The organism is Saccharothrix xinjiangensis, from assembly GCF_039527585.1.
In the GTDB taxonomy this organism is placed as follows: domain Bacteria; phylum Actinomycetota; class Actinomycetes; order Mycobacteriales; family Pseudonocardiaceae; genus Actinosynnema; species Actinosynnema xinjiangensis.
In genome coordinates this window covers 57,672-173,014 of sequence record NZ_BAAAKE010000018.1, presented here as the reverse complement: position 1 = coordinate 173,014, position 115,343 = coordinate 57,672, and the positions used below count along the sequence as shown (strand labels likewise).

At 74.4% G+C, this 115,343-nt stretch carries 81 protein-coding genes and 3 pseudogenes (2 of these 84 cut by a window edge); 43 read left to right on the top strand and 41 right to left on the bottom strand.

What is annotated here, in order from left to right; all coding sequences use genetic code 11:
• The 4 genes from ABD223_RS29135 to ABD223_RS29120 all read right to left on the bottom strand — a co-directional run.
• Nucleotides 1-1,252, bottom strand: partial view of a beta-ketoacyl synthase N-terminal-like domain-containing protein gene (locus tag ABD223_RS29135; RefSeq protein WP_344039785.1) — the beginning only. The gene continues 4,667 nt to the left of window position 1, outside the view; 1,252 of the gene's 5,919 nt are visible here — the first part of the coding sequence; its start codon is at nt 1,250-1,252; its stop codon lies beyond the left edge, outside the window.
• The gene (locus ABD223_RS29130; RefSeq protein ID WP_344039784.1) at nt 1,249-6,957 is read right to left on the bottom strand and encodes an SDR family NAD(P)-dependent oxidoreductase; all 5,709 of its coding nucleotides are present in this window, start codon (nt 6,955-6,957) and stop codon (nt 1,249-1,251) included. The genes ABD223_RS29135 and ABD223_RS29130 overlap by 4 nt, the downstream gene beginning before the upstream one ends.
• A 16-nt stretch (nt 6,958-6,973) precedes the next feature.
• Entirely contained in the window at nt 6,974-8,533 is a 1,560-nt protein-coding gene (locus ABD223_RS29125) for a PfaD family polyunsaturated fatty acid/polyketide biosynthesis protein (RefSeq protein WP_380646948.1), read from the bottom strand.
• A 202-nt stretch (nt 8,534-8,735) separates the two neighbouring features.
• Nucleotides 8,736-8,900 (bottom strand): hypothetical protein, encoded by a 165-nt coding sequence (locus tag ABD223_RS29120; protein ID WP_344039782.1) that lies wholly within the window; start codon nt 8,898-8,900, stop codon nt 8,736-8,738.
• 73 nt (nt 8,901-8,973) lie between these two features.
• On the opposite strand from ABD223_RS29120, the gene ABD223_RS29115 reads away from it, so the two are divergent.
• On the top strand, nt 8,974-9,522 hold the full coding sequence (locus ABD223_RS29115; RefSeq protein WP_344039781.1) for an EF-hand domain-containing protein: 549 nt from the start codon (nt 8,974-8,976) through the stop codon (nt 9,520-9,522).
• Between the two features lie 307 nt (nt 9,523-9,829).
• Here ABD223_RS29115 and ABD223_RS29110 read toward each other — a convergent pair.
• The 3 genes and pseudogenes from ABD223_RS29110 to ABD223_RS29100 all read right to left on the bottom strand — a co-directional run.
• Nucleotides 9,830-10,565, bottom strand: a pseudogene (locus ABD223_RS29110) (IS30 family transposase).
• Nucleotides 10,566-10,613: 48 nt separating this feature from the next.
• Entirely contained in the window at nt 10,614-11,318 is a 705-nt protein-coding gene (locus ABD223_RS29105; protein WP_344039779.1) for a reverse transcriptase domain-containing protein, read from the bottom strand.
• Between the two features lie 882 nt (nt 11,319-12,200).
• Nucleotides 12,201-12,964 (bottom strand): annotated as a pseudogene (locus ABD223_RS29100) (transposase); the annotation flags it as partial.
• 1,715 nt (nt 12,965-14,679) lie between these two features.
• Here ABD223_RS29100 and ABD223_RS29095 point away from each other — a divergent pair.
• Genes ABD223_RS29095 through ABD223_RS29075 form a run of 5 tightly spaced genes read left to right on the top strand, consistent with a single transcriptional unit; the run spans nt 14,680 to nt 24,991 of the window.
• Nucleotides 14,680-18,477 (top strand): beta-ketoacyl synthase N-terminal-like domain-containing protein, encoded by a 3,798-nt coding sequence (locus tag ABD223_RS29095; RefSeq protein WP_344039778.1) that lies wholly within the window; start codon nt 14,680-14,682, stop codon nt 18,475-18,477.
• A gap of 17 nt (nt 18,478-18,494) precedes the next feature.
• A complete protein-coding gene (locus ABD223_RS29090) occupies nt 18,495-22,235 on the top strand; it encodes a hypothetical protein (RefSeq protein ID WP_344039777.1) in 3,741 nt (1,246 codons plus the stop codon).
• Between the two features lie 13 nt (nt 22,236-22,248).
• The gene (locus ABD223_RS29085) at nt 22,249-22,857 is read left to right on the top strand and encodes a DUF6230 family protein (protein ID WP_344039776.1); all 609 of its coding nucleotides are present in this window, start codon (nt 22,249-22,251) and stop codon (nt 22,855-22,857) included.
• A 5-nt stretch (nt 22,858-22,862) separates the two neighbouring features.
• Entirely contained in the window at nt 22,863-23,732 is an 870-nt protein-coding gene (locus ABD223_RS29080; protein ID WP_344039775.1) for a DUF6114 domain-containing protein, read from the top strand.
• Nucleotides 23,729-24,991: a helix-turn-helix domain-containing protein gene (locus ABD223_RS29075; protein ID WP_344039774.1), complete on the top strand. Its 1,263-nt coding sequence runs from the start codon at nt 23,729-23,731 to the stop codon at nt 24,989-24,991. The genes ABD223_RS29080 and ABD223_RS29075 overlap by 4 nt, the downstream gene beginning before the upstream one ends.
• 15 nt (nt 24,992-25,006) lie before the next feature.
• On the opposite strand, the gene ABD223_RS29070 is transcribed toward ABD223_RS29075, so the two are convergent.
• A complete protein-coding gene (locus ABD223_RS29070) occupies nt 25,007-25,750 on the bottom strand; it encodes an AfsR/SARP family transcriptional regulator (RefSeq protein ID WP_344039773.1) in 744 nt (247 codons plus the stop codon).
• A gap of 320 nt (nt 25,751-26,070) precedes the next feature.
• On the opposite strand from ABD223_RS29070, the gene ABD223_RS29065 reads away from it, so the two are divergent.
• Together ABD223_RS29065 and ABD223_RS29060 are read left to right on the top strand one after the other, a co-directional pair.
• The gene (locus tag ABD223_RS29065) at nt 26,071-27,711 is read left to right on the top strand and encodes a PfaD family polyunsaturated fatty acid/polyketide biosynthesis protein (RefSeq protein ID WP_344039772.1); all 1,641 of its coding nucleotides are present in this window, start codon (nt 26,071-26,073) and stop codon (nt 27,709-27,711) included.
• A 23-nt stretch (nt 27,712-27,734) separates the two neighbouring features.
• On the top strand, nt 27,735-32,795 hold the full coding sequence (locus tag ABD223_RS29060; RefSeq protein ID WP_344039771.1) for an SDR family oxidoreductase: 5,061 nt from the start codon (nt 27,735-27,737) through the stop codon (nt 32,793-32,795).
• Nucleotides 32,796-32,910: 115 nt separating this feature from the next.
• On the opposite strand, the gene ABD223_RS29055 is transcribed toward ABD223_RS29060, so the two are convergent.
• Genes ABD223_RS29055 through ABD223_RS29045 form a run of 3 tightly spaced genes read right to left on the bottom strand, consistent with a single transcriptional unit; the run spans nt 32,911 to nt 35,659 of the window.
• Nucleotides 32,911-33,990 carry an SDR family oxidoreductase gene (locus ABD223_RS29055; protein ID WP_344039770.1) on the bottom strand — a complete coding sequence of 360 codons (1,080 nt, stop codon included), beginning with the start codon at nt 33,988-33,990 and terminating at the stop codon, nt 32,911-32,913.
• Nucleotides 33,981-34,154, bottom strand: coding sequence for a hypothetical protein (locus ABD223_RS29050; protein ID WP_344039769.1), 174 nt, complete (start codon nt 34,152-34,154; stop codon nt 33,981-33,983). The genes ABD223_RS29055 and ABD223_RS29050 overlap by 10 nt, the downstream gene beginning before the upstream one ends.
• A complete protein-coding gene (locus ABD223_RS29045) occupies nt 34,151-35,659 on the bottom strand; it encodes an ABC1 kinase family protein (protein WP_344039768.1) in 1,509 nt (502 codons plus the stop codon). Before ABD223_RS29045 ends, ABD223_RS29050 begins: the two co-directional genes overlap by 4 nt.
• A 307-nt stretch (nt 35,660-35,966) precedes the next feature.
• Here ABD223_RS29045 and ABD223_RS29040 point away from each other — a divergent pair, with 307 nt between their 5' ends.
• Nucleotides 35,967-37,340 (top strand): wax ester/triacylglycerol synthase domain-containing protein, encoded by a 1,374-nt coding sequence (locus ABD223_RS29040; protein ID WP_344039767.1) that lies wholly within the window; start codon nt 35,967-35,969, stop codon nt 37,338-37,340.
• Between the two features lie 12 nt (nt 37,341-37,352).
• On the opposite strand, the gene ABD223_RS29035 is transcribed toward ABD223_RS29040, so the two are convergent.
• Nucleotides 37,353-38,933, bottom strand: a complete 1,581-nt coding sequence (locus tag ABD223_RS29035) for a GMC oxidoreductase (protein WP_344039766.1) — start codon at nt 38,931-38,933, stop codon at nt 37,353-37,355.
• A 248-nt stretch (nt 38,934-39,181) separates the two neighbouring features.
• On the opposite strand from ABD223_RS29035, the gene ABD223_RS29030 reads away from it, so the two are divergent.
• The 4 genes from ABD223_RS29030 (at nt 39,182) to ABD223_RS29015 (ending at nt 50,149) form a co-directional block, all read left to right on the top strand.
• Nucleotides 39,182-46,711 carry an SDR family NAD(P)-dependent oxidoreductase gene (locus ABD223_RS29030; RefSeq protein WP_344039765.1) on the top strand — a complete coding sequence of 2,510 codons (7,530 nt, stop codon included), beginning with the start codon at nt 39,182-39,184 and terminating at the stop codon, nt 46,709-46,711.
• On the top strand, nt 46,708-47,460 hold the full coding sequence (locus tag ABD223_RS29025; protein WP_344039764.1) for a thioesterase II family protein: 753 nt from the start codon (nt 46,708-46,710) through the stop codon (nt 47,458-47,460). The genes ABD223_RS29030 and ABD223_RS29025 overlap by 4 nt, the downstream gene beginning before the upstream one ends.
• A 118-nt stretch (nt 47,461-47,578) precedes the next feature.
• On the top strand, nt 47,579-48,493 hold the full coding sequence (locus ABD223_RS29020) for an esterase/lipase family protein (RefSeq protein WP_344039763.1): 915 nt from the start codon (nt 47,579-47,581) through the stop codon (nt 48,491-48,493).
• A gap of 321 nt (nt 48,494-48,814) precedes the next feature.
• Nucleotides 48,815-50,149, top strand: a complete 1,335-nt coding sequence (locus ABD223_RS29015; RefSeq protein ID WP_344039762.1) for an oxygenase MpaB family protein — start codon at nt 48,815-48,817, stop codon at nt 50,147-50,149.
• A gap of 95 nt (nt 50,150-50,244) precedes the next feature.
• Here the strand turns inward: ABD223_RS29015 and ABD223_RS29010 are convergent, their stop codons facing one another.
• From ABD223_RS29010 to ABD223_RS29000, 3 genes are all read right to left on the bottom strand, one after another.
• Entirely contained in the window at nt 50,245-50,601 is a 357-nt protein-coding gene (locus ABD223_RS29010) for a hypothetical protein (protein ID WP_344039761.1), read from the bottom strand.
• A 111-nt stretch (nt 50,602-50,712) separates the two neighbouring features.
• The gene (locus ABD223_RS29005; protein WP_344039760.1) at nt 50,713-50,850 is read right to left on the bottom strand and encodes a hypothetical protein; all 138 of its coding nucleotides are present in this window, start codon (nt 50,848-50,850) and stop codon (nt 50,713-50,715) included.
• Nucleotides 50,851-50,914: 64 nt separating this feature from the next.
• Nucleotides 50,915-51,148, bottom strand: coding sequence for a hypothetical protein (locus tag ABD223_RS29000; RefSeq protein ID WP_344039759.1), 234 nt, complete (start codon nt 51,146-51,148; stop codon nt 50,915-50,917).
• Between the two features lie 112 nt (nt 51,149-51,260).
• Here ABD223_RS29000 and ABD223_RS28995 point away from each other — a divergent pair.
• The 9 genes and pseudogenes from ABD223_RS28995 to ABD223_RS28955 form a co-directional block, all read left to right on the top strand.
• Nucleotides 51,261-52,001, top strand: a pseudogene (locus ABD223_RS28995) (squalene/phytoene synthase family protein); the annotation flags it as partial.
• A gap of 534 nt (nt 52,002-52,535) precedes the next feature.
• Complete coding sequence (locus tag ABD223_RS28990; protein ID WP_344039794.1) at nt 52,536-52,934, top strand: TOBE domain-containing protein; 399 nt, start codon at nt 52,536-52,538, stop codon at nt 52,932-52,934.
• Entirely contained in the window at nt 52,931-53,704 is a 774-nt protein-coding gene (gene modA / locus ABD223_RS28985; protein ID WP_344039758.1) for a molybdate ABC transporter substrate-binding protein, read from the top strand. Before ABD223_RS28990 ends, modA begins: the two co-directional genes overlap by 4 nt.
• Complete coding sequence (modB, locus tag ABD223_RS28980; protein WP_344039757.1) at nt 53,701-54,510, top strand: molybdate ABC transporter permease subunit; 810 nt, start codon at nt 53,701-53,703, stop codon at nt 54,508-54,510. Before modA ends, modB begins: the two co-directional genes overlap by 4 nt.
• Nucleotides 54,507-55,556 carry an ABC transporter ATP-binding protein gene (locus tag ABD223_RS28975; protein WP_344039756.1) on the top strand — a complete coding sequence of 350 codons (1,050 nt, stop codon included), beginning with the start codon at nt 54,507-54,509 and terminating at the stop codon, nt 55,554-55,556. Before modB ends, ABD223_RS28975 begins: the two co-directional genes overlap by 4 nt.
• Before the next feature lie 101 nt (nt 55,557-55,657).
• On the top strand, nt 55,658-56,218 hold the full coding sequence (locus ABD223_RS28970) for an EF-hand domain-containing protein (protein WP_344039755.1): 561 nt from the start codon (nt 55,658-55,660) through the stop codon (nt 56,216-56,218).
• A 213-nt stretch (nt 56,219-56,431) separates the two neighbouring features.
• Entirely contained in the window at nt 56,432-57,025 is a 594-nt protein-coding gene (locus ABD223_RS28965) for a GNAT family N-acetyltransferase (RefSeq protein WP_344039754.1), read from the top strand.
• Between the two features lie 103 nt (nt 57,026-57,128).
• On the top strand, nt 57,129-59,690 hold the full coding sequence (locus ABD223_RS28960; protein ID WP_344039753.1) for a DUF4118 domain-containing protein: 2,562 nt from the start codon (nt 57,129-57,131) through the stop codon (nt 59,688-59,690).
• A complete protein-coding gene (locus ABD223_RS28955) occupies nt 59,687-60,358 on the top strand; it encodes a response regulator (RefSeq protein ID WP_344039752.1) in 672 nt (223 codons plus the stop codon). Before ABD223_RS28960 ends, ABD223_RS28955 begins: the two co-directional genes overlap by 4 nt.
• Before the next feature lie 44 nt (nt 60,359-60,402).
• Here the strand turns inward: ABD223_RS28955 and ABD223_RS28950 are convergent, their stop codons facing one another.
• Both ABD223_RS28950 and ABD223_RS28945 read right to left on the bottom strand, forming a co-directional pair.
• Nucleotides 60,403-61,149, bottom strand: coding sequence for a zf-HC2 domain-containing protein (locus ABD223_RS28950; protein WP_380646974.1), 747 nt, complete (start codon nt 61,147-61,149; stop codon nt 60,403-60,405).
• Nucleotides 61,150-61,242: 93 nt separating this feature from the next.
• Nucleotides 61,243-62,376 (bottom strand): hypothetical protein, encoded by a 1,134-nt coding sequence (locus ABD223_RS28945; protein ID WP_344039750.1) that lies wholly within the window; start codon nt 62,374-62,376, stop codon nt 61,243-61,245.
• A gap of 271 nt (nt 62,377-62,647) precedes the next feature.
• On the opposite strand from ABD223_RS28945, the gene ABD223_RS28940 reads away from it, so the two are divergent.
• The gene (locus tag ABD223_RS28940) at nt 62,648-65,848 is read left to right on the top strand and encodes a S8 family serine peptidase (RefSeq protein ID WP_344039749.1); all 3,201 of its coding nucleotides are present in this window, start codon (nt 62,648-62,650) and stop codon (nt 65,846-65,848) included.
• Between the two features lie 24 nt (nt 65,849-65,872).
• Here the strand turns inward: ABD223_RS28940 and ABD223_RS28935 are convergent, their stop codons facing one another.
• Together ABD223_RS28935 and ABD223_RS28930 are read right to left on the bottom strand one after the other, a co-directional pair.
• Nucleotides 65,873-66,469: an HD domain-containing protein gene (locus tag ABD223_RS28935; RefSeq protein ID WP_344039748.1), complete on the bottom strand. Its 597-nt coding sequence runs from the start codon at nt 66,467-66,469 to the stop codon at nt 65,873-65,875.
• Nucleotides 66,470-66,534: 65 nt separating this feature from the next.
• Nucleotides 66,535-66,801 (bottom strand): (2Fe-2S) ferredoxin domain-containing protein, encoded by a 267-nt coding sequence (locus tag ABD223_RS28930; RefSeq protein ID WP_344039747.1) that lies wholly within the window; start codon nt 66,799-66,801, stop codon nt 66,535-66,537.
• A gap of 443 nt (nt 66,802-67,244) precedes the next feature.
• Between ABD223_RS28930 and ABD223_RS28925 the strand changes: the two genes are divergently transcribed.
• Nucleotides 67,245-68,288 (top strand): magnesium and cobalt transport protein CorA, encoded by a 1,044-nt coding sequence (locus ABD223_RS28925; RefSeq protein WP_344039746.1) that lies wholly within the window; start codon nt 67,245-67,247, stop codon nt 68,286-68,288.
• 242 nt (nt 68,289-68,530) lie between these two features.
• Here ABD223_RS28925 and ABD223_RS28920 read toward each other — a convergent pair whose 3' ends face one another.
• The 3 genes from ABD223_RS28920 to ABD223_RS28910 form a co-directional block, all read right to left on the bottom strand.
• Complete coding sequence (locus ABD223_RS28920) at nt 68,531-68,659, bottom strand: hypothetical protein (RefSeq protein WP_344039745.1); 129 nt, start codon at nt 68,657-68,659, stop codon at nt 68,531-68,533.
• Nucleotides 68,660-68,721: 62 nt separating this feature from the next.
• Nucleotides 68,722-69,318, bottom strand: a complete 597-nt coding sequence (locus ABD223_RS28915; protein WP_344039744.1) for an ABC transporter permease — start codon at nt 69,316-69,318, stop codon at nt 68,722-68,724.
• A 56-nt stretch (nt 69,319-69,374) separates the two neighbouring features.
• The gene (locus ABD223_RS28910; RefSeq protein WP_344039743.1) at nt 69,375-70,424 is read right to left on the bottom strand and encodes a medium chain dehydrogenase/reductase family protein; all 1,050 of its coding nucleotides are present in this window, start codon (nt 70,422-70,424) and stop codon (nt 69,375-69,377) included.
• Between the two features lie 106 nt (nt 70,425-70,530).
• Here ABD223_RS28910 and ABD223_RS28905 point away from each other — a divergent pair, with 106 nt between their 5' ends.
• Nucleotides 70,531-71,169: a TetR/AcrR family transcriptional regulator gene (locus ABD223_RS28905; RefSeq protein ID WP_344039742.1), complete on the top strand. Its 639-nt coding sequence runs from the start codon at nt 70,531-70,533 to the stop codon at nt 71,167-71,169.
• Nucleotides 71,170-71,191: 22 nt separating this feature from the next.
• Here the strand turns inward: ABD223_RS28905 and ABD223_RS28900 are convergent, their stop codons facing one another.
• The 3 genes from ABD223_RS28900 to ABD223_RS28890 form a co-directional block, all read right to left on the bottom strand.
• Complete coding sequence (locus ABD223_RS28900; protein ID WP_344039741.1) at nt 71,192-71,620, bottom strand: hypothetical protein; 429 nt, start codon at nt 71,618-71,620, stop codon at nt 71,192-71,194.
• Nucleotides 71,621-71,732: 112 nt separating this feature from the next.
• Complete coding sequence (locus tag ABD223_RS28895; protein ID WP_344039740.1) at nt 71,733-72,668, bottom strand: SDR family NAD(P)-dependent oxidoreductase; 936 nt, start codon at nt 72,666-72,668, stop codon at nt 71,733-71,735.
• The gene (locus ABD223_RS28890) at nt 72,665-73,306 is read right to left on the bottom strand and encodes an NAD(P)-dependent oxidoreductase (RefSeq protein WP_344039739.1); all 642 of its coding nucleotides are present in this window, start codon (nt 73,304-73,306) and stop codon (nt 72,665-72,667) included. The genes ABD223_RS28895 and ABD223_RS28890 overlap by 4 nt, the downstream gene beginning before the upstream one ends.
• A gap of 57 nt (nt 73,307-73,363) precedes the next feature.
• On the opposite strand from ABD223_RS28890, the gene ABD223_RS28885 reads away from it, so the two are divergent.
• Nucleotides 73,364-73,933, top strand: a complete 570-nt coding sequence (locus tag ABD223_RS28885; RefSeq protein ID WP_344039738.1) for a TetR/AcrR family transcriptional regulator — start codon at nt 73,364-73,366, stop codon at nt 73,931-73,933.
• Here the strand turns inward: ABD223_RS28885 and ABD223_RS28880 are convergent.
• Nucleotides 73,846-74,259 carry a tetratricopeptide repeat protein gene (locus ABD223_RS28880; protein ID WP_344039737.1) on the bottom strand — a complete coding sequence of 138 codons (414 nt, stop codon included), beginning with the start codon at nt 74,257-74,259 and terminating at the stop codon, nt 73,846-73,848. The two genes, ABD223_RS28885 and ABD223_RS28880, sit on opposite strands and share 88 nt — an antisense overlap.
• A gap of 217 nt (nt 74,260-74,476) precedes the next feature.
• Between ABD223_RS28880 and ABD223_RS43860 the strand changes: the two genes are divergently transcribed.
• A complete protein-coding gene (locus ABD223_RS43860) occupies nt 74,477-75,775 on the top strand; it encodes a hypothetical protein (RefSeq protein WP_465269838.1) in 1,299 nt (432 codons plus the stop codon).
• 124 nt (nt 75,776-75,899) lie between these two features.
• Here the strand turns inward: ABD223_RS43860 and ABD223_RS28870 are convergent, their stop codons facing one another.
• From ABD223_RS28870 to ABD223_RS28855, 4 genes are all read right to left on the bottom strand, one after another.
• Nucleotides 75,900-76,919, bottom strand: a complete 1,020-nt coding sequence (locus ABD223_RS28870; protein ID WP_344039736.1) for an NAD(P)/FAD-dependent oxidoreductase — start codon at nt 76,917-76,919, stop codon at nt 75,900-75,902.
• A gap of 234 nt (nt 76,920-77,153) precedes the next feature.
• Nucleotides 77,154-77,501: a GNAT family N-acetyltransferase gene (locus ABD223_RS28865; protein ID WP_344039735.1), complete on the bottom strand. Its 348-nt coding sequence runs from the start codon at nt 77,499-77,501 to the stop codon at nt 77,154-77,156.
• 41 nt (nt 77,502-77,542) lie between these two features.
• A complete protein-coding gene (locus ABD223_RS28860; RefSeq protein WP_344039734.1) occupies nt 77,543-79,549 on the bottom strand; it encodes an oxidoreductase in 2,007 nt (668 codons plus the stop codon).
• Complete coding sequence (locus ABD223_RS28855) at nt 79,546-80,091, bottom strand: PadR family transcriptional regulator (RefSeq protein ID WP_344039733.1); 546 nt, start codon at nt 80,089-80,091, stop codon at nt 79,546-79,548. Before ABD223_RS28855 ends, ABD223_RS28860 begins: the two co-directional genes overlap by 4 nt.
• Nucleotides 80,092-80,151: 60 nt before the next feature.
• Here ABD223_RS28855 and ABD223_RS28850 point away from each other — a divergent pair, with 60 nt between their 5' ends.
• Nucleotides 80,152-80,991, top strand: a complete 840-nt coding sequence (locus ABD223_RS28850; RefSeq protein WP_344039732.1) for a PhzF family phenazine biosynthesis protein — start codon at nt 80,152-80,154, stop codon at nt 80,989-80,991.
• Between the two features lie 76 nt (nt 80,992-81,067).
• Here the strand turns inward: ABD223_RS28850 and ABD223_RS28845 are convergent, their stop codons facing one another.
• Nucleotides 81,068-81,763, bottom strand: a complete 696-nt coding sequence (locus tag ABD223_RS28845) for a TetR/AcrR family transcriptional regulator (protein ID WP_344039731.1) — start codon at nt 81,761-81,763, stop codon at nt 81,068-81,070.
• Nucleotides 81,764-81,903: 140 nt separating this feature from the next.
• Between ABD223_RS28845 and ABD223_RS28840 the strand changes: the two genes are divergently transcribed.
• From ABD223_RS28840 to ABD223_RS28815, 6 genes are all read left to right on the top strand, one after another.
• Nucleotides 81,904-82,308 (top strand): VOC family protein, encoded by a 405-nt coding sequence (locus ABD223_RS28840; RefSeq protein WP_344039730.1) that lies wholly within the window; start codon nt 81,904-81,906, stop codon nt 82,306-82,308.
• 74 nt (nt 82,309-82,382) lie between these two features.
• On the top strand, nt 82,383-83,183 hold the full coding sequence (locus ABD223_RS28835; RefSeq protein WP_344039729.1) for a type 2 periplasmic-binding domain-containing protein: 801 nt from the start codon (nt 82,383-82,385) through the stop codon (nt 83,181-83,183).
• 110 nt (nt 83,184-83,293) lie between these two features.
• Nucleotides 83,294-84,688, top strand: a complete 1,395-nt coding sequence (locus tag ABD223_RS28830; protein ID WP_344039728.1) for an extracellular solute-binding protein — start codon at nt 83,294-83,296, stop codon at nt 84,686-84,688.
• A complete protein-coding gene (locus ABD223_RS28825; protein ID WP_344039727.1) occupies nt 84,675-85,556 on the top strand; it encodes a carbohydrate ABC transporter permease in 882 nt (293 codons plus the stop codon). The genes ABD223_RS28830 and ABD223_RS28825 overlap by 14 nt, the downstream gene beginning before the upstream one ends.
• Entirely contained in the window at nt 85,553-86,374 is an 822-nt protein-coding gene (locus ABD223_RS28820; RefSeq protein ID WP_344039725.1) for a carbohydrate ABC transporter permease, read from the top strand. The genes ABD223_RS28825 and ABD223_RS28820 overlap by 4 nt, the downstream gene beginning before the upstream one ends.
• On the top strand, nt 86,374-87,432 hold the full coding sequence (locus tag ABD223_RS28815; protein ID WP_344039724.1) for an ABC transporter ATP-binding protein: 1,059 nt from the start codon (nt 86,374-86,376) through the stop codon (nt 87,430-87,432). Before ABD223_RS28820 ends, ABD223_RS28815 begins: the two co-directional genes overlap by 1 nt.
• 36 nt (nt 87,433-87,468) lie before the next feature.
• Here ABD223_RS28815 and ABD223_RS28810 read toward each other — a convergent pair whose 3' ends face one another.
• On the bottom strand, nt 87,469-88,443 hold the full coding sequence (locus ABD223_RS28810) for a carbohydrate-binding protein (RefSeq protein ID WP_344039723.1): 975 nt from the start codon (nt 88,441-88,443) through the stop codon (nt 87,469-87,471).
• 573 nt (nt 88,444-89,016) lie between these two features.
• On the opposite strand from ABD223_RS28810, the gene ABD223_RS28805 reads away from it, so the two are divergent.
• Entirely contained in the window at nt 89,017-89,421 is a 405-nt protein-coding gene (locus tag ABD223_RS28805) for an SdpI family protein (protein ID WP_344039722.1), read from the top strand.
• On the opposite strand, the gene ABD223_RS28800 is transcribed toward ABD223_RS28805, so the two are convergent.
• Genes ABD223_RS28800 through ABD223_RS28760 form a run of 9 tightly spaced genes read right to left on the bottom strand, consistent with a single transcriptional unit; the run spans nt 89,372 to nt 98,654 of the window.
• Complete coding sequence (locus ABD223_RS28800) at nt 89,372-91,039, bottom strand: Vgb family protein (RefSeq protein WP_344039721.1); 1,668 nt, start codon at nt 91,037-91,039, stop codon at nt 89,372-89,374. The genes ABD223_RS28805 and ABD223_RS28800 overlap by 50 nt on opposite strands.
• Complete coding sequence (locus ABD223_RS28795) at nt 91,036-92,724, bottom strand: GMC family oxidoreductase (protein WP_344039720.1); 1,689 nt, start codon at nt 92,722-92,724, stop codon at nt 91,036-91,038. The genes ABD223_RS28800 and ABD223_RS28795 overlap by 4 nt, the downstream gene beginning before the upstream one ends.
• Nucleotides 92,697-93,428, bottom strand: a complete 732-nt coding sequence (locus ABD223_RS28790) for a 4'-phosphopantetheinyl transferase family protein (RefSeq protein ID WP_344039719.1) — start codon at nt 93,426-93,428, stop codon at nt 92,697-92,699. Before ABD223_RS28790 ends, ABD223_RS28795 begins: the two co-directional genes overlap by 28 nt.
• A 32-nt stretch (nt 93,429-93,460) precedes the next feature.
• Nucleotides 93,461-94,216 (bottom strand): thioesterase II family protein, encoded by a 756-nt coding sequence (locus ABD223_RS28785; RefSeq protein ID WP_344039718.1) that lies wholly within the window; start codon nt 94,214-94,216, stop codon nt 93,461-93,463.
• Nucleotides 94,204-95,220 (bottom strand): R2-like ligand-binding oxidase, encoded by a 1,017-nt coding sequence (locus ABD223_RS28780; protein ID WP_344039717.1) that lies wholly within the window; start codon nt 95,218-95,220, stop codon nt 94,204-94,206. The genes ABD223_RS28785 and ABD223_RS28780 overlap by 13 nt, the downstream gene beginning before the upstream one ends.
• On the bottom strand, nt 95,217-96,302 hold the full coding sequence (locus tag ABD223_RS28775; protein ID WP_344039716.1) for an HAD-IIIC family phosphatase: 1,086 nt from the start codon (nt 96,300-96,302) through the stop codon (nt 95,217-95,219). The genes ABD223_RS28780 and ABD223_RS28775 overlap by 4 nt, the downstream gene beginning before the upstream one ends.
• Nucleotides 96,299-97,504, bottom strand: coding sequence for an acyl-CoA dehydrogenase family protein (locus tag ABD223_RS28770; protein ID WP_344039715.1), 1,206 nt, complete (start codon nt 97,502-97,504; stop codon nt 96,299-96,301). The genes ABD223_RS28775 and ABD223_RS28770 overlap by 4 nt, the downstream gene beginning before the upstream one ends.
• Entirely contained in the window at nt 97,501-97,773 is a 273-nt protein-coding gene (locus ABD223_RS28765; RefSeq protein ID WP_344039714.1) for a phosphopantetheine-binding protein, read from the bottom strand. The genes ABD223_RS28770 and ABD223_RS28765 overlap by 4 nt, the downstream gene beginning before the upstream one ends.
• A gap of 35 nt (nt 97,774-97,808) precedes the next feature.
• Nucleotides 97,809-98,654, bottom strand: a complete 846-nt coding sequence (locus tag ABD223_RS28760; protein ID WP_344039713.1) for a 3-hydroxyacyl-CoA dehydrogenase family protein — start codon at nt 98,652-98,654, stop codon at nt 97,809-97,811.
• Nucleotides 98,655-99,011: 357 nt separating this feature from the next.
• Between ABD223_RS28760 and ABD223_RS28755 the strand changes: the two genes are divergently transcribed.
• The 8 genes from ABD223_RS28755 to ABD223_RS28720 all read left to right on the top strand — a co-directional run.
• Complete coding sequence (locus ABD223_RS28755; RefSeq protein ID WP_344039712.1) at nt 99,012-100,226, top strand: beta-ketoacyl-[acyl-carrier-protein] synthase family protein; 1,215 nt, start codon at nt 99,012-99,014, stop codon at nt 100,224-100,226.
• A gap of 44 nt (nt 100,227-100,270) precedes the next feature.
• Entirely contained in the window at nt 100,271-101,182 is a 912-nt protein-coding gene (locus ABD223_RS28750; RefSeq protein WP_344039711.1) for an acyl-ACP desaturase, read from the top strand.
• 59 nt (nt 101,183-101,241) lie between these two features.
• The gene (locus ABD223_RS28745) at nt 101,242-101,529 is read left to right on the top strand and encodes an acyl carrier protein (protein ID WP_344039710.1); all 288 of its coding nucleotides are present in this window, start codon (nt 101,242-101,244) and stop codon (nt 101,527-101,529) included.
• A gap of 161 nt (nt 101,530-101,690) precedes the next feature.
• Entirely contained in the window at nt 101,691-103,205 is a 1,515-nt protein-coding gene (locus ABD223_RS28740) for a glycosyltransferase family 39 protein (RefSeq protein ID WP_344039709.1), read from the top strand.
• Nucleotides 103,206-103,561: 356 nt separating this feature from the next.
• The gene (locus ABD223_RS28735; RefSeq protein ID WP_344039708.1) at nt 103,562-104,218 is read left to right on the top strand and encodes a LuxR C-terminal-related transcriptional regulator; all 657 of its coding nucleotides are present in this window, start codon (nt 103,562-103,564) and stop codon (nt 104,216-104,218) included.
• Between the two features lie 198 nt (nt 104,219-104,416).
• Complete coding sequence (locus tag ABD223_RS28730; RefSeq protein ID WP_344039707.1) at nt 104,417-106,201, top strand: fatty acyl-AMP ligase; 1,785 nt, start codon at nt 104,417-104,419, stop codon at nt 106,199-106,201.
• 6 nt (nt 106,202-106,207) lie between these two features.
• Entirely contained in the window at nt 106,208-111,271 is a 5,064-nt protein-coding gene (locus ABD223_RS28725; RefSeq protein ID WP_344039706.1) for an SDR family NAD(P)-dependent oxidoreductase, read from the top strand.
• Nucleotides 111,268-115,343: the 5' portion of a type I polyketide synthase gene (locus ABD223_RS28720; protein WP_344039705.1), read on the top strand. Its footprint extends 4,840 nt past the window's final position; 4,076 of the gene's 8,916 nt are visible here — the first part of the coding sequence; its start codon is at nt 111,268-111,270; its stop codon lies off the right edge, out of view. The genes ABD223_RS28725 and ABD223_RS28720 overlap by 4 nt, the downstream gene beginning before the upstream one ends.

Below are 115,343 nucleotides of genomic sequence, written 5' to 3'. Positions count from 1 at the left end.
GCTCTTGACCTGTCACCGGCTCGGCTGTCGGTCCGACGTCACCGGGGTCGAGCACGACGTGGGCGTTGTTGCCTCCGAAACCGAACGCGCTGATCGCCGCACGCCGCATCCCGGGCCACTCCTCGGCGGCGGACAGCACCCGCAGCGGGGTCCCCGCGAGGACAGGCGACGGCTCATCCGCCCCCGGTGACGGTGGTCGGACACCGGCCCGCATCGCGGCCATCACCTTGATCAACCCGGCCGCGCCCGCCGCCGTGACGAGGTGGCCGAGGTTGGCCTTCAGCGAGCCGATCGGCACGTCCGCGCAGCCGCTGAAGACCTCCGCGACGCCGTGGAGTTCGACCGCGTCACCGATGGCGGTGCCGGTCGCGTGGCACTCCACCAGCGACACCGACTCCGGGCCCAGGCCGGCCGCAGCGTAGGCGGCGCGCATCGCACGCACCTGGCCTGTCCGGTCCGGCGCGAGCAGCCCCCGGCCGCGCCCGTCGTTGCCCAGCCCGATGCCCCGCACCACGCCGTGCACGGCCAGACCACGTGCGACCGCGTCGTCCAGCCGCATCAACGCCACCAGCGCCGCGCCCTGCGCCGGGAGCAAACCGTCAGCGTCCCGGTGGAACGGGCGCGACCGGCCCGTCGGGCTGAGCGCACCCAACGCGCCGAACCCCTTGTGCACCAACAAGCTGTCCGCGCCGTTGACCCCGCCTGCCAAGACCAGGTCCGCTTCGCCCGCGTGCAGCCGGTCGCAGCCGATCTTGAGCGCGTACAGCGAGGAGGCGCACGCCGCGTCCAGCGTCAGCGTGCCGCCGCCGAGCCCGAGCACCCGCGCGGTGAGCCGGGCCGGTGCGGTGGAGTGGAACCGGGAGCCGGCGGCCCCGCGTGCTCCCGCCGCGCCTTCGCGCCAGAAGCTCTCCGCATACGCGGCGAAGGACGGGGTGGGGAACGCGAGGTTGCCCAGCACGACGCCGGTGCGTGCGGCGAGGCCGTGCTGGGCAACCTCGGCGAAGGCCTGCCGGGCGGCGTGCAAGGTCCAGCAGGTTGTCGGGTCGGCTTCGTCGGGTGTGAGGCCGGTCGGGTCGAACACGTCCTCGAACCCGGTGACGAACCCGCCGACCGCGCCGACCGGCTCCACCCCCGGTGGCGCCGGGGCGAGGGCGGTGCGTCCGCTGCGGACCAGGTCCCACAGCGCGTCCGGGGTGAGGGCGCCGGGCAGGACGCAGCCACGGCCGACGACGGCCACCGGCGCGGAGGTCATCGGCGCTCCCCAGGGCCGGCGTCCGGCCGGGCGACGAGTTCGACGCCGAGCAGGTCGGCGTGAGGGCTGCCGTCGGTGTCGGTGAGCAGCACGTCGCACACCACGTGGTGATCGTGCACCGCCACCGGCCGCACCAGGCACCGCACGGGCCCCTCGGCCGGACCGGAACGGTGCACGTGCACGGCATCGATACCCATCGGCAGGGTCGACAGCCCTGCCTCGTGCCACGCCCACAGCACCGCCGTCTGGATGCCGCCGTCGACCAGCGCGGGATCGGTGTGCCACGGCTGATCGGGCCAGCCGAGTGAACCCAGCCCGTCGATGCTGGAGACAGCGCCCTCGGCGCCGATCGCGTGCACCTGCCGCAGCGCCCGGAACAACGGGCCGTGGAACAGCACCGGCTCGGTGTATGGGGTGTCGGCGCAGGGCGGCCGACCACCTCCGGGTCGACTCTCACGGTCTTGCGCCGGGGCGAGGTCGTCGGTGATCCGTGCGGTGGCCACGGCCGTGCCGTCCGCCGTGCTCAAGCGCACGGTCCCGTGCTCGGCGGTGATGACGATCCGGTGCGGGCTGTCCGGGAAACCGGCCGCCCGCAACGGCCGCAGCACCCGCACCTTCCTCAGGTCGCGGCCCTGCGCGGCGCGGACGAACCACTCGGTGATCATTGCGATCGGTACCACCGGCGCACCCGCGATCACGTGGTCGGCGAGCTGCGGGTCGGAACGGCCGGTGACCACGACCTCCGACGTACGCGGCGAGCGCGTGAGGCTGGTGGTCCGCGCGTCGGGCAGCAGCAGCACGGCGGGATCGCCGGCCGTGCCCAACTCCCGCAGGAATGCCCTCGCTCCGGCTCGGGCGCTGATCAGCGGGACGTCGTCGGCGCGGAAGACCTCCGCCAGCTCGGGGGTCACCATGCCGTGGTCCCACGGACCCCAGGCCAGGGCGCGGACCGTGCGACCGGGGTGGGCGGCGTGGTGGACGGCGAGCAGGTGCTCCACCGCGTGGTTGGCCATCGCGTAGTCGGCCTGGCCGCGGTTGCCCGACCAGGCGGCGACGGAGGAGAACGCGCACACCAGCTCCAGCGGGTCGGTCGCGGTGAGGTCCAGCAGCGCGCGCAGACCGTCGACCTTGGCGGCGAACACGGTGGCGAACTGCTCGTCGGTCTTGTCCGCCACCAGCTTGTCGTGCACCACGCCCGCACCGTGCACCAGGCCGGTGATCGGCCCCCACGTCCTTCGGACCTCATCGAGCGCGTCACCCAAGGCGGCCCGGTCGGTGACGTCGACTGCGACGTACCGGTGCTCCACGCCGAGGGCGTCCAGCTCGGCCAGGGTGGCCCGGACCTGCCGGGAGGCCGTCACCGTCGCGGCGTTCCGGCCGACCTCGGCGAGATCGCGACCGTTCGCGCGCCGGGCGAGCGCGGCCCGCACAGCCATGTCCGGTGTGGCGGCCAGTTCGTCGTCCTCGACGACGAGCGGTGAACGACCGAACAGCGCCAGCCGCGGCCGGCATGTTCGCGCCAGTTCCAGCCCCACCGTCGCGGTGACTCCGCGCGCCCCACCGGTGATCACGACGACGGATCGTTCGTCGACAACGGGCGTGCCGGTGGTGGCGGTGGCGACGACCAGTTCGCGTCGTAGTCGGGTGCCGTCGGCGCGCAGCGTGACGTCGCGGTCCGCACCGCCCAGGCACAGTTCGTCGGCGAGCGCGGCCGGGTCGCGATGGCCGCAGTCGACGGCCTTCGCCGACACCTCCGGCCACTCCAGGTCCAGCGTCCGTGCCAGCGCGGCCAACCCGCCCAGCAGCGCCCGAGGTGCGGTGGGGTCGTCGCCGGAGTCCAGGACCACCACGAACACGCCGTCGCCCGGTGCGCGCGCGAACCGGCGTGCCGCCTCGAACACCGTGCGCTGCACGGCCAGCACCTCGTCCACCGAAGCGGGATCGGCCAGGCCGGCCAGGTGGATCACGGATCGGGCGTCGTGCGGCTGGGTGGCGGATGCCGTCGCACCGATGCCCCGCTGCCTCAACGCCTCGGCCAGTTCACCTCCCCAGCCGCCGGGACCTCCGACGATCGTGACGGGGTGCCGGTGCAGCCCGCCGAGTGCCGATCCCGGGGGGCGAGCAGGCGCCTGCCGGGAGGTGAGCCGTGCCAGTGGCCGGGCTGGGTCGCCCTCCTCTGCGGTGTCACCGGTCGCGGCGCTCGTCCGCGTGGCGGCGGGGGTGCGGCCGGCCCGTCGCGGTGCGGCGGTGCTGAACCGCTCGGCGACCTGCCGCACGGTCCGCAGCGACCCGATGTCACCGGTGCCCAGCGGGGGCAGGTCCGGCATGCGTTCCCGCAGGGTGCTCATGATCTGCACGCGTTTGATGGAGTCGACGCCGAGTTCGCCGTCGAGCCGCATGTCGGCGTCGAGCATGTCGACCGGGTAGCCGGTCAGCTCGGCGACGATCTTGAGCATGACCTCGGCGACGTCCTGGTCGGTGGTGACCGCCGGAGCGGCCTCTGCCGGCACCGGGGCAGGGGCAGGGGCGGAGACCGTGGACGGAACCTCAGCGGGCGCCGGCAGCGGCTCCACGGGCAGCGGCTCGACGGATGTCGGCGCGGGCGTCCAGACGGGCTCGCGTGCGGGCGGCGGCGCAGCGAGCGCGGGCCATGGTCGGGGTGCCGCGGCCGGTGGAGGTGAGGAGGGCGTCGCCGTGCCGGTGACCGCCGACACCAGTCCGCGCAGGGCCTCCTCGGCGGTGCGCAGGTAGGCGAGGTGGGTGCCCGCGATCGTCTGCTGGACGGTGGCGTGTGCCTCGCTGGTGGCGCGCTGCATTTCCTGCAGGGTGCGCAGCCACTCGGCGGAGGGCTGGTGGGGCGCGGTCACGGGTTTCCTCTGGTCGGCTGGTTCGGACGTGGTCGGCGAGGTTTCGGACGTTCGGACCCGAGCCGTGGGAGTCGGTGCGGGTCGTTCGGGTCGGTGGCCGTTCGCGCCGGTGATGGGGACGGTCATCGCGGCCGGGGCGGCGGGACGTGGTGCCCGGACGTCGCGCCACAGCGCGGCGAAGTCGAGTTCGACGCCGCGCACAGCGAGCCTGCCCATAGCGGTCTGCAACGCCGTCTCGCTGTCCTGGTCGCGGTGGTCCAGGCTCACCGCCAGGTGCTCACGGGCCCCGAGCACCCCGTCCACCAGCCCTGTCAGTGCGCTACCCGGTCCCACTTCGACGAAGGTGCGCACGCCCTCGCCGTACATCGCTTCGATGGTGTCGGCGAACAGCACCGGTCCGCACAGGTGCGCGGCCAGCCGTTCGGGCACGCTCCCCGGATCAGCCGGGTAGGGGAGCCCATTGGCGTTGGCGTGCACCGGGACGCGCAGCACCGACATCGGGATCGCCTCGGCCGCGGCGCGCAACCGCTCCGCGGCGGGAGCCATGAGCGGGGTGTGCGCCGCGACGGAGACCGGGAGCCTCTTGACCCGCACACCGCGGTCACGGGCCAACGCCTCCAGCGCGTCGATGTCGCGGACCGCGCCGGAGGCCACGATCTGCTCGGGACCGTTGCGGTTGGCGGGCCACAGCCGTGAGCCGCCGGTGTCGGTGATCAGTTTCTCCGCGGCCTCGATCGGGCAGTTGAGCGCCAGCATCGCCCCCGGTTCGCCCGCTTGGCTCATCAGTTCACCGCGCACGCGGGCGAGCCGCAGCAGGCTTTCCGCGTCGAACGCCCCGGCGTGGTGCAGGGCGACCAGTTCACCGGAGCTGTGTCCGGCGGCGCGGTCGGCCGTCAAGCCGAGGTCGTGCAGGAGGTTGAGCAGAGCCAGGCTGTGCGCCGCGAGGGACGGCTGGGTCCACTCGGTGTGGTCGAGCAGGCCGGCGTCGTGATCCTCGGCGTGTGGACGGGGGAAGACCACGTCGTGCAGCGGCCGGTCGCCCAGGGGGACGTCGGCGGCGGCGTCCCACGCCTGGAGCGCCCGTTCGTGGTGCAGCAGCAGTCCGGCGCCCATGTTCGGGTACTGGCTGCCCTGGCCGGGGAACAGGAACGCCACCGGGCCGCGGCGTCCCGGTCGTCCGCTGTAGGCACCGGCGGGGAAGGTGATCTCGCCGTCCTCGTCGCCGCGGACCGCGCGCAGCACCGAGGCGAGCGTCGACCTGGCGGTCTCCAGGTCGGGTGCCACCAGTGCCAACCGCCTCGGTGCGCCGGGGTCGAAGGTCTCCTGGCTGCGGCGGGCGATCTCGGAGAAGTCCGTACCGTGCGCGAGCGCGTCACCCAGTTCCTCTACCGAACCACCGCAGAGCAGCACCAACTCGGTCGCGGCGACACGCCACCGCCGGGGCCGGTTGGCGCCCGTGTACTCCTCGACGGTGACGTGGTAGTCGCTGCCGCCGAAACCGAAGCTCGACACCGCGCTGCGGCGGGGGTGACGCGAGTCGCGCACCCACGGGCGCGCGGTCGTGTTGACGTAGAAGGGGCCGGATGCGGGCCTCGGCGCGCGGACCTTGATCGTCGGCGGCAGCACCCGCTGGTGCAGCGCGAGCACGGTTTTGATCAGACCGGCCGCGCCTGCGGCGGCCTTGGCGTGCCCGATCTGCGACTTCACCGACCCCAGCGCGCACCACGACCCGTCGCGGCCGGACCCGCCGAACACCTCCAGCAACGCGGCGACCTCGGTCGCGTCGCCCGCGACGGTGCCCGTGCCGTGCGCCTCCACCAGCTCGACGGTCTCCGGCCCGTACCCGGCCGCGTCGTAGGCCCGTCGCAACGCCCGGACCTGACCCGCGGCGACCGGGGCGTGCACGGCGTCGCCCTTGCCGTCCGAGGCCGTGCCCACACCGCGCAGCACCGCGTAGACCGCGTCGCCGTCGCGTTCGGCGTCGGAGAGCCGCTTGAGCGCGAACATCGCCAGGCCCTCGCCGAGGATCGTGCCGTCGGCGTCGTCGGAGAAGGGACGGCACTCACCGGTGGGCGAGAGCACCTGGGACTTGCCGAAGCACATGTAGGTCGTGATGTCGTTGAGGGTGTCGACGCCGCCGGTGATCATCAGGTCGGCGCGGCCCAGCGCCAGCTCCCCGATCGCGACCGACAGCGCCGAGAGCGAACTCGCGCACGCCGCGTCCACGGTGTGGTTGAGGCCGTGCAGGTCGAACCGGTTGGCGATGCGCCCGGCGACCACGTTGCTCAGCAGACCGGGGAACGATTCCGGTCGCCACGGCACGTACTGCTCGGCGATCCGGTCGCACACCTCCCGCACGACGTATTCGTCCAGGCCCTGTGCCCGCAGCCCGGCCTCCCACACCGGCCGCTGCATCCGCGAGGACATGTGGTGCAGCATCTCCAGCGCGATCGCGCCCAGCACCACCCCCGTGCGGTCGCGCACGTGCTCGGGCAACGGCCCGTCGTGCACCTCGCGCAGCACCGCGTCCGCGGCGTGCAGGGCCAGCAGCTGCGCCGTGTCGGTGGTGGCCAGCGACGACGGTGGCGTGCCGAACGCGAGGGGTGCGAAGTCCACCGGAGCCAGGAAACCACCGCGCTTGGCGTGCACCTTGTCGGCCGCGCTGGGGTCGGGATCGAAGTAGTCACCTGCGGACCAGTGCGTGTCTGGTAGTTCGGTGATCAGGTCGCGTCCGGTGACGACGGTTCGCCAGAACGCGCCGACGTCCTCGCCGCCGGGCAGCAGGCAGCTCATCCCGATCACGGCGATCGGGACGGGCGCGGTCACGTCGTGTGCCAAGGCAGGACTCCGGTGATCAGGCCAGTGGGCGGGGGACGAACCGGACGGGCGCGACGCGGCGGCCGGTGACCCGCAGCTGGTGCGCGCGGGTCGTCACGGTTGCGCCCTCCATGAGGTTGCAGCCGATCTGGGTGACCGTGCAGGACCCGGGTTCCGCCAGGAACGAGCCCTTCACCCACCGGTTGAACGCGCCCAGTGCCGGGCCGCACCAGATCTGGTAGTCCGCCACGCGGTCCGGGTCACCGATGACCGCCCACCCGCTGGACCGCCCGAGGTACCAGCGGAACACCAGCGCCATCCGGTGCCGGGGATCGGCCACGGCGCGGTCGAGCTGGTCGGGATCGCGTTGCGCCCAGAACGCCCGTGTCTGCCTCCACACCTCGTCGACCGGCAGCCGGAACACGTCGCGCTCCAAACGCGCCAGCACGTCGGTGGGGATCGACTCCAGCGAGTCGTGGTCGCAGTAGAGGTCGTACAACCGCTGCGCGCGGGAGGCGAACATCGTGCCGGTGCGCAACACCTGCAACCGCACGCCCATCTCGAACATGTCCGCGGCAGGCGTCATCACCGTGTCGGCGACGTCGGCGCGGAACAGCAGCGCCTTGGCCGCTTCCGACAAGCCCGACTCGACCGTGAGCTGGTTGACCGACCCGGTCACCACGTAGGCGGCGCCCATCGCGAAGGCCGCCGCGACCGCCGTCGGCGTCCCCAGGCCGCCCGCCGCGCCGACGTGCACCGACGGCGCCAGCTCGTCGCGCAGCTCCAGCACCGCGGGCAGGATCGCGGTCAGCGGCCGGTTGTCGGTGTGCCCGCCGCTGTCCGCCTCGACCGTGACCGCGTCAGCCAACGGCACCCGTGCCGCCAGGTCGGCCTCCGCCCGCGACAACGCGCCCTCCTCGACCAGACCGCGCAGGATCGCCGCGGGCGCGGGCCGCAGGAACAGCCGCGCCACCTCCGGCCGGGACACCTTGGCGATCAACCTGCGGGGCCGCGCGACGACGCCGGTCGCGTCGGTGGTGGTCCCCGCCGCCGCACACAGCACGACCGCCGGGGTGAGGTCGAGGTAGGCCGACGCCGACACGACCGGCACGTCCGTTCGGACCAGCAGCTCGGCCGCCGCGCGTTCGACGGCCGGCTCGCCGGGGGAGTGGATCAGGTTCACACCCCAGTTGCGCCGACCCGGCAACGCCGCGGAGATGTCCGCGACCGCGCGGACCACCCGGTCCGGCGACACGCCCCCGGCGCCGTAGCAGCACAACATGCCCGCCCGCGCCATCGCCACGACCATGCGCGACGACGAAATCCCGTTCGCCATCTCACCCGCCAGATAGGCGTGGTCGAGACCGAAATCGACGCGGAACGACGGATCGCCCAACTGTTGGGGAAAGAGCGCGGGAAGCGCCCCGGTCACCTGCCAACCATGCCGGGCCAGGAAGTCGACATCGATTCGTCCCGTCCCGATCGCGCCCAATCGGCCCTCGTTCTCCAGCAGCAGCAACCCATTTCGTGGGGAGTGGGAGAGCCTGGCTAAGTCATCGGGATCGGTGGCCGGCAGCGGCGCGGTGACGGCAGACAACAGAAGATCTCACCTCGACCAACGTGGGTGACGCATCCGGTGGGCGCGGCAACCTTATCGGTTTACCGGCATGGTGCCAGCAGGATCACCCGATCGGGTCTTCGGTGGCTGACCTGCCTCTTCTGGGCGACCCGTACCCAACGAACAGCTCTGATGGATCGCATGTCGCATAGTGATGATCACTCCATCGGGGTATCAAGGTTCACAAGCGGCCCGTCGATGTGATCGAATCGGCGGCGTTCCTGTTATCGCACTGTGCGAGTCCTCGCATTCCACCGGTGATGCTCCAACGGTGTCGGCTCGCCGTGTTTTCACTGCTGTAGGCGTTACCGATCGCGCGATGGGTGGTCATTCTGATGATGATCACCGGTGAAGCGTGGTCGGCGGACTGTCACGGCTTTGTCGCACCATTCGAACTTCCTCTCTCCAGGAGGCTTCTCTTGTCCAATGAGCTGCTCGACCGCAAGCTGACCGTCGCGTTCGGCCAGATGGACCTGGACCGCGACGGCTACATCGAGAAGGAGGACGTCATCGCCCTCGGGATGAACACGGTGGCGCATTTCGGCATCGACCCGACGTCCGCACAGGGGCAGGCGGTCAACCGCGCCTTCGAGGGCATCTGGACGGCACTGGCGGAGCACTTCGACACCGACGGCGACGGGCGCATCTCGCCCGAGGAGTACCGCGCCGGTTTCGTCGCCGGCTTCGGCGACCAGGCCAGGTACGACTCGTTCTTCCAGCCCGCGGTCGACGCGATCATCAGCCTGGGCGGCTCCGAGCAGCCCGACACGCTCAACCTCGCCGAGTGGCGCACGATCCAGGCCGCCTACGGCACCTCGCGGCAGGAGGCCGACGAGGTCTTCCACCTCCTGGACACCGATGACAGCGGTGTGCTCACCCGCGCCGAACTCGGCGTCGCCGCGAAGCAGTTCTACACCGGCACCGACCCCGACGCGCCCGGTAACCACCTGTTCGGCCGACTGGCCTGACCTGCTCTGGTCTCGTCCGGGGTGCCGCCGAATCCCGTCTATGAGGCGGTACCCCGGTTCCGTGGGCCACGCAGTCGAAGTACATCGCCGCCGATCTCATCCTGCCGTCGACTGCGGCACTTCGGTCCGCCTGGATCAGTGCGGCAGGGGAGAACACATTTGGCATCGAGGGAACTCAGCCGTCGTCGACGTCACCGTCGTCGGGTGCGCGGACCCGACGACGGAGGCGTCTTCGCTGGTGTCTTCGGTCCTGCCTCGTGCGCGGCTGAAGCGGCTGTGGACACTTCGCCCGTCACGCTCGGCAGGTTCAGGCGGTGGAAGCATCCGCTTCGAGGAGTTCGGTGAATACCTCGCCGGGTTTCTTCCAGTTGTGGATCTTACGGGGTCGGTCGTTGATCTCGGCGGCGATGATCGCGTCGGTGACGGTCAGGGAGTCGCGTCCGCGCAGCGGGACCAGGACCAGGAAGCGACTGGTGCGCTCGACCAGCGTGGCCACCGCACTCCTGCCGCCCTTGCCGATCACCGAATCCCCCTCCCAGTGGCCGGGCACGGCCCGGTCGTCGGCCTCGGCGGGACGTTCGTCGAGGTGGCGGGGCTCGCGGATACGCGGCGCCGGACGTGGGCCGCGCCTGCCCGTGCGGCCGGTGCGCAGCGAGATCAACTCCTGCCGCAGTGTTGCGACCGGTTGGGCGTAGACCCACTGGCAGACGGCCTCGTGACTCACCTTCCCAGCGTCCCGGACCGGCTCGTCGCGTGCCAACCGGCCGGCGATCGACGCCGGTGACCAGCCCGCCCGCAACAGCCCGACCACCCGTGAGCGCAGAACCGGGTTCCGGTCCACCGCCAGTGGCTTCGGCCTCGCCCGGGCCGTCCCCGCGGCCCCGTCGGCGGCCACCGCCCGGTATCCGTCCCTGTCACCGTGACGGTTCACCTCACGGGACACGATCGAGGCATCACGCCCGATCCGGACAGCGATTTCCTTGTACCGCAACGACTCGACCAACCCCACGGGAGATCTCCTCCCGATCGGCCAAGGTCAACATCCGACGCACGGCGGGCAATCCTTCCCCACCGAACACCACGATCGGATGCTACGACCGCCTGAACCTGCCCCTCTCGAACCGCACCACGGGAAAATTCCTGGCAAGCCAGGAGTCCAGCGCGTAGTGCAGGAAGAGATTCGACAACAGTGGTGAGATCGCCGATCCCTGCGGAGTCCCCTTGACAGGGACGACACGGCTGCCGTCCGGATGCCGGACCGGTGCGACCAGCCACCGTTTCACGTACAGCACCACCCATGGCAGGTCCGTGTGTTTCTCCACCGCGGCGACGATCTGGGCGTGCGGAACGTTGTCGAAGAAGCCCTGGATGTCCAGATCGACCACCCACGGACGTCTCCAGCACCGCTGCTTGCACACCTCCACCGCGTCCAGCGCAGACTTTCCCGGCCGGTAACCGTAGGAATCGGCGTGGAACACGGGGTCCACGTCCGGTTCCAGGATCATGGCCACGGCGGTCTGCGCTATGCGGTCGGCGACGGTGGGCACTCCCGGAACCCTTGTGCCACCACCGGGTTTCGGGATCGGGACCGCCTTCACCGGCCCCGATAAGTAACTTCCCGACGACATCCTGTTCCAGAGTTTGAACAAGTTGTTCCGAAGATCCCGCTCGAACTCTGTCAGTGACTGTCCGTCGACCCCGGCCACACCCTTGTTGCCGCTGACTTTCAGATAGGCATTCCATATCAGCGACTTCGGAATATAATACGACTTGCCCGCCGATCCTGTCTCGCCCATGCGATTCCTCCCGTTTGGTTGATCGCCGGACGGCACTCGACGGCACGCCCCCTTCGCTCCGCGCCCATTGCAGGCGTTTCATCGCTACTACGGGACGTTCCGCCCTCCTGGCCCGCGCCCGGTATTCCGCGGCTCGCGGATTGGCCGCTTGCCGGTCTCCCAGTGGGTTCCGCCTCAATCCACTGGAACCCGTGTCGCGCCGAGGAGTTCTCCTGGTCCGTTGCGGAGCCCAAGCCAAGCTCGCGCCATCTTCATGCCGGGCACCGCCAGAGCGGTAGGCAGGTTTCCCTCTGGCTCATCCCGGGACAGCATTAAGGCCCCGGGTTTGATGCCGCCTGGCTTAACGACACGTCGTCGATGGTTCACTCTCGTTCGCCTTCTTGGCTCATACCTGCCGCCTCTCGCGACGGCTTTTCCACGGACGTTCACCGCCATGGCTCATTCACCACAGCAGCTCGTGGCGGTTTGACGCCGGCACCTGCATGCCGATGCCGAAGGGCCTGCCTCAATCTCTGCAACAGCACGGTTGCTGCTGATTGTTCCGTCTTCTACATCAGAGCAACCCAGCTCCCTTCAGGACACGCCAACGCGATGGCCGAGTCGTTCTTCGCCACCCTCAAGACCGAGATCGGCATCACCCGCCTGGGACACCCGCGACGACGCCCGACGCGACGTCTTCTCCTACCTCGGCTACTACAACCACGACCGTCTACATTCGACACTCGACTACCACGCCCCGCACGAGGTCCGCGTCGGCTATCGTCAAGGTCTCACCCTCGTGGCATGAAATCCGGTGTCCGGTCCTCGGAGACAACCTCATAGTGATGCGTCTCGCTATCTCACGATGCCTGTCAGCCGATCGGGGGTGTCCCTATGTGGTTGTCAAGCCGAAGCCGGGGCCGGGGTGGGTTCGGGGTGGCGGTAGTGGGTGTTGGTGCGGAGCATGGCGAACAGGACGTCGCAGCGTCGTCGGGCCAGGCAGATCAGGGCGGCGTTGTGTTTCTTGCCCTGGTCGCGTTTGCGCTGGTAGTAGGCGCGGCTGGTCGGGTCGGAGAGGGCGGCGAACGCGGCGAGGAAGAACGCGCGTGTGAGTTTGCGGTTGCCGGTGCGGGCCGGGTGTTCGCCTTTGATGCTGCTGCCGGAGCTGCGGGTGACGGGGCGATGCCGGCGTAGGCGGCCAGGTGGCCGGAGGTCTTGAACCCGGTGGCGTCGCCGATTTCGAGCAGGATGCGGGCGGCGGTCCTGACGCCGATGCCGGGCATGGAGGTCAGGACCTCGGCGAGAGGGTGGGCATCGAGTATCACCTCGACCTCGGTGGCGACCTGTTTGCGTTGCAGGAGAACGGTTTTCAGGCTGTCGGCCAGGCGGGGCAGCACCGTGTCGGCGGCGGTGGTGCCGGGGACGACGACGGTCTGCTCCTCCAGCGCGGCCAGGATCGCGGTGACGAGCTTGTCGCCCAGGCGGGGTGCGTGGGCGGTGGCGATCGCGGTGAGCTTGCGCCGGCCGGCCTTGGCGATGCCGGTGGGCCCGCCGCAGCGGGACAGGATCTCCAGCTCCGCCGGGTGGCTGATGCGGGAGCCGATGGCGCGTTCGAGGGCGGGGTGCAGGCCGGTGAGCAGGCCGCGGATGCGGTTGGCGAGGCGGGTACGGCGTGGTGTTCGCCCTTGCCCACGTCCAGGCCGAGGAACACCCCGAAAGTGCTGGTCATTCATCGTGCCGTTCGTTCGTCGCGGGTGGTCGCGGGTGGGCATCGTCGGCCGGCACCCACGTTAAGACGAGACCTGCCCGGCGGGCGGCCGTGTCCCTATCAGCGGTCCGGCGATGCCACCGGGTCCGGTGACACCACCCCCCCGGATCATGCCTTCGACCGGGGGCGTCGGTCATGCCGGACTCGGCGACCACAACTCCCTGACCAGGAGCTACGAAAAAGGTAATGGGGACAGAGCCCGACCGAGCCCACCGCGCTCGGCCTCGGCGCGCGCTCGCTCGACGTCACCGACTCTCGTCACGCCGGGCGCCGGTCATCGGCGACCAGGTGGGGTGGCGCCTGTCCGCTCGTGCTGAGCAGCCGTTTCCGGGCTTGGTCGGGTGAAGGTCCTTTGGCGCGCAGACGGGGAACTCCTGGTAGATCGGGCGTTCGGACACGCTGGACGCCGCCTCGCCCTGAACGGGGTGGGGCGGCGCGGTGAACGGTGGATGCCCGGTTACCCGGTGCAGTTGGGAACAGCGGGGGTGCTGCCGACGCAGTTGTTCACGAGGTTGGCGCTGATCGACGAGTCGGTGGTGATCCCGCCGCCGTTCACCACAGCGGTGCCGAGGAGAGTTGCGACGGTCGTGCGAGTGCCTCTCCTGACCCCTTCTTCCGTTTCGCGGGCTCCCCTGGGCCGTGGTCGCACCGACCACGGGGAGGCACAGATAGGAGAAAGCTCCGGCTCGGTCACGTCCGGCTTCCGAAGGGGGCCGGTCCGTCACCGAGGTTCGGGATTGCAGGATCAGCGTAGCTCCGACAGGAAAACGGTCTATAGGTCATTGCGGTGAACGGCTGCACCCGTCCTGTCCGCGGCTATTCGATTCACCGGTACGGGTGATGCGGCCTTCCGGAGCTACCCTTAGTGCTCGTTTTGAGCTTGAGTTGGTGAAGGGCTTTGGTGCGCAGGCGGGGGACTCCTGTTGGATCGGACGTTGTCGAAGCACCGCTCTGCCGGGAGTTCCGTTGTCATCGTGCCCGATCCCCGCGGGCGTGTCACCGCGGGTGCCCCCTGCTGCCGCCTGACGACGTCCCGCCGGCCCAGTCGACGAACGAGCCGCCAACGCGGTCGATGATGGCATCACGTGGCGCGCCCTGCCCGCGGACTTCCCGTCCCGGCCCGGGGTCTGCAGGCGCTTCGCCGCCTGGGAGAAGGCCAGTGCCACGCAGCGGTCGCCCGACGGGCCGCGGGTGCGCCCACGACCGCGAACACCTGCCCCACCACCACGAAGTCGTGGTCCGCTGGGCCATGATCCGCATCACCACCCGCCGGTCCGCCCAACGCGAACAGCTCGGGAACAGCTGCCGGGACCGGCGGTCGTCATGCCTTTCAACGGGCATTCCCGATGTGTGGGAATGTTGCTGAATAGGGATCGCGGATAACCGCCTGCTGTGCGATCGACTCGATGGGAAAAACCGGTGGAGGGTCAGTGTCATGCCATTTACGTCGATCGCAGTGGTCCTCATTGCACTCTGCGGAGCGCTGTCACTCGTTCGAGGTTCCCGGACTACACCAACGGCCCACAGCCCTGGCTTGGTCGTTGCGGTAACCTGCGATCCGTCGACACGGAAAGCAGTTGCCCGCCTCTGGCGCGACGGATCTCCGACCTGGGAATGTGGCACGTGTCCGCACGCCCTCAGGAGAACTCACGCGTTCGTTCGCGGGCGTCCGCCGCAGTGATTCCCCCGACCTCCGAGCAGACAACGGGACGGCATGTCAGCTCAGGTGTCAGCCCGACGTGCCACGGTCTATCGGAACAGCTTCCACCACTACCGATGGGAATGGTCGTGGCCGTTGAACCCGTTGCCGTTGTCGGGCGTGGTTGTGTGCTCCCCGGCGCGCTCACGCCGGAAGTCCTGTGGCGCAACATCCGCGATGGGGTGTCGAGCCTGTCCCCGGCGACGCCCGAGGACTGGGTCGTCCCGCCGAGGCGACCACCGCTCGGGGCGGTGGGTGGCTTCGTCCGCGGCTTCGACGCCGTGTTCGACCCCGCCGGCTTCCGGGTGGACCCCGGATCCCTCGACGGGCTGGACCCGCTGTTCCGGTGGGTGCTGCACGCGGGCCGCGAGGCGTTGCGGGAGTGCGGCGGGGCGGAGCGCTTCCTCCCCAGGGCCGGGCTGGTGCTGGGCAACCTCTCCCTGCCGCCACCGGAGGCGGTGCGGTGGGTGATGCGGGTGTGGTCGGGGAAGGGGGTCGGCGGGCGGGCGGTCGATCCGCGCAACCGGTTCTTCTCCGGGCTGCCCGCGCACGTCGCGGCCGAGGCGCTCGGGCTGGGCCTGGGCGGCTTCGCGCTGGACGCGGCCTGCGCGTCGTCGCTGTACGCGGTCAAGCTGGCGTGCGACCGGCTGGCGGACCGCTCGGCCGACCTGGTGCTGGCCGGTGGGGCCAACCACGCCGACCCGCTGTTCCTGCACCGCGGTTTCGGCGAGTTGTCGGCGTTGAGCCCCACCGGGCGCAGCAGGCCCTTCCAGCGCGGCGCGGACGGCCTGGTGCCCGCCGGGGGCGCCGGGGTGGTGGCGCTGATGCGGCTGGCCGACGCCCGGTCGGCCGGGATCGCCGTCCTCGCCGTCATCCGGGGCGTGGGTCTGGCCAACGACGGCGCCGCGGGCGGTCTGCTGGGGCCCTCCGCCCTCGGGCAGGAGCGGGCGGTGCGGCGTGCGTACGAAGCGGCGGGCGTGGACCCGGCGACGGTGTCGCTGCTGGAGTGCCACGCGACCGGCACACCCGTGGGCGACGTCGTCGAGGTGCGCTGGGCGGCACGGGTGTTCGCCGGGTGCGCGGACCTGCCGATCGGCTCGGTCAAGTCCAACCTCGGGCACGGCCTGGCCGCCGCGGGGATGGCGGGCCTGCTGAAGGTGATCGGCGCGCAGCGCGCGGGCGTCCGGCCGGCCACCCTGCACGTGGAAGAGCCCGTGGCGGAGTTGCGGGGCACCGTCCTGCGCCCGGTGCGGGAAGCCGAGGAGTGGCCGGGGTCGCGGCGTGCCGCGGTCAGCGGCTTCGGTTTCGGCGGCGCCAACGCCCACCTGGTCGTCGACCCGGGTGACGACGTGGTGGGCCACCTCGTGGTCGCACCGCCGCCCGTGCGGGACCCCGGCGACTCCCCTGAGGTGGCGGTCGTCTCGTTGGCGGTGCGGATCGGCGCCGACGGCGATACCGAGGCGTTCCGCAGGCTGCTGGTGGAGGGCGCCGGTGCGCGGTCGGGCGAGCCCCGGGAACGGGTCGACCTCGACCCGCGCGGACTGCGGTTCCCACCCGTGGACCTGAGGGCGGCCCTCGGCCAGCACGTGCTGCTGCTCGACGCGGCGGTGGAGGCCGCGGGGGGATGTGAACTCCCGCGCGAGCGGACCGCCGTGGTCGTGGGCATGGGCGGTGACGCGGAAGTGGCCCGCCACTCGGTGGCCTGGCGCCTCGCCGACGACCGGGAGGAGGTCGAGGTCTCGGGCCCCCTGACCGCGGCCAGGGTGACGGGCACCATGCCGAACCTGGTCGCCAACCGCGTCAACGTGCAACTCGACCTGGGCGGACCCGGTCTGACGGTCTCGGCCGAGGAGGGCTCGGGGCTGGTTGCCCTGGAGGTCGCGGCACGAGCCCTGCGCGCGGGGGAGTGCGATGCCGCGCTCGTCGGCGCGGTCGACCTGTCCCACGAGACGGCGCACCTGACCGCGGTGGCCGCGCTCGGCGACCCCGGACCGCCCGCCGACGCGGCGGTGGCGCTGGTGCTCAAGCGAGTGGCGGATGCCCGTCGGGACAGGGACGAGGTCCTGGCCGTGCTCGGCGGCGACGCCCCGGACCTGACCGTGGGCGACTTGGTGCGGCCGGGCACACCGCACGCGGACCCGGCCGCCCTGATCGGCAGACCCCACGCGGCGGTGGGGCTGCTGGCGGTGGCGACCGCGGTGACGGCGCTGCGGCACCGGGTGCTGCCCGGCGGCGGAGGTCCGGCGGCCCTGTGCCCGCGGCTGCGCGTCGCCGAGATCGGTGTGCGGGTGCTCGGCGCGCCGCCGCTGCGGGTCCGGTTGACGGCCGGCCCGGTCGGCCGGTGGTCGGCGGCGGGGGCGCCGCGCCTGCTGGTGTTCTCCGGACGCGACCGCGGCGAGGTCCTGGCCGCCGCCCGCGGTGGCGCCCGTTCGGCGGCCGGCCCGGCCCGGCTCGCCGTGGTGGTGCGCGGCGACGACCGGGAGGCCGTCCTGCGCCGCGCGTGCGACTGGCTCGACGGACGGGGGGTGCGGCCGGCGGGAGCGGCTTACCGGGACCGGCCGGTGGGCGGCGGGACCGCCTTCGTCTACACCAACGGCGCCGCCGCGTACCCCGGCATGGGGCGTGAACTGGTGTTGGCCCTGCCGGAGCTCGTGGAGGGCGTTGGGCAGCGGTGCGGCACGGGCCTCACGCCGCTGGTCCGCGGCGGGCGGGCGAGCGCCGTGGACCGGCTCGTGGCGGCGTCCTGGCTGGCGCTGCTGCACACCGAGCTGAGCACCCGCCTGCTGGGGCTGCGCCCCGCCGCGGCCCTGGGCTACTCCTCCGGTGAGAGCACGGCCCTGATGGCGTTGCGGGCGTGGCCCGACGTCGAAGGGCTGCTCCGCGAGTTGCGGACCGATCCGCTGTTCGCCGAGGACGTGGCGGGCGAGCACCGGGCGGTGCGCGCGCACTGGGCCCGGCACGGGCACGCGGGCGGGCGGTGGACCAGCCACCTGGTCCACGCGCCGGTCGACCTGGTCCGCGCGGCGGTGGCAGAGGAGCCGTGGGTGCACCTGATGACGGTGAACGCGCCCGACGTGTGCGTGGTGGGCGGTGAGGAGCAGGCGTGCCGGGCCTGGCTGGCGGGGTTCGGCGCGGCCTCGGTCATCCCGGTCGACTACGACGTGGCCGCGCACGCCCCCGAGTTGGCCGAGGTCCGGCGGCGGTGGTGGGCGTTCCACCACCGCCGCACCGACCCGGTCGACGGGGTGCGGTTCTACAGCTGTGCCACGGGGGAGGAGTACGTGCCGACCGCGGAAGGGATCGCCGAGGTGCTCACGTGGTCGGCGACGAGCACGGTGGACTTCGCCGCGACGGTGGAACGCGCCTACGCCGACGGGGTCCGCGTGTTCGTCGAACACGGTCCGCGCGGGTGGTGCACCGGGTGGATCGGGCGGACCCTGGGCGAACGCGACCACGTGGCGGTCTGCCTCGACGCCGCGGAGGGCTCCGGCCTGGACCGGCTGTGCTCCTCGGTGGCCGACCTCGTCGCGGCGGGTGTCGCGGTGGACGCCGAGGCGTTGTTCGCCGCGCTGGGCCGCGCCGCACCCGCGCCCCGGCGGTCGACCGCGGTGGTCTCGCTGCCCGCGCACCCGCACCGGGTCGGCGCAGGGTCGACGCGCGGGCGCCCGGCGCGACCACCGCTCGCCGCCCCGAGCCGGACGGCACAGCGGTGAACGGGGAGGTGGACGGCGTGGTGAACGGCGTTCCGGCGACGCCGGAGCCGCACCGCGGAACCGTGGTCGCCGCGCATCGGCTGCTGGTCGACCGGGCGAGCGAGGCGCACCGGGCGTTCCTGCGCGGCCGGGAGCAGGCGCACCGGCTGCTGCGCGCGGCAGCGCTCGGCACGTCGTGCGGACCCGCCCCCGCACCGCGGCCGGGGGCCGTGTTCGTCCGCGGCCAACTGGAACACCTGGCCACGGGCCGGCTCTCCGAGGTCCTCGGACCGGAGTTCGCCGCCTGCGACGGGATGCTGCGGCCGACCAGGCTGCCCGCGCCGCCCCTGCTGCTGGTCGACCGGGTCACCGCCCTCGACGCGCCGCGGGCGGAGCTGGGCACGGGCTCGATCCGCACCGAGACCGACGTGCGGGTCGACAGCGACTACCTGGACCCGGCAGGCCGGGTCCAGGCCGGTTCCCTGACCGAAGCGGCCCAGGCCGACCTGCTGCTGTTCAGCTGGATGGGCATCGACCTCCTCGTGGGCGACGGGCGGGTCTACCGGCTGCTCGGCTGCGAGCTGACCTTCCACGGCGAGCTGCCCGTCCCCGGCGACACCCTCCGTTACGACATCCACGTCGACGGGCACGCCGAGCACCGGGGTGTGCGGCTGGCCTCCTTCCACTACGACTGCCACGTCGGGCCGGAACTGCGGCTGTCCATGCGCGACGGGCGGGCCGGGTTCTTCACCGACGCCGAGCTCGCGACGGCCGGGGGCATCCGGTGGGACCCCGCCGCCGACCAGCCCGAGCAGGCCCCGGTCGATCCCGCCGCGATCTCGGGTGCGCCGCGGTCCTACGACCGGGCCGCGGTGCGCGCGTTCGCCGCCGGGGACCCCGCCGCCTGCTTCGGCCCCGCGTGGCGCGCCTGCCGCAGCCACGTGCGCACGCCCCGCCTGCCCGCCGGGCGGATGCTGCTGCTGCACGAGGTGGAGGAGTTCGCCCCCGCCGGGGGCCCGTGGGGCCGGGGCTACCTGCGCGCCCGCACCGCGATCGGCGAGGACGACTGGTACTTCGCCGCGCACTTCCTCAACGACCCCTGCATGCCCGGCACCATGATGCTGGAGGGCGGCCTCCAGGCCATGGCCTTCCACCTGGCCGCGCTCGGGCACACCGCGGACCGGGACGGCTGGCGGTTCGCACCCGAACCCGGCAGGCCGGTGACCATGCGGTGCCGCGGCCAGGTGACCCCCCGATCGCGTGAGCTGGTGCACGAGGTGTTCGTCGTGTCGGTGGTGGCGGGACCGCTGCCGACGCTGGTGGCCGACGTGCTGTGCTCGGTGGACGGCGTCCCGGCCTTCCACCTGAGCCGGGTGGCGCTGCGGCTGGTCCCGGACTGGCCCCTGGAGCACTGGAGTTCGCTGGGACCGGTCCGGGAGCAGGCCACCGGCGAGCCCGTGCCGCACGCCGAGCTCGGTGGTCTGCTCGGACACCCCGAGGACCCCCGGGCGGTCGTGCTCGACGGCGTCGCGATGGACCGCCGGGCGCTGCTGGCGTCGGCGTGGGGGCGCCCCTCGACGGCGTTCGGGCCGCGCTTCGCGGAGTTCGACGGCGCCCGTCGCTGCCCCCGGCTGCCCGGCCCGCCCTACCTGTTCCTGAGCCGGGTGGTCGAGGTGGACGGCCCCTTCCCCGGCACCCGCGTGGGCAGCCGGGCGACCGTGGAGTACGACGTGCCGGACCGCGCGTGGTACTTCGAGCAGAACACGGGGCCGGTCATGCCGTTCGCCGTGCTGGCCGAGGTGGCGCTGCAACCGTGCGGTTGGCTGGGCAACCACGTCGGCAGCGCCCTGGGGCGGGGCGGCGAACTGCTGTTCCGCAACCTCGACGGCGACGGCGTGGTGCTCGGCCGGGTCGGGCCGCGGGTCCGGGTGCTGCGAACCGAGGTGGAGCTGCTCAGCGACAGCGAGCACGAGGGCATGGTCATCCAGTCCTTCGCCGTGCGGTGCTCCGCCGACGGGGTTCCGGTGTTCGTCCTGCGCACCACCTGCGGGTTCTTCCCGCCCTCGGCGTTCGCCGACCAGGCGGGCCTGCCCGCCTCCGACGCCGACCGCGAGCGGCTGGCCGAGCCCGGTGGTCCCGCCGCGGCGGCGGACGCTCCGCGCCCGGCGGGCTGCCCCCCGCCTCCCGGCCCGATGCTGCGGGCGCTGGACCGGGTCACCGGGTACTGGCCCCGAGGCGGACCGGCCGGGCTGGGCAGGCTGCGGGCGGAGAGCGACGTCGACCCCGACCACTGGGTCTTCAAGTCCCACTTCTTCCAGGACCCGGTGCAGCCGGGCTCGCTGGGCATGGAGGCGGTGTGCCAACTGCTCCAGCACTACCTGGTGGCGTCCGGCCGCCTGGCGGGGCTGCCCGGGGCCCGGTTCGAGCCGATCCTCACCGGCCGGCCCGTCACCTGGAAGTACCGGGGCCAGGTGGCGCCGGGAAATCGCCTGGTCACCGTGGAACTGGACATCACCGAGGCGGGCGAGGACGACTTCGGCGCCTACGCCGTCGGCGAGGCGTGGCTGTGGGTGGACGGCAAACGGGTCTACCACCTGCCGCGGATCGGGACGCGCGCGCTGCCCGGACCGGTGGCCGAGGAGGTGTTCGACCCCGGTGTCGAGCGCTGGACCGCCGACCACCGCCCGACGTGGACCGCGCCGGTGCTGCCGTTCATGTCGGTGGTGGACCTGCTCGCCCGCGCCGCCGCGCGCCACACCGGCGCGCCGGTGCGACGCGTGCGCGACGTGCACCTGCGCCGCTGGCTGGTCGTCGACGAGCCGTTGCGGGTGCGGACCGAGGTGACCTCCCTGGAGGGAGGGTGCGCGGTCGCCCTCTCCGCGGGCCCCGCCGGCGGTTCCCCGCCACCGGGTCCGGCGGCCACGGGCCTGGTCGAGGTCGGCGGCGCGGTCGGGGAACGGCCGCCGCCGTTCCCACCGCTGCCCGACGCCCACCCCGAACCCGACCTCTACGAGTCGGGGGACCTGTTCCACGGCCCGGCGTTCCACTACCTGGTCGAGTCCCGCGCCGGCGCCGCGGGCGCGTCGGGCACGCTGGACGCCGGCGCGGGCGGGGTGCCGCGCGGCTCGCTGCACCAAGGGCTGCTCGACGGTGCGCTGCACGTCGTGCCGCACCAGTCGCTGTGGCGGTGGTCGCCGCTGATCGGCCGCGACCGGATCTCCGTGCCGCACCGCCTGGTGGAGCTGCGGGTGTTCGAACCGCTGCCGGACACGGGAGCGGTCGGGGTGGAGGCGCGCTTCGCCGGGTTCCACGACGACAACCACCTGCTGCCGGTGGTGGACGTCCAGCTGGTCGTGGAGGACCGGGTGGCGCTGGACCTGCGGATGGTCCTGGTGCTGCTCCCCCTGGGACGGTTGGGCGCGCTGACCCCCGCCGAGCGCCGCGCTTTCGTCGGGTACCGGAGCCTGGTGGGGGCGGGCCTGTCCGCCACCGCGGACGGGTGCACGACGCTGCGCGCGGCAGAGGTCGCCGCCGTGGACTGGCTGCCCGGCACGGTGGCCGCGATGTACGGCCTGCCGGAGTCGGCGGACCTCGCCGACCGGCCGGCCGAGATCGCGGTCAAGGAGCACGTCGGGCGGCTGGCGGGCGTGCACCCGGCCGATGTGGTCGTCGACGCCGACCTGCGCGCCGCACACCCGCTGGACCGAACCCGGCAGCGCTACGAGGTCCAGGTCGAACGGCACGCCGGGACCGTCTCGGTGCGCACGGTGAACCAGTGAGAGGAGCGGTGCCATGTCGAGGGGCCGAGGAGGAGGGCGGACCAGCTGGGTCCGGTTCGCCGCGGTGTTCGTGGCGGGATCCCTGGCCGCCGCCGCGGTGTTGACCGGCGTGGCCCGGGGAGCGTTGGCGGCGTCGTTCACGGTGGCGGGGACCAGCTTCAAGACCACCGCGGACAAGTTGGAGGGGGAGGGGTTCGTCCAGTTCGGCGGGGTGGTCCAGGGCTCGGGCGACGCGCACCCGGTGGCGGTGAGCGGTTTCCGCAGCGCGGTGCTGGACAACTTCTGCCAATCGGTGCTGCTGCGCTCGATGCCCGTGGTCGGCGACATCACCCTGCGCCTGACCTCCCCGGGGCCCGGTGGGATGGCCGCCACGAACATGATCATCGACGTGGCCGAGCTGAGCGGGGACCTGACCCTGGTCAACGCCGAGATCGGCATCGACGCGGCCGCGGCGGGCAAGGGACCGGACGAGCTCCGGGGCCCGCCCGGCGCGTACGCCCAGCAGGCCGACCGGGCCACCGCCGTGGGCCTGCGCCAGACCGCCTGGAGCACCACCGCGCACACGCTGCGGTTGAAGAACCTCCACCTGGCACTGCGTTCGGGCGCGGCCGAATGCTACTGAGCCGCGTGGTGGTCCCGATCCGTCGCGGCCGGGTGCGGCTGCGGCGCTGGCGTCGCGGCCGGCCGTTCGGCGCGGGGTTGTTCCTGCTGGCGGGCGCGGTGCCGGTCATGGCGCCCCCGTACGCGACCTTCCGGCTGGGTGACGCCCTGATCTCGGTGCAGACCGTCGGCGGGGTCTCGGCGTTGCTGGTGGGGGCGCTGCTGCTGGTGTGCGGGCTCTCGCTGTGGGTGCGGCCCGGGTACCGGGTCGCCGCGGGCGTCACCGCGGTCCTGCTGTCGTTGGTGGCGCTGGTGACTAGCAACCTCGGCGGCTTCCTCGTGGGCTCGCTGTGCGGGCTGGTCGGCGGGGCGCTGGCGGTGTCCTGGACCGACCGCCCCCACGAGCGCCGGCACTGGTGGTCGTGGGCGCTGGTCCTGGTGGCCGTGCTGGTGGTGCACCCCGCCGAGGCGGCACCGCGGGTGCCCCCGTCGGGTGAGCCGTGGACGCTCACGGCCGAGGAGGTCGGCTTGGACGGGCTGGCCTACGCCGGGGTCGTCGAGACCTCCGTGGCGGGCCGGGTGACCAGGGCGCTCCGGTTCACCGCGCACTCGGCGCGGGTCACCGGCATGGTGCAGGTCGTCCCGACCACCGGCGGTCGGTCGGTGGTGCTGCGGGCCACGGCGGCGCGGTTCGGTGGCGGAGTCGAACTGCTGGTCCTGCGGGTGACCGCGACGGTGAGCCTGCTCGGGCTGGTCGGCCTGCCCGTGGACTTCACGCCGGAGCGCCCTCCGCCGCTGGTCCTGCCGTCGATCGTCCTCACCGACGTGCGCACGGTCAACGCGCCGGCCCGCGGTGCGGCGCTGACCGTGGCGGGGGCCGTACTGGAGGTCCGTTGACCCGTGAAGTCCGCCTCACGCACGGCGCCACCGCTCCGATCGGGCACCCCGAGGCGTCCGTGACCGGGATCGACCCGTCCATCGGCAGACGGCTCGAAGCCCACCGCAAGCGGCGGGGGTTGTCCCGGCGGACGCTGGCCGAGCTCGTCGGCCGGAGCCAGGAGTGGTTGCGGCAGGTGGAGAAGGGGTTGCGCCCCCTGGACAGCATCGAGGTCCTGACCCGGATCGCGGAAGTGCTGCGCATCGGCGACTGGTCGGAGCTGCTGACCGCCCGCGCCACGCCGGCGCGCAGGCACGACGCCTCGGCGCAGCCGCTGGTGGAGCGACTGCGCCGGGCGTTGTGCGGTCAGCCGCCGTTGGCCCCGCCGGAGGGCTGCGCGGAACCGGCCCGCGGGATCGGCGAGTTGTGGTCGTGCTGGCGCGCGCCGGGGCGCCGCTTCGAGGTGGTGGCCCACCACGCCGCCGTCGCCCTGTGGCGGACGGGCCGAGGCGGGCCGGCGACGGACGCGGACCGCCACGACCGCGTGCGGGCCCTGCTGCTGTTGCACCTGGTGCTGTCCCGCCTGGGCGAGCGCGACCTGGCTTACCTGGCGGTGCACCAGGCGGAACAGCACTGCGACGCGGGTGCGGCTCCGGTGCTGCACGCCTGCTGCCAGCAGGCCCGAGCCCGCGAGCTGCACCGGGCCGGTTACCCGGGCGGAGCCCGCGATGTCGTGGAAGCGGCACTGGACCGGCTCACCGGGCACGCCACCGCGGGTCCGGAGCGGACCGGCGCGACGATCGGGTTGTGCCTGTGCGCCGCCGAGGTCGAAGCGGACCTGGGCAACGAGCGCGCGGCCGAGGAACTGCTGGTCAGGGCGGAGGCACTGCTGGTCAGGATGGGCGGATCGCACCCGTTCGGGACCGACCTGGACCTGTTGTCACCCGGACCGGGCGCGGTCGGTGTGGTGCGCGTGCGCAGCGCGCTCGCCCTGGGCAAGATCGAGCTGGCACTGCACCTGGCCCAGGAGCACAAGCCGGGGAACAACCACCCGGTGGACGAGCGCGTCAACCACGACATCGCCATGGCCCGCGTCCACGCGGGCCGGTACGACGACGTGACGGCCCTGCTGACGCTCCTGCGGGTGGAACGGGTGAGCCCGGACGACCTGCGCTACGACGTGACGGCCCGCGACGTGGTCGAAACCCTGTGGCACACGACCGTTCCCCCGGTGCGCGCCGAACTGGCCCACCTCGTGGAACGGTTGCACGGGACCTGAGACCGGACGCGGCCGTCAGGCCGGGTCGCGTCGGGCGACCAGCCTGTTCAGCGGTCGGTCCTGCCACAACCTGGGGTCGTGGCGCAGGATCGCGGCCACGCAGTCGTCGAGCACGCGGGAGGGTTCCACGCCCAGTTCGCCGATGACCAGCGCCCGCGCCAACCGGTGGGCCTCCAACGCCTCGGCCAGCCGACCGGCGCGGTACAGGGCGACCATGAGCTGCGCGTGGAAGCGCTCGCGGAACGGCGAGGCCAGCAGCAGGCGCCGGATGTCGGCGACGACCCCGTCCGCCGCGCCGGTGGCCAGCGCCGCGTCGAACGCGGTTTCCCACAGCTCCCACCGGGTCTCCTGGAGCCCGATGCGGGCGGCCTGGCCCTCCAAGCCGACGTCCAGCCCGGTGAACGGCTCGTCGCGCCACAGCGCGAGCGCCCGGTGCGCCAGCCCCAGCGCCCGCGCCGGATCGGCGGCGACCGCCCTCCCCGCCCGCACGGCCAGGTCCTCGAACTCGCCGATGTCCACCTCGGCACCGCCGTCGGCCACGACGCGGTAGCCCAGGTGCAGGGGCTCGACCCGCAACCGCGAGCCGCACCACCGCCTCAGGTCGCGCCGCAACCTGCTCACGTGGGCCTGCAACGCGCCGACCGTGTTGTCGGGGCGCTCCCGCGGCCACAGCTCCTGGGCCAGCCGGTCCTTGGACACCACCGATCCCAGGTTCACCACCAGCGCGACCAGGAGCCGGGTTCGGATGGACGAGTGCACCGCGACTTCACGCTCTCCGCTCCGGATCAACACCGGTCCCAGGCACAACACCCGCATCCGATCGTCCTCTCTGTCGTGGGATGCCCCCATCGTGGCCCCGCGGCGCGGAAATGACACCAACCACGTTGGTGTGACGACGTCCGCCGGAGTTGCGGCGCCCGTGCCACCGCGGTTGCACCCCGGGGCCCGACGTGACCCTGTCAGCACAGGTGTCAGGTCGCTTTCCTAGCGTTCGGAGCAGGCACAGCGCCCATCGGCGGTCCGGCCGTCGCGTCCGTCGTGGACGTGGCGCGTCGTGGAGCCGGGAGAGCGGGGACGAGATGGCGGTTCGACTCCCACGACCGGTGGTGCCGGGTGACGCGCCCCCGCCCACCGGGCGCGTCGTGGGCCACTGGGTCCCGACCGGCAGGCCCGCCGCTTTCGACGCCGCCGGGATCACCGAGCTGGCCCGGTGCGCGAGGGACGCGTTGTTCGTGCTCGACGGCGGCGCGGCGCGCGGTCGTGGACTGGGTGTCGACGGGCGGTGGGCGGAACCCGGCGAAGGCGGCGTCCCGGTCCTGGGCGTGCTGCCGCCGCTGGACCCGGAAGGCCTGGGCGACCGGGACTTCAACGCCGCGCACGGCACGCGGCTGGCCTACGTCGCCGGGGAGATGGCCAACGGCATCGCCACTACCGACCTGGTGGTGGCCATGGCCAGGGCGGACATGCTGGGGGTGTTCGGCGCCGCCGGGTTGCCCACGAGCGTCGTGGCCGCGGCCGTGGACGAGCTGGCCGCCCGGCTGCCGGACCGGCGCAACTGGGCGGTGAACCTCATCCACTCGCCCGCCGAGCCGCGCGCCGAGGAGGACACCGCCCGGCTCCTGGTCGAACGCGGCGTGCCCTGCGTGTCGGCCTCGGCCTACCTGTCGTTGACCCCGGCGGTGGTGCGGTGCGCGGTGGCGGGCCTGCGGCGGGACCGGACCGGACGGGTGGTCCGGGCTCGGCGGGTGGTGGTGAAGCTGTCCCGCCCCGAGGTGGCGGCCCGGTTCCTCGCCCCGGCTCCGCCCGAGGTCCTGCGCGAGCTGGTGGAGCGGGGCCAGGTGACCGCGGCGGAAGCGGAGCTGGCCGCGCGCGTGCCCCTGGTCGACGACGTCACCGCCGAGGCCGACAGCGGCGGCCACACCGACAACCGGCCGCTGGCGGTGCTGTTGCCCGCCATCGCCGCCGTGCGCGACCGGATGGCCCGCGAGCACGGCTACCCGACGGCGGTGCGGGTCGGCGCCGCGGGTGGGCTGGGCACCCCGATCGCGGTGGCCGCCGCGTTCGCCGCGGGAGCGGCGTACGTGGTGACCGGTTCGGTCAACCAGTGCGCGGTGGAGGCCGGGCTGTCCGCGGCGGCCAAGGAGATGCTGGCGCAGGCCGACATCGCCGACGTGGCGATGGCCCCGGCGGCGGACATGTTCGAACTCGGGGTGACCGTGCAGGTGCTGCGCCGCGGCACGCTGTTCGCCGCCCGCGCGACCCGGCTGCACCAGGTGTACCGGGACCACGCCTCGCTGGAGGCGCTGCCGGAGGAGGTGCGGACCAAGCTGGAGCGGGACGTCTTCCGGGCCCCGGTGGCCGAGGTGTGGGCGTCGACGCGGGAGTTCTGGCGCGACCGCGACCCGGCGGAGCTGGAGCGCGCCGACCGCGAGCCGCGGCACCGGATGGCGCTGGTGTTCCGCTGGTACCTGGGGCAGGCGAGCCGGTGGGCGATCACCGGGGACCCCCTGCGCCGGGTGGACTACCAGATCTGGTGCGGCCCGGCGATGGGCGCGTTCAACCGGTGGGTCGGGGGAAGCCGGCTCGCCGACCCCGCGCACCGCTCGGCGCCGCTGATCGCCCAGGCCCTGATGGACGGCGCGGCCGCGTGCACCCGTGCCCACCAGCTGCGCGCGCACGGCGTCCCCGTCCCGCCGGACGTGGCGGCCCCGTCCGCGTGAACCACCACCACAGGGAGGTACGCATGACCGCAGCCGAGGCAGGCGGGCAGACGCCGATCGCCGTCGTCGGGCTGGGAGCGCTGCTGCCCGGCTCCACCGGCGTGGGCCGGTTCTGGCGCTCGCTGGTCGAGGGCCGCGACCACATCACCGACATCCCGCCGCACCGGTGGCGCCCGGAGGACCACTACGACCCCGACCCCGCCGCGCCGGACAAGACCTACGCCCGGCGCGGGGCCTTCCTGTCCGGCGTCGACTTCGACCCGCTGGCCTACGGCATTCCCCCGAACCAGCTGCCCGCCACCGACAGCGCGCAGCTGCTGGCCCTGATCGGCGTCGAACAGGCCTTGGGCGACCTGGCCGGCGAGTTGTCCCCCGCGGTCCGCGAGCGGACCAGCGTCGTGCTCGGCTCCGCGGCCCTGCCGCTGCTGCCCCGGATGAGCCACCGCCTGGAGCGCCCGGTGTGGCGCAAGGCGCTGCTGGAGCACGGGGTGGCGGAGGAGCTGGCCGACCAGGTGTGCGACCGCATCGCCGAGCACTACCCGCCTTGGGTGGAGGCCACCTTCCCGGGGCTGTTGGCCAACGTGGTGGCGGGCCGCATCGCCAACCGGTTCGACCTGCACGGGACCAACCACACCACCGACGCCGCCTGCGCCAGTTCGCTGTCGGCGGTGGCGACCGGGGTGGCCGAGCTGGCCCTGGGCCGGGCCGACCTGGTGCTCGCGGGAGGGGTGGACACCCAGAACGGCATCGACATGTTCGTCTGCTTCAGCAAGACACCGGCCCTGTCGCCCTCCGGCGACTGCCGGCCGTTCTCGGCGCGGGCCGACGGCACGATGCTGGGCGAGGGCGCGGTGCTGCTCGCGCTCAAGCGACTGGCCGACGCCGAACGCGACGACGACAAGGTCTACGCGGTGATCCGCGGTGTGGGCACGTCCTCGGACGGTGGCGGCACCGCCATCTACGCACCCGTGCCGGCGGGCCAGGTCCGCTCGCTGCGCCGCGCCTACGAGCAGGCCGGGTACGCGCCCACGACGGTCGGCCTGGTGGAGGCGCACGGCACCGGCACCGCGGCGGGCGACCGCGCCGAGTTCGCCGCGCTGCGGGAGGTCTTCGACGACCCCGGGCGCACCGAGCGGCAGTGGTGCGCGCTGGGCTCGGTGAAGTCCCAGATCGGCCACACCAAGTGCGCCGCCGGGGCGGCCGGCCTGCTGAAAGCGGTGCTGGCGCTGCACAACAAGGTGCTGCCGCCCACCATCAAGGTCGACCGGCCCCACCCCGACCTCGACCTGCCCACGAGCCCGTTCCACCTGAACACCGCGGCGCGACCGTGGATCCAGGCCGACGACGAGCCGCGGCGGGCATCGGTGTCCAGCTTCGGGTTCGGCGGCTCGAACTTCCACCTGACGCTGGAGGAGCACCTGCCGACGCGGGGCGTCGTGACACCGGTGCACCGCGCCGCCCCGAGCGAGCTGCTGCTGTTCAGCGCGGGGACCCCGGCGCAGCTGGCCGCGCGGCTGCGCGCGGTGGACGCGGACGTCCCGCCTCGGCCGGGGTGGGTGCGGGACAACCTCCGGGCCTTCGACCCGACGTGCGCCACGCGGCTGGCGGTGGTGCTCGGCGAGGGCGGCACGCGTGACCTGCGGGAGCTGGCCGCCCTGGTGGACCGGGCCCCCGGGGCCGCGTTCGACCTGCCCTCCGGGGCCCACTACCGGGTCGGCGAGCCGACACCGGGTCGGGTGGCGTTCCTGTTCCCCGGGCAGGGCTCGCAGTACGTGGGCATGGGCGCGGACCTGGCGGTGCACGACCCCGGCGCGCGGCGCGCGTGGGACCGGGCGGCCGGGCTGCGGTTGGCCGACCGGGCGCTGCACGGGGTGGTGTTCCCGCCACCGGCGTTCACCGACGAGGAACGGGAGCGGCAGCAGCGGCTCCTGACCGACACCGAGTGGGCGCAACCCGCGTTGGCCGTGCACAGCCTCGCGCTGCTCGACGTGCTGAGCCGGGTGGGGCCGGCCGCCGACGTCGTGGCCGGGCACAGCTTCGGCGAGTTGGTGGCCCTGCACCACGCCGGGGTGTTCGACGCCGCGGCGCTGATCCGCCTGGGTCGCCGCCGGGGCGAGCTGATGCGCGACGCGGCCGCCCGCACCGCCGGGGCGATGACCGCGGTCTCCGCCCCGGCCGAGGAGGTCGAGCGGCTGATCGCCGAGGAGGGGCTGGACGGCGGGCTGGCCGTGGCCAACCACAACGCGCCCCGGCAGGTGGCGGTCTCCGGGGATCCGGAGGCGGTCGCGCGGCTGGAGCGGCTGATGGCCGCGCGGGGCACCGCCACGCGCCGCTTGGCGGCGTCGGCGGCCTTCCACAGCCCGCTGCTCGCCGACGCCGTCGAGCCCTTGGCCGAGTTCGTCGCGGGGGTCAGGTGCGCGCCGCCGCGGCTGCCGGTCTACGGCAACGCCGACGGCCGGGCGCACCCGGCCGACCCCGACGAGATCCGCGGGCGGATCGCCGCGCACCTCACCGCCCCGGTGCGGTTCGTGGAGCAGGTCGAGTCGATGTACGCCGACGGGGTCCGCACGTTCGTGGAGGTGGGCGCCGGATCGGTGCTCACCGGGCTGGTCGGCCGGATCCTGGGCGATCGCGACCACCTCGCCGTGGCGCTCGACCAGCGCGGACGCCACGGGCTCACCGCCCTCCAGGACGGCCTGGGCAGGCTCGCCGCGCACGGCCTGCGCCTGGATCCGGCCGCGTTGTGCGAATTCCTCGCCGATCCGGTCGGCGAGCAGAAGAGGAAGTCGGTGATGACGGTGTCGATCGACGGCGGCAACCAGGGGACCCGCTACCCCGAGGCCGAGGGCAACGTGGTGCTGCCACCACCGCGGCCGCTGCCCGCGGCGAACCCGGCCCACGCGCCGGCGCCACCCACCCCGGGTGGTGATGCGTGGGTGGCCGTGGTGCGGGAAGCCCAACGGGAAACCGCGGAGGCGCACTCGCAGTACCTGCGCGCGCTGACCGACACCCACTTGGCGTTCCTGCGGGTGTCCGAGGGCTCCATGACCGCCCTGCCGGGCCCGGCGCAGCCGCCGCGGGAGTCCAACGGCCACTCGGCACGTGTGCCCTTCGCCGTTCCCGCTCCCGATCCCACCACCCCCAGGGGCGCCTTCGCACCCCCGGGGGTGGACCTGCCCGCGCCGGTCCAGGCCGCGCCGGACCTGCCCGCTCCCGTGCGGTCCGCGCCGGTCCAACCCGCTTCGCCACCGCCCACGCCGGACGCGCCGGGCGGATCGGTGGACGTGCTGCTGGCGGTGGTGGCGGAGCTGACCGGCTACCCCGTCGACGTCCTCGACCTCGACATGAACCTGGAGGGCGACCTCGGCATCGACTCCATCAAACGCGTCGAAATCCTCTCCGCGCTGCGCGAACGCCTCCCCGACCTGGTCCCCCCGGGCGCAGGCGGGCCGGCACAACCCCAGACCCTGCGCGAGATCGTGGACGCGGTCGGGAAGGACGCGCCCGACGTCACACCGGCGACCACACCGGCGGCCCTGCCCGGGCAGAGGTCGACCGGGCAGAGGTCGACCGGGCAGAGGTCGACCGGGCTGCGGGTTCGGCGGCTGGCCGTGCGCGTCCGTCCCGAACCGCGCCAGGGCGTGTCCGTGCCGGGACTGGCCGACGGGCCGATCGCGGTCACCGATGACGGCACGGGCGTCGCGGGCGAGGTGGTCGGGCTGCTGCGCGAGCACGGTATCGACGCCACCGCGGTCGACGTGGTGCCCGCGGACGCGCACGGCGTGGTGTTCCTGGGCGGGCTGCGCGCGGTCGAGGACCCGGGACAGGCCGACGCGGTGCTGTACGAGGCGTTCCGCGCGGCCCACGCCGTGGCGCGGGCGTTCTCCGATCGCGGCGGCGTGTTCGTGACCGTCCAGGACACCGGCGGCGACTTCGCCCTGTCCGGCCGGTGCGGCTCGCGCGCCTGGGTGGCGGGTGTGGCAGCGCTGGCCAGGACGGCCGCGCAGGAGTGGCCCCTGGCGCGGGTGAAGGCGGTGGACTGCGAGCGCGGCGGGCGCTCGCCGCGCCACGTGGCCGAGGCCGTCGTGGACGAGCTGCTGCACGGCGGCGCGACCGCCGAGGTGGGGCTGGCCGCCGACGGCATCCGGGTCACACCGGTCACCACGCCCACCGAGGTGCGGGCCGGGGCGCACGACGCGACGCACGGGCGGATCGGCGCGGACTCCGTCCTGCTGGTCAGCGGCGGGGCGCGGGGCATCACCGCGCGGGCGTTGCGGGCGGTGGCCGAACGCCACCGGCCGCGGCTGGTGCTGCTGGGGCGCACCGCGCTGGAGGACGAACCCGACGGCTTGGCCGAGGCGGTCGACGAGGCGGCCCTGGTCCGCGCGCTCGCCGACCGGGGCGACGCGCCCCCGGCGGAGCTGGCCGGCGCGGCCCGCCGCATCCTGGCCGTGCGGGAAATCCGCGAGACCCTGACCGCCCTGGCCGAGGCGGGCGCCCAGGCCCGCTACCTCGCCGTGGACGTGCGGCGACCGGACGACCTCGGCCCGGCCCTCGCCGAGCTGCGCGCCCAGTGGGGGCCGATCACCGGCTTGGTGCACGCCGCGGGCGCGGTCGACGACCACCTCATCGAGGACAAGTCCGAGGAGCAGTTGGACCTGGTGCTGGGGACCAAGCTGTCCGGTCTGCGCACCCTGCTCGCCGCGACGGCCGAGGACCCGTTGTCGCTGCTCGTGCTCTTCTCCTCGGTGGCCGGCGTGTTCGGCAACGTGGGCCAGGGCGACTACGCGATGGCCAACGCCGTGCTGGACGCGGTCGCCTCGGTGGAACGGACCAGGCGACCCGACTGCCTGGTCCGGGCCCTGGCGTGGGGGCCGTGGCGGGGAGGCATGGTCACGCCGGCCCTGGTCCGGCACTTCGAACGGGCGGGGGTGGACCTGATCGAGCCGGACGCCGGCGCCGAGGCGCTGCTGGCCGAGTTCGACTCCGACGCCGACGACGACACCCGTGTGGTGCTGACCGCCGCCGAGGAGGTGGAAATCGACCGGGTGGAACTCGCCGTGACCGACAGCGCCGCCCGTTAGCACGTCGTCCGGCGACAGGGAAAAACGAAAAAAGCTTGTTCCCGCCCGTGCGGACAGCGGGCGGGAACAAGCGCGTGGTGTCGTGGCGGGGAATTGTTCGCGGGCTGACCGGAATTCAGCGCAAACTGGCCATCAGGTAATCGCGGTCGATGCCGGGCCGGTCGGTGTAGGACAGCCCCAGGGCCGCCAGGCCGCTTTCCTCGTACCCCCGGCTGACCTTCAACCAGGGCAGGTACGCCCCGATGATGGCGTGCGCGGTCCGCTCGGCTTCGGAAATCGCGTCGGCGGGTGCCGCGGTGGTGCGGACGCGCACGCCGACGTGCTCGCACAGGGCGGACGCCACGTCGGTCGCGGCCACCCCCAGGGGGTGCACCACGTGGTGGATGCGCGGCGGACCGGGCGTGCCGCCGAGGTGCGCGGCGCCGACCATCGCGCGCGCCGCGTGCTCGACCGGCAGCAGGTTGCACCGGGCGTCCTCCGCCACCTCGTGCAGGGTCATGCTGCCGTCGGCGGCCATGACCTGCGGCACCTCCCGCAGCATGGTGCGCACCGCGTGGGCCGCGTACCGCAACGGGTGCTCCGGCCAGCCGGGGTACCCGGCGCGGTCGGTGACCAGCACGCTGAGCCGGAACACCGTCACCGGGTGCCCGTGCCGCTCGGCCCAGTCGAGCACCAGCCCCTCGGCCTCGAACTTCGAGCGCTCGTAGGGGGTGTGGAACCCGTGGGAGCCGTCCAACCTGCGCGCGGGGACGATCCCGTCGCGCTGCGCCCCGGCCACCCCGATGCTGCTGGCGTAGCACAGCGCGGGCCGGCGCCCGCCCGCCGACAGCAGGTCCAGCACCCGTCGCGTCCCGCCGACGTTGGTGGCGTCGACCTCGCCGCGGCCGGGGGCGTAGGTGATGTCGGCGGCGCAGTGCCACAGCACGTCCACCCGGTCGGCCAGGCGGTCGAACGCCGACCGGGACAGCCCCAGCAACGGCAGGCGCAGGTCGGCGTCGATCACCTCCAGCCGCTGCGGCACCCGCCGCAGTTCCTCCTCGGGCAGCCCCGACCAGCGCAGGAACGTGGTGATCCTCTCCACGGCCGACCGAGGTCCCGGTCGGGCCAGCACGGTCAGCGACGGGGTGTGCTCCAACAGTTCCCGCACCAGCCGCAACCCCAGGAAGCCGGTGGCGCCGGTGACCACTACCGACACGTGGCTCTCCTCTTCCTCCGCTTCTCGCGGACGCGCAGGCGCCACGTGGTGAGCGCCGCCACCAGGAACGCCAGGGGCAGCACCGACCCGACGCGGGACCACAGGGCCACGAGGACCGCCAGCACCCTGAGGGCGGGCGGGACGTGCGCCGGGGGACGGGTCACCTCGAACTCCTCTCGGCGGTCGGCCGTGGCCGACCGCGCCTCGTGCGCCACAGGTAGCCCGCCGCCGCGGCGGCCAGCAGCACCTTGCCCCCGCGCCCTCGCGCACCGCCGCGGCCCGTCTGGGCCACCCGCACGGTGACCTGGCCGTCGGCCAGGTCCCGCAGCACGGCCCGCGCCCGCAACGCGTCCTCGCCCCAGGAGGCCACGTCCAGCGCGAGCCGGGCCAACTGCGGCTCGGACGCGGCGTCGTCGAGCAGTTCGGCCATGATGTGGCGCAGTTCGTCGCGGAGGACGCCGGTCAGGCTCAACTCGGGCACGAGGTGGCGGATGGCCCCGTCGAGGTTGGCGAAGGACTTGGCCAGCACGGCGACGGAAGGACTGGTGCGGATGCCCCGCCTGGTCGCGCTGCTCAGCGCGCTGGTGAGGCTGGCCCCGAAGTTCAGGTCCGCCAGCGAGGCGTTGGCGATCGTCGGCACCAGGGCCTGCATGTCGTGCTGGAACGCCGCGACGTCGGCGCGTGCGGTGGCGCAGCCCATGTCGATCCACGCGTGCGCGGCGCCCCGGCCGTCGTTGAGCGCGATGTTGAGCAACATCAGCAGCAGGCCGCGGCTGGTGCGGCGGTCGACGCGGCCCACCATGCCCCAGTCCAGCAGCGACGCCTTCGCGCCGGGGTGCACGAAGACGTTGCCCGGGTGCGGGTCGGCGTGGAAGACACCGGTGGTGAAGTAGGCGCGGTACATGTACGCCAGCAGGTCGCGGCCGATGGCGGTGCGCTCGGCGGTGGAGAAGGCGGCGGGGTCCGCGTCGCGGATCGAGCACCCCGGTGCCCGGCTCTGCACCAGCACCCGCGGGGTGGCCAGCACGACCTCGGGCACGTCCAGGTGCTTGAAGGCGGTCACCTCGGCCCGTGCTCGGTCCATCTGACGGGCCTCGGCGGTGAAGTCCAGCTCGGCGCCCATCGCGTCGAACAGCATGCGCAGCGTCGCCCTGATGTCGACCACCTCGGCCAGGTCCGGCAGCAGCCGGGTGGCCAGGCGGGCGGCCCGGCGCAGCAGCGCCATGTCCTGGTCGACGACCGGCGCGATCCCGGGGCGCTGGACCTTGACCGCCACCAGTCTGCCGTCGGGCAGCGTCGCGGCGTAGACCTGGGCCAGCGAGGCCGCGCCCAGCGGACGTCGGGTGTCCAGGTCGCGGAACCGCGCGCGCCACCCGGCGCCCAGCTCGGCGCGCAGCACCGGCTCGAACACGGCGAACGGTTGCACCGACACGGCGTCGTGCAGCTCCCGCAACTCCCGGACCACCTCCGCGGAGACCAGGTCCGGCCTGGTGGAGAGCATCTGGCCGAGCTTGGTGTAGAGCGGTCCCAGGTCTTCGAGGGTGTGGCGCAGCTGCCTGGCGCGGCGTGCGCGGCCGGTGTCGGTGTCCCGGTGCAGGACGTGGACCAGCTCCGAGCGCAGCAGCGATCCCAGCGCCGAGGCCAGGACGCGCGTGCGGTGGTCGCCCAATCTGCACCGTCCGAATGTTGGTGGATCACCGGATGACGGGTACGAATGCGGGAATTCTCGCCTCGTCATGGTGGTGAGTTCCCCCGGGAAAAGACAGTGGATTCACTCCGTCGTGTCGGATTGCGACCTCCACAGCCGAGTCCGGTGGAGTCCGGATCACCGACGGTGGCGATTCCGCGTCCGTTCGGGCCGAAGTTCCGGAAAGGGGAGTACCTCGTCTGGCCGTTCACCCGGCCCGGTGCCGCGGAACTAATATCGTTGACGATTCAGGGCTCGATGCCGCCATCGATGGACAAAAGGTGCTGCCATGCTCGAACAAGATCAGGGCGAAGCTGTGGAGCGGCCTGCGACCGAGTGGATGAGCGGGTTGGACGCGCTGCTGTGGCGGGCCCAGCAGACCCCCGCGCTGCACGCGCCGATGACGTTCGTCTTCCTGTTGGATCGAGCGCCCGACCACGAGGAGTTCCTCGCCGAGCACGCACGGTTCCCGCAGTTGGTCCCCCGCCTCGGCCAGCACGTGCTCGACGGCCCCCTGGGACTGGGGGTGCCCCGATGGGCCCCCGACCCGCGGTTCGACCTGGCCAACCACGTGCGGCGGGTGCGGCTGCCCGACGCCGCCGGGGTGGGTGGGTTGTTGGAGCTGGCGCAGCGGTTGGCGTACAGCCCGTTCGACCGACGTCACCCGCTGTGGGAAGCGGTGCTGGTGGACCGGGTCGACGAGCGGCGCGCGGGCTACGTGATCAGGCTGCACCACAGCATCGCGGACGGCGTCAACGTGGTCCGGTTGGCCATGCTGCTGTTCGGGGCGGACCCCGGAGCGCGGCGTGCGGCAGGGGACGCGATGAGGAGTGGGCACGCCTCGTTCCTGGCCGAGGCGGGTGGCAAGCTCGCCGGCGAGGTGGCCGGCGCCGCGCGGCACCCGGTGCGCACCGCGCTGCGCGTCGGGAAGGTGACGCGGTCGCTGCTGGACCTGGGCGCCCGGTTGAACCTCCCGGGGTCACCCGCGCTGCGCCACCGCGGCGGGTCGTGGCGGTTCCTGACCTCGGAGGTGCCCCTGAGCACGCTGCGCGAGGCGTCGCGCCGGGTCGGGGCGACGGTCAACGACGCCATGGTCACCGCGGTGCTGGGCGCGGTGCGCCGGTACCACGAGCACCTGGGCGAGCGCGCGGACCGCTTGACGGTGTCGGTGCTGCTGGGCGGGCGGGGCGGGCAGTCCGCGGGCAGCGGCAACAACATGTCCCTGGCCCCGATCGACGCACCGGTGGGCGAAACCGACCCCATCCGCCGGATGCGCCTGGTCGGCGACCTCGTCAACGGTGCCCGGGGCGAACAGTCGGGGACGAGCCCCGTGGGTCTGGTGGGGTTGACGGGTTTCCTGCCGGGCGCGGTGACCGCCCCGGTCCTCAAGACGCTGAGCACCCGGGTGGACGTCCTGGTCAGCAACGTCCGGGGTCCCGCCGAACTGCGGCTGGCGGGCTGCCGAGTCGAGGGCGTCTTCCCGTTCGGGCCGACGATGGCCACGGCGGTCAACGTGTCGACGACCTCCTACCTGGGCACGTGCTACGTGGGCACCACGGTGGACACCGCGGCCGTCCGGGACCCGGACCTGTTCGCGACCTGCCTGCGCGAGGGCTTCGCCGAGGTCACTTCCGACGTGGGCGCCGCGCCCGGGGCCGGCTGAGACGCCGGGATGTCAGAACAGGGTGTCGGCGTCGTGGGCGACGATGTGCCGGAGGCAGCGCTCGGCGAGCGCGGCGATGGTCCAGGAGGGGTTGGCCGTGCCGGTCGAGCCGGGGATGAGCGCCGAGTCGGTGACGTAGAGGCCGGGGTGGTCGTGCACCCGGCCGTGCAGGTCGCACACGGCCTCGAAGACCGCGCCGCCGAGCGGGTGCGCGGTGAAGGGGACGAGTGCGTGGGAGGGGAGCGCCAGGCCACCGGCCCGCCCGACGAGTCGTGCGGCGGAAGCGTCGGTGGCGACCTGGGCGTCCAGGTCCGCGGTGGGCGGCCAGTCCAGCACCACCCGGTCGGTGGCGGGGTCGTGGCGGAAGCGGCCGTGCCCGCCGGGCAGGCCCATGCCCAGCAGGAGCGCGGAGAAGGTCTCGACCGGCAGCGGGGCCGGGATGTGGAAGAAGGTGGCCGGGCCGGTGGGCGCGCCCCGGTCGAGGTAGCCGGCGACCGACGGACCGCCCTGGTGGGGCAGGCTGGGGTCGAGCAGCTCGGTGCGCAGGTAGCCGCGGTCGCCGTTGGTGGACCAGAAGTTCCCGACGTCGGGAGGCAGGTCGGGCAGGGTTCCGGTGGCGCGGGCGCGCACCAGCAGCTTGGAGGTGTTGACCGAGCCCGCGTTGAGGAACACGGCGTCGGCGTGCACCAGCACCCGCTCGACGACCTCGCCGTCGGTGGTGATGCGGTCGCAGCGCAGCAGGTACCGCCGCGAGGTTCCGGTGGCTACCTCCCGCACCAGGTGCAGCGGCGCGATGGTGACCGACCCGGTGGCCACGGCGTCGGCGAGGTAGGTCTTGTCCAGCGAGAACCGGCCGCCGTTGTTGATGCCGTAGAGGTGGTCGCCCTCGGTGCTCCACCGGGGCAGGCCGCCGGCCAGTTCGCGGCGCAGCACGTCCCAGTCCATCGGCTGCGGCAGCCGGACCGGGGTGGTCCCGGCGCGGGCGGCGTCGGCCAGCAGGTCGCGGCTGGAGGTGTAGCGGACGTGGCCCAGGACGTCGTCGGGGATCGGGGAGAACCGCAGCATCGCGGCCACCCGCGGGTAGAAGACCCGCTCCATCTCCTCGTGGTCGATGCCCGCCGGCAGCACCCGGTGGAACAGCTCCGCCTCGGGTTTGAGCGAGATCCCCTGGTACACCAGGGAACCGCCGCCGACCCCGGCGCCGCAGTAGACGTCCAACCCGGCGGTCCTGATCCGCTCGACCAGCCCGGTGTAGGGCTGGAACAGCGCCGGAGGGGAGAACGGCAGCACGGGCGTGGGTTCCAGCCAGCTGGACCGGCGGTCGGGGGAGAAGAACCGGGGGAAGGTGTCCACCCCCGGTCCGCTCGGCCACCAGCGGCCCCGCTCCAGCACCAGGGTCCGCACCCCGGCGCGGCCCAGGCGCAGCGCCGCGACCGATCCGCCGAACCCGCTGCCCACCACCACCGCCCGGTGGTGCTCCTCGCGCACGGGGGTGACGCGCGCGGAGGCGGTGCCACCGGTCGCGGCCAGGACCGCGGCCGAGCCCGCTCCGAAGATCAGGCTGCGCCGGGACACGGTTGCGGCCAGCGCCACAGCTCCTCCTCAAGACGGTGGGGGTGGGCGCCAAGCCTGAGGCATCACCGGGGAACGGGCCATTCCTCGAAAGCGTGAACCGGGGTTGCTCAGAGTGGTCCTGGGACGTCCTGGGACGTCGCGCTGAACGACCCGCCCGGCACGGCCCCCCGTGCGACCACCAGTGCCCGTCGCGGGCTCACCCCATCACGGCTCCACCGCGCGTCCTTCGACGACCATGCCAACCCCCCGAACCATGCGAGGTAAGAATGGCGGAACGCGACGACTCCCCGGCGGCGGTGGCGATCGTCGGCCTCGGCTGCCGGTTGCCCGGCGGCATCCACTCGTTGACCGGGTTGTGGGACGCCCTGCGCGAGGAGCGGGACCTGGTGGGGACCGTTCCCGCCGACCGGTTCGACAGCGCGCGCTTCGTGGCCGGCCACCCGGCACGACCGGGCAAGTCCTACACGGCGGCGGGCGGCTTCCTGGACGACGTCGCGGAGTTCGACGCGGACTACTTCGGCATCTCACCGAAGGAGGCGGCCCACCTCGACCCGCAGCAGCGGTTGGTGCTGGAGTGCGCCGCCGAAGCCCTGGACGACGCCGGGATCGCCCCGGACGCCCTGGCGGGCGGCGACACCGCCGTGTTGATGGGCGTTTCCTCGAACGACTACTGGGAGTTGCAGTTGCGCCGACCGCGGGCGTTCAACGCCTACACCATGAGCGGTGTGGCGTCCTGCAACGTCGCGAACCGCGTCTCGTACGCGTTCGACCTGCACGGGTCGTCGACCGCCGTCGACACCGCCTGCTCCTCCGCGCTGGTGGCGGTGCACCAGGCGTGCGAGGCGCTGCGCTCCGGGCGCAGCGCCACGGCCCTGGCGGGCGGGGTGAACCTGCTGCTCGACCCGAACGGCTTCGCCGGGTTCTCGCAGGCGTCGATGTTGTCGCCGACCGGGCGGTGCCGCCCGTTCTCCTCCCACGCGGACGGTTTCACCCGCGCCGAGGCCGCCGGGGTGCTGGTGCTCAAGCCGTTGGCGGCGGCGCTGGCCGACGGCGACCGGGTGCACGCGGTGATCCTGGCCAGCGGCACCAACACCGACGGCCGCACCGCGGGACTGGCGTTGCCCGACGCGAAGTCGCAGGCCGCGCTGCTGGCGCAGGTGTACGCCGAGGCGGGCGTAGGTCCGGACGAGGTGGCCTACGTCGAGGCGCACGGGACCGGCACGCAGGCGGGTGATCCGATCGAGTGCGCGGCGCTGGGCGAGGTGCTGGGCCGGCGGGGCGCCGGCGCCGGGCGGCTGCCGATCGGGTCGGTGAAGTCGAACCTGGGCCACTCGGAGTCCGCGGCGGGCGTGGCCGGGTTGCTCAAGGCGGTGCTGGTGCTGCGGGAACGGCGGATCCCGGCGACGCTGCACCTCGACGAACTCCGCGAGGAGATCGACTTCGCCGGCCTGGGGCTGGAGCCGGTCGCCCACATCCGCCCGCTCACCGGTCCCGGCCGCGGGGTGGTGGGGGTCAGCGGCTTCGGGTTCGGCGGCGTCAACGCCCACGTGGTGCTGGCCGCGCCGCCACCGTCGCCCCGGTCGGCCGCGGGCACCGGGACGCGACTGCCGGTCGTGGTGAGCGCCCGGACGCCGCAGGCGCTGGCCGAGGCGGCCCGCAACTGGGCCGACCACCTGGAGGGCGTCGCCACGGAGGACTTCTACGACACCGCGTTCACGGCCGACCGGCGAGGCAAGCACGAGCGGCGTGCCGCGGTCGTGGCAGCCGATCCCCGCGAGGCAGCCGACGCCCTGCGAACCCTGGCCGGGGGCGAACCGGTCCGCGGCGGCGCGTCGGCCACCGCGGTCCGGCGGGGGCGGATCGGGTTCGTGTTCGACGGCAACGGCTCCCAGTGGGCCGGGATGGGCCGTGAACTGCTGTCCGCCGACCGGGCGTTCCGGGCCGAGGTCGTCGCGGTGGACGAGGTGCTGACGCCGTTGCTGGGCTGGTCGGCGCTCGACGAGCTCGCCGAGCCGGACGCACCGCGGTGGCGGCGCACCGAGATCGCCCAACCCGTGCTGTTCGCGGTGCAGGCCGGGCTGGTGGCGGCACTGGCCGCCCGCGGGATGAGGCCGGCGGCGGTGGTCGGGCACAGCGTCGGGGAAGTGGCCGCCGCCCACTGCGCCGGGGCGCTGGACCGCGTCGCGGCCTGCCGGGTGATCGCCGCCCGCAGCCGGGCCCAGGCCGCGACCGCTGGCACCGGGCGGATGGCCGCGGTCGGCCTGGGCGAGCAGGACGCCGAACGCCTGCTGGCCGACACGGGACACGCCGGGCAGCTCGCGATCGCCGCGGTCAACAGCCCCCGCGACGTCACGGTCTCCGGGCACGCGCACGCCCTGGCGGCGCTGGGGGAGGAGGCACGGGGACGAGGCGTGTTCTTCCGCGACCTGGAGCTGGACTACCCGTTCCACAGCCCGGTGATGGACTCCCTGCGCGGTGGGCTGACCGACGCCCTGACCGGCCTGCGCACCGCGGACTGCCGGATCCCGCTGGTGTCCACGGTCACCGGCGCCCCCGTCGACGGCGCGGACCTGGACGCCGGGTACTGGTGGCGCAACGTGCGCCTGCCGGTGCGGTTCGCCGACGCGGTGCGCGTCCTGGTCGGGCAGCAGGGCTGCGACGTGCTGGTGGAGGTCGGCCCCCACCCCGCGCTGGGCACCTACCTGCGCCGGGTGGCGGCCGACTCGGCCGACCCGGTCGCCCTGGTGCCGACCACGACCCGCACGATGTCCGGACCGGACGCGCTCGACCTCGCCCAGGCCCACGCGCTGGCGGCCGGCGGCGAGGTGGACCGGGACGCCTTCTTCCCCCGTCGCGGCCGGGTGGTGGACCTGCCCGCCTACCCGTGGCAGCGCGAACGGCACTGGAACGGCCATCCCGACTGGTGGCTGCCGGGCACCACCCAGGACACCGCCGCGCCGGTCCACCCCCTGCTGGGTTCCCGGCAACCGGGACCGGAGCCGGTGTGGTCGCAGGACGTCGAACCCGGCCCGCTGGGGTGGTTGGCCGACCACCGGGTCGGCCGCGCCGTGGTGCTGCCCGCCTCCGCGCACGTGGACCTGGCGCTCGCGGCGGGGCGGGAGGTGCTCGACGCGCCGGTGGAGGTCACCGGCCTGGTGATCGACCGAGCGCTGACCCTGCCGTGGGACGACCCGGACTCGACGGTGCGCCTGCACACCGCGCTGGGCCGGGACGCGCGCTTCAGCGTGGCCGCCCGGGTCGGGGAGCACGGCGACTGGGTCGAGCACGCCAGGGCACGGGTGCGGCGGCTGCTGAGCGACGCGCCCCCGCCCCTGGACGTCGCCGCCGTCACCGACCGCCTGCCCCGGACGATCACCGCCGAACAGCACTACGCCGCCTGCGCCCGAGCGGGCCTGCCCTACGGGCCCGCGTTCCGGGTCCTGACCGGGCTGCGGGTCGGGGACGGCGAGGTCCTGGCCGCGTACTCGGCCGCGGTCGAACCGGACGACCGCCACCCGGCGCACCCCACGGTGCTGGACGGCGCGTTGCAGGCCGGGCTGTCGCTCATCGCCGAACCGGTAGCGCACCTGCCCGTGGGGATCGACGCGGTGCGCTTCCGGCGCCCGATGCCCGCGGTCGGGCTGGTGCACCTGAGCACCCGCACCGCCGACGCGCGGCAGATCTCCTGGGACATGACCATCACCGACCCCGACGGCGTGGTGGCGCTGGAGGTCGTGGGCTGTCGAGCGCACCGCTTCGAGGGGGCCCGACCACCGCGCCCGGCCCGCCTGGTGGAGGTGCTGCGGGCCGCCCCGCTACCCGACACCCCCGCCGAGGCCTCCCCGCTGCCGTGCCCGCACGCCGTGCTCGCCGGCTGCGAGCCGGACCTGGCCGCCCTCGCCGACCGGTGGCGCGAACACCCCTACGGCGAGGTGCGCCGCCGCACCGCACAACTGGCCGGCCACTTCACCGCGGCGGCCCTGCGCGAGCTGTTGCCCGCGGCGGACACCGTCACCTTCCCCGCCCTAGCCGCCGCGGGCGTCCTGCCCGGGCACCGCCTGCTGCTGACCGCGCTGATCGACTCGGCGGTCGGGCACGGCCTGCTCACCGAGGCGGGCGAGGGGCGTTGGGGCTGGGGGTGCGAACCCGAACCCCACCGGCTCTTCCGGGCCGCGTTGCGCGCCCTGCCGGCCGAGAGCATCAGCTTGCAGGGGTACGGCGTGTGCGGGCTGCACCTGGCGGCGGTGCTGCGCGGTGAGCGGGACCCGCTCGACCTGCTGTTCGCCGAGCCGGACAACCTGGCCACCCGGTTCTACGACAGCGTCCCGGCGATCCACCACCACAACCGGGTGGCCGCCCGCCTGCTGCGCGCGCTGGTCGAGAACTGGCCGGCGGACCGGCCGCTGCGCGTGCTGGAGGTCGGTGCGGGCACCGGCGGCCTGACCGCGTCGCTGCTGCCGCTGCTGCCGGCCGGGCGCACCCGGTACACCTACACCGACATCTCGCCGGCGTTCTTCTCCCAGGCCGAGGAGCGCTTCGGCGGCTTCGGCTTCCTCGACCACCGGGTGCTGGACCTGAACGCCGACCCGGCCGAGCAGGGTTTCACCCCCGGCTCGTTCGACCTGGTGGTCGCCGCCAACGTCCTGCACGCCACCCGCGACCTCGCCCGCAGCCTGCACCGGGTGGCGGACCTGCTGGCCGACGGCGGGCAGCTGCTGGCCGTCGAGATCCACAACGCCTCCCTGTTCGCACCGGTGTTCGGGCTCCTCGGCTCGTTCTGGGACAACGAGGACACCGACCTGCGCCCCGACGGCCCGCTGGTGGCGCGCGAGGACTGGCCGCCGTTGCTGGCGGATCGCGGGTTCACCTCCGCCGTGCAGGCCGGGGACCTGGCGCACGGCGACTACTCGGTGATCCTCGCCGCCCGCGACAGCCGCCCGGCACCCGTCGCCGGCTCCACCGACACCCGCTCCACCGATGTCCCGCCCCCCGATGTCCCGGCCACCCGGTGGCTGGTCGGCCGGATGCCCGGCGCGGCCCCGGCTGGAGGGCTCGCACCCGAGTTGGTGGCCGCGCTGCGGGACCGGTTCGGGCACGCGGTGGTCCACCCGGTGCCGGTCGACGACGACACCGGGCGCTGGACCGCGCTGCTGTCGCGCGAACCCGGTCCCGTCGACGTCCTGCTGGTGGTCGACGCCCAGGCCACCGACGCCCCAGCCGACTCCTCGGCGGCCGACGCGACCGAGCGGGCGGTGCGGCACTGCGCCGTGCTGCGCGCGCTGGCCACCGCGTCCACCGAGGTCACCGGCCGCTCCGGGGTGACGTTGTGGCTGGTCGTCCCCGCGGCCGAGGGGGGAGGGCAGTGCGCCCCGGCGACGCCCGGCGCCGCCGCGTGGGGCGCGGCGCGCAGCCTGGCCAACGAACACCCCGGTCTCACCGTCCGCAGGATCGCCCTGGCCGGGCACGCCGCAGACGACGCGGGGAGCCTCGTCACCGGACTGGTGCGGGAAGCACTGGCCCGCCCCGAGGACGACGAGGTCCTGCTCACCCGCGCGGGCCGCTTCGTCCCCCGCCTCCGCCCGCCGATCCCGCCCACCCACCCGTCCTCCGGGCGCGGGGCGGACACCCGGTACACCCTGACCCTGTCCCAGCCGGGCTCGCGCTACCGCCTCGGCTGGCGACCGGTGGCCCCGCCCGTCGCACGACGAGGCGAGGTCGTCGTGGAGGTCGAGGCCGCCGCGCTGAACTACCGCGACGTCCTGCTGGCCACCGGCCTGGTCCCCGCGAGCAGGCGTGACGAGTGGTCGGAGGCGGTCGACATCGGTGGGGAGTGCGCCGGTGTCGTCACCGCCGTCGGACCCGACGTCGGGCAACGGGCACCGGGAGACCGGGTCGCCTGCGTCACCATGGGCAGCTTCGGCTCCCACGTCGTGGTCCGCGCCGAGCACACCCTGCCGGTGCCGGCGGGCACGACGTGCGCCGAGGCCGTGACCCTGCCGCTGGTGGCGTTGACCGTGCACCACGCCCTGCACCGCCTGGCGCGCCTGTCCGCGGGGGAGACGGTGCTGGTGCACGGCGCGGCCGGCGGCGTCGGCCTGGCCGCCCTCCAGTACGCCCGGCACGTCGGCGCCCACGTCATCGCCACCGCCGGCACCCCCGCCAAACGCGACCTGCTGCACCTGCTCGGCGTGGAACACGTCCTCGACTCCCGCAGCCTGCACTTCGCCGACCAGGTCCGCACCCTCACCCACGGCCGGGGCGTCGACGTGGTGCTCAACTCCCTCGCCGGCGAAGCCCAGATCCGCAGCCTCGGCCTGCTCGCGCCGCACGGCCGGTTCCTGGAACTGGGCAAGCGCGACTTCCTCGCGGACGCCTCGCTGCCCCAGGCGCCGTTCATCGACAACCTCGCGTTCTTCGGCGTGGACCTCACCGTCCTCTACACCCAACCGGCCCCGCTGGCCGAAGCCGTCGCGGAACTGGACGAGGCCGTGCGCGCCGGGACCTACCGACCGCTGCCGCACCGCAGCCACCCCGCCTCGCGGGTCGAGGAGGCGTTCCGCAGCCTGCAACACTCCCGGCACGTCGGCAAGGTCGTGGTCGACTTCGGCGACCCCGTCCCCGTCGACCGGCCCACCACGCCCCGCGACCTGGACGCCGACGCGGCCTACCTGGTCACCGGCGGCCTGAGCGGGTTCGGCGCCGCCACCGCCCGCCACCTGGCCACCCGCGGCGCCCGCCACCTGGTCCTGATCGGCCGGCGCGGCGCGCGCACGCCCGGGGCCGACGAACTCCTGGCCGACCTGCGGGCACTCGGCGCGCACGTCGAGGCGCACGCCGCCGACGCCGCCGACCCCGAGGCCGTGCGCCGCGTCCTGACCGACCTCGACGCCACCGGCCGCAGGCTCGCCGGCGTGGTCCACGCCGCCATGGTCCTGCACGACGCGCCGCTGACCGACCTCACCGACGACCACCTGCGCGCGGTCCTGACGCCCAAGCTGACCGCCGGGCTCCTGCTCGACCGGCTCACCCGCCACCGCGACCTCGACTTCTTCGTCGTCTACAGCTCCGCGGCCTCGTGCCTGGGCAACATCCGCCAAGCCCCCTACGCCGCGGCCAACGCCGCACTGGAAGCACTGGTCCGCGACCGCCGCCGGGCGGGGCTGCCCGGCCTGGCCGTCCAGTGGGGCGGCATCGGCGACACCGGGTACGTCCACCGCACCGGCCGCGTGGACGAGCTGGTCGCCGTGGGAATCGGGGCACTGCCCGCCGAGGACGCCCTGCACGTGCTGGACGAGCTGCTGGAACTGCCCGACGCCGTCGTCGCGGTCGGCCACTTCGACTGGGAACGGCTGTCCCGGATCCTGCCCGCCCTCGCCGCTCCCCGAACCGCCGCGCTGCTGTCCGCGCAGGACGACACGCCCTCCGCCGAACGGTTGCGCGACACCCTGGTCGCCGCGACAGACGCCGAAGCCCTGGTGCTCGTCGAGGACGCCTTGGCCGACCTGCTGGCGAAGGTGCTGCAAACCACCCCCGACCGCATCGACCGCACCCGCCACCTGAACCAGCTCGGAGTCGACTCCCTCATGGCCGCCGAACTCGCCACCCTCGTGCACCGGCGCTTCGACTGCGAGATCCCCGCCGTCGAACTCGCCGGCGCACCCGGCCTGACCGCCCTCGCCCACCGCATCCGCGCACGCCTGGGCAGCGCCACCGCGCCCACCGACATCCCCTCGCAACGCCCGACCGGGGAGGACCGGTCACCGGTGGGCGACGTCCCCCCGGCCGAAGTCCGATGAGCCCGTCCCTCACCGTGCTCACGCACCGCCCCCGGGCGCGGTGGCGCCTGTACTGCCTGCCGCCCGGCGGCCTGGGTCCGGAGTTCTACCTGCCCTGGTGCCCCTTGGTCCCGACCACCACCGAGCTGTGCGCCGTGCACCTGCCCGGTCGCGGTCTGCTGGCCGACCAACCGTGCACCACCGACCCGAAGGCCCTCACCGCCGCGCTGACCGACCTCATCGACGGCCAGGACGACCCCCGGCCCTTCGCCCTGTTCGGCCACAGCGCCGGCGCGCTGCCCGCCTTCACCACCACCCGGCGCCTGCGCCGCACCGGCGGCCGCCCACCCGCGCTGCTCGCGCTGTCCGCACTGCCCGCGCCCCACTCGGGGCCCTACACCCAGACCCTCGGCGCGTTGCTGCTCAGCGGTCACACCGCGGCCAACCAGGCCCTCGGCCTGCCCACGGGCGCCGCCACCGACCCGGCCCGGCTGGCGACCGCCTACGTCCCGCTGCTCGGCGACCTCCTGCTCCTGCTGCAACACCGGCACCAGGACGAGGCGCCGCTGGACTGCGACCTGGCCCTCTACGGAGGGCAGGACGACCCCGTCGCCGACCTCGACCAGCTCACCGCCTGGAACGACCTGACCACCACCCCGGTCACCCCGCGGCTGTTCCCCGGCGGGCACACCTACCCCGTGGACCAGGCCGAAGCGCTGGTCGCCCAACTGCACCACGACCTGCGGGCCGCCGCCGACCGCGGCGACTGACCCCCGGCCGCGTCCGCCACCGACCCGCACGACGATCACCCGGGCCCACCACCGGACCACCGCACCGAGCACCCGCCCCGACCGATGCAGAGCAGTGGAGGACACGATGGTTCGACGGGTGTTGATCCCGCTGACAGCGCTCGCCCTGATCCTCGCCCCGTCAACGGCCGCGGCCGGCGCCGCGCGCCACCCGGTGGTCCACTCGGGCGCGGCGGCGCTGGTGCACGCCGCGCTGAACCCCGACACCTCGCCCGCCGGCGCGAACGACCCGACCTGCCGCCCGACGCCCGCACACCCCCGCCCCGTTGTGCTGGTGCACGGCACCGCCGAGAACATGACCTACAACTGGTACACGCTCTCCCCGTTGCTGGCCAACCACGGCTACTGCGCCTTCGCCCTGAACTTCGGCCAACTCCCGGGACCGCACGTCGGCCTGCCGGGATCCCGCCGAGCCGGCGGCGTCGCCCCCGTCGCGAGGTCCGCCGCCGAACTCGCCGCGTTCATCGACGAGGTCCTGGCCGCCACCGGCGCGTCCCAAGTGGACGTCGTCGGCCACAGCCAGGGCGGCGTGATGCCCCGCTACTACCTCAAGTTCCTCGGCGGCGCCGACAAGGTGCACACCCTGGTCGGCCTGGCGCCGCCCAACCACGGCACCACGATCTCCGGCCTGGCCCACGTGCCCGGCGTCCCCGAGCTGCTCGCCGCCGGCGTCGGCCCGGCGGTGACCGACCAGCTCACCGGCTCCGACTTCCTGCTCAGGCTCAACGCGGGCGACGACACCGTGCCGGGCGTGCACTACACCGTGATCGTCACCCGGTACGACGAGGTCGTCACGCCGTACACGTCCGCGTTCCTCGACGGCCCGAACACCACCAACATCACCCTCCAGGACCTGTGCGGCCCGCTGCACACCTCCGAGCACCTCGCCCTGCCGTTCGACGCCGCCGCCCTGCGGCACGTGCTCAACGCCCTGGACCCCCTCCACGCCCGACCGGTGACGTGCGGCCTGACCCTGCCGATCATCGGGGGTTGACACGCCTGGATGCCCAGTTCCCCGAACCGGGGAACGCCGCGCTGCGTTCTTGGTCTCCACGCACACCGCGTTGACGGTCGAAGTGACCGGTGGAACGGGAAGTCCTGGAACCCCTGGCCGAGGTCGCGGGTCCCCACGTGCACCGCCCACGTGCTGTCCCGACTGCGCGCGGCGTTGGCGCTTCGGTATCCATCCGGCCCGATTGCGCGGGACGAAGTTGGGCCGGTGTCGGGGCGGTGTGCCGTGACGGCCACCCGGGTCACGTGCCGCGACTCGATTGAGTGAACTGTTCAGGTCGGTCGAGGTGCCGGGTGGTGGGGCGTGGGTTACTGGTTGCCGACCCTTGCCCCCGCCGTTCTCCGGGACGGCGCCTTCGTGCCCGAGGAGAACGACGTCATGGCCGGCGATGGACTTTCCGATGATCTCGGGCGGGTGGGCGATCCGGTCGCGGAACGCGTCGTGGCCGATTTGGTGGCCGAGGACCGCTTGGGTGAGGTGAACCGGCTGCTCCGGGAGTGGCGGTCCAACGACCAGCAGATCCCCGAGGGTTTGCCGGCCGGCCTGCGGGAGTTCCTGGAGCAGGCGCGCAGGGCCGTGCCGGAGTGGGCCGACCAGACCCGGTTGCGGCGGGTTCGCGAGTTCTTCGAGGATGACGGCATCCACATCGGCGCGGCTCTCGCGCTCGGGTCGATGGCCCTGGCCTACGCCGTTCCCCTGGGCGCGAAGATGATGAGCCTGACCCACCGGTTGCGGTACCCCGAGCGGCGCATGGCCAACACCGCCCAGTTCGTCTTCGACCTGATGCGCCCGGACCCGTTCGGCCCGAACAGCCAGTTCGTGGTGAGCGCGGTGAAGGTCCGCCTCATCCACGCCACCATCCGCCACCACCTGCGGGCGAGCGGCAGCTGGGACGAGGAGAACGACAAGGTCCCCGCCTCGCAGGAACACCTGCTGATCGTGTGGCTGGCGCTGTCGGTGCAGGTGATCGACTTCCTCGGTCGGCTGCGGGTCACGGTGACCGAGCAGGAGGCCGAGGACTACCTGCACACCTGGCGGGTGGCGGGCACCTACCTCGGTATCCGGGCCGAGGCCATGCCGGACACCATCGCGCAAGCCCGCCACGTGCTCGCCGACGCCCTGGCCCGGGGCGGCGGACCGTCCCCGGAAGGCGCCGAGCTGACCCGGCACCTGCTCGCCCTGTACGCCGACGCGGTGCCCGGCCGCCTGTTCGACGGGATCGTCCCGGCCTACCTGCGACACCTCATCGGCAAGGACATCGCGGAGTGGCTGGAGGTGCCGAGCTCCCGGTTCTGGCAGGTCGCCCTGGGCGGGTACCTGTTCGTCGTCGGGCTGGTGGAGAAGGTCGAGGACCGGAGCCGGATCGGTCGGTGGGTCCTGGACAAGGCGGGGCAGTTGATCTACGACCTGGAGTTCCGGATCCTGACCCAGGGCAAGAGCACACACCTCGAACTGCCCCTGGAGCTGGCCGGCTACAACCCGGCCCCCTTGCAGGCCGCCGCGATGGCACCGGTGGAGCGCGCGGGCGAAGAACCCGTGATCCCCGTGGAGGAGCTGATGGCGGAGACCGTGCCCGAACCGCGCGACTCGACGGAGCACGACCCGGCCACGGCACAAGAACCCACGACACGCTCCTGAACCGCGCCGACGCCGCTCTCCGGCGTCACGGCCGCGGTTGGCGGTGAACAGCAGGGTCTGGTCGGCGGAGAGCCGGCAGGCGCAGGCGCCGTCGATCAGGGTGCCGCGGCTGACGCGCAGGGCGGCGAGGAAGTGCTCGGTGCTCGCCAGGCGGAGCCCCGGGTGAGGGCGTCGAGCACCTGCCGGGCGGCTCGGCGCCCGGCTTCGGCCTGGTGGCGCAGGTCGGGTCGTTCGTCGATGATCCGGTAGGAGGAGAAGTCGGCCAGACCGATCACGACGACGGTGTCGCTGCCGCCCGTGCAGTAGATGAGTTCGCGGTAGAAGGTGCCGACCTCGCACGCCTCGCCGCGGCGGGGGTGGTCCATGCCGCCGTAGACGAGGTGGCGGCCTTCAAGGCTTACCCTGGTGTAGCGGCCGTCGAACTCGCCCTGCTCGGTCAGTTCGATGCCCATTCCGGTCCGGTGCGAACAGGTCCTCTCGAAGAAGACCGACGCCTCCGCATCCGCGGTGTCCGAAGGTGGTCACACCGTCCTTCGCTGGTCAGCCGATCCCGTGACCGTTGATCAGCCAGGTCGGAGGAAGGCGACGCCGACCTCGATCGGCGACGCCTCGTCCACCCGATGCGCTTCGAAGTCGCCGTCGTCGGACGCGATCACGGTCGCCGGAATGGCCACCGCTGCTGCGGCGATACCGGCCGCCATCCACGGCGGAGCTCTCCGTGCCGGGTGTCGCCGTTCCACGTCGTCCTCTCGTGCGTGTCAACGACTACGAACAACTGTCATGTTTCTCCGGCTCAGTGGTGGGACGCGGCAGAAGCTGAACGTGGCGCTGGCGCTGGCGCTGGCGCACGATCCCCGGGTGCTGTTGTTGGACGAGCCGCGGCACTGCGGCGGGGTTCTCCACCAGCCCGGTACTGGGCCACCTCGCCATCCGGCTCACCTGGTTCGCGGTGGCGGCCCTGATCGCACTGGTGAGCTTCCACCGCAGCACCCGCAGCACTCGCAGCACCCTGCCCGCTGCCCCACAGACCCCCGCGCCCCCGTTACGCCGAACCCCCGCGCCCTGGGCGTCGGCGTCCGACACGACAGCACCCTGAGGTCCCCGTCCCCGGATGCGCACACACCCACACCCCCAGCCCACCCCGGCGCCCTTCGACGACGTCACGCCCGCGTGGCGGGGCCGGACCACCGGCCGTGCACTGATGGGCGAGGACCCCCTCTTACGGGCGGCGTACCGGCTGTGCCGCCGCACCACACGAGCGCACGACCCCGCCATCCACGCCCTCGTCCAGCTCCTGCCGGCCGTGCTGCGCCCGGCGTGCTGGGCCCTGTGGGCGGCCGCCAGTGCCCTGGACGACCTGGCGGACCGTCCAGGAGCGGAACCGGCCCGGCGCGCTGCCCACGTCGAGGCGTGGGCCAAGGCCCTGGAATACGACCTGTCGGTGGGCACGAGCACCGATCCGATCCGGCACGCCCTGGTGGACACGGTGGCGCGGTGGCGTCTGGACCTGTCCGGCCTGCGGGGCGCGATGGCCACGACACGGGACGACGCCCGCGGTCGGCGCTTCACCGACTGGGGCCAGTGGCGGGCCTGGCGCAACCAGGAAGTGGCGCCCTGGGTCGACCAGGTGCGGCAGCTGCTCGACCAGGCCGGCGCGCCGATGACGCTGCGGTTGGACCGGCAGGCCGACTACCGGCCCTTCGTCGACGGTGCCCAGCTCACCGACACCCTCACCGACCTGGGCACCGACCTCGCCCAGGGCCACCTGCTCCTGCCACGGGAAGACGTGGACCCCTTCCCCGGAGCGGAGGAGGACCTGATCCGACGCCGCTGGAGTCCGGCCTCGGCGGCCCTGATCGCTGAGTCGAAGCCCTCAGGCGCGAAGAACACCGCACCCGCGACCGCACCGGACCGACCCTCACCACCTGCCTCGACTACGGCGGCCGCGACGAGATCACCCGCACCGCCGCCGCACTCGCCCAAGCAGCCCGCGACGGTGACGTCGACCGCTCACGTCACCCTGACCACCACCGGCCAAGGGCCTGGGCCGGCACGGATCCCAGGGCGTCGTCCACGGCACGGCGGGGTCGACGGTCGTGCCAGGTCCTGCGACCCGCAAGCGTCAAGCGCCGAATGTCGCGCTGATCACGCGGTGCGCACGGTGGCGCACGGTGGCGCACAGGTCGAACGTCAACTCGTCGGTGACCGCGATGTCGATCTTCCCCGACGGGCGGACCACGCACGCGTGGCCCTGCCGGTTCAACTGAGCAGGGGAGCCCGGCGGTGGCTTGCGGTCGACAGCGCGGGCGCCGGCCTGGTGGGTCCACCGCGAAATCCTCGCCAGGTCGCTCGCTCGACCGGTGGACGCGGAGCTAAACTGCCATTCGTGCCGAATCTGCGGATCAGCGAGGCCGCCGCGCTGCTGGGGGTCAGTGACGACACCGTGCGCCGGTGGATCGACCAGGGGCGCTTGGCGTCGGTCCAGCTGGACAACGGGCGCAAGGGCGTCGAGGGCGCCGAGCTGGCGGCGTTCGCCCAGCGCGCCGCCGAGGCCGCCGAACCGGGCGTCACGATCGCCGCGTCGGCGCGCAACCGGATGCGCGGCATCGTGACCAGGGTCGTCAAGGACGGCGTGATGGCGCAGGTCGACATGCAGGCCGGGCCGTTCCGGGTCGTGTCGCTGATGAGCCGAGAGTCGGCCGACGAGCTGGGCCTGGAGGTCGGCAGCGTCGCGGTCGCCTCCATCAAGTCCACCCACGTCGTCGTCGAGATCCCGGAGGCGTGACCGTGACCCGGGCCGCGCGCGCGTTCGCGGTGGTCGTCGCGTCCGCCCTGTCGCTGGCGGGTTGCGGCGGAGGCGGCGCAGCCGAACCGGGCGGGACCGGCGAGGTCGTGGTGTTCGCCGCGGCCTCCCTGACCGGGACCTTCACGCGGTTGGGCGAGGACTTCGAGGCGGCCAACCCCGGCGCCGCGGTCGAGTTCAACTTCGCGGGCAGCTCGGCCCTGGCCCGGCAGATCAACCAGGGCGCGCCGGTCGACGTGTTCGCCGCCGCCGACCCGGCCACCATGGCGCAGGTCCGGGACGCGGGCGGTGTCGTCGCCCCGCCCACCGCGTTCGCGCGCAACCGGCTCCGGATCGCCGTGCCGAGGGGCAACCCCGCCGGCATCACCGGGTTGGCCGACTTCGGCGAGGCCGAGGCCACGATCGCGTTGTGCGCGGAGCAGGTGCCGTGCGGCGCGGCGGCGAAGAGGGCGTTCGAGGCGGCCGGCGTCACCCCGCGGCCCGACACCCTGGAGCAGGACGTCAAGGCCGTGCTGACCAAGGTCCGGCTCGGCGAGGTCGACGCCGCGCTCGTCTACGCCACCGACGTCGAGGCCGCCGCCGGCGAGGTGGAGGGCATCGGGTTCCCCGAAGCCGACAAAGCCGTCAACGACTACCCGATCGCCCCGCTGGCCAAGGCCCCCAATGCCGCCGGAGCCCAGGCGTTCGTCGACTACGTCCTGTCGGACAAGGGCCGCGCGGTGCTCACCGAGGCCGGGTTCACCGCACCGTGACCCGCACCCGCAGGCGGGCGGCACGCGGTCGGGCGCCGCTGGCCCTCGTGCTGCCCGCCCTGCTGGGGCTGGCGTTCCTGCTGGTCCCGTTCGCCGGGCTGCTGCTGCGCGCGCCGTGGGGCACGCTGCCCGCCCAGCTGCTCAGCCCCGGCGTCGGGGAAGCGCTGCGGCTGTCGCTGGTGTGCGCGACGCTCGCGACCGCGGTGTGCGTGGTGCTCGGCGTGCCGCTGGCGTGGGTGCTGGCCCGCGCGGACCTGCCCGGTCGGGGGTTCCTGCGCGCCCTGGTGACCGTGCCGCTGGTGCTGCCCCCGGTGGTGGGCGGTGTGGCGCTGCTGTTCGTCCTCGGCCGCCGGGGCCTGGTCGGGCAGCACCTGGACGCCTGGTTCGGCGTGTCCCTGCCGTTCACCACCGCCGGTGTCGTGGTGGCGGAGGCGTTCGTCGCGATGCCGTTCCTGGTCATCTCGGTGGAGGGCGCGCTGCGGGCGGCCGACCCGCGTTACGAGGAGGCCGCCGCCACGCTGGGCGCGTCGCGCCGGCACGCGTTCCTCCGCGTCACCCTGCCCTCCGCCCTGCCCGGCCTGGTCGCGGGCACGGTGCTGTGCTGGGCGCGGGCGCTGGGGGAGTTCGGCGCGACCATCACCTTCGCGGGCAACTTCCCCGGCGAGACCACCACCATGCCGCTGGCCGTCTACCTGGCCCTGGAGACCGACCCGGACGCCGCGGTCGTGCTCAGCGTGGTGCTGCTGCTCGTCTCGGTCGCCGTGCTGGCCGGGCTGCGCGACCGCTGGCTCAGGGGAGTCGCGTGACCCTCGACGCCCACCTGCGCGCCACGCGCGGCGCCTTCGACCTCGACCTGGCGCTGACCGTCGAGCCCGGCGAGGTCGTCGCCCTGCTCGGCCCCAACGGCGCGGGCAAGACGACCGCGCTGCGCGCCCTGGCCGGCCTGCTCCCGCTCACCGGCGGCCACCTGCGCCTGGGCGACCGCGCCTGGGACGAGCCGCCGGGCGCGTTCGTGCCGCCGGAGCAGCGCCCGATCGGCGTGGTGTTCCAGGACTACCTGCTGTTCGGCCACCTGTCCGCCTTGGACAACGTCGCCTTCGGCCCACGCGCGCGGGGGGCCCGCAAGGCCGACGCCCGCGCCACCGCCCGCGCGTGGCTCGACCGCGTCGGCCTCGCCGAGCACGCCGGCAGCAGGCCCCGCGCCCTGTCCGGCGGCCAGGCCCAGCGCGTCGCCCTGGCCCGCGCCCTGGCCACGGAGCCCGCGCTCCTGCTGCTCGACGAACCGCTGGCCGCCCTCGACGCCGCCACCCGCCTGCTCACGCGCGCCGAGCTGGGCGACCACCTCGACCGCTTCACCGGCAGCGCGGTCCTGGTCACCCACGACCCGGTCGACGCCATGGTGCTGGCCGACCGCCTGGTCATCCTCGAACACGGCCGGGTCGTGCAGCAGGGCCCACCCGTCGACGTGGCCCGCCACCCCCGCACCCCGTACGTGGCCGACCTCGTGGGCCTCAACCTCTACCGGGGCACCGCCGACGGCGCCGGGGTCGACCTCGTCGACGGCGGCCGGTTCACCCTCGCCCGGCCCGCCCACGGCCACGTGCTGGTCACCTTCGCCCCCACCGCGGTCAGCCTCCACACCACCCGGCCCGCGCACGACGCCGTCAACACCTGGGAGGTCACCGTCACCGGCGTCGAGCAGCACGCCCACACCAGCCGCGCCCGCCTCGCCGGCGCGCCACCGACCCTCGCCGACCTCACCGCCGCGACCGTCGCCGAACTGCGCCTGCGGCCCGGCGACCGGCTCTGGGCCGCCGTCGAGACGGCCGAGACCCGCGCCTACCCCGCTTGACCGAAGTGCCGTCCCCATGACCCGAACGGACCTGTCCCGGTCGCGCCTTATGGCCCAATGCTGTGTCCTGTACGGGTACACCGCCGCGCATGGAGGATGTCGTGCCTCTGACCGACCTGCTCAAGACCAAGATCGACCGCGGTTTCGGCCACCTCGACGTCGACGGTGACGGCCTGCTCACCGAGCAGGACCACGTCCTCATGGGCCACCGCGCCGCGAGGGCGCTGGGCCACGCGCCCGGTTCGCCGCAGGAGCAGCGCATCGTGGAGGCCTACCTCCGCATCTGGCACGACCTGCACCGCCCGCACATCCCCGGCGGCGGCGAGGCCATCACCCGTGAGCAGTTCCTCGCCTCCACCGGCAGCCTCGCCGACGACCCGCGGGCCGCGCGCGCGAGCGTGGGCGCGCTCGCGGAGGCCTTCCTCGCCATCGCCGACACCGACACCGACGGGCACGTGAGCCCGGCCGAGTTCCTGGTGTTCCAGCACGGGCACTTCCCGGGCCTGACCGAGGAGGAGTCGAACGAGGCGTTCCGGCACCTCGACGTGGACGGCGACGGCCGGCTCACCGCCGAGGAGTTCGTCCAGGCGTGCGTCGACTACTGGTCGAGCACCGACCCGGACGCGCCCGGGAACTGGTGGTCCGGCAGGCCCGTGACCTGACGCCGGCCACGCCCGTGACCTGACGCCGGCCCGCACCGGGGCAGCGCTCCCACCGGGGCCGCGGTCGGCCGCGCGCCGGCTACCGTCGCCGACGGCGGACCGCGGCACCGTGATCCGATATGGTCCGGGCCGATGATTCCGCAGCCTCGCCCCTCGGACCCGTCGGCCGACACCGACTTCCCGTCGTCGGGTTCGCCCGTCTTGGGGCGGAAAGTGCGGTTACGCGCGATCGAACCCCGTGACCGGCCCACGCTGGTCGGGTTCGACCGGGATGCCGCCGACCCCGGGTCGCCGCGGGTCGGCGGCTACCGGCACTGGGCGGCGCACCGGGTCCGCACGCCCGATTCGGGCGAGGACCTCCAGTTCGCGATCGAGGCGCTGCACAGCGGGGTGCTGGTCGGGTCGGTGTCCACGGTCCAGGCCGACGCCGCGTCCGACCGGTTCAGCTACGGCATCGGGATCGGGTCCCGGCACCGGCGGCGCGGCTACGCGGCCGACGCCATCACCGCCCTGCTGGCGCTCATGTTCGGGCAACGCGGCCACCGGACGTGCGAGGTCGGCATCTACGGCGGCAACTCCGCCTCCCTGGCGCTGCACGCCGGCCTCGGCTTCCGGGAGCGCAAGCGCCTCCTCGACCCCGACCCGTCCCGGGGCGAGTTCCGGCACCTGGTGCTCATGACCATCACCGCGCGCGAGTTCGCCGCGCTCCACCCGGACCGCGCCGGGTCGCCCGACGTCGGCGGTCCTCGCCGCGGCCGGCACTGGCGCGAGCGGCGGGGCCGGCACTGGTCCGCCCAGGAGAGCTGACGCAGGAGAGTTGACGCAGGAGAGCTGACGCAGGACAGCTGACGGGACCGCGCCGCCCGGACCCTCGGCCGTGGCCCCTGCCGGGCACGCGCACACTGGAGCGGTGAACGGCAAGCGCAAGCGCGGCGAGCTGAGGATCTACCTCGGCGCGGCGCCGGGTGTCGGCAAGACCTTCGCCGTGCTCGGGGAGGCCCACCGGCGTCGTGACCGGGGCACCGACGTGGTGGTCGGCCTGGTCGAGACGCACGGGCGGGAGCGGACCGCGGCCCTGCTCGGCGGCCTGGAGCAGTTGCCGCGCAGGCAGGTCCGGCACCGCGGTGTCGAGTTGCCGGAGCTGGACGTCGACGCCCTGCTCGCCCGCGCGCCCGAGGTGGCGGTGGTGGACGAGCTGGCGCACACCAACGCGCCGGGTTCCCGCAACGCCAAGCGCTGGCAGGACGTGGAGGAGTTGCTGGAGGCGGGGATCGACGTGCTGTCGACGGTCAACGTGCAGCACCTGGAGTCGCTCAACGACGTGGTCGAGCGCATCACCGGGGTGGCGCAGCGCGAGACCGTGCCGGACGAGGTGGTGCGGCGCGCCGAGCAGGTGGAGCTGGTCGACATCACGCCGGAGGCGTTGCGCCGCCGGTTGGCGCACGGCAACGTGTACGCCGCGCACAAGATCGACGCGGCGCTGGGCAACTACTTCCGGGTCGGCAACCTCGCCGCGTTGCGCGAGCTGGCCCTGCTGTGGTTGGCCGACCAGGTGGACGTGGCGCTCCAGCGGTACCGCTCGGAGCAGCGCATCACCGACACCTGGGAGACCCGCGAGCGGGTCGTGGCGGCGATCAGCGGCGGCCCGGAGAGCGAGACGCTGATCCGGCGGGCCCGCCGCGTCGCGCTGCGCGCCGGTGCGGAGCTGATGGTCGTGCACGTCCTGCGCGGCGACGGGCTGACCGGCGCGTCGCCGCGGTCGGTCGCCGGGTTCCGGCGGGTCGCCGAGGACCTGGGCGCGACCTTCCACACCGTGGTCGGCGACGACGTGCCGACCGCCCTGCTGGAGTTCGCGCGCGGCGTCAACGCCACCCAGCTCGTCCTCGGCACGTCCCGCCGGCCCCGGTTGGCGCGGGTGTTCGAGGAGGGCATCGGTTCGGCGGTGATCCAGGCGTCCGGGCCCATCGACGTGCACATGGTCACCCACGAGGAGGCGCGCCGCGCGCCCCGGTGGCGGCCGAGCCGCAAGGCGCTGTCCCGGCGTCGCGAGCTGGCGGGGTGGCTGCTGGCCGCGGTGCTGCCGCTCGCGGTGACCGGGGTGGGCCTGCTGGGCGCGCGCGAGCTGGCCTTCGCCACCGACGTGGTCGGGTTCTTCCTGGCCACCGTGCTGGTCGCGCTGATCGGCGGTCTCGGACCCGCGGTGGTCGCGGCGCTGTTCGGCGCGGGCCTGCTCAACTTCTTCTTCACCCCGCCCTACCACAGCCTGGCCGTGGCCACGCCGGAGAACCTGGTCACGCTGGCCGCCATGCTGGTGGTCGCGGTGCTGGTCGCGCTGGTGGTGGACCGGGCCTCCCGGCTGGCCGAGCAGGGCGCGCGGGCGCGCACCGAGGCCGCCCTGCTCGCCTCCTACGCCCGCACCGTGCTGACCAGCCAGTTCCCCGTGGTGCGGCTGCTGGAGCAGGTGCGGGAGAACTTCGGGCTGGAGTCGGTGGCGCTGCTGGAGCGGCGCGGCGGGGCGTGGGAGCGCGTGGCCTGCGTCGGGCCGAAGCCCTGCGACGAGCCCGACGAGGCCGACGTGGACGTGCCGGTCACCGCGGACGTGCACCTGGCGCTGCGCGGGCGGGCGCTGCCGGCGAGCGACCAGCGGGCCCTGGAGGCCGCGGCCGGGCAGGCGGTGCTGGCCCTGCGGCAGCAGCGGCTGGCCGCGGAGACCGCGCAGGCGCAGCGGCGGGCCGAGACCACCGAGCTGCGCACCGCGCTGCTGTCGGCCGTGGGCCACGACCTGCGCACGCCGCTGACGTCCATCAAGGCCGCGATCGGCAGCCTGCGCGACCCCGAGCTGAGGCTGTCCGCCGAGGACACCGCGGAGCTGCTGGAGACCGTGGAGGTGTCGGCCGACCGGCTGACCGGGCTGATCGACAACCTGCTCGACTCGTCCCGCCTGGCCACCGGGGCGGTCGCGCCGCGGCTGAGGGCGGTCACCTACGACGAGGTGGTGGCCCTCGCGCTGGCGGGCGTCGACGAGCGCGCCACGGTGTCGGTGGACGTCGCCGAGCACCTGCCGCCCGTGCTGGCCGACCTGGGCTTGATGGAGCGCGTGGTGGCCAACGTGGTCGACAACGCCCTGCGCCACGGCAGGCTGAGACCGCGCCGCGCGGTCGACGTGGACGGCGACGGCGCCATCACCGCGGACGAGCCGGAGGTCGCGGTGCGCGCCAGCGCCTACGGCGACCGGGTGGAGCTGCGCGTGGTCGACCACGGCCAAGGCCTGCCCAAGAACACGGCCGAGGCGGTGTTCGCGCCGTTCCAGCGCCTCGGCGACCGCGACGCCACCCCCGGCGTCGGCCTCGGGCTGAGCGTGGCCAAGGGCTTCGTGGACGCCATGGGCGGCACGATCACGGCCGAGGACACCCCGGGCGGCGGCCTGACCGTCGTGATCTCCCTGCCGGTCGCCCGGGTGGCGGTGTCGTGACCACGATCCTGGTCGTGGACGACGACCCGCAGGTCCTGCGGGCGCTGCGGATCAACCTGACCGCCCGCGGCTACGAGGTGCGCACCGCCGCCGACGGCGTGTCGGCGCTGCGCGAGGCGGACGGGGTGGACCTGGTCCTGCTCGACCTCGGGCTGCCCGACCTCGACGGCGTCGAGGTGATCACCCGGCTGCGCCGGTCGAGCACCGTGCCGGTCGTAGTGCTGTCCGCGCGGCCGGGGTCGGCGGCCAAGGTGCGGGCGCTGGACGCGGGCGCGGACGACTACGTCACCAAGCCGTTCGGGATGGACGAGCTGCTGGCCAGGCTGCGGGCCGCGGTGCGCCGCTCCGGCAGGCGGCCGTCCGGCGAGCCGCCGGTGCGCACCGCGTCGTTCACCGTCGACCTGACCGCGAAGAAGATCGTCCGCGAGGGTCGCGAGGTGCGCCTGACGCCGATCGAGTGGGGGCTGCTGGAGGTCCTGGTGCGGGCGGGCGGCGAGGTGGTCGACCCGGAGAGCCTGATGGCGCGCGTCTGGGGGCCCGCCTACACCTCCGCCACCCACTACCTGCGGGTCTACCTGGCGCAGCTGCGGCGCAAGCTCGAACCCGAACCGTCCCGGCCGCGCCACCTGCTCACCGGACCCGGCCGGGGCTACCGGTTCCGGGTGTGAGCCGGGCGGGGCCGATCGGTCGGGGTGTGCGGGAGGCCCGTCCGTCAGGCCGCGCGGCCCCGGCCCACCGGCCTCAAGCGCGTTCCCCGCGCCGGCCGGGTCCCGCCCTCGCCTCCCGGTTCGGCGTCCGACCCGGGGCCGGTGCCGACCCCGGGCTCGACGTCGGCCTCCCGCTCCCCGTCGGGGTCGCGGTGACCGCGCCGGACCACCACCAGCACCACCAGGGCCAGCACCAGGATCACGTGCGACGTCACCCGGGTCACCGTCGCCTGCCCGTTCACCAGGTCCCACGCCGAGAACCCGCCGACCACCACCACGAACGCCGCCACCACGGGCAGCAGCCCCGCCGCCGCCCGCGGCTTGAGCGCCGCCCACAGCAGGCCGACCCCCAGCGCCAGGTTCCACGCCGTGCCCTCGTTGAACAGGTGGCCGGGTCCGTGGTCGCCGTGCCCCGACACGCGCGCCGCGCCCGCGCCCGCACCCAGCAGCTGGGACAGCCCCAGGGTCAGCTGCGCGACCGCCACGGCCGCCAACCCGCCGCGCGCGTACCACCCGTCGGTGCGCACGAGCGGTGGCGCGGCGTCCAGCACGGCGGTCGCCAGGTCCGGTGTCGGCGTCGCCGGGCGCAGCCGCAACGACCTGGTCAGCGCGGTCGCGCGGTCCTGCCACGCCCGGCACGACGCGCACCCGGTCAGGTGCGCGTCGGTCTCGGCGGCGGGCGCGGGTTCCTCCTCGCCGTCCACCCGGGCTGACAGGGCCTCGCGGCAGGTGTCGCAGTCCACGACGAACATTGTCGGCCACCCGGCGGCAGAAGTCGCCCGATCCCGCCCGTGCGGCTGTTCACCGGGACGTACGGTGATCAGGGCATCACCCGGCGTGCACAGTCAGCGGAGCGGCCGCTCGTCGACCACCGTCCACTTCACGGCCTTGATCGTGCCGTCCGCGGTGGTGCTCTCGCCGACCGCCGCACCCCGGTTGTTCAACGCCACCGGCAGGCTGTGCGCGCCGCCGAGCGAGCCGAGCCACACGTGCTTCCCGTCGCGCCACAGGAACGCGCGCGCCGCGTCCGGGTCGTCGGCCGACGACCAGCCGAGCACGTCGCCCCGGTCGTTGACCGCCACCGCCTCGGCGGGCCCCGGCACGCCCAGCACGACCGGCTTGCCGCCGCCCGGCCACAGCGTCGCCCGCCGCACGCCGCTCGCGTCCGTCGTCACGCCGACCACGTCGCCGCGCTCGTTGATCGCCTGCGGGCCGCGGGCCACCCGGCCGTCGGGCGACAGCACGGTCACCGAGTCGCCCTCCCAGCGCAGGGCCAGGCCGTCCTTGTTCCCGACGACCACACCGGCCTCGTTGATCGCCGACAGCTCGTACGGGCCCGTGCCGGGCGTCGTGGCCAGCCGCGTGCACGTGACGCCCTCGCAGCGGAACGCGTAGCGGTCCCCGGCGAACATCGGCAGCTTCGACCCGACCACGACACCCGCGTCGTTGATCGCGTCGATGAACAGGTGGGGCTCCGACAGCGGCAGCGCCTCGTGCTCGTCGCCGCGCCACACCGCGGCCCGCTCCTGGTGGTACCCGGAGGACGAGGTGGAGTACGTCATCGGCACCTGGCCGCTGTCGTTGATCACCTCCGCGCCCACCCACCCCGAGCCGGGCGGGGTGATGTCGACGACCTCGCCGGCCCGCCAGATCCTGGGCCGGTTGACGTAAGGCCCGACGGAGCTCTTGGCCTCCACGACGAGCACCTGCCCGCGCTGGTTGATCGCCCGGGGGTTGCCCGCGCCGAGGTCGACGGCCGCGCCGCCGGGCGTCCAGTGCACGCCGCGGACGGGACCGTTGCCGTAGGCGGCGCCGATCACCTGACCCAGGTCGTTGACGCCGACCGTGCGGTGAGTGGGGTGGTCGGGCAGGCCGGGCAGTTCGGTGATCCGCACCTCGGCCCACGCGGCCGGCGCGGTCACCAGCGGCAGGACGACGGCGAGCGCCAGGGCTGCCTGGAGAACACGTGTCTTGGGCATGGTTCGCTCCGTTGCGAGATGTCCATCTGAACCGATTCGCACGGTAGTGCCGGTCCGACCGGGACGGCGTCGTCCGGACAGCGGAATCCATTGGCGGTCAAGGAGGTCGTGGACCGGGTGGCGGCCGGCGCGGAGGTCGTCCGCGAGGCGCCGCGGCGGTTCCGCCGACCAGGTGCCGGGACGCCGTAGCGGCGCCGCTCCCCGCGGTGCCATGGTCACCGTCGGGAGTGGTGGTCGGTGAGGCGCCGCCACGGTGACAGGGGGAGGCCACATGTCCCGCAGGACGACGGCGCTGCTGGCGGCGGGGGTGGTGACGGCGGCGCTGCTGACCGCCGGCGCCGGCACCGCCGCGCCGGGCGCACCGGAGCCCGAGCCGCCGGGGGCCTTACCCGGCGGCACGGTGACGCTGCTGACCGGCGACCGGGTCACCGTGCGGGCCGGCCGCGCCGAGGTGAGGCCGGCCCGGGGGCGCGAGGGGGTGCGGTTCCTCCAGCGGCGAGACCGGGACGGCGCGCTGCACGTCGTGCCCCTCGACGCGGCGGGCGCCGTGCGGTCCGGCGTCCTGGACGAGCGGCTGTTCGACGTCGCCGGCCTGCTGCGGGCGGGTTACGACGACCGGGCCGGCGGCGGGACCCCGCTGATCGTCGTCACCGACGGCCCGGCCGTCGCGGGGGAGCCGCTGCCGAGCATCGGCGGGTACGCCGTGGAAGCGCCCGGGGACGGTTCGTTCTGGTCGGGCGCGGTGGCGGCCGGCGTGACGCGGGTGTGGTTGGACGGCCCGGTGCGGTCCTCGCTGGACCGCAGCGTGCCGCAGGTCGGCGCGCCGGAGGCGTGGCGGGCGGGGCACACCGGCCGCGGCGCGACGGTCGCGGTGCTCGACACCGGCGTCGACGCCGACCACCCCGACCTCGCCGGCGCGGTGGTCGAGGCGCGCAACTTCAGCCTCAGCGACACCACCGACGACCGCAACGGCCACGGCACTCACGTCGCGGCCACGATCACCGGCTCGGGCGCCTACCAGGGCGTCGCCCCGGACGCCCGGCTGCTGGTCGGCAAGGTGCTCGGCGACGGTGGCGGCGGGCGCGAGTCGGACGTCATCGCCGGCATGGAGTGGGCCGCGGCCGCGGGCGCCGACGTGGTGAACATGAGCCTGGGCTCCTCCCTGCCGAGCGACGGCGCGGACCCGATGTCCCTGGCCGTCGACCGGCTCACCGAGCGCAGCGGCGCGCTGTTCGTCGTGGCGGCGGGCAACACCGGCCCCTCGGCGGGCACCATCGGCAGCCCGGCCGCCGCCGACTCGGCGCTCACCGTCGGCGCGGTGGACCGCGAGGACGGCCTCGCGCGGTTCTCCTCGCGCGGACCGCGCGAGGGCGACGGCGCGATCAAACCGGACATCACCGCGCCGGGCGTGGACGTCGTGGCGGCGCGGGCCCGCAACGGGCGCATCGGCACGCCGGTCGGCGAGGCGCACGTGGCGCTGTCGGGCACCTCGATGGCCGCACCGCACGTGGCGGGCGCAGCGGCGATCCTCGCCGCGCGGCACCCCGACTGGACGGCCGACCAGCTCAAGGGCACGCTCATGGGCAGCGCGCGGCCCGACGACGCCCTGTCGGTCCACGAGCAGGGCGCCGGACGCCTGGACGTGGCCCGCGCCGTCGCCCAGTCGCTGTCGGTCTCGCCCGCGTCGCTGAGCCTGGGCACCGCGTCGTGGCCGCACCACGACGACGCGCCGATCGAGCGGCGGCTGACCTACCGCAACGGCGGCACGACCCCGGTCACCCTGGACCTGTCCGCCGACCTGCGCGACCCGGCCGGCAACCCGGCCCCGGCGGGCCTGGTCACCGCCACGCCCGCCACGGTCACCGTGCCGGCGGGCGGCTCCGCGTCGGTCACCGTCACCACGACCACCTCGCTGGACTCGCCGGACGGCCGGTACGCGGGAGCGGTGGTCGCCACCGGCGGCGGCGCGTCCGCGCGCACCCCGATCGGCTTCACCAAGGAGGTCGAGAGCTACGACGTGCGGGTGACCTTCCTCGGCCACGACGGCGCGCCCACCGCGGACCACACCTTCCGCTTCGCCGACGTGGTGCGGCCCGAGTCCTACTCCGGCCACGACCGGTCCGGCGCGGTCGACCTCCGGCTGCCCCGCGGCGCGTACCACTTCGACGCGTACGTCTCGGGTTACCCGGACCACCCGCTGACCCAGTTCCTGGAACCGAACGTCCTGGTCGACGGGCCCGCCGACCTGGTGTTCGACGCGCGCGACGGCCGGGAGGTCACCATGCGGGTGCCGCCACCGCGCGCGGAGGTCGGCTTCGCCGAGACGTACTTCCACCGCGACACCGCGGCCGGGCGGATCGCGTTCGGCGTGGTGTCGAGGGACCTCAAGGGGATCCGGCACGTCCCGTCGAGGACGTCCGCGCCCGGCGAGGCCGGTTTCTCGGTGCGGGCCAGGCTGGCCGAACCGGACGGCGCCGGCCACTTCGCCGGCAGCCCGTACCAGTACAACGTGGGCTGGGAGCACGACGGCGGCGTGCCCGCGCGGTTGGAGCGCACCTTCGCCGACCGCGACCTCGTGGAGGTCACCTCGAAGGCCTCGGCGGCGACCGCGGGCGGGTCCGGGTTCGTCCACCAGGTGGCGGGCGGACCGCTCCCGCTGCGCGTCACCGAGCGCTACTCGCCCGGCATCGACTGGTCGGGGAACTTCATCCAGGGCGAGAACCCCGACGCCTACCCGTACGAGGGCTACCAGCTGACCGCCGCGCCCCGCCGGTTCGAGCGGGGGCGGCCGGTCACCGAGGAGTGGAACGCCGCCGTGTTCGGTCCCGCGTTCCCGAGGACGGCGGACCCCGGTCAGTGGGGCCGCCGGTTCGGCGACGTGATCGCGGTCGACGTGCCGCTGTTCACCGACCGGGACCCGCGCCACTTCGGCTACGCCCCGGTCGAGCGGGGGTGGACCGGGCTGCACCGCGACGGGGAGCTGATCGCCGAGCAGGCCGTCGAGGGCAACCTCAGGGCGGAAGTGGCCGCCACGAGCGGGACCTACCGGCTGAGCACCTCGGCCGACCGGGCGGGCCCGGCCGAGCTGTCCACGCGGGTCACGGCCGACTGGACGTTCACGTCGGAGCACGTCGAGGGCCGGGAACCGCGGGCCCTGCCGCTGCTGGCGGTGCGGTTCGCGCCGTCGCTGGACGACCGGAACCGCGCGCGGGCCGGGCGGCCGTTCGCGTTCCCGGTGTACGTGCAGCGCAACGACACGACCCGCACGTCCGGCGTGCGCACCGCGGTGCAGGTGTCCTACGACGACGGGAAGACCTGGAAGCCCGTGCCGCTGGTCGAGGTGGGCGAGCGCTGGGTCGCGGCGGTCGTGCACCCGGCCGGCGCGCGGTACGCGTCGCTCAAGGCCCAGGCCCGTGACGGCGCGGGCAACTCGGTCGACCAGACGATCATCCGCGCCTACGCGCTGAAGTGAGGTCCGTTTGGACCTGCTTGGCGCTCAGCCGAGCAGGTCCAACGGGTTCTTCCGCACGCGCTCCGGCCAATCCGACCCCACCAGCCCGGCCGCCGCGCAGCCGGGCTTGCGCCGGGCCTGGTCGGCGAACCGCTCCAAGAACGCCTCGGCGAACCCCAGCCGCGGGTAGCGCTCGACCACCTCGGCCCGGAAGTCCGGCGAGAACTCCGACAACCGGCTCCCGGACACGTCCGCGCTCACCGCGACCTGCAACAGGTGGCTCTCCGGGTCGTCGTCGGCGGGCACGTCGTCGCGCATGTGCAGCACGATGACCTCGCTCAACCGGTTGCGCCGAGCCCGCCCCCACCCCGCCCCCGCGGCGAACACCCGCGCCAGGTGCCCGCCCGCCTCCTCGAACGGCAGCTCGTGGCTGTCGAACGGCGAGGTCAGCGCCAGGTCGTGCAGCAGGGCCGCGACGTAGAGCAGCTCGCCGTCGTGCGCGATGTCCACCTTCGCGGCATACGCCTTGGCCCACACGTGAGCGCGCAGCGAGTGGTGCAGCAACCACGGCTCGGCGTACTCCTGGCACACCTCCAACGCCGTCGCGGCCGCCCTGGAATCGGGTGCGGTGAAGAAGTCCACGCCCGCAGCGTAGATCAGGTCCGACCGACCTCACCGGCAGTGTCGACGGCGTGCCACGTGACCGCTCACTTGCAGCGCGGGTGCGGCGGCGGGATCGTCCTGTCCCGGAGCGACGGCGGTGGCGTGGTGAGGCCGGGATCGTCGCTGCTCATCCAGCCGACCAACTCGCTCAGCGCCTGATCGTCGAGGATCCGGCCCAGCCAGAGGGGTTTCGCCCCGGCGGCGCGCGCGGCGGGGGAGGGGTGGACGACGAGCACGTGGGTGTCGGGGCAGGAGTGCAGGCACTTGGACCGGCGGACCTCCGCGACGCCGTCGAGCGCTTCACGCAGCATGCCCAACCGCCGTTCGTGGTCGTACACGGGGTGGTCGCGGGTAACGCCGCTACAGCACTCCCCGCAGACGGTGATGCGCGCGTGTCCGTCAGGCATGAGCGGCCTTCGACGCGACGATGACGACGTGAACATCGTGACCCACGGTCGACGAACCTTTCGGCCAGGGGTCCTTCGGGACCGGAGTGCGGGCTCGTACCAGTGGTCGCACCGGTGCCCGCCCCGGTTCCCGACCGGCCCTGATGAGACGGCGATGTCACCGGGTCGGTGTTGTGCCCGCACCCTGCTGTTGGTCGTCAAAGCGGTCGTGGGAGACGATCGCCGTGGCGCTGGTGCTCGACTGCCGCACCACAAGATGGCGTCCCGGCACCACAGCGCGAGGATCCCGTGAGGCTTCCTCCGGTCAGGTGACATCCGGTCACGTGTCCAGGGCATGATCTGCCCTCATGGTGCTTCCCGCAGCCGACGGCCCCGGTGCGTCCACGACCACCCGCGACAGCGTCGTGGCCTGCGGCGTCTACGTCGACGGCCTCCGCCGGCCGGGGCGCCGGTCTCCGGTCGAGGCCATCGCCGAGGTCCGCGCCCTGGGCCGGGGGTTCGCCTGGATCGGGCTGGTCGCCCCCGACCGGCGCCGGACCAGCGACATCGCGGACGCCCTGGCGTTGCCCGAGTCGGCCGTCGAGGACGCCGTGCACGCCGTGCACGCCCACCGGCGCCCGAAGCTGGAGCGCCACGAGGGCAGCCTGCTCATGGTGCTCAAGACGGTCGGCTACGTCGAGCACGAGTCGCCCACCACCGCCAACGAGATCGTCGAGTCCGGTGAGGTCGTGGTCTTCCTCGGCGCCGATTACGTCCTCACCGTCTGCCACTCCGACTTCGCCACCCTGCGCGAGGAACTGGAACGACAGCCCGAACGGCTCGCCACCGGCCCCGCGGCGGTCCTGCACGCCGTCGTCGACCACGTCGTCGACGGCTACCTCGACGTGGTCGACGCCGTCCAGAACGACATCGACCACGTCGAGGCAGCCGTTTTCGCACCGCGCAGCGAGATCGGCGTGGAACAGCTCTACCTGGTCAAGCGGGAGATCGTGGAGCTCAAGCGCGCCATCGTCCCCCTGGCCGGCCCGTTGCGGGCGCTCAGCGCCGAGCCCGACCCCCTCGTGCCCGACGCGATCCGCTCCTACTTCCGCAACGTCGAGGACCACCTCACCGCCGCGGCCGAACGCGTCGCCGGCCACGACGAACTGATCACCACCCTGGTCAACGCCACCCTGGCCAAGGTCTCCCTGCAACAGAACAACGACATGCGCCGGATCTCCGCCTGGGTCGCCATCGTCGCCGTGCCCACCATGGTCTTCGGCAATTACGGCATGAACTTCGACCACATGCCCGAACTGCGCTGGGCCTACGGCTACCCCCTCGTGCTGACGAGCACCCTCATCGCCTGCCTCGTCCTGCACCACATCTTCAAGCGCAACCACTGGCTCTGAGCCGATTCCGGCACCGCATCGGCCGGACCGCCGTGATCGCCGACTCGGCTGCCATGTTCTGCGGGGACCAGGTGAACACGGAACCGGGTCGCAGGGGCCCGGCGTCCTCTTGCGCGCCGGGGTGATCTCCGGGATCCAGGTCTCCCAGCGGTCGATGTCGGTGTGCAGGCGCCGGATCTCCGCCGGCGACGCGTCGATGAGGACGCCGGCACGGCTGATCACCGGTGCGTTCCGGTCGACCGTCACCCCCGGCAGTCCTGGAAGGCCGCCGCGCCCGGCGGGGTTTCACCGGCCAGGGCCGGCGCCTGCGCGGACAGGGTCAGGGTCGTGCTCGGCGCGGCGATGCGGAGGGCACGGGGGAGGGTGGTCATCTGGGACCTCTCAAGTGGTGGTGGAGTGCTGGTTCGGGCTCTCTCGCGGTGCTTCCCCGGGGTCAGCGGGCGGCGAGGCGGCGGTGTTCGAGGACGGTGGCGACCGCGTAACCGCCACCGCCGGCGAGGGCGAGGACCCAGAAGAGGCCGGGCGTGCCGAAGGCGAGCGAGGTGGTGGAGACCAGGGCGAGCCACGTGCCGAGGCCGTAGTGCAGGACGTTGCGGCGCACGGCGCCTTCACCGAGGTAGAGCAGGCCGACGACGAGGCCGGACCCGGCGGGCCAGAGCACGGCCGGCAGTTCGGGGGTGCCCAGGGTGGACGTGAGGCCGGTGATGGCGAGGAAGAGGGCGGCGAACCCGCCGATCCAGGACAGGCCGAGGAGCCGGCCGCTGAGCAGGTCGGCTGTGCCGGCGCCGCGCTGGGCGCGAGCCGCGGCGACGGTGGCGTACCCGGTGCCTGCGGCGAGACCGGCGCCGAGCAGCGTCATCGGCAACCACCCGGGCAGGTTGAGCAGCGGGTCGGGGCCTCCGGACACCGCGGCGGCGCCGTGTCCGACGAGGTAGGCGAGCCCGAAGCTGAGGTAGGTGGCGCGGTTGTCGGTGTCGCCGGCGCGCGCGGCGGTGGTCGTGGTGGCGACCGGGGCGGTGAGGGTGGCCATGGCTGGGTGCCTCCGGCGGCGGTAGGTGGTTCGCACGGGGTGGGAGGGGGTCCGGCTCAAGGCCGGTTCGCGTCCGGGACGATGACGACCTTGCCCGTGACCGTGCGCGATTCGGCCAGGGCCAGCGCCGCGCCGGCGTCGGACAGGGGGATCCGCGCGGCGATCTGCGGGCGGACGACCCCGTCGGCCACCAGCCGCAGCACGCGGGTGAGGTCTTCGCGCAGCCGGTCGCGGAAGACGTCCAGGCGGCGCTTGCCCGCCCAGAAGTTGTAGAAGCGCGCGCTCTTGCCGTTGGGCAGGTAGTTCCAGCACGTCAGCCGCGCGAGGAGGGTCAGCACGGGCAGCTGCGAGCTGCCTTCGACGTCCTTCGTCGCCGCGGTGCCGTAGGACACCAGCGTCCCGCCCCGGCGCAGCAGCCGCCACGACTCGACCACCGCGGCGCCACCGACGTGGTCGAACACCGCGTCCACCCCGGCCGGCGCGAGTTCCCGGATCCGCCGGTGCACGTCCGGATCGCGGTAGTCGACCGGGGTCGCGCCCAGCTCGCGCAACGCCGCGTGGTGGCGTGGCGAAGCCGTGCCGATCACGGTGAGCCCGGCGTGGCGGGCCAGCTGCACGAGCGTGGAGCCGACACCGCCGTTGGCGCCCAGCACCACGACCGTCCCGCCCGGTCGCACCGCGGCGGCGCGGTGCAGCACCTGCCAGGCCGTGACGCCGTTGACCAGCACGGTCTCCGCGGCGGCGGAGGAAACCTCGTCCGGCACGGGAACCAGGTCGGCGGCGTCGAGCACCAGGGCGCTGGCCCAGCCGCCGACCTTGGTGACCGCGGCGAACCGGCGCCCGATCATCGCGGTGTCGACGCCCGGACCGGTCGCGGTGACCGTGCCGACCACGTCGTACCCGGGGACGAAGGGGAACGGCGGTTGGGAGAAGTACTTGCCGCGCCGCATCTGCTGCTCGGCGAACGACACGCCGGTCGCTTCCATGCGCAGCACCACCTGGCGGGCGGCGGGCGCGGGCAGCTCGCGGGTGCGGAGGTGCAGCCCGTCCGGTCCGACCTTGCCCGGCAGGACGACCTCGGTGGCGGTGACAGTGGCGGTTTCCACGGTGCGCCCTCTCCGTCTCGTTGTGTTTACAGTCGTAAGGCTACGGACGTAAACCTACCGGGCGCAAGAGCTGACGGAGATGAGTTTCCCTGCGTAAGCTCACGGTGTGGAAACCGAGAAGAACGCGATCCGCACCCGCAACCGGCGAGGCGAGGGCGCCCGGCTGCGGGACGAGATCGTGGCGGCCGCGGTCGAGCTGCTCGACGAAACCGGCGACGAGGGCGCCATCACCCTGCGCTCGGTCGCCCGCCGGGTCGGGATCGCCGCGCCGTCGATCTACCGCCACTTCCCGGACCAGCCGGCGATCATGCTGGCCGTCGTGCAGAACGCCTTCGCCGACCTGGACGTCGAGCTCCGGGCCGCGGTGGACGCCACGGCCGGTCCCCGGCAGCGGCTGTTCGCCGTCTGCGGCGCCTACCTGGGGTTCGCCCAGGCCCATCCCGGGCGTTACCGCACCATGTTCGGCGGGCTGTGGACGCCTGATCTGGGTGAGAGCTCGCTGACCGAGGACGACCTGTCCTCACTGGGGCGGTCGAGCATGGAGCTGCTCGCCGACGTCCTGGAGGAGTGCGTGGACGCCGGCTGCGCGACCAGCACCGACCTCGCGGCCGACGCCGTCGCGCTGTGGCTCGGTCTGCACGGACTGGCCCACCAGCGAGCGGTGGCGGCGGCCTTCAACTGGCCACCGGACATCGCCGAACGCGTCATCACCGCCCTCGCCCACCTCACGGACGAGGAGGCCTGAGGCGCAGGTCCGGGGACGGGGCCTACCGGCTCGTCGTCGCGGGCTGTTCGTCGCGGAAGCAGGGGTAGTTCGCGGTCCGGAGCGCGGTGACCAGGTCCGCCCGCGTGATCCTGAACGCGCTCCGACCGCCGACGACACCGGAGTCGAGCTCGTCCTCACCGCCGAGCCGGCCCCTGGTGGACCCGGTCTGCACCTCGTCGACCTCGTAGGCCACCCGGCCGTCGGCGGTGGACACCTCGTCGAACTCGACCAGGCAGCCGTTGACCAACTGCGTGGACTGGTGCTTGCCGTCCTCGTCGTCCCACAGCGAGGAGGCGGTGTGGCCGCCTTCGGCCAACGCCCGTTCGAACGCCTCCCGCCGTTCCCGCCGGTCGTTGGAGGCCATGACGCTGAAGACCACGACCAGCAGCACCACCACCACGACGCCACTGGCGACGAGCAACCTGTTCACGCGACATCCCGTCCGTCGGCACGACGTCGGAATCCGAACACAGGCGGGACGCCCTTTCAAGGACGGTGCGCCGAAGATCCAGTGGCGTCGAGGTGAACACCGCGGCGGGTGCTCAAGCGGCGCCGCTCGGCGCGGTCGCCCAGTCCAGGCTCAGTCGCCAGGCGACGGCCCGCACATCGGGGTCGTAGGAGGCGTCGGGTGAGCGCGCTTCCCGGTCGCGGACGTAGTAGCGGCCGGTGGTGTCGGCGAGGTCGGGGTCGGTGGCCAGGCGCAGCGCGGCCTCGGCGCCCTGCTCGGGGGTGAGCAGGAAGCGGTGGACGAGCCGCCGGAACGGCGCGAGCGCGGTCGGCACCAGGTCGTCGACGATGCCGGTGCTGACGATGCCGGGGTGGACGGCGTTGACGGTGACGCCCGTGCCGCGCAGTCGTTCGGCGAACTCGTAGCCGCAGGTCGTCGCGAGCAGCTTCGCCCTGGCATAGGCCTGGAAGGGCACGTACCCCTCGGCCGGGTTGAGGGCGCGGACGTCGGTGACGCCGGTCAGGTCGAGCGGGACGGGTCGGGCGCGACCGAACAGGGGCACGGTGCGGGCGTCGGACATCGTGGCGGAGACGACGTTGACCACGCGGGCGTGCCCGGCGGCGAGCAGGTGGCCGCGCAGGAGGTGCGTGAGGGTGAACCCGGCGAGGTGGTTGACGGCCAGGTGCCTCTCCACGCCGTCGGCGGTCAGCGCTCGCTCCCGGTAGTGCGCGCCCGCGTTGTTGACGAGCAGGTGCAGGGCGTCGTGCCGCGCGGTGAACTCGGCGGCGAGCCGGTGCGGGTCCGCGCGGGAGGAGAGGTCGCCGGTCAGGACCTCGACGCGGTCGGCGCCGACCTCGTCCGCGACGCGCCGCCGCAGCTCCTCGCCGCGCCCGCGGTCGCGGCTGGTCGTGACGACGTGCGCGCCGGCCCTGGCCAGTTCGGTCGTGATGACCCGGCCCATGCCGCCGGCGCCGCCGGTGACGAACGCCGTGCGGCCGTTCAGGTCGGCCCGGATCCCGGTGGCGCTCACGCCGCGATCCTGGGCGCGAGGTGGCGGTAGGAGGGGGCGACGGCCTCGCGCACGACGAAGTCCGCGAGGTCGGCCCGCGAGACGGCGGTGGTCAACCGGATGCGCAGGTCGGTGCCGGTGCGGTAGCGGCCGGTCGGCGCGGAGTCGCGCAACGCGGGCGGCCGGACGATCGTCCAGTCGGCGCCCGACGCCCGGATGAGCGCCTCCATCGACTCCTTGTCGCGCATCTTGTGCCCGACCGACGCCCACAGCGCCAGCGAGTACGGCGAGCGGTCGCGGCTCTCGGCCGCGCCGTGGGCGCTGACCACGACCAGTCGCCGGACGCCGGTCGCGCCCATCGCGAGCAGGGCGGCCCGGACGCCGTCCGCGCACACCGTGACCGGGCCGCGTTCGGTGGCGCCCAGGGTGCTGATGACGGCGTCGTGGCCGGCGACGGCGCGGGTGAGGTGGTCGTGGTCGGCGAGATCGGGGATCACCGCGACGGTGAGCCCGGGGGCGGGCGGCAGGGCGCCGGTCCGGCGGGTTACGGCGGTGACGGCGTGCCCGGCGCGCAGCGCGACGTCGACCACGGCCCGCCCGGTGCGCCCGGTGGCGCCGAGGACGACCAGTCGAGCTGTCTTTGAGTCACTTTGTCTCATAGTTGGAGCTTGGCAGAGCGCTCGCCTTCGAGTCAACATGTCTCATAAAGTAGGGGCGTGGCCGACACCGAAGACCCGCGCGTCACCCGCAGCCGTGAGGCGGTCCTCGCCGCCGCGCGGGAACTCCTGCGTGAAGAAGGACCGGCCGCCGTCACCCACCAGCGCGTCGCCGCGCGCGCGGAGGTGGGGCGGGCCACCGTCTACCGCCACTGGTCGCGACCGGAGCAGTTGCTGACCGATGCCATGGCCGGCGTGCGGATGCCGTTCTTCCTCGACCCGACCACCCCGGTGAGACCGTGGCTCAAGGCCCAGTTGCGCGTGCTCGCCGACGAGCTGGCCCTGCCCGACGTGCTCGCCGTGACGACCTCGCTGCTGCACGGCGCGGTGTGGAACCCCGAGATCACCGAACGCCGGGACCGGCTCGCCGCGATGATCGGCGGCCGGCTCCGCGCGTCGTTGGAGATGGCGGTGCGGACCGGCGAACTCCGTGCCGCCGTCGACCCCGGTGACGCGGCGGCGCTGCTGATCGGCCCGCTGCTCTACCGCGGCGCGCTCGAACCGGGCCCGGTGCCGGACGCCCTGCTGGACCGCCTGCTCGACGCGGCGGGCACCTGGGCCGACCGCTGACACCTCCGGTCGAGGTCGTCCACCTGCCGCTGGACGCGGTCGGCGTCGGCGTCGCGCCCCAGGCCCCGGTACAGCTCCAGGGCTTCTCCCCAGGCCTCACGGGCTCGGGAGTGGTTGCCGAGCGCGGCGTGGGGGTGGCCCAGGTGGTCGAGGGTGCGGGCGGTGCGGGTGGTGTCGCCGAGGGCGCGGTACCGGCTCAGGGCCTGGTCGTGGTGGTGGATGGACCGGTGGTGATCGCCGGTGCGGTGGGACAGCCGCCCCAGGCTGTTCGACGTGGACGCCTCGCCCGCCGCGTTGTGGTGCCGCCGGGCCGCGATCCGCCACACGGCCAGCGCTTCGCGGTGGTGCCCGCGCTGCTGGTGGAAGGTGGTCAGGGTGCGGGCCAGGTGCCACGCGGTCCGGTGGCGGTGGTGGGTCGCTGCGGTGCGCTGGGCGTCCGACAGGTGGGTGTGGTGGGTGTCCAGCCAGGCCGGCGCGGTCCGGCGGTCGGGCAGCGGTTGGGGGTGGGCGCCGGGGGCGGGGGGGGTCGGGTCGGATCGGCGCGTGGTGCGGGTCGAGGAGGTGGGCTGCCGCGGACGCGGTGTGCAGGTAGAAGTCCACCACCCGCTCCAGTGCCGCCTGCCGCGCCGGCGTGTCACAGGTGTTGGCGTAGGCGCGGATGAGGTCGTGCATCCGGTAGCGGCCGTGCGGGCGGCGTTCCAGCAGGCAGTGGTCTTCCAGGGCTCGCAGGACCTCGCGGGTGCGGGCTCGGGGCAGGCCGGTGAGGGCTGTGGCGGCGGGCAGGTCCGTGTCCGGGCCCGGGGCTGTGCCGAGCAGCGCGAACACCGCCCGCTGCCGATCGGTGAGGTGGTGCAGGGACCAGGAGAGCACGGTGGGCAGGCCGGCGGCGGGATCGGTGTCGTGGTCGAGTGCTTCCAGGCCCAGCTCGCGCAGTTCGGCGGCGAACCCGGCCAGGGGGATGGCGGGGCGGGTGGCGGCCTGGCGGGCGGTGATCGCCAGGGCCAGGGGGTGGCCGCCGCACAGCGCGACGAGCTCGTCGGCCACGTCGGGTTCGGCGTCGACCCGGCCGGCGCCGAGGCGGGCGGTCAGCAGGTCGCGGGACTCGGCGCGGGTGAGCACGTCCAGGGACAGGTGGCGGGCGCCGTGGCGGTCGATCAGGGACGCGAGCGTGGCGCGGCCGGTGACCAGGACGGCGCAGGTCGGGCTGCCGGGCAGCAGCGGCACGACCTGGTCGGTGGTGGCCGCGTTGTCCAGCACTACCAGCACCCGCCGCCCGGCGATCAGGGCGCGGTACAGGGCGGACAGCGCGTCCAGGTCCGGCGGGAGGCGATCCGGGTCGGCCCCGAGGGCGGTGAGGAACCCGCGCACCGCGCCCGCCGGCTCGACCGGTCGCCCGGTCGGGCCGAAGCCGCGCAGGTCCGCGAACAACTGCCCGTCGGGGAAGCGGTGCAGGTTGCGGTGGGCCCAGGTCAACGCGAGCCACGTCTTGCCGACCCCGCCGGCGCCGCCGATCACCGAGAGCGGCACCACCGCCGGACCGGCGGGGGCCAGGGCGCGGTCCAGCGCGGCCAGTTCCGCCACGCGCCCGGCGAACACCCCCGGCGCGGCCGGCAACTGGCGCGGCGCCACCCGGGCGGGCGCGGGCGCGTTCAGGTGGATGCCGCCGTGCACCACACCGGCCTGCACCACCTCGCCCACGGTGCCCGACACCAGGTTGCGCACCCAGGTCCCGCGTTCGGGCGTCACCATCCCGGGCACCTCCCCGGTCCGATCACCGACCAGCGTGGCACCGCGTCCCCCGGAACGCCGGTCGAGGTCGGCGGGATTCACCCGACAGCCTGAACCCCCGGAAGAGGACCGCGGAGGCGCGCCGGTCGGCGCCGCGAGCCCGCTCGTGCCACCACTGCGCGCTCACCCCCGCGGCGCGAACCAGGTCGGATCGGCCCGGGACGAGGCCGGTCCGACCTCACAGGCCGTGGCGGCGGTCGCCCGCCACCAGCTCGGCCACCGCCGCCTCGGACCTCGCCGAGAACGGGTCGCGCAGGGCGTCGACCGCCCGGCGGGTCTCCTCCATGACCAGGTCGCCGTTGATGTGGGCGCCGGCCAGCGCGCCCGCCGCCGCGGAGGCGCCGACCTGCGCGCTCGGGTCGGTGACGTTGCCCGCGACCCACACGCCGGGCACCTCGGTGAGCCCGGTCGGCTCGGCGGGGACGTGTTCGCCGATGCCCTTCGGGTGCTCGACCGCCTTCAGGCCGAGGTCCGCCAGGAAGTCGGCGCGCGCCACCACCCGCGGCCCGACCGCCAGCGCCTCGCGGGCGAACACCGCGCCGTCGCCCAGCCGCACGCCCACCAGGCGGTCGTCGGCGACCTCCAGGGACGCCACCTCGCCGGGCACCACGCGGATGCCGCGCGCGGCCAGCTGCTCGGCCTCCTCGCCCGCCGGCCGCGGCGAGGTGTGGGCGAACAGGACGACGTCGTCGCTGAGCTGCCGGAACATCAGCGCCTGGTGCACCGACACCGGCCCGGTGAGCAGCACGCCGATGGCCCGGTCGCGCACCTCCCAGCCGTGGCAGTACGGGCAGTGCAGGACGTCTTTGCCCCACCGGTCGCGCAGGCCGGGGATCTCCGGCAGCTCGTCGACCAAACCGGTGGTGACCAGCAGCCGGCGGGCGCGGACCTCCCGGCCGTCGGCGAGCGCCACGGTGAACCGGTCGCCGTCGCGGCGGGCGGCGGTGACCTCGCCGGTGACCACGTGGCCGCCGTATCCGCGCACCTCCTCCCGCCCGCGCGCCAGCAGCTCACCCGGCGGCACGCCGTCGCGGGCCAGCAACCCGTGCACGCCCTCGGCGGGCGCGTTGCGCGGCTCGCCCGCGTCGACCACCACCACGGACCGCCGCGAGCGGGCCAGCATCAGCGCCCCGTTCAACCCCGCCGCGCCACCGCCGACCACCACCACGTCATAGCTGTCGTCCAACTCCTGGGTCATCGTGACCACCTCCACGACCAAGATGCGCCGGCTCTGTCGGTCGCGGCAAAGCCTTTTGCCAATTCGGCAACAAAATCGCCGGCCGTCCACCAGGTGCCGGGTGGCCCCGCTCCAAGCGACCCCGGCGCCCGGCTCCCGCAGGTGCCCGGCCACGACCAGGTCGGCCGCCTGATCGTGTCGCCCACGCGCACCACCCGCCGGTGCGGCCGGTCCCGCACCACCTCCTCCACGTGGTCAGCCGCCGACCGTCCCGCCGCCGGCGAAGGCGTACCCGGTGAACTCGGCGATCGGGACGTACCCGAGCCGCCGGTAGAGGGCGTTGCCGGCGGGGTTGCCCGGGTCGGTGAACAGGACGACGTCCGTCGCGCCGGCGTCGAGGAACTCGCCGCACCAGCGGACGAGGTCCTCGTGGTCCCGCGCGCCCAGGACCCGCGCCCGGCCCTCGGGGTGCGATCGCGGCAGGGTGAGCGTGCCGAGGCGGTGCAGGCGGACCCGCCAGTCGACAGCGGGCTCCGCGTCGGTGCGCCGCTGCCACGCCCCCGCGAACGCCGTCGCGGTGAAGCTCCATCCGTCCGGGCGCATACCTCATCGTCTCCCGTCGGGCGCCCGCGCGGGCGCGGAGGTCAGAGGGCTGCGGCCAGGCGAGTGCCCTGGTCGATGGCGCGCTTGGCGTCCAGCTCCGCGGCCACGTCCGCACCGCCGATGACGTGCGTGGTGACGCCTCGCCCGGCGAGGGCGTCCACCAGGTCCCGCACCGGTTCCTGGCCCGCGCACACCACCACCGCGTCGACTTCGAGCAGGCGCGGGTCCTCGCGCCCCGGGCCGAACGTGATGTGCAGGCCGGCGTCGTCGATGCGCTCGTAGTTCACGCCGGTCAGCTGCTCGACGCCCTTGGCCTTCAGCGCCGCCCGGTGCACCCACCCGGTGGTCTTGCCCAGGTCGCGGCCGATGCGGGAGGCCTTGCGCTGCAACAGGTACACCTTCCGCGCGGGCGCGGCGGGCACGGGATCGGCGACACCGCCGCGCACCCGCGCGGGATCGCCGACACCCCACTCGGCGCGCCACCCGTCGAGGTCGAGCGGCCGGTGGGTGAGGAACTCGCTGACGTCCACCCCGATGCCGCCCGCGCCGATCACGGCGACCCGCTCGCCCACCTCCGCGCCGTGCCGCACGACGTCCACGTAGGACAGCGCCCGTTCGACGCCCGGGATGGCGGGCACGCGCGGGACCACGCCCGTGGCGACCACCACCTCGTCGAACCCGGCCAGGTCCTCGACGCCCGCCCGCCGGTTCAGGTGCAGCCGCACCCCGGTGACCTCGATCCGCCGCCGGTAGTAGCGGATCGTCTCGGCGAACTCCTCCTTGCCGGGGATGCGCCGGGCGATGGCGAACTGGCCGCCGACGTCGCCCTCGGCCTCGAACAGCTCGACGGCGTGCCCGCGCTCGGCCAGCGCGGTCGCCGCCGCGAGGCCCGCCGGACCGGCGCCGACCACCGCGACCCGCTTGGCGCGGCGCGCGGGCAGCAGCGCCAGCGTGGTCTCGTTGCCCGCCCTCGGGTTGACCATGCACGTCGCCTTCTTCAGCGAGAACGTGTGGTCCAGGCACGCCTGGTTGCACGCGATGCAGGTGTTGATCTCGTCCGCGCGGCCGGTCCCGGCCTTGCGCACCCAGTCGGGGTCGGCCAGGAACGGCCGCGCCATCGACACCAGGTCGGCGTCGCCGCGGGCCAGCACCTCCTCGGCGACCTGCGGCATGTTGATCCGGTTGGAGGCGACCACCGGCACGCCGACGTGCGGGCGCAGCCGGGCGGTGACGCCGGCGAACGCCGCGCGGGGCACCGAGGTGACGATGGTGGGCACGCGCGCCTCGTGCCAGCCGATGCCGGTGTTGATGATGGTCGCGCCCGCCTGCTCGACCTCCTGGCCCAACCGCACGACCTCGTCCCACGTCTGCCCGTCCTCGACCAGGTCGAGCAGCGACAGCCGGTAGATGATGATGAAGTCGGGGCCGGCGGCCTCGCGGCAGCGGCGGACCACCTCGGTGGCCAGGAGGCGGCGGTTCTCCGGGCTGCCGCCCCAGCGGTCGGTGCGCCTGTTCGTGCGGGGCGCGAGGAACTGGTTGATGAAGTAGCCCTCGGAGCCCATGACCTCGACGCCGTCGTAACCGGCCTCCCGGGCGAGGGCGGTGGCGCGGGCGAAGGCGTCGACCTGCGCGCGGACGCCCCGGTCGGACAGGGCGCGCGGCCTGAACCTGCTGATCGGCGACTTCAGCGCGGACGCGGACACGCTCAGCGGGTGGTAGGCGTAGCGGCCGGCGTGCAGCAGTTGCAGGGCGATCTTGCCGCCGTTGTCGTGCACGGCCTCGGTGACCGCGGTGTGGCGGCGTGCCTCGCGGCGCGTGCTGAGCTTGGACGAGAACGGGTAGAGCCACCCGGCGCGGTTGGGGGAGAAGCCGCCGGTGACCATGAGGCCGACACCGCCCCGGGCGCGTTCGGCGAAGTAGGCGGCGAGCCGGTCGAAGTCCTTGGCGCGGTCCTCGTTGCCGGTGTGCATGGAGCCCATCAGGACGCGGTTGGGCAGGGTGGTGAAGCCCAGGTCCAAGGGCTGGAACAGGTTCGGGTACTCGGTCATCGCCGGGTGTCCTCCCGCAGTGCGGCCAGGACTTCGTCGCACCAGTCGACCAGGGCCTGCTCGGCGCGCACGCCGCCGCGCAGGACGAGGTGCTGGTGCAGCCGCCGCCCGGTCAGCCCGGACGCGTCGGGGAAGTCCTTCTCCTCCACGGCGCGGTACGCGCCGAGCCGTTCGGCGTGCAGTTCGCGGTGCCTGGCGACCTCGGCGACGACCGCGGCCACATCGCCCAGCGACGCGCCGCGCACCTTGACGGCCAGCTCGTGCCGGATCGTCTCCGGCTCGCCGGGTTCGACGAGCCACCGGGCCAGCTCGGCGCGACCCGCGTCGGCCGGCTCGTAGACCTTCCGGTCCGGCCTGCCGTCACCGGCCTCCTCGCGGCAGGTCACCCAACCGAGGTCGACCATCCGCTTGAGGGTGCGGTAGATCTGCTGGTGGGTGGCCGCCCAGAAGAAGCCGATGGACCGGTCGAACCGGCGGGCCAGCTCGTAACCGGTGCCGGCCCGCTCGTCGAGCGACACCAGGATCGCGTGCTCCAACGCCATGGCGGCGACCGTACTGTGCAACTGAGTGCAGTGCAACTAGTTGCACGCTAGGGTGTGGTCATGATCTCGCACCCGTTCCGGCAGGTCGACGTCTTCGGCTCGGCGGCCTACGCCGGCAACCCGCTCGCGGTCGTGGCGGCGGCCGACGACGTGACCGACGAGGACATGCGGCGCTTCGCGCGCTGGACGAACCTCTCGGAGACCACGTTCCTGCTCCGGCCCACCACCGGCGACGCCGACTACCGGGTGCGCATCTTCACCACCTCGACCGAACTGCCGTTCGCCGGCCACCCGACCCTGGGGTCCGCGCACGCCTGGCTGGCCGGCGGGGGAGAGCCCGCTCGGGACGGCGTGGTCGTGCAGGAGTGCGCCGCCGGCCTCGTGCGGGTCCGGGCGCGCGGCGACCGGTTCGCGTTCGCCGCGCCGCCGATGACCCGGTTCGAGCCGGTGGCCGAACCCCTGGCAGCCCGGGTCGCGGCGGCCCTCGGCGTGGAGCGGGATGAGGTCGTCGGGTGCTCGTGGCTGGTCAACGGGCCGGAGTGGATCGGCGTGCGGCTGGCCGACGCGGAGCGGGTGCTGGCGCTGGCGCCGGACCCGGCCGGCCTGGCGGGGCTCGACGTGGGCGTGATCGGGGCGCACCCGGCCGGCGGTGACGCCGACTTCGAGGTCCGCGCCTTCACCGACGCCGACGGGTCCCTGGTCGAGGACCCGGCGACGGGCAGCCTCAACGCGGGCTTCGCGCGGTGGCTGATCGAGGACGGCGCCGCGCCGCGCGCCTACGTCGCCGCCCAGGGCACCGCGATCGGCCGCGCCGCCCGCGTGCACGTCGACCTGGACGACGACGGGCTGTGGGTGGGCGGCGACGTGCGACCGGGGATCACCGGCACGGTCGACCTCTGACCGGGGCGGGCGGGCCCGGTCGTGGTGAGCCCGGTGAGCCCGGTCGTCGGGTTCGGCGGCCGGGCGGCCCCGGTCGTCACGCGCGGGAGTCGATCAGCACTTCCAGGCCGTCGAGGATCCGGTCGAGCCCGAACTCCCACCCGTTGTCGCGGGGCGACCCGTTGGTCGCCCCCGCGGCCGCGTGCAGGGCCGGGAACCGCTGCCGGTGCTCGTGCAGGACCGACCGCAGGTGCTTGTCCGCCGTCCACGGCTGGGTGCCCGCCGTGGCCGAGGACATGGTGTTGCGGATGTGGCCGCTGAGCAGGAACACCGCGTCCATCCGCTCGCCGCCGTCGAGCCCGGTGCCCTCCAGGGCCGCCACCGCCGACTCGGTCCAGCCGACCTCGTGCGGGCCCGTCGCCCGCTCGCCCGTGGTCGCCGCGGGGATCCACGGGTGGCGCTGCCACGTCTCGCGCATCAGCTCCGACCACCGCACCAGCCTCGACCGCCACCCGCCGGGCACGTCCCGCAGGTCCGGCGGCTCGCCGATGGCCGACTCGGTCATCACCGCCACCAGTTCGGCCTTGCTGGCCACGTGCCGGTACAGCGCCATCTTGGTCACATCCAGCTTCGCGGCGACGTGCTGCATCGAGACCGCGCCCAGGCCTTCGGCGTCGGCCACCTCGATGGCGGCGGCGGCGATCCGGTCGACGGTGAGGGCGAGCCGCGGTCGCCGCGCCGGCTTGTCGCGCCCACCCCACAGCAGGTCCGTTCCGGGGCTCTCGCTCGCCATCCACCACCACTTCCACTCGGGGGTTGCCCCCGTGGTCGATCTGTGTCTACCGTACACCCAGTGTCCGGCGGACACACAAGTTTCCCGAGGACACAGAGGTGTCCGGGGGGCACGTCCGATTGCGCAATGGGGGTTTTTCCATGTCCGTGAAGATCTTCGTCAACCTGCGGGTGAGCGACCTGCCGAAGTCCATCGAGTTCTTCGCCGCGCTGGGTTTCGCGCACGACCCGAACTTCACCGACGAGAACGCGAGCTGCATCGTCTTCGGCGACAGCGTCTACGCGATGCTGGCCACCGAGCCGTTCTTCAAGACGTTCACCGACAAGGAGGTCGTCGACAGCCACAAGGCGACCGAGGCCATCTTCGCCCTGTCCGTGGACAGCCGCGAGAAGGTCGACGAGTTGGCGGACAAGGCGCTGGCGGCCGGTGGGCGGCAGGTGAAGGAAGCCCAGGACCACGGCTTCATGTACGGCCGCAGCTTCACCGACCTCGACGGCCACCACTGGGAAGCCTTCTGGATGGACGAGGCGGCGCAGCAGGGCTGAGCGGGGCGCGCGGGGCGCGCGGGGCGGGGTGCGGCAGTGGGCCGCGCCCCGCTACTGCCGGCCCTGTGCACGTCGTGGGCGGAGGAACTGGCGTCCCCGGTGCTGTTCGCGCAAACATCGGCTCCGTCGAGCGGCAGCAGGGCGAGGCGTTGCCGCAGTTCGCCCTGACCGGGGCGTTGGTCGATCTGGGCCCCTACGGGTTCGGCGGGTTCGAGTCCGATTACACGCCCTCGACGTGGAACTCGGTGCGGGTCGGGGACGGGTTGTTCGGGCTGCCGCAGGACTCGGGTCCGATGGCGTTGTTCTACAACCGGTCGGTGTGGGACCAACTGGTGGAGAACCGGTTGGTCGCGGAGATCCCGGGGTGGACCGACGCCTGGTACCGGGCGTTGGGTGACGGCACGATCGCCTCGCTGGCGGTGGGGGCGTGGATGCCCGGGGTGCTGGAGGCCTCGGTGCCCGGCGGGGCGGGCAAATGGGCCGTCGCGCCCCTGCCCGCCCACGACGGCACCCCGGTCACCGCGGAGAACGGCGGCAGCACGCAGTCGGTGCTCCGGCAGAGCGCCAACCCCGCCCTGGCGGCCGCGTTCGTCCGCGCGCGGTTGGCCGAGTTGACCGGCAGGTGGCTCGACGGACCGACCCGCGGCGGCATCACCGGCCACCTCGCCCGGCACCACGACACCGGCACCGTCAACCGGCAGGTCCTGCACAGCTCCCTGCGCGTCGTCCTGCACTCCGGCTACGAATCGGCCGGCCGCCTGCTCGGCTCCGCGCTGCCGGCCTGCCTGGACACCCCCGGTTCACTGGACAACCCTCACCGACGGCGTCACCGACACCGACCTCGGCTGCCCACCCGATCGGGTCGCCCCGGGTGACGTCCCACCCCGTCGAGGCACTTCTCGCCCGTTAGGGCGCTGCCGCCGGGACCGGTCGGGTGCCATGTTGGAACCTCGAACGACGTCGGCCCGGGGGCGGGAGGGCGCACATGCGGCGGACAACGACGTTCGTCCTGGTGGCGGTGGGTGGTTTGCTGGCCGGGTGCCTCGGTCGGGGCGAGGGGGTCGACCCGGCGCGCAACGCCGACGCCCAGGAATTCACGCTGACGATCGTGGCCAACGCCGCCATGGGCGGGAAGAACGCCCGCGGCGCGGCCTGGATCAACGACTGGGTGATACCCCGGTTCACCGAGCAGCAGCGGGCCAAGGGCGTCAACGCGACCATCCGCTTCGAGCAGAACGGCGCGGGCGACGAGGCCTTCAAGACCAAGGTGGCGCTGGACTTCAAGACCGGCGGCGGTGGCGACATCGTCGAGCTGGACGGGATCTGGCTCGGCGAGTTCGCCCAGGCGGGCCAGGTCCGGCCGCTCGACGACGTGGTCGGCCGGGACGAGGTCGACGCGTGGGACGGCTGGCGGCAGATCCCCGCCGCCGTGCGGGGACTCGGCGAGTTCGACGGCGAGCGCTACGGCGTGCCGATGGGCACCGACGGCCGGGTGCTGTTCTTCAACAAGGAGCTCTTCGCCCGGGTGGGGCTGCCCGCCGACTGGCAACCCCGCAGCTGGGACGACGTGCTGGCGGCGGGCGAGAAGCTCAAGGCCCTGCCCGGCGTGGTGCCGGTCCAGCTCAACGCGGGCACCGCGATGGGCGAGGCCACCACCATGCAGGGCGTGCTGCCCGCCCTGGTCGGCGCCGGCGAGCAGGTGTACCAGGACGGCAAGTGGCAGGGCGCCACCGAGGGCGTCGAGGCGGTCCTCGACCTGTACCGGCGCATCTACCGCGACGGGCTCGGCGACCCGGTGCTCCAGCAGGAGGCCAACGGCCGCGACCGGTCGTTCGCGCTGTTCGCGGAGGACCGGATCGGCATCCTGCTGGAGAGCGACTACTTCTGGCGCTCGGTGGTGGAGCCGCGCAACGGCGCGGCCAGGATGGCCGACCGCGACACCACCGTCGGCTGGGCCCTGGTGCCCGCCCGGCGGCCCGGCGCCGGTGTCGGCGGGCAGGACTTCGTGAGCATGTCCGGCGGCGGCGTGCGGGTCGTCAACCCGAACACCGAGTTCCCGCGCCAGGCCTGGGAGTTCCTGCGGTTCCTCAACTCCGCCGAGGCGGTCAAGAGCTCGCTGGGCGGCGGCGCGCAGCTCACCCAGCGCTCCGACGTGAACGACGAGGTGCTCGCGGGCGACCCGATGCTCTCCTTCGTCGCCGACCGGGTGCTGCCGATCACGCGCTACCGGCCGGGCCTGGCCGACTACCCGAAGGTGTCGGCGGCGCTCCAGCAGGCGACCGCGGACGTGGTGTCCGGCCGCAGCCCGCGGGAAGCCGCCGCGTCCTACCGGGACATGCTGGTCCGGGCGGTCGGCGAGGCGTCCGTTGCCGGCGGTTGACCGCGACGTCGCCGGGCTGGGCACGGCGCGGGCGATCGCCTTCGTCGCGCCCGCCCTGCTGCTGGTCGCGGTGTTCCTGGTGTTCCCGGCCCTGTGGACGCTCTACATCGGGATCACCGACTACCAGCTGACCGGCCCGGCCGCGGCCAGGCCGAGCGTCGTGGGCGCGGAGAACTTCACCAGGGCGCTGGACGACCCGCTGTTCACGAACTCGCTGTGGCTGACCGCGCTGTTCGTGCTGGGCTCGGCGGTCATCGGGCAGAACGCGCTGGGCTTCGGGCTGGCCTGGCTGCTGCGCGGCGTGCGGCCGCGGCTGCGGCGCGCGGTCGAGGCGTTCGTGCTGCTGGCCTGGATCCTGCCCGGCCCCGTGGTCGCCTACCTGTGGTTCGCCGTGCTCAGCCGCGACGGCGGCACGCTGGGCCTGCTGCTGGACCGGCCCACGACCGCGTGGCTGGTGGAGTACCCGATGGCGAGCCTGATCGTGTTCAACACCTGGCGCGGCACGGCGTTCTCCATGCTGCTCTACACCTCCGCGCTGGCCGCCGTGCCGCCCTCGCAGCTGGAGGCCGGGCGCCTGCTGGGCGCGAGCGGGTCCCGGCTGGTGCGGGACGTGGTGTTCCCGCACATCCGGGGGCACGTGCTGACCAACACGCTGCTCATCAGCCTGTGGACGGCCAACGACTTCACGCCGTTCCTGCTGACCGCGGGCGGCCCGAACCACGAGTCGGAGGTGCTGCCCGTGCTGATCTACCGCCAGGCGCTGGAGGGCGGCCAACTCGGGTACGCCTCGGCCATGTCGTTGCTGCTGCTGGTGGGCAACCTGCTGGTCGCGCTGGGCTACCTGCGGCTGCTGCGGAGGCGGGCGTGAGCCCGGCGCGGGTGGTGCGCCGGCTCGGCTTCCACGTGCTGGTCGCGGTGGTGCTGGCGTTCTTCGCGGTGCCGATGCTGTGGCTGGCCTCCGCGCCGTTCGACGCCGAGCCCGGGTTGGGCGTGCGGTGGCCGGACTGGACGACGTCGAACGTGCGCGCCACGCTCGCCCACCCGTACGCGCTGACCTCGCTGGTCAACTCGCTGGTGCTGTGCGTGGTCGCGACCGCGGTGACCGCGTCCCTGGCCGCGCTGGCCGCCTACTCGCTGTCCCGGGTCCGCATCCCGGGCCGCGACGCGCTGCTCTACCTGCTGCTGTTGCTGTCCAGCGTGGTCACCGGCACCGCGGCGATGGTGCCGGTGTTCGTGCTGATGCTCCAACTGGGCCTGATCGACTCGCGCTTCGGCACCGCCCTGGTGATCGCGGGCGGGATGCTGCCCGCCGCGATCTTCATCCTCAAGGACTTCATGGACTCCGTGCCGCGCTCCTACGAGGAGTCCGCGCGGGTGTTCGGCGCCTCGCCGGCGCAGGTCCTGGGGCACGTGGTGCTGCCCATCGCCCGACCCGGCGTCGCGGCCGTGGTGGTGTGGTCGTTCGTGAACGCGTGGGGCAACTTCCTGCTGCCGTTCCTGCTGCTGCGCGACGTGGGGCGGCAACCGGCGGCGGTGCTGCTGCGCACCCTCCAGGACGAGGGCGGCACCGCCAACCTGACCGTGATCCCGGTGTTCTCGCTGCTCTACTCGATCCCGGTGGTCGCGCTGTACCTGCTGGTGGACAAGCGCTACGGGTTCCGGTTCCACGGGGGGATCAAGAGCTGATGGCGGGCATCGACATCACCGGGCTGTCCGTCGAGTACCCGAACGGGGTGCGCGCCGTGGACGGGCTCGACCTGCGCGTCACCGACGGCGAGCTGTTCGCCCTGCTCGGCCCCTCCGGCTGCGGCAAGACCACGCTGCTGCGCACCGTCGCGGGCCTGGAGCAACCGGCCGCGGGCGCGGTCGCGATCGGCTCGCGCGAGCTGACCGGCGTGCCACCGGGCGGGCGGGGCGTGGCGATGGTGTTCCAGGACTACGCCCTGTTCCCGCACATGACCGTGGCGGAGAACATCGCCTACCCGCTGCGGGTGCGGCGCGCGCCCCAGGCGCGGCAGCGCGAGGCGGCCGAGCGGGTCGCGGCCGGCCTGAGCCTGTCCGAGCTGCTCGACCGCAGGCCGGGCCAGCTGTCCGGCGGGCAGCAGCAGCGCACCGCCCTGGCCCGTGCGATCGCGGTGGAGGCCGACGTGCTGCTGCTCGACGAACCGCTGTCGAACCTGGACGCGCGGCTGCGGCTGGAGGCCAGGACGTTCCTCAAGCGGTTGCAGCGCGAGCTGGCCCTGACCACCGTGTTCGTGACGCACGACCAGGCGGAGGCGCTGGCGCTGGCGGACCGGATCGCGGTGATGGAGGCGGGTCGGGTCCGGCAGCTCGGCACGCCGCGCGAGGTCTTCCAGCGGCCCGCCGACACGTTCGTGGCCAACTTCATCGGCTCGACCCCGATGAACCTGCTCGACGGGACCGCCCGGGACGACGGCGTCGAGTGCGCGGGTGCGCGCCTGCCCGGCCCGCCCGGACTGCCCGGCGGCGCACCCGTGGTGGTCGGCGTGCGACCCGAGTACCTGAGCGTCGCCGAGGACGGCCTGACCGGCCGGGTGTCGACCGTGGAGAACCTGGGTGTGACCTCGTTGGTGACCCTGGAGTGCGCCGGTGGCGTGCTGGTCAGCCTCACCGTGCCCGAGCAGGGCGAACCGGCCGCGGGCGAGGTGCTGAGCGTGCGCCCCGCGCCGGGGCGGCTGCTGTTCTACGGCGCGGAGGACGGCCGCCTGCTCGGGGTGCGGTGATCCGGTGCGGCGGGGCGCCGCACCGGATCACCGGGCTCAGTGCGTCACCTGCCAGTGGCTGTTCGCCGTTTGCAGGGTGAAGGACAGGCCGTAGCAGCCGAAGTCGGTGCTGTTGACGCTGCCGGGTGGCGTGACGTTCGAGTTGCTCGTGGTCAACGGGGTCCAGGTGCTGCCGAGCTTGATCTTGAGGTTGGCGGCGTGGTACTGGGTGCCGTAGGTCTCCGTGCAGTAGTGGCCCTCGCCCGTGGACGGGTTGTACTCGGTGTAGACCTCGAACATGCTCCAGCCGCCGTGCGTCTCGCTGAGCTTCGCGGTGTCGGCGCTGGTGAACAGCGCGTCCCAGCTGGAGGTCGTGTAGTTGTAGAGGTAGGCGGTCCAGGAGTTGGTCACCGCGTTGGTCTGCACGTCCAGCACCTCGTAGGCGGGCAGCCCCTGGAACGACGTGGTGTAGGTGCTCAGGAAGCCGGAGTCGATCCAGGCCACCGCGGCGAAGCCGGGCGAGGCGGCGCACCAGTCCCACGCGCCGACGCCGTTGCCGCCCTGCCAGTAGAACGTGGTCACCTCGATGCAGGTCTTCCCGCTCGGGACCAGCGTCGGGGCGTACACCACGTCGGGGTTGCCCGACGGGATGCTGATGCCGGGGTTGACGGTGTGGGTGGCCTGCGCCCCGATGGACGAGACGGTCGGGAACGCGCCCCAGACGACGTGCAGGGAGCCGCTCCACGGCGTGATGGTCGTGGTGTCGGACGTCGTGGCGTCGGAGGGCTTGGCGGCCTCGGGCCGACCGGCGCGGAGGGACTCACCGCGCTTGAGGACCCCCGCGCTGACCTGCGAACCGGCCGCGGCCCTCGCCGCTTCGCCGCGCACCGCGGGCACGAGCCTGCCGCTGACGGGCGAGTCCGGCGTCGGCGCGGTCACCTTGACCGGTTCGTCCGGTGTGGCGGCCGAGGAGGGGGAGGTGGGTGCGAGGAGCGCGCTCCCCGCGAGGAGGGCGACGGCGAGCAGGCGCACCGGTGACCGGCGCGATGACCTCGATAACGGCATTGCCTTCGTCTTCCTCTCAACAGGAGAACAGGCGCACCGCAGACGAAGAAGGACGCAGGTGACACGCCTGAATGTCCCCCCAGGACACTGCGGTACCCGAAGCCTGCCCGGGGAGGCCGGGATCAGCTAGAGGTCAATCGGCCGCTGTGCGTCGGGGCTGCGGTTCCCCGCAGTCCACCATCGGCGCGGACGGGGAAGCGGGCGACCTTGTACGTCCAAAGTGGACGGACAGGTGCCGATCCGCGAGCCCTTCGCGGGTGGCGGGCGCGGGTCGGGGCTCGCGGGTCGAAGTTCGGGGTTCGGGGGCTGCGGGTTGCGGGTACGGCACGGCCGATCGGGTGAACCGGCCCGCCCCGGAGGGCGCGCCGGACCGGCTCCGGCGCGACACCGACCGGCCGTCGCGAGCGGCTCGTGCGCGAGGCCTTCCGACGGGGGTTCTCCGGACGGCCCCGGGCGCTGTCCCCGGAACACGCGGCGCACCGTCCGCGGTGACGTTACGATGAGTATCGGGGGAGACACCGAGAGGGAGGAGGTGCCGGTGTGAGCTTGGTGCAGTTCCTCGGCACGACCGCGCAGCAGCAGCAGCCGGAACAGGTGCCGGGGTTGGCGATGGTGGTGCTGTTCGCCGTTCAGGGGGTGGCGGCGCTGTGCCTGTTCCTGATGGCCTACCTGGGCGCCAACGAGAAGTTGCCCCGCAACGCCTTCTTCGGCCTGCGCACCGACCAGTCCCGGGCCGACGACGCGACCTGGCGGCACGTCCACCGCGTGGCGGCGCCGTTCGCCTACGCCGCCGGAGCCGCGGCGATCGCCGGCCTGGGCGCGCTGGCGCTGACCACGGACCGGGCCGCCCTGTTCCTCGCCAGCCTGCTGATCACCAACGTGGTCGTGGTCGTGTTCATCGGGCTCGCGATGACGCACGGGCACCGGAACCTGCCCGTGGGCTGACCCGGCCCCGCGCCGGCAGCGCGCCGCGCAGGCGGTAGAGCGAGGCCGTGACGTCGGAGGTGAAGTAGACATCACCGCCCCCGCTCACCGCGACACCGGTGGGGACGTAGACCGGCGGGGTGTCCGGCACCGGCCGGAAGCCGATCGGCAGGCCGTCCCGGAGCGGGGCGAGCGCGCCCGAGCGCGGGTCGACCGCCACCAGCCGCGCGCGGCCGACCTCGGCGACGACCAGCGCCCCGCCGGGCGCGACGGCGAGCCCTTCCGGCTGGTCCAGGCCCGCCGCCACCGTCGAGCGGGCGCCGGTCGCCGCGTCCACGCGCGTGACCCGGCCGCCGGTCGTCTCGCTCACGTACACCGACCAGCCGCCGGCGGCGGCCATCATCGTCGGTCCGTCGAGGCCCTCCACCGCGGTGCGGCGCTCGCCGGTCACCGGGTCGACGCGCAGCAGCGAGCCCGAGCCGTGGGACGACACCAGGAGGTGGCCGTCCGGCAGGCGCACGACGTCCATGGGCGCGTCGAAGCCGCCGTGGGTGGCCCGCACGGACCCGGTGCGCCGGTCGAGCACCTGCACCGCGCCCGCGGTCCAGCCGGCCGTGGCGACCAGGTCGCCCGCCACGTCGACGCCCGTGGGGAACAGCAGGTCGGTGGCGTACATGCGGGCGGTGTCCCGGACCCGGTGCCCGCCGGCCCGCAGCCGGCGCAGCGCGAACCCGTCGGCGACGTGGAGCACCCCGTCCTCGCCCAGGGCCAGGTCGGCGGCGACCGCCAGGTCACCGGAGAGCACCGTGCGGGCGTCGCCGGTCGACGGGTCCAGCTCGGTGATCGAGTTGTCGGCCATGTTGGAGACGAAGAGCCGGTCGTCGGCGTCGAAGACCAGGTTGTCGATCCCGGGCGACTGCCGCGCCACGAGCACCCGGCCGCCCGCGTCCACGCGGTAGACGCCGCCGGTGCCGGTCTCCAGCGCGAACAGGCGGCCCGCCGAGTCGAAGGCGACCGCGCCCGGCGTGCGGAAGCCGCGCGCCACGGTCTCCACGACGCCGCGGTCCACGTCGATGCGCACGATCTCACCGCGCGACCACAGCGGCCCGTGCAGCCACCCGTCCGGGCCGAAGTCGAAGCCGTTCAGCCCGCCGAGGTCGCGCAGCACGGTGCGCGGCGGGCGGACACCGGCCGGGTCGAGCTCCAGCAGGGCGTCGGGGCCGAAGACCTGCGACGCGAACAGCCTGCCGTCGGGCGACCAGGCCACCGCGTTGACCCCGGGCAGCCCGGTCGCGAGCACGCGCACCGGCCCGCCCGGCGTCCGCGCGTGCACCCGGCCCGCGTTGGTGGAGGTCCAGGCGAGCGTGCCGTCCGGCCCCTCGTCGAGGTCGTCGGCCATGCCGGACGGCGGCGGCTCGACCACGCGCGTCGCGCCGGTCACCGGGTCCACCTCGTGGATCGCGGCCCCGATGACGCTGCCCGCCAGGAGCCTGCCGTCCCGGGTGACGGCCAGCCCGTGGACGCCGTGGAACGGCGAGGGCCTGGTCAGCTGCTCCAGGCGCACGGGCGACGCGGCGGCGGGGACGACCACCGCGCCGGCCAGGAGCACGACCGACAGGAACAGCGGCAGGCCCTTCACCCGGCCACCTCCGCCGCGGCGATCAGGTCCGCGGCCCGCTCCCCGACCAGCACCGACGGGGCGTGCGTGTGGCCGCGCACCAGCACGGGCATGACCGAGGCGTCGGCGACCCGCAGGCCCACCGTGCCCCGGACGCGCAGGTCGGGGTCGACCACCGACGCCGCGTCCCGGCCCATGCGGCAGGTGCCCACCGGGTGGTAGAGCGTCTGGCTCCGCGCCTCGATCAGGTCGCCGCCCACCGGGTCGGCGCGGTCCGGGTCGCGGTCCAGGTGGCGGGCCAGCGCGGGCGCGGCGAGGATCCGCTCGCACCACCGCAGCCCCGCGGTCAGCACCCGCCGGTCCTCGTCGTCCCCGAGGTAACCCGGGTCGATGCGGGGCACGGCCAGCGGGTCGGGCGAGACCAGCCGGATCGTCCCGGTGCTGCGCGGGCGCAGCAGCACCGCGCCGAGGGTGACCACGTGCCGGTCCGGCGGGGTCAGGCCGTCGTCGGAGAACGGGCCGGGCACGAACAGCAGCTCCAGGTCCGGCAGCGCCAACCGGGGGTCGCTGCGCGCGAAGGCGTAGGCCTCGGCGAGGTTGGAGGTCAGCATCCCGCGCCGCTCGGACAGGTAGCGGGCGACGTGGCGCAGGCCGGTCGCACCGGCCAGGGTGATCGGCTCCCGGCAGTCGGCGTGCACGAGGGTCACCAGGTGGTCCCGCAGCCCGCCGCCGACCTCGGGGGAGTGGTGGACCACCGGGACGCCCAGGTCGCGCAGCTGGGGCGCGGGGCCGACGCCGGACAGCAGCAGCAGGTGCGGCGAGTTGACCGCGCCGCCGCACAGCACCACCTCCCCGGTCGCGTGGACCCGGGTCCGCCGGCCCGCGCGCAGGTACTCGACCCCGACCGCGCGCCGCCCGCGGAACAGGACCCTGGTCACGTGGGCGTCGGTGAGCACGGTGAGGTTCGCCCGCCCGGCCGCCGGGCGCAGGTAGGCGTCCGCCGTGCTCCAGCGGCGACCGCCCCGCTGCGTGACCACGGCCTCCGCGGCGCCGTCCGGCTCCGCCCCGTTGGCCACCTCGTGCCGGGGCAGCCCCACCTGCGCGCACGCCGCCAGGTAAGCCGCGGTCAGCGGGTTCGGGTCCAGCTGGCGGCGCAGGCTCAGCGGGCCGCCGCGACCGTGGTGGGCGGCGATGGCCTCCTCCGCGCCCTCGATCCGCCGGAAGTACGGCTGGACGGCCCGGTGGCCCCACTGCTCGCCCGCGTGCTCGGCCCACTCGTCGTAGTCGGCGGGGTGCCCGCGCACCCACATCATGGCGTTGATGGCCGAGCTGCCGCCCAGCGCGCGGCCCCGCGGCCAGCGGATGCTGCGGCCGCCCAGGCGCGGTTGCGGCACGGTCCGGTAGGCCCAGTCCACCTCGCTGCCGAACAGGGTGGGGAACGCGGCGGGCACCCCGACCGCGTCGAGGTCGCGCCCCGGCCCGGCCTCCAGGACGAGCACCCGCCGGCCCGGGTGGGCGCTGAGCCGGGCGGCGAGCGGCGCGCCGGCCGAGCCCGCGCCCACCACCACGTAGTCGTACCGGACCGGGTCGTCGGTGGTTGGGCAGGTGGCCTGGTGGCAGGTCGCGGGGGCGTCGGTTGCCGGGTAGTCGGTGGCCTGGTCGTGGTCGTCCGGGGTGGTCAGCACGCGGGCCGCTCCCAGGTCCACCGGCGCACGCGCGGCGCCTCCCCGGGCACGGCCAGCGCGGCGACGTGCCGTGCGGAGGGCCTCAGCTCGCGCACCGCCCACCCCGGCGCCGGTTCGACCCGCCGGGGATCCACGTCCACGCTCGCCGGCGACCCGGACAGGCCGCGCCCGGTCGCCTTGAGGCAGCTCTCCTTGCACGTCCAGGTCCGCAGGAACAGCTCGGACCTGGCGGGCTCGGCGAGCCGGGCGAGGCGGTCCGCCTCCGCGCGGGTGAAGAACCTCCTGGCCAGCGCCAAGCCGCCCGGGAACGCGCGCAACGCCTCCACGTCGACCCCCACCGGGCCGTCCGCCGCGACGGCGACCACCGCGCACCCGTCGGTGTGCGACAGGTTGAACGACAGCCCGCCCCCGTCCAGCTCGGGCCGTCCCCACTCGCCCCGCACGAGCGCGATGCGCCGCGCGGGCCGGTCCAGGTAGCGCGACAGCACGTCGTGCAGCGCGCCGTGGGCCACCACGTGGTCGTGGCGCAGGCTCGCGGCGCCCAACCGGGCGGCCCGGTCGCGCTCGGCGTCCGGCAGCAGCGGCAGGCACGCCGCCGCGGCGCGCGCGCCACCGGACAGCGCCACCCGCCACACGTCCACCGCGCCGGGGGCCGCCGCGAGTCGCCGGGGGCCGGGAGGCCAGGCCGGCGCCACGAAGTCCGGAGCACCCGCACTCGTACCCATACCCGTACCCGCGACGACCAGCCCACCCGCGCTCACGACGTCCACGGCGCCAGCTCCTCCCGCACGTCGTCCAGCAGCCGCTTCCGCTCGTCGAGGACGAAGAAGTGCCCGCCGGGCAGGAACCTGGCGCGGAACCGGACCGAGGTCTGCCGCCGCCACCGCCAGACCTCCTCCGGCCGCGCCTTCGGGTCGCCCAGGCCGCCGAACGCGGTGATCGGGACGGGCAGCGGCGCCCACGTCCCGGCCGCGTGGGTCTCGTTCACCGCGAAGTCGGCCCGCAGGGTGGGCAGGAAGGCCCGCAGCAGCCAGGGCCGCGCCAGCAGCGCGTCCGGCGTGCCGCCCAGCTCGCGCAGCACCTCGGTGAAGCGCTCGTCGGACAGCTCGTGCACCCACGCCCGGGGCTCGCCGTCCTGCGGCGCCCGCCTGCCGGAGACCATCAGCAGCACGGGCGGCGGCAGCCCGCGCCGGATCAGCTCGCGCGCCACCTCGGTCACCACGAGCGCGCCGAGGCTGTGCCCGAACAGCGCGAACGGCACGTCCGGCGACAGCTCCGGCCCCATCGCGCCCACCACGCCGTCGACCAGGTCCTCCAGCCGGTCGACGGGCGGCTCGCCGAACCGGGACTCCCGCCCCGGCGGGTGGAGCGCCCGCACCCCGACGCACGCGGGCAGCTCCTGCGGCCAGTCGCGGAACACCGACGCGCCCGCCCCCGCGTGCGGGTAGCAGTACAGCCGGAACCGGTCGCCCCGGGACGGGGGCGCGGGCAGCCAGCGGTTCACGCGCGCCACGGCCCCCTCGGCCCGCCCCACCCGGTCTCGGCGGGCTCCGCGTCCTCCTCGGCGAAGGCGTCCTCCAGCCGCTCGGTCACGGTGTCGACCTCGACCAGGTGCACGGCCTTGCCGCGGGCGGCCCCGATCGCGGCGAGCCTGCGCTTGGCCCGGCCCGTCGCGTAGGTCATCAGCGCGCGCATCTCCAGCCCGAAGTACTCCGGCTGGTAGAGGTGGGTGGCGAACTGGATCTGCCGGATCGCGTGCGGCAGCAGCTCCCGCATCCGCCGCCGCGCGACCAGCCAGTTGGCCTCGTCGGCGGCGACGTGCCTGCGGCAGGTGTAGGTGCCCCAGGCCATGTGCCTGCGCTCGTCGTCCCCGATGCGCCGGATGATCTCCCGCATCCCGGGGAACATGCCCAGCCGCGCGCACATCCGGTTCCAGGCGAAGTACCCGGTCAGCGCCAGGGTCCCCTCGACGATGTGGTTGTAGGTGACCGAGGCGCGGACCTGGTTGGCGGGGCAGGGGTCCTCGGTGAGCGCGTTCAGCGACCGCGGCAGCTCCTCGTAGAAGATCGTCCGGTACCCGGGGTTGTCCGCCACGTGGTGGTTGAGGTCGCCGGTCTCGCCGACCGCGTCCAGCCAGCGGCGGAACACCTCGGTGTGCCGCGCCTCCTCGTAGCAGAACTGGGTCAGGTACATCTCGTCGCCGAGCCTGCCCTCGGCGGCCATCGCGGCCAGGAACGGCTGGAGGTCGTGGGTCACCGCCTCCTCGCCGGCGGCGAACATCGCGCACAGCCCGGAGAAGGCCTCCCGCGCGGCCTCGGGCAGGCGCCGCCAGTCCTCGGCGTCCTGCGAGAAGTCGATGGCGGACGGGTCCCAGGACCGGCGGTGGCCCTTGCCGAACAGCCGCAGCGGCACCGAGTCCCAGTCGAGCGACCGCGGGTCCAGCGAGCGGAACCGCTCCCGCCCGGGACCGGCGGCCGGGGCCGGGGCGAGCCGCGGTCGGGGTACGAGGTCGGTCACCGGTGCTCCTCCTCGACGACCACCCGCAGGTGGGAGGGGTCTTCCTGGATCGCGCCCGGCGACGCGGCCAGCAGCTGGACGCCGTCGCGCGAGCCCACCTCCTCGAAGCCCGCGAACCGGTAGGTCACGTACATGACCCGGTTGCGGTCGGAGGGCACGAACTCGGCGTGCAGCGCCGCGCCCGCGGCGGCGGCGCGGCGCACGACGTGGTTGAGCAGCACCGTGCCCACGCCGCGCGACATCACGCGGCACGACATCAGCAGCAGCTTGAGCAGCCAGGCGGGCGACCCGGTGCGGACCAGGGCCAGCCCGATGGTGCCGTAGGAGCCGTAGCGGTCCTCCAGCTCGGCCACCAGCAACAGGTGGTCGGACGAGCGGGCCAGCTCGGCCAGCTCGGCGTGGGAGTAGGTGACGCCGGTGGAGTTGAGCTGGTGCGTGCGGATGGTCAGCTCCTCGGCGCGGCGCAGGTCCTCCTCCCGGGCCACGCGGATGGTGAAGACCATGTCCAGGGTGGCGAGGAACTCGGTGGCGGTGCCGGTGAAGTCCTCCTCGGCGGCGGTGCGCTCGATGCCGCTGCGGTACATCCACCGGCGCTGCCGCGACTCCGGGGTGACGAACCGCGGGGTGAACTCCGGCCGGTCCGGCAGCGTGGCGACCTCGGCCGCGTCCACGCAGGTGACCTGCGGGTGGGCGAAGGCGACCTCGTCGAGCTCGAACGGCTGGTCGTCGACGAACGCCAGGGCGTCCAGGCCGATGTTGAGCGCGGCGGCGATCCTGGGCAGCGCGGCGGACTTCGGGCCCCACGAGACCTGCGGGTGCAGGAAGTACTCGGCCAGCCCGCAGCGCTCCAGCTGCCGCAGGGCGGTCTCGGGGTCGTTGCGGCTGGCGACGGAGTGCAGGACGCCGCGCTCGTCGAGCGCCACGATCGTGTCGCGGACCAGCGGCCGGACCTCGACCTCGCCGTCCTCCAGCAGGATCCCGTCCCAGACGGTGTTGTCCAGGTCCCACACCACGCACTTGACCCGGCCGCGGCGGTCCTCGGCCGCGGCGACCGGCCCGGCCTGCGGTGAAGTCCTCGTCATGCGATCTCCCAACGGGTGGTCTCGTCCGGGGGAAGGCCCTGGAGGGGCACTGCCGGGCTCGCGGACCGCGGCACGCCACCGGTGCGGCAGACGTCCTCGGCGATCAGGTTCTCGTGCACCTGGCTGCTGCCCTCGATGATCTCCATGACCTTGGCGTCCCGGTAGTAGCGGGCCGCCGGGTGGCCGTCCACGCAGCCGACCGCGCCGTGGACCTGCACCGCGTCCGACGCCGCGCGGGCCGCGACGCCGGCGGCGAAGTACTTGGCGGCGCAGGTCGCCACCAGGGTGCCCGGGTCGCCCTCGTCCTTGAGCCGGCCCGCCCGCAGGCACAGCAGCCGCGCCGCCTCGGTGTCCACCGCCATCCGCGTGATCATCCGCCGGACCAGCTGGTGGTCCTTGAGCAGCGCGCCGCCCTGGCGCCGGGTGGCGGCGTGCGCGGCGGAGATCTCCAGGCAGCCCTGGGCGATGCCCACGCAGCCCGCGGCGACGCTGTAGCGGCCGACGTCCAGCGCGCCGGTGATCACGTTCAGGCCCGTGCCGGGGCCGCCGACCAGGGCCTCGGGGCCGACCCGGCAGCCGATCAGGGTGATCTCGGCGAGCATGCCCGCGCGCGTGCCGAGGACGTCGCGGACGGGTGCGCGCCGCACCGCCGGGTCGGCGGCCTCCACGAGGAACGCGCCGATGCCCGCGCCGGTGCGGGCGAAGACGAGCAGCAGGTCGGCGACCTGCCCGAAGGTGATCCACCTCTTGTGCCCGGTGATGACGTACCCGCCGCGTCCGTCCTCCTCCGCGGTCGCGGCCAGGCCGGTCACGTCGCTGCCCGCGCCGCTCTCGGTGAGGCAGAACGCGCCGAGGGCGGAGCCGTCGGCCAGCGGGCCGAGCCACCGCTCCCGCGCCGCGTCGCCGCCCCACCGGTGCACGGCGAAGGCGACCATGCTGTGCACGGTCAGCAGGCTGCGCAGCGAGGAGCAGCCGCGCCCGACCTCCTCGTGCAGCGCGCCGAGGCCCACCATGTCCAGGGGGAGCGGGCCGTCGGGCAGCACCGCGCCGAGGTAGCCGCGCGCGGCCACCTCCGCGACCACGTCCGGCGGGACCGCGCCCGCCAGGTCGAAGTCCCCCGCCCGGGGGATGACCACCTCGTCCACGAAGGAGCGGAAGGCGGCCCGCGACGCGTCGGCGCCCGTGGCCGCCACCGCCCTCATGCGGTGGCCTCCTGCGGAACCGGCTCCCGGGCGGGTGAGAGGCGGTCGACGAGGTCGCTGATCGCGGAGACGCTGCGGAAGTTCTCCCGCCGCAGCTCGTCGTTGGGCACGCGCAACCCGAACCGGTTCTCCACGAACATCACCAGTTCCATGGCGAACAGCGAGTTCACGAAGCCCAGTTCGAAGAAGTCCTGGTCGTCGCCCAGTTCGACCTTGGGCATCTTGCCCCGGACGAACTGCCCGACGACGGCGCGGGTGTCCTCGGCCATGCTCTGCTCTTCCCTTCGCGGTGGTGGTCGGACGGTCAGCTGTAGTCGTAGAAGCCCTTGCCCGACTTCCGCCCGTGCAGACCGGCGGCCACCATCTGCTTGAGCAGCGGGCAGGGCCGGTACTTGCTGTCGTTGAAGCTGTCGTGCAGCACCTCGATGCTCTGGAGGATCGTGTCCAGCCCGATCAGGTCGGCGGTGGCCAGCGGACCCATGGGGTGCCCGAAGCACGACCGGAAGATTCGGTCGACGTCCTCGGCGGGCGCGACCCGGTCCTGCACCAGGAACACGGCCTCGTTGATGGTGAGCATGAGGACCCGGTTGGACACGAAACCCGGCGCGTCGTCGACCAGGACTCCTTCCTTGCCGACCTCGCCGAGCAACGCCAGCGCGGTGTCCACGGTGGACTGCGCGGTGTGCCAACCGCGGATGACCTCGACGGTGTGCTTCATCGGCACCGGGTTCATGAAGTGGATGCCCAGCACCAGCTCCGGGCGCTCGGTGGCCGAGGCGATGCGGGTGATCGGGATCGCGGAGGTGTTCGCCGCGAACGGCGTGGTCTCCCGGCAGATGCCGTCCAGCCGCGGGTACACCTCCCGCTTGAGGTCCCAGTCCTCGGTGATGTTCTCCACCACGAAGTCCACATCGGACAACGCCTCCAGCTCGGTGGCGTAGGCGACCCGCTCGGCCATGCCGTCGCGGCCACCGGCGGAGCCCGCGCCGAGCAGGTGCCCGAAGCGCTCGTACCGGCGCACCTCCTCCTCCGCCCTGACCAGCGCCTCCTTCGACCGGTCGACAAGCACCACGTGGTGCCCGTGCTCGGCGAAGTTCTGCGCCACCCCGGTGCCCATGACACCGGCGCCGACCACTCCCAGCCTCGTCATGCCCTCGTCCACCCCCTGCTCTCGCGCCGGCGATCTTCCCGGCCGAGCCTAGGTTCGGCGCGCGGCGCTCCACATCGGTCGCCGGGACGGAATCGCGTCATCCCTTCCGCCGAGCCGCGACCCGTTCGGAGTGCTGGTCGCGCCATCACCGCCGGGTGGTGCGGAAAGGGGACTCCCGGCCGTTGGCCGCGCCGGGCGGGCGCGGTTACTGTCGGTCGGCCGGGATCCTCCACACCGGACGTCATCCCGATCGCGCCGACGCCGGTGCGCCCGCGGCGGGGAACCGCCGGCGGAGGACACCCGGCGGCACGCGGTGCAACCGAGGACCGCGCGCCGCGGTCGAGAGGGGATCGCGCCATGGTTTCCGAAGTTCCGGTGGTGGTGACCGGGGTCGGCATGACCACGCCGCTCGGCGGTGACGTCACCTCCAGCTGGGCCGCGCTGCTGGCGGGCGAGTCCGGTGCGACGCCGCTGGCCGAGGAGTGGGCGGCGCGGCTGCCCGTCCGCTTCGCCGCCCAGCTGCGCAAGCAGCCGACCGACGTGCTCGGCCGGACCGAGGCCCGCCGCCTGGACCGCAGCCAGCAGGTCGCCGTGGTGGCCGCGCGGGAGGCGTGGGCCGACGCGGGCGCGCCCGGGGTGGACCCGGTCCGGCTGGCGGTCGCCTTCGGCACCGGCATCGGCGGCGCGCTCACCATGCTCGACCAGGACGACCTGCTGGAGCAGCGGGGCCCGCGCAGGCTCTCGCCGTTCACCGTGCCCATGCTGATGCCCAACGCGGCGGCGGGCGCGGTGAGCATCGACCTGGGCGCGCGCGGCGGGGCCCACGCGCCCGCCAGCGCGTGCGCCTCCGGAGCGGAGGCGCTGGCCGTCGGCCTCGCCCTGATCCGCTCCGGCCGCGCCGACGCGGTGGTCGCCGGCGGCACCGACGCCTGCCTGCACCCGCTGTCCATCTCCGGGTTCGCCCAGATGGGGGCGCTGTCCACGAAGAACGACACCCCCGAGGCGGCCTCGCGGCCCTTCGACGTCGACCGCGACGGCTTCGTCATGGCCGAGGGCTCGGGCGCGCTGGTGCTGGAGCGGGCCGACTTCGCCGCGGCCCGGGGCGCCCGCGCCTACGCGACGTTCGCGGGCGCCGGCGTGACCAGCGACGGCCGCGACATGACCCGCCCCGACGTGGACGGCCAGCTGCGGGCCGTGCGCGCGGCGCTGGAGACCGCCGGGCTGTCCGCCCGGGACGTCGACCACGTCAACGCCCACGCCACCGGCACGCCGCAGGGCGACGCCGTGGAGGCGCGGGGCATCGAGCTGGGTGTCGGCACGCACCCGCTGGTCACCGCCACCAAGTCGATGACCGGCCACCTGCTCGGCGCGGCGGGCGCGGTGGAGGCGATCTTCACCGTGCTGACCCTGCACGAGGGCGTCGTGCCCGCCACCCGCAACCTCGACCGGCCGGACGCGGAGCTGCGCTTCGAGGTGGTCCGGGACCAGCCGAGGCAGGTCCCGGTGGCGGCGGCGCTGTCCAACTCGTTCGGGTTCGGCGGCCACAACGTGGTGCTCGCCTTCACCCGCTGAGACCCCGCCCGCCGAACCCGCCCGCGAACCCCTGAGGAGCACCGTTGCCCATCGACGTGCTGAGGGAACTGGAACCGGTCGTCGCGGCCAACCTCGACCGCCACCTCGCGGTGGCCAAGGAGTGGATGCCGCACGAGTACGTGCCGTGGAGCCGCGGCCGGGACTTCACCGCGGAGCCGTGGGAACCCGGGCAGACCACGCTGGACGCGGTCGCCCGGGTGTCGCTGGAGGTCAACCTCCTCACCGAGGACAACCTGCCCAGCTACCACCACGAGATCGCCACCCGCTTCGGCCGCGACGGCGCCTGGGGCACCTGGGTGGCCCGCTGGACCGCGGAGGAGGGCAGGCACGCGATGTGCATCCGCGACTACCTGCTCACCACCCGGGCGCTGGACCCCGACGCCCTGGAGCGCGGGCGCATGGCGGTGATGCAGTCCGGCCACCGCAGCGAGCGGCTGTCCCCGCTGGAGTCGCTGGTCTACGTCTCCTTCCAGGAGCTGGCGACCCGCGTCGCGCACCGCAACACCGGCCACCACATCGACGAACCGGTCATCCGGCGCCTGCTGCGGCGGGTGGCCGCCGACGAGAACCTGCACATGGTCTTCTACCGGTCGCTGGTCTCGGCGGCGCTGGAGCTCGACCCCTCCGCGGTGGTGCGGGCCATCTGCTCGGAGGTCCGGGACTTCGCCATGCCGGGCACGATGATCCCGGGCTTCACCCGCAAGGCCCTCCTCATCGCCGGCGCCGGCATCTACGACCTGCGCATCCACCACGACGAGGTGGTCCTGCCGCTGCTGCGCCAGTGGGGCGTGTTCGACCTGACCGGCCTGGACGCGGAGGCGGAGGAGGCCCGCGACCGCCTCGCCGGCTTCCTGGCGGGCCTCGACCGCGCGGCGGGCCTCCAGCGGGAGCGGCTGGCCCGGGTCACCGCCCGCGGCGCCGCGGCCGTGAACTGAAGCAGCGCGAACCCAACGGCTCGAACCCGCGCGAACCCGACCCGAAGAGAGGACACCCGATGACCCAGTCGAACGAGGAGATCCTGAGCGCCGTGGCGGAGATCGTGGCCGACACCCTCAACGTCCCCGTCGCCGCCGTCGTGCCCGGCACCAGGTTCGCGGAGGACCTGGACGTCGACTCCCTCACCATGGTGGAGCTGGCCGTCGTCCTCCAGGACCGCTTCGACCTGGAGCTGTCCGACGACGAGCTGAAGGACCTGAACACCGTGCAGGACGTCGTGGAGCACATCACCGCCCACGACGGGATGGCGGTGGGCGGCGCGGGGGAGAGCGCCGTCCCGGCCTGACCGCGGCCCGGGGCATCGACACGATGTGACACGGACGGGTGATGGTCGCACGCGAGCGGGCGAAGAACCGACCTCGCGGCCCGCACCCGTGCCACCCTGCTGGAAACCCGGCCCCGGTGCGCGCCGGCGTCACCCACCGTCCCACGAATGGCTGTGAGGGCATGTCCTACGCCGGTTCACCCACCCGTTCCCAACTCCCGCCCGCCGACCCGAGCCCCGCGCCGCCGCGCTTCGCCGCCGGCCCCGTCGCCGTCGTGCTCGTCGCCGCGGTCGCGGCCCTGCTGGCCACCGCGGGCCGCTACGGCTACCACCGGGACGAGCTGTACTTCCGGGTGGCGGGCCGCCACCTCGACTGGGGCTACGTCGACCAGCCGCCGCTGGTGCCCCTGCTGGGCCGCCTCACCACCGCGGTGCTGGGCGACGGCCTGACGGCCTTCCGCGTGCCCGCCGCGCTGCTGACCGCCCTGACGGTCCTGCTGGCCGCCCTGATCGCCCGGGAGCTCGGCGGCGCCGCGACCGGCCAGGTGCTCGCCGCGGTGGCGGTGGCCGCCAGCCCCTACGTGCTGGCCACCGGCCACCTGCTGCACACCCAGACCGCCGTGCTCGCCGTGGGCGCCGCCGTGTGCTGGGCCGCGGTCCGCGCGCTGCGCTCGGCGGACCGCCGCTGGTGGCTCGTGGTCGGCGCGCTGACCGGCGTGGGCGTCTACGCCAGCTACCTGATCCTGCTGCTGGTCGGCGTGCTGCTGGTGTCGCTGCTGGTCACCCGCACGTTCGCGCCGCTGCGCAGCCCGTGGCCGTGGGCGGGCGCCGGGCTGGCCGCGGTGCTGGCCGCGCCCGCGCTGGGGTGGCAGGTCGCGCACGGCTGGCCGCAGTGGACGATGGCGGACCGGATCTCCGAGGGCAACGAGGGCCAGTGGTTGGAGACCCTGTTCTACCAGTTCGTGCTCGCCGGGCCGCTGCTGTTCCCGGTGGCCGTCGCGGGGCTGGTGGGGCTGCTGCGCAGGCCGGGGTGGCGGCCGGTGCGGGCGATGGCCGTGGCCTACCCGCTGATGCTGGCGCTCGTCGTGCTCGCCGGCGGCAACTCGTACTACCCCGGCCCGTTCCTGGTGGTCCTGCTGGCGGCGGGCGGCGTCGTCGCGGCCGACTGGGCGGCGCGCGCGGTGTGGCGCCGGGCCCTGCTCGCGCTCGCGGTGGCCGCGAGCGTCGTGCTGTCCGCGCTGTTCTCCCTGCCGCTGCTGCCCGAGCGGGTGGTGGCCGACAGCGGGCTCGACGAGCTGAACGAGACCGCCGCCGAGCAGATCGGGTGGCCCGGCCTGGTGGAGCGCACGGCCGAGGTCTACCGGTCGCTGCCCGAGACCGACCGCGCCCGCGCGTACGTCCTCGCCTGGAACTACGGCGAGGCGGGCGCCCTCGACCGGTACGGCGCGGAGCACGGCCTGCCGCGCGCCTACAGCGGCCACAACTCCTACCTCGGCTGGGGCGAGCCCGAACCGGGCCGCGACGTGGTGGTGGCGGTCGGCGTCCCCGAGGAGGTGGCGCGGGCGTGGTTCACCCGGTGCGAGGTCAAGGCCCACGTCGACCCGGGTGAGGGCGTGGACAACGAGGAGCAGGGGAAGCCGATCGCGGTCTGCGCCGGGCCGCGCGTGCCCTGGTCGGAGATGGCGCACGTCTCCTGACATCTGCCCGATAGGACGTTTCCCGGTCGGGCGCGTCACCACCCAGGGGGAGGGTTGTCCGCCGAGGAGGCCGGTGCACGTCCGTCGAAAGAATGAGGTCATGCCGATTCGAACGGTTGACGGCCGCTGGGGCGGTCACGCTGTGTTTTGATCGTTTTCCCACCCGTGGCGTTCCGGCGAACGGGCCGGTGGTGGGGTGGTGGGGCCGGTGCTAGCTTCGGAATTCCTGCGGGCGGGTCGTCTCCCGGCGATCGGTCACCGGGCGTGGCCGGTTTCCCGCCGCCGTGGAGGGGTCTCCACCCGTCAGGACCACCGACCCGTTCCCCAGCGAATCTGCGGAGGCGCAGTTGTCCGTCATGGCGAGACGTCGAATCGATGTGGTGCTGGTGGACGAGGAAGACCTGTCCCGCAGGGGGTTCACCGCGGCGCTCAACGAGGAGCCGGACATCCGCGTGGTGGCCGACACGGGGTCCGCGGTCGACGCGGTGCCCCTGGTGGAGCGGTACCGGCCCGACGTGGTGCTCACCGACGTGGGCGCGCCGGGCGCCGAGGCGGTGGAGCTGACCAGGCGGCTCACCTGCGCCCGCACCGCGCCCGCGGTGATGCTGCTGACCAGCGCGGGTCGGGAGGACGTGCTGTTCTCGGCGCTGCGGGCCGGCGCGAGCGGCTTCCTGCTGAAGAAGACGTCCCTGCCCGAGTTGAGCCAGGCCATCCGCGCGGTCGCCGCCGGCCAGGCGGTGATCTGCCCGCCCATGACCAGGCTGCTGCTCGACCGGCTGGGCACCCTGCCCGTCGCGCGCCGCGCCTCCACCGAGGCGTGGTCGCGGCTCAGCGCCCGGGAGCTGGACGTGCTGCGCGCCCTGGCGGGCGGCCGGTCGAACCAGGAGATCGCGCAGGAATTGCACCTCAGCGTGGCCACCGTGAAATCCCACATCTCCAACCTGCTGGGGAAATTGGAACTGCGCAACCGGGTCGAGGCGGCGCTGTTCGTCTACCAGAACAGCCTGTCGTAGTCCGTTAATCCGTCGAAAGTATGAGCGCCGACCGTACTCCCGGGGTGTTCGGGCCCGGGAACAAGGACCACGTCTTTCCGGAGTGAAGGCGGTTGTCCCGGGATACGGCGCGGTGTGGAATTCAAGGGCGATCACCGTCGTCGCCGGATCACCGATCCGCAGGAACCGCCTTTCCGCTCGCGCCCCTGGAGTTCCGCGATGCCACCAGAAACACCCGCCGCCCCGGACGTCGATCCCCGAACGCTGGTCGACGTGCTGCGGGCACGAGCCGCGGCCGAGCCGGACCGGCGCATGTTCACCTACCTCGGCGAGGACCAGGAGGTCGCGGCGTCGCTCACCACCGCCGAGCTGGACCGCCGCGCCCGGGCGATCGCCGCGGAGCTGCGGGAGTGCGCGGAACCGGGCGACCGGGCGCTGCTGCACTACGGGCCGGGGCTGGAGTTCGTGTCGGCCTTCTTCGGGTGCCTCTACGCGGGCCTCATCGCCGTCCCGGTCGCGCCCCTGGAGGCGGGCCGCCGCGACATCCGCAACAAGCGCCTGCCCGCCATCGCGCGCAGCGCCACGCCCCGCGTGGTGATGTCCACCGCGGCGTCGCTGCTCGACGTGGGACCGGAGCTGAAGGCGACCGAGGGCCTGGAGGACGCGGAGCGGTTCGCCTCCGACCTCGTCGACGTGGGGCGCGCCGCGTCCTGGGAGGACCCGGCGGCCGACCCGTCCCGGCCCGCCTACCTCCAGTACTCCTCGGGCTCGACCGGCGCCCCGAAGGGCGTGGTGCTCACCCACCGGGCGGTGCTGAGCAACCTGGCGCTGATCCACGAGAACGGCTCCCGCGACGCGGGCGACGGCCGCACCGGGCCGCCCGCCGTGCTGTGGTTGCCGCTGTTCCACGACATGGGTCTGGTCAACGGCATCCTCCAGCCGCTGTTCGCGGGCTACGACGTGACGCTGATGTCGCCGCTGTCGTTCGTGCACCGGCCCTTCACCTGGCTCTGGGAGATCACCCGCGCGGGGCGGGCGCTGAGCGTGGCCCCGAACTTCGCCTTCGACCTGTGCGTGCGCCGGGTGACCGAGCGGCAGCGGGCCCGCCTGGACCTGAGCGGGTGGGAGCTGGCCGCGGTCGGTGCCGAACCGGTGCGCGCGGACACGCTGGACCGGTTCTGCGCGGCGTTCGGCCCGGTCGGCTTCCGCCGCGAGGTGTTCTTCCCCTGCTACGGGCTGGCCGAGTCCACGGTGATGGTCAGCGGCGGACCGGCGGGGCGGGAGCCGGTGGTGCGCGCGTTCGACGCCGGGTCGCTGGCCAGGTCCAGGGTCCGGTCGGCGACGCCCGGCGCGCCCTCCCGCGCCCTGGTCGGCTGCGGGCAGATCCAGCCGACCATGCGGGTGGTGGTCGTGGACCCGGCCACCGGCGAGGTCGCCGCGCCCGACGAGGTGGGCGAGGTCCTGGTCGCGGGCGACAGCGTCGGCTCCGGCTACTGGAACGCGCCCGACCAGGACGAGTTCACCTTCCGGGCGCGCGTGCCCGGCCACGGCGACCAGGACTTCCTGCGCACCGGCGACCTCGGGTTCGTGCTCGACGGCCAGCTGTTCATCACCGGCCGCCGCAAGGACGTGATCATCCTCGACGGCCTCAACTACTACCCGCACGACGTGGAGCACACCGCGGCCGGCAGCCACCCCGCGGTGCGGGAGCGGTTCTGCTGCGCGTTCTCCGTCGACGACGGCCAGAGCGAAGGGCTCGTGGTCCTGGCCGAGATCGCGGGCCCCCTGCCCGCGCAGGGCGACGGCGAGCCCGAGGACGGCGACGCCGAGGAGGTCCGGCGGGCCATCCGGCGGGCCGTCACCGCCGAGCACGGCGTGCCCGTGCGGGACGTGGTGCTGCTGCGCGCGGGCAGCCTGCCCTTCACCAGCAGCGGCAAGGTGAAGCGGCTGGAGTGCCGCGAGCGCTACCTCGCCGACCGCTTCGCCGCGCGGCCCGCGGTCTGAGCGCCGATGACCGCGACCACCCCCCTGACCGGAAGCACCCCTCTGACCGGGACCACCACCCCCCTGACCGGGATCACCCGTCCGCGTGCCGCCCGAGCGCGGATCCAGAGCTGGCTGACCGACCGGATCGCCGGCCTCGCCGGGGTCGAACCGGGGCGGGTGGACCCCACCGCGCCCTTCGACGACTACGGCATCACCTCCTCGCAGGCGGTCAGCCTGTCCGGCGAGCTGGAGGAGTGGCTGGGCGACGAGCTGCCGCAGACGCTGGTCTACCAGCACCCCAGCATCGCCGCGCTCGCGGACTTCCTCGCCGGCGAGGCCGCCGCGGACGCGCCCGCGCCACCGGCCCAACCGGCGCGCGGGCCGGGCCTCGACGCCGTGTGCGTGGTGGGGATGGCCTGCCGGTTCCCGCCCGACGCGGACGACCCCGACCGGTTCTGGCGCGACCTGCTCGACGGGGCGCACGCCGCCAGACCCGTGCCACCGGGCCGCTGGCCGGCCCGGCCGGAGGACGACGGCCTGCTCGGCGGCTTCCTGACCGACCTGGCCGGGTTCGACGCCGCCTTCTTCGGCCTCTCGCCCAACGAGGCGCTGCGCATGGACCCGCGCCAGCGCCTGGCGCTGGAGGTCGCCTGGGCGGCGCTGGAGCACGCGGGCCTGGCCGCCGACCGGCTGCGCGGCGGCCGGACCGGCGTCTTCCTCGGCATGATGTCCGACGGCCAGTACGCCGCGACGCAGACCGAGGCCGACCCCGGCAGCCCCGACGACCCCCACTTCGGCACGGGCATCGCGCCCAGCGTGCTCGCGGGCAGGCTGTCCTACCTGCTCGACCTGCGCGGCCCGAGCCTCACCGTGGACACGGCGTGCTCGTCGTCGCTGGTCGCGGTCCACCTGGCCGCGGAGAGCCTGCGGCGCGGCGAGTGCGACGTGGCCGTGGCGGGCGGCGTGAGCGCGGTGGTGCACCCCACCGCCGTCCGGCAGGCGCTGCGGATGAACATGCTGGCCGCGGACGGCCGGTGCAAGGCGTTCGACGCCGACGCCGACGGGTTCCTGATCGGCGAGGGCTGCGGCGTCGTGGTGCTCCAGCGGCTGGGCGACGTCCGGCGGCGGCGCGGGCGCGTCCTGGCGGTGCTGCGCGGCTCCGCGGTGAACCAGGACGGCCGCAGCAACGGCCTGACCGCGCCCAACGGCGCGGCCCAGGTGGCGGTCATCCGCGCCGCGCTCGACCGCGCGGGCGTCGAACCGGCGCGGGTCGGCTACGTGGAGGCGCACGGGTCGGGCACCCGGCTCGGCGACTCGATCGAGATGGACGGCCTCCAGGAGGTGTTCGGCCCCGGCCGCGCCGCGCCGCTGGTGGTCGGCGCGGTGAAGACCAACGTCGGCCACCTGCTGGGCGCGGCCGGGGTGGCGGGCCTGATCAAGGCGGTCCTCGCGCTCGACCGCGGCGTGGTCCCGGCGAACCTGCACCACGCCCGGCCGAACCCGGCGATCGGCTGGGGCCGGTGCCCGGTGCTGCTGCCCGCGGAACCCGAGCCGTGGCCGACGGACGGGGGGCCGCGGGTCGCCGGGGTCAGCTCGTTCGGCTGGTCCGGGACCAACGCCCACGTCGTGCTGGAGCAGGCGCCGCCGGAGCCGCCGACCGCGCCGCGACCGGGCCCGCGGCTGCTGACCGTCTCCGGCCGGGACGCCGAAGGGCTCGCGGAGACCGCGCGCCGGCTGTCCGCCGAGGTCGCCGCCTGCCGCGCCGACCTCGCCGACCTCGCCTTCACCACCCAGGTGGGCCGCGCCGCGCTGGAGCACCGCGCCGCGCTGCTGGTCCACGACCGCGACGAGGCCGTCACCGCGCTGGCCGCCCTCGCGGACGCGCCACCGGACCACCACGTGCCGCCGGGCCACCACCCGACCACGGCCCTGCTGCTGCCCGGACAGGGCGACCACCACGCGGGCATGGGCCGCGGCCTGCACGCGGCCCACCCGGCGTTCCGCGCGGCCCTGGACGAGTGCGTCGGGCTCTGCCGGGAGCTGCGGGACCTGGACCTCGCGCCGCTGCTGTTCGCCGACCGGGACCACGGCGACCTGTTCGGCGGAGATCCGGCCGGCGGCGACCCGCCCGACCGGGGCGCCGCGCCGGTGGACGTCGTGCACGCCGCGGTCTTCGCGGTGGACTACGCCTGCGCGCGCCTGTGGGGCGACCTGGGCGTGCGGGCCGACGCGCTGCTCGGCTACAGCCTGGGCGAGTACGTCGCGGCGTGCCTGAGCGGCGTGTTCACCCTGCCCGACGCGCTGGCGCTGGTCGTCGACCGGGCCCGGCTCGTGGCGACCGCGCCGCCCGGCGCGATGCTCGCCGTGGCGCTGCCCGCGGACCGGGTGGCCGACCTGCTGACCGACGAACTGTCCGTGGCCGCCGTGGACGGGCCGGGGCTGACCGTGGTCGCCGGTCCGGAACGGGCGGTGGCCGGGCTGGCGTCGCGGCTGGGGGCCGAGCGCGTCGCCCACCGCCGGGTCGCCGCGTCGCGCGCCATGCACTCCGCGTCGTTGGCCCCGCTGAAGTCCCGGCTGTCCGACCTGGTGGCCGCCGTGCCGCGCGGTGAGCCGGACGTGCCGTTCCTGTCCAACACCACCGGCACGTGGATCACCGCGGACCAGGCGCGCGACCCCGGCTACTGGGCCGACCACCTGTGCCTGCCCGTCCGGTTCGGGCCCGCCGTCGAACTGCTCGCCGCCGAGGGCGTCGAGGTGCTGCTGGAGGCGGGACCCGGCCGCGGCCTGTCGAGCCTGGCGAACCAGGTGCTGTTGGCGACCGGGCGCACCGGGGTGGTGGCGGTGCCGACGCTGCCGGGCGCGGGCGAGGACCGGCCGGACGCGGAGGTCTTGCTCGACGCGGCGGGGCGGTTGTGGGCCAGGGGCGCGGCCGTGGACTGGGCGCGGTGGGACGGCGACCCGGCCCGGCGCACCGCGACCCTGCCGACCTACCCGTTCCGGCACACCGCCTTCTGGCCGGAGCCGGTGCCACCCGGCACGCGTGCCGGGGCTGCTCCGGCGTCCGGCGCGGCCTTGGGCAGGGGCGCGGCTCCTGGCGGCGGCGCTGCTCCGGGTGGGGGCGCGGTCCCTGGCGTGGTCCCTGGTGTGGCATCGGGAAGCGGTGCGGTTCCGGGGAGTGGCGTGGCCTCGGAGCCGACCGCGGTTCCCGGCGCGTTCTCCGCCGCGCGCGCCGGAAAGGCGCCCGACCTCGCCGACTGGTGCCACGTGCCCTCCTGGCGACAGGTCCCGGTCCGGCAGGGGCGGGCCGGTGACGGCCCGTGGCTGGTGTTCGCCGACCCGCTCGGCGTCACCGCCACCGTCGTCGAGCGGCTGCGCGCCGAGGGCGCCGCGGTGTTCACCGCCCAGCCGGGCGGGAATTTCCGCCGGCTCGACGACACCGCCTACGCCCTGGACCCGGAACGACCGGAGGACCACCACCTCCTGCTCGGGCAGCTCGACGAGCGCGGCGTCCGCCCGGCGAAGGTGCTCTACGCCCTCGGCGCGGGCCCGGCCGACGACCTGGACGCGGCGCTGTCCCGGGGTTTCCTGGGCCTGCTCGCCTTCGCCCGGACCCTCGGGCAACTCCTGCCCGCGCACCCCGTGGAGCTGGTGGTCGTCACCGCCAACGCCGTGGCCGTCCTCGGCGACGACCTGGCGAACCCGGAGCACGCGACCCTGCTCGGCCTGTGCGCCTCCCTCGACGCGGAGTACCGCACCCTGCGCTGCCGGTCGGTCGACCTGGACCCGGCCCGGCCGGACGAGGCGGCCCGCGCCCTGCTCGCGGAGCTGGGCCAACCCGCCGAGGACGAGCCGGTGGCCTGGCGCGGACGCCACCGGTGGGTGCGCGAGTGGCGTGCCCACCGGCTCGACCCGCCGGAGCGGCCCGTGTGGCGCGAGCGCGGCACGTACCTGATCACCGGCGGTCTCGGCGGTCTCGGCCTGGCCCTCGCGGAGCACCTGGCCGCCCGCGTCGCCGCCCGGCTCGTCCTGGTCGGCCGCACCCCGCTGCCACCGCGCGACCGGTGGCCGGCCCTCGCCGCCGAGGTGGGCGCGGTCCGGGCGGTGCTGGAGCTGGAGCGACTGGGCGCGGAGGTGGTCGTGGAGACCGCCGACGTGGCCGACGCCGACGGGCTCCGCGGGGTCGTGGACCGCGCGGTGCGCCGCTTCGGCGCGCTGCACGGCGTCGTGCACGCGGCGGGCGTCCCCGGCGCGGGACTGGTCCGGGACAAGGGGCGCGACCAGGCGCTGGCGGTGCTGCGGCCCAAGGTCCGCGGCACCGCGGCGCTGCTCGACGCGCTGCGCGGCGTCCCGGTGGACTTCGTCGCCCTGTACTCGTCCTCGGTGGTCGCGGTGCCCGCTGTCGGCGAGAGCGACTACACCGCGGCGAACGCCTACCTGGACGCCCGCGCGGCCGCCGAGGTGGACGTGCCCGTGGTGTCGGTCGCCTGGGGCCCGTGGCGCTCGGACTCCTGGCAGGCCGAGGTGTTCGCGGGCGCGCCGGAACTCGGCGCGCGGGTGAGGTCCTACCGGGACGAGTTCGGCGTGACCTCGGACGAGGGCGCGGAACTGCTGCACCGGGCGCTGGCGTCGGGTGCCCGGCAGGTGCTGGTGCTGCCCGAGGGCCTGGCCGCGACCCGGCGGCGCTGGGCGCAGCTGTTCACCGGCGACCCGGTGACCCGGCCGGCCGGGCAGCGCTTCGCCCGCCCGGCCCTGCGCACGCCTTACGTCGCGCCGCGCAACGAGGTGGAGCGGCACATCGCGGGCGTGTGGGGCGAGCACCTCGGCGTCGACCGGGTCGGCGTCGACGACCGGTTCTTCGAACTGGGCGGCAACTCGCTGCTGGCCATGACCGTGGTGGCCCGGTTGGAGCGCGAGCTGGGCGTGGCGCTGTCCGCGCCCGTGCTGTTCGAGCGGCCCACCGTGGGCGAGCTGGCCGCGCTCCTCGACCCGGCGGGCCGGGCGGGCGGGCGGGTGGACGAGGCAGGTGCCCGAGGACAGGACCGCCGCCGCCGGGCGGCGGCGCGGCGACGGGGAGTGCGGGGCGGATGAGCGGGAACGACGGTGTCGGGGTGGCCGGTCCGGACGAGGGCATCGCGGTGGTCGGGATGGCGGGGCGGTTCCCGGGCGCGGCGGACGTGGCGGAGTTCTGGCGCAACCTGTGCCGTGGCCGCGACTGCGTCACCGACTTCTCCGAGGAGGAGCTGGCCGGCGCGGTGCCGCCCGACCTGCTGCGCCACCCCGACTACGTCCGGTCCGGCGCGGTGCTGGACGGCGTCGACCTCTTCGACGCGGGCTTCTTCGGCTGCACCCCGCGCGAGGCCCAGGTGATGGACCCGCAGCAGCGCCTGTTCCTGGAGCAGGCGTGGCACGCGCTGGAGGACGCCGGCTGGGACACCGCGCGCCTCGGCGGCCAGGTCGGGGTGTTCGCCGGTGCGGCGCTGAGCACCTACCTGCTCAACAACCTGCTGCCCGACCGGTCCCTGACGGCGTCCGTCGGCGCGGTGCAGCTCGCGCTCGCCAACGACAAGGACTCCCTGAGCACGCGCACCTCCTACCTGCTCGGCCTCACCGGACCCGCCTACTCCGTGCAGAGCTACTGCTCCACGTCGCTGGTGGCGGTGTGCGCGGCCTGCACGAGCCTGGCCGCCGGGGAGTGCGACGCGGCGCTGGCGGGCGGGGTGGCGGTCAGCGTGCCGCAGCGCGTGGGCTACCTCTACCAGGAGGGCGGCATGGCCTCACCGGACGGCCGGTGCCGCGCGTTCGACGCCGCCGCCCTGGGCACGCCCACCGGCAGCGGCGTGGGCGTGGTCGTCCTCAAGCGGCTCGACGACGCCCTGCGCGACGGCGACCACGTCCACGCGGTGATCCGCGGCTGGGCGGTCAACAACGACGGGTCCGTCAAGGCCGGGTTCACCGCGCCCGCGGTGCGCGGCCAGGCCGCGGTGATCGCCGAGGCCATCGCCGGGGCCGGCCTGAGCCCGGACGACATCGACTACGTCGAGGCGCACGGCACCGGCACCGCGCTCGGTGACGCCGCGGAGCTGGCCGCGCTGCGCCAGGCGTTCGGACCGGGTCCGGCCGGGTCGTGCGCGCTGGGTTCGGTGAAGACCAACGTGGGGCACCTCGACCGCGCCGCCGGGGTCGCCGGGCTGATCAAGGCGGTGCTGTCGGTGCGGCACGGCGTGATACCGCCCAGCCTCGGGTTCGAGCGGCCCAACCCGGAACTCGACCGCGAGGGGAGGTTCTTCGTCAACACCGCGTTGCGGGGCTGGCCGGAGACCGGTCGGCCGCGCCGTGCGGGCGTCAGCGCGTTCGGCATCGGCGGGACGAACGCGCACGTGGTGCTGGAGGAGCCGCCCCGGGCGCCGACCGGGCGGGTGGCCCGGGGGCACCAGGTGCTGGTGCTCTCGGCCCGCACGCCGGTGGCGGCGGACGAGGGGGTCGAGGCGCTGGCCGACGCGCTCGCCGGTGCGGAGGCCGCTCCGGCTCCCGCGTCCGCCGGTCCGGGAGCCGCTTCGCCTGGCGCACCCGCCTCGGCAGGCGTCGGCCCGGCCGGCGTCGACCAGGCCGGGGCCAACCCCGCCGGCGTCGACCTGGCCGATGTCGCGTTCACGCTCCAGGTGGGGCGGCGCGAGTTCGAGCACCGCCGGGCCGTGGTCGTGCCCGACGTGGGTGAAGCGGTCACCGCCCTGCGCGAGGGCCGGGTGCTGGTCGGCGCGGACGTGGCGGGCGACCGGCCGGTCGCGTTCGTCTTCGCCGGGGTCGGGGAGCACTACCGCGGCATGGCCGCCGGGCTGCACGAGCGGGAACCCGCGTTCCGGCGGGCGTTCGACGAGTGCCGCGCGGTGCTCGACCCGGCGCTGGGCGTCGACCTGGCGGACGTGGTGTTCGGGGACGGCCGCGTCGAGGGTGGTGACGCCTTCCAGGCGCTGCTCGGCCGGACCGGTTCCGACGAGGGCGAACTGGCCCGGACCGCGTTGGCGCAGCCCGCGGTGTTCGCGGTCGAGTACGCGGTGGCCCGGCTGCTGATGAGCTGGGGTGTGCGGCCGGCCGCCTTCCTCGGCTACAGCGTCGGCGAGTACGTCGCCGCGTGCCTGTCCGGTGTGCTGGCGCTGCCGGACGCGGCCCGCCTGGTGGCCGAGCGCGCCCGGCTGATCGAGGGCGTCGCACCGGGCGGGATGCTGGCGGTGTCGCTGCCCGCCGACGAGGCCGCCGCGCTGGTGGGCCACGGGTTGGACGTCGCCGCGGTGAACGGCCCCGGCATGTCGGTGCTGGCCGGGTCGGTCGAGGCGGTCGGTCGTGCCGCCGCGCTGTTCGAGGCGCGCGGGGTGGCGTGCCGCCGGCTGACCACCTCCCACGCGTTCCACTCGCGGGCGCTCGCCGAGGTGGCCGAGCCCCTGACCCGGTGGGTGGCGGCGAACGTCGAGCCGGGCGAACCGCGCATCCCCTACCTGTCCAACGTCACCGGCACGTGGATCACCGCCGAGGACGTCGCCGACCCCGGCTACTGGGCGCGGCACATGTGCCGCCCGGTGCGGTTCGGCGACGGCGCGGCGGCGCTGCTGGCCGAACCGGACCGCGTGCTCGTGGAGGTCGGCGTGGGGCAGTCGCTGGCGGCGCTGCTGCGCGGGCACCCCGACTGCCCCGCCGAGCGGTTCGGGTCGGTGGTGTCGACGTTGCCCGGCCGGTGGGACCGGACCGACGACCGGGCCGCGGTGCTGACCGCCCTGGCCCGGCTGTGGCTGGCGGGAGCGCCGGTCGACTGGGCGGCGCTGCACGCCGGCGAGGACCGCCGCCGGGTTCCGCTGCCCGGCTACCCGTTCCAGCGCGAGTCCCACTGGGTCGACCCGCCGCGCCACGACGAGCCGCCGACCGACGAGCCGCGGACCCATGAGCCGCGGACCGACCGGCCGACGACTCCGGGGGTGCTCGCCGACCAGGAGGAGACCCCGGCCAGGCGGCCGGTGCGGGAATGGCTGCACGTCCCGGTCTGGCGCGCCCGGGAGCTGCCCCCCGGTGGGACGATCGCGGGACCGTGCCTGGTCCTGGCGGACGACGGCGGTGTGGCCGACGCGCTGGCCGCCAGGCTCGCGGCCGACGGCGTCGGCGTGACCCTGGTCCGGCGGGGGTCGGGGTTCGAGGCGGGCGCCGGTGGCGAGTACCGGGTCCGCGCCGGTGAGGCCGAGGACTACCGGCGGCTGCTGGCCGCGCAGGACACCCCGCCCGCCACGGTCGTGCACCTGTGGGGCGTGGGCGACCCCGGCTCCGAGGAGGAGCTGCGGGCGGGCCGCGAGCCCGGGTTCCGCAGCCTGTGCCTGCTCGCCCGCGCCCTCGCGGAGGCCCCGGCCGGTCAGGTGCGGATCGCGGTGGTCACCGACCGCGTGCAGGGGGTCGTCGACGACGACCGGCCGCTCGCCGGGAAGGCCGCCGTGCTCGGCGCGTGCCTCGTGCTGCCCCAGGAGTACCCGGCGCTGCGGTGCCGCGCCGTCGACGTCGTCCCGGGCGACGCGGGTGTGGCCGACCTGCTGGCCGAGGAGCTGCGGTGGACCGGGAACGACACCCAGGTCGCCTACCGCGCGGGGGAGCGCCTGGTCTGGGAGGCCGCCCCGCTGGGCGGTGCGGGCGACGGCGCCGCCGACGGGCTGCTGCGCCGAGGCGGCGCGTACCTGATCACGGGCGGGCTCGGCGGCGTCGGCCTGGAGCTGGCCGGCCACCTGGCGGCCGAGCACGCCGCCAGGCTCGTGCTGACCGGCCGGACCGGCCTGCCGCCGCGCGACACCTGGGACCGGCACCTGGCCGACCAGCCGGGTTCGGCCACGAGCGAGCGCATCGCCCGCGTCCGCGAGGTCGAGCGGCGCGGCGGCGAGGTGCTGGTGCTGGCCGCCGACGTCACCGACGAGGCCCGGATGCGGGAGGTCGTCGCCGCCGCCCGGGACCGCTTCGGCGGCCTCGACGGCGTCGTGCACGCGGCGGGCGTCACCGACGTCGCCGGCTTCCGCCCGGTCTCCGACCTCACCGACGAGCAGTGCGCGGCGCACTTCGCCGCCAAGGCCGGCGGCGCGCTGGTGCTGGAGCGGGTCCTGCGCGACGAGCCGATCGGCTTCTGCGTGCTGATGTCCTC

Bases quoted from the DNA above. Each gene is read 5' to 3' on its own strand.
- ABD223_RS29105 (WP_344039779.1), bottom strand. From the start codon at position 11,318: ATGGGCGAGACAGGATCGGCGGGCAAGTCGTATTATATTCCGAAGTCG.
- ABD223_RS29095 (WP_344039778.1), top strand. From the start codon at position 14,680: ATGTGGCACGTGTCCGCACGCCCTCAGGAGAACTCACGCGTTCGTTCG.
- ABD223_RS29085 (WP_344039776.1), top strand. From the start codon at position 22,249: ATGTCGAGGGGCCGAGGAGGAGGGCGGACCAGCTGGGTCCGGTTCGCC.
- ABD223_RS29065 (WP_344039772.1), top strand. From the start codon at position 26,071: ATGGCGGTTCGACTCCCACGACCGGTGGTGCCGGGTGACGCGCCCCCG.
- ABD223_RS29060 (WP_344039771.1), top strand. From the start codon at position 27,735: ATGACCGCAGCCGAGGCAGGCGGGCAGACGCCGATCGCCGTCGTCGGG.
- ABD223_RS29040 (WP_344039767.1), top strand. From the start codon at position 35,967: ATGCTCGAACAAGATCAGGGCGAAGCTGTGGAGCGGCCTGCGACCGAG.
- ABD223_RS29030 (WP_344039765.1), top strand. From the start codon at position 39,182: ATGGCGGAACGCGACGACTCCCCGGCGGCGGTGGCGATCGTCGGCCTC.
- ABD223_RS29025 (WP_344039764.1), top strand. From the start codon at position 46,708: ATGAGCCCGTCCCTCACCGTGCTCACGCACCGCCCCCGGGCGCGGTGG.
- ABD223_RS29010 (WP_344039761.1), bottom strand. From the start codon at position 50,601: ATGGGCATCGAACTGACCGAGCAGGGCGAGTTCGACGGCCGCTACACC.
- ABD223_RS29005 (WP_344039760.1), bottom strand. From the start codon at position 50,850: ATGGCGGCCGGTATCGCCGCAGCAGCGGTGGCCATTCCGGCGACCGTG.
- ABD223_RS28950 (WP_380646974.1), bottom strand. From the start codon at position 61,149: ATGTTCGTCGTGGACTGCGACACCTGCCGCGAGGCCCTGTCAGCCCGG.
- ABD223_RS28945 (WP_344039750.1), bottom strand. From the start codon at position 62,376: ATGCCCAAGACACGTGTTCTCCAGGCAGCCCTGGCGCTCGCCGTCGTC.
- ABD223_RS28940 (WP_344039749.1), top strand. From the start codon at position 62,648: ATGTCCCGCAGGACGACGGCGCTGCTGGCGGCGGGGGTGGTGACGGCG.
- ABD223_RS28930 (WP_344039747.1), bottom strand. From the start codon at position 66,801: ATGCTGCGTGAAGCGCTCGACGGCGTCGCGGAGGTCCGCCGGTCCAAG.
- ABD223_RS28925 (WP_344039746.1), top strand. From the start codon at position 67,245: ATGGTGCTTCCCGCAGCCGACGGCCCCGGTGCGTCCACGACCACCCGC.
- ABD223_RS28920 (WP_344039745.1), bottom strand. From the start codon at position 68,659: ATGACCACCCTCCCCCGTGCCCTCCGCATCGCCGCGCCGAGCACGACC.
- ABD223_RS28915 (WP_344039744.1), bottom strand. From the start codon at position 69,318: ATGGCCACCCTCACCGCCCCGGTCGCCACCACGACCACCGCCGCGCGC.
- ABD223_RS28890 (WP_344039739.1), bottom strand. From the start codon at position 73,306: ATGAGACAAAGTGACTCAAAGACAGCTCGACTGGTCGTCCTCGGCGCC.
- ABD223_RS28870 (WP_344039736.1), bottom strand. From the start codon at position 76,919: ATGACCCAGGAGTTGGACGACAGCTATGACGTGGTGGTGGTCGGCGGT.
- ABD223_RS28865 (WP_344039735.1), bottom strand. From the start codon at position 77,501: ATGCGCCCGGACGGATGGAGCTTCACCGCGACGGCGTTCGCGGGGGCG.
- ABD223_RS28860 (WP_344039734.1), bottom strand. From the start codon at position 79,549: ATGACCGAGTACCCGAACCTGTTCCAGCCCTTGGACCTGGGCTTCACC.
- ABD223_RS28855 (WP_344039733.1), bottom strand. From the start codon at position 80,091: ATGGCGTTGGAGCACGCGATCCTGGTGTCGCTCGACGAGCGGGCCGGC.
- ABD223_RS28850 (WP_344039732.1), top strand. From the start codon at position 80,152: ATGATCTCGCACCCGTTCCGGCAGGTCGACGTCTTCGGCTCGGCGGCC.
- ABD223_RS28845 (WP_344039731.1), bottom strand. From the start codon at position 81,763: ATGGCGAGCGAGAGCCCCGGAACGGACCTGCTGTGGGGTGGGCGCGAC.
- ABD223_RS28840 (WP_344039730.1), top strand. From the start codon at position 81,904: ATGTCCGTGAAGATCTTCGTCAACCTGCGGGTGAGCGACCTGCCGAAG.
- ABD223_RS28830 (WP_344039728.1), top strand. From the start codon at position 83,294: ATGCGGCGGACAACGACGTTCGTCCTGGTGGCGGTGGGTGGTTTGCTG.
- ABD223_RS28815 (WP_344039724.1), top strand. From the start codon at position 86,374: ATGGCGGGCATCGACATCACCGGGCTGTCCGTCGAGTACCCGAACGGG.
- ABD223_RS28790 (WP_344039719.1), bottom strand. From the start codon at position 93,428: ATGGGTACGAGTGCGGGTGCTCCGGACTTCGTGGCGCCGGCCTGGCCT.
- ABD223_RS28775 (WP_344039716.1), bottom strand. From the start codon at position 96,302: ATGACGAGGACTTCACCGCAGGCCGGGCCGGTCGCCGCGGCCGAGGAC.
- ABD223_RS28770 (WP_344039715.1), bottom strand. From the start codon at position 97,504: ATGAGGGCGGTGGCGGCCACGGGCGCCGACGCGTCGCGGGCCGCCTTC.
- ABD223_RS28765 (WP_344039714.1), bottom strand. From the start codon at position 97,773: ATGGCCGAGGACACCCGCGCCGTCGTCGGGCAGTTCGTCCGGGGCAAG.
- ABD223_RS28760 (WP_344039713.1), bottom strand. From the start codon at position 98,654: ATGACGAGGCTGGGAGTGGTCGGCGCCGGTGTCATGGGCACCGGGGTG.
- ABD223_RS28755 (WP_344039712.1), top strand. From the start codon at position 99,012: ATGGTTTCCGAAGTTCCGGTGGTGGTGACCGGGGTCGGCATGACCACG.
- ABD223_RS28745 (WP_344039710.1), top strand. From the start codon at position 101,242: ATGACCCAGTCGAACGAGGAGATCCTGAGCGCCGTGGCGGAGATCGTG.
- ABD223_RS28740 (WP_344039709.1), top strand. From the start codon at position 101,691: ATGTCCTACGCCGGTTCACCCACCCGTTCCCAACTCCCGCCCGCCGAC.
- ABD223_RS28735 (WP_344039708.1), top strand. From the start codon at position 103,562: ATGGCGAGACGTCGAATCGATGTGGTGCTGGTGGACGAGGAAGACCTG.
- ABD223_RS28730 (WP_344039707.1), top strand. From the start codon at position 104,417: ATGCCACCAGAAACACCCGCCGCCCCGGACGTCGATCCCCGAACGCTG.
- ABD223_RS28725 (WP_344039706.1), top strand. From the start codon at position 106,208: ATGACCGCGACCACCCCCCTGACCGGAAGCACCCCTCTGACCGGGACC.